Origin of the sequence: Microbacterium sp. AR7-10, assembly GCF_001878835.1 — a bacterium.
Lineage (GTDB): Bacteria > Actinomycetota > Actinomycetes > Actinomycetales > Microbacteriaceae > Microbacterium > Microbacterium commune.
Genome location: NZ_MJIR01000039.1, coordinates 1 through 104,843 on the forward strand (window position 1 = coordinate 1; position 104,843 = coordinate 104,843).

General features: G+C 69.7%; 97 protein-coding genes and 1 pseudogene. 54 read left to right on the plus strand and 44 right to left on the minus strand.

The annotated features are described in order from the left end of the window. From BFN01_RS04200 to BFN01_RS04210, 3 genes are all read right to left on the minus strand, one after another. Window positions 1-401, minus strand: a 401-nt coding sequence (locus BFN01_RS04200) for a phosphoadenosine phosphosulfate reductase family protein (RefSeq protein ID WP_256221022.1), incomplete at its 3' end; no start/stop codon positions are given. Next, window positions 398-2,116 carry a nitrite/sulfite reductase gene (locus BFN01_RS04205; protein WP_071641903.1) on the minus strand — a complete coding sequence of 573 codons (1,719 nt, stop codon included), beginning with the start codon at window positions 2,114-2,116 and terminating at the stop codon, window positions 398-400. The genes BFN01_RS04200 and BFN01_RS04205, both read right to left, overlap by 4 nt. Window positions 2,117-2,371: 255 nt before the next feature. Continuing rightward, window positions 2,372-3,058 (minus strand): sirohydrochlorin chelatase, encoded by a 687-nt coding sequence (locus BFN01_RS04210; RefSeq protein WP_071641908.1) that lies wholly within the window; start codon window positions 3,056-3,058, stop codon window positions 2,372-2,374. A gap of 203 nt (window positions 3,059-3,261) precedes the next feature. Between BFN01_RS04210 and dnaK the strand changes: the two genes are divergently transcribed. The 4 genes from dnaK to BFN01_RS04230 are packed head-to-tail and all read left to right on the plus strand — an operon-like array spanning window position 3,262 to window position 7,250. Next, a complete protein-coding gene (gene dnaK / locus BFN01_RS04215; protein ID WP_071641916.1) occupies window positions 3,262-5,121 on the plus strand; it encodes a molecular chaperone DnaK in 1,860 nt (619 codons plus the stop codon). Between the two features lie 2 nt (window positions 5,122-5,123). Continuing rightward, window positions 5,124-5,789, plus strand: coding sequence for a nucleotide exchange factor GrpE (locus tag BFN01_RS04220; RefSeq protein ID WP_071641928.1), 666 nt, complete (start codon window positions 5,124-5,126; stop codon window positions 5,787-5,789). Between the two features lie 13 nt (window positions 5,790-5,802). Further along, complete coding sequence (locus BFN01_RS04225) at window positions 5,803-6,786, plus strand: DnaJ C-terminal domain-containing protein (protein ID WP_071641933.1); 984 nt, start codon at window positions 5,803-5,805, stop codon at window positions 6,784-6,786. A 2-nt stretch (window positions 6,787-6,788) separates the two neighbouring features. Then, window positions 6,789-7,250, plus strand: a complete 462-nt coding sequence (locus BFN01_RS04230; RefSeq protein WP_071641934.1) for a heat shock protein transcriptional repressor HspR — start codon at window positions 6,789-6,791, stop codon at window positions 7,248-7,250. Window positions 7,251-7,362: 112 nt separating this feature from the next. On the opposite strand, the gene BFN01_RS04235 is transcribed toward BFN01_RS04230, so the two are convergent. Both BFN01_RS04235 and mgtE read right to left on the minus strand, forming a co-directional pair. Continuing rightward, window positions 7,363-8,949 (minus strand): cation:proton antiporter family protein, encoded by a 1,587-nt coding sequence (locus BFN01_RS04235; protein ID WP_071641935.1) that lies wholly within the window; start codon window positions 8,947-8,949, stop codon window positions 7,363-7,365. Window positions 8,950-8,989: 40 nt separating this feature from the next. Continuing rightward, entirely contained in the window at window positions 8,990-10,345 is a 1,356-nt protein-coding gene (gene mgtE, locus BFN01_RS04240; RefSeq protein WP_071641936.1) for a magnesium transporter, read from the minus strand. A 243-nt stretch (window positions 10,346-10,588) separates the two neighbouring features. Between mgtE and BFN01_RS04245 the strand changes: the two genes are divergently transcribed. The 8 genes from BFN01_RS04245 (at window position 10,589) to BFN01_RS04280 (ending at window position 19,749) form a co-directional block, all read left to right on the plus strand. After that, the gene (locus BFN01_RS04245) at window positions 10,589-11,254 is read left to right on the plus strand and encodes a GntR family transcriptional regulator (protein WP_071641937.1); all 666 of its coding nucleotides are present in this window, start codon (window positions 10,589-10,591) and stop codon (window positions 11,252-11,254) included. Window positions 11,255-11,383: 129 nt separating this feature from the next. Next, window positions 11,384-12,349, plus strand: a complete 966-nt coding sequence (locus tag BFN01_RS04250) for a tripartite tricarboxylate transporter substrate binding protein (RefSeq protein WP_071641939.1) — start codon at window positions 11,384-11,386, stop codon at window positions 12,347-12,349. A 58-nt stretch (window positions 12,350-12,407) separates the two neighbouring features. Beyond that, window positions 12,408-12,950 carry a tripartite tricarboxylate transporter TctB family protein gene (locus BFN01_RS04255; RefSeq protein WP_071641941.1) on the plus strand — a complete coding sequence of 181 codons (543 nt, stop codon included), beginning with the start codon at window positions 12,408-12,410 and terminating at the stop codon, window positions 12,948-12,950. Next, window positions 12,947-14,575, plus strand: coding sequence for a tripartite tricarboxylate transporter permease (locus tag BFN01_RS04260; RefSeq protein WP_071641943.1), 1,629 nt, complete (start codon window positions 12,947-12,949; stop codon window positions 14,573-14,575). Before BFN01_RS04255 ends, BFN01_RS04260 begins: the two co-directional genes overlap by 4 nt. Then, window positions 14,572-15,441 carry a dihydrodipicolinate synthase family protein gene (locus BFN01_RS04265; protein ID WP_071641945.1) on the plus strand — a complete coding sequence of 290 codons (870 nt, stop codon included), beginning with the start codon at window positions 14,572-14,574 and terminating at the stop codon, window positions 15,439-15,441. Before BFN01_RS04260 ends, BFN01_RS04265 begins: the two co-directional genes overlap by 4 nt. Before the next feature lie 62 nt (window positions 15,442-15,503). After that, entirely contained in the window at window positions 15,504-16,481 is a 978-nt protein-coding gene (locus BFN01_RS04270; protein WP_071641947.1) for a LacI family DNA-binding transcriptional regulator, read from the plus strand. A 123-nt stretch (window positions 16,482-16,604) separates the two neighbouring features. Next, entirely contained in the window at window positions 16,605-18,092 is a 1,488-nt protein-coding gene (locus BFN01_RS04275; protein ID WP_071641949.1) for an FGGY-family carbohydrate kinase, read from the plus strand. A gap of 25 nt (window positions 18,093-18,117) precedes the next feature. Further along, a complete protein-coding gene (locus BFN01_RS04280) occupies window positions 18,118-19,749 on the plus strand; it encodes a fucose isomerase (RefSeq protein ID WP_225211055.1) in 1,632 nt (543 codons plus the stop codon). A gap of 70 nt (window positions 19,750-19,819) precedes the next feature. Here the strand turns inward: BFN01_RS04280 and BFN01_RS04285 are convergent, their stop codons facing one another. Next, entirely contained in the window at window positions 19,820-20,404 is a 585-nt protein-coding gene (locus BFN01_RS04285; RefSeq protein WP_071641953.1) for a hypothetical protein, read from the minus strand. Window positions 20,405-20,498: 94 nt separating this feature from the next. Here BFN01_RS04285 and BFN01_RS04290 point away from each other — a divergent pair, with 94 nt between their 5' ends. After that, the gene (locus tag BFN01_RS04290) at window positions 20,499-21,677 is read left to right on the plus strand and encodes a glycosyltransferase (RefSeq protein WP_256221023.1); all 1,179 of its coding nucleotides are present in this window, start codon (window positions 20,499-20,501) and stop codon (window positions 21,675-21,677) included. A gap of 26 nt (window positions 21,678-21,703) precedes the next feature. Here BFN01_RS04290 and BFN01_RS15385 read toward each other — a convergent pair whose 3' ends face one another. Continuing rightward, complete coding sequence (locus tag BFN01_RS15385; protein ID WP_177243799.1) at window positions 21,704-21,847, minus strand: hypothetical protein; 144 nt, start codon at window positions 21,845-21,847, stop codon at window positions 21,704-21,706. Window positions 21,848-21,946: 99 nt separating this feature from the next. Here BFN01_RS15385 and BFN01_RS04295 point away from each other — a divergent pair, with 99 nt between their 5' ends. Next, a complete protein-coding gene (locus BFN01_RS04295) occupies window positions 21,947-22,915 on the plus strand; it encodes a GlxA family transcriptional regulator (protein WP_071641957.1) in 969 nt (322 codons plus the stop codon). Between the two features lie 61 nt (window positions 22,916-22,976). Here the strand turns inward: BFN01_RS04295 and allB are convergent, their stop codons facing one another. The 3 genes from allB to BFN01_RS04310 all read right to left on the minus strand — a co-directional run bounded on the left by allB (window position 22,977) and on the right by BFN01_RS04310 (window position 26,722). Beyond that, the gene (allB, locus tag BFN01_RS04300) at window positions 22,977-24,374 is read right to left on the minus strand and encodes an allantoinase AllB (protein ID WP_071641959.1); all 1,398 of its coding nucleotides are present in this window, start codon (window positions 24,372-24,374) and stop codon (window positions 22,977-22,979) included. A gap of 69 nt (window positions 24,375-24,443) precedes the next feature. Next, the gene (locus tag BFN01_RS04305) at window positions 24,444-25,169 is read right to left on the minus strand and encodes an aspartate/glutamate racemase family protein (RefSeq protein ID WP_071641964.1); all 726 of its coding nucleotides are present in this window, start codon (window positions 25,167-25,169) and stop codon (window positions 24,444-24,446) included. Window positions 25,170-25,192: 23 nt separating this feature from the next. Further along, window positions 25,193-26,722, minus strand: coding sequence for an NCS1 family nucleobase:cation symporter-1 (locus BFN01_RS04310; RefSeq protein WP_071641966.1), 1,530 nt, complete (start codon window positions 26,720-26,722; stop codon window positions 25,193-25,195). 215 nt (window positions 26,723-26,937) lie between these two features. Between BFN01_RS04310 and BFN01_RS04315 the strand changes: the two genes are divergently transcribed. From BFN01_RS04315 to pucL, 5 genes are all read left to right on the plus strand, one after another. Continuing rightward, the gene (locus tag BFN01_RS04315) at window positions 26,938-27,795 is read left to right on the plus strand and encodes a CoA ester lyase (protein ID WP_071641968.1); all 858 of its coding nucleotides are present in this window, start codon (window positions 26,938-26,940) and stop codon (window positions 27,793-27,795) included. Between the two features lie 45 nt (window positions 27,796-27,840). After that, on the plus strand, window positions 27,841-28,308 hold the full coding sequence (bcp, locus tag BFN01_RS04320) for a thioredoxin-dependent thiol peroxidase (protein WP_071641969.1): 468 nt from the start codon (window positions 27,841-27,843) through the stop codon (window positions 28,306-28,308). A 177-nt stretch (window positions 28,309-28,485) separates the two neighbouring features. Beyond that, complete coding sequence (uraD, locus tag BFN01_RS04325; protein WP_071641971.1) at window positions 28,486-28,974, plus strand: 2-oxo-4-hydroxy-4-carboxy-5-ureidoimidazoline decarboxylase; 489 nt, start codon at window positions 28,486-28,488, stop codon at window positions 28,972-28,974. Window positions 28,975-28,986: 12 nt separating this feature from the next. Beyond that, window positions 28,987-29,328 carry a hydroxyisourate hydrolase gene (uraH, locus tag BFN01_RS04330; protein WP_071641973.1) on the plus strand — a complete coding sequence of 114 codons (342 nt, stop codon included), beginning with the start codon at window positions 28,987-28,989 and terminating at the stop codon, window positions 29,326-29,328. Window positions 29,329-29,337: 9 nt separating this feature from the next. Further along, entirely contained in the window at window positions 29,338-30,231 is an 894-nt protein-coding gene (pucL, locus tag BFN01_RS04335; protein WP_071641975.1) for a factor-independent urate hydroxylase, read from the plus strand. A gap of 37 nt (window positions 30,232-30,268) precedes the next feature. Here the strand turns inward: pucL and BFN01_RS04340 are convergent, their stop codons facing one another. Both BFN01_RS04340 and BFN01_RS04345 read right to left on the minus strand, forming a co-directional pair. Then, the gene (locus tag BFN01_RS04340; RefSeq protein WP_071641977.1) at window positions 30,269-31,018 is read right to left on the minus strand and encodes an SDR family oxidoreductase; all 750 of its coding nucleotides are present in this window, start codon (window positions 31,016-31,018) and stop codon (window positions 30,269-30,271) included. 22 nt (window positions 31,019-31,040) lie between these two features. Then, window positions 31,041-31,808 (minus strand): IclR family transcriptional regulator, encoded by a 768-nt coding sequence (locus tag BFN01_RS04345; RefSeq protein ID WP_071641979.1) that lies wholly within the window; start codon window positions 31,806-31,808, stop codon window positions 31,041-31,043. A 194-nt stretch (window positions 31,809-32,002) separates the two neighbouring features. Between BFN01_RS04345 and BFN01_RS04350 the strand changes: the two genes are divergently transcribed. From BFN01_RS04350 to BFN01_RS04380, 7 genes are all read left to right on the plus strand, one after another. Continuing rightward, window positions 32,003-33,403 (plus strand): NAD-dependent malic enzyme, encoded by a 1,401-nt coding sequence (locus tag BFN01_RS04350; protein WP_071641981.1) that lies wholly within the window; start codon window positions 32,003-32,005, stop codon window positions 33,401-33,403. A gap of 5 nt (window positions 33,404-33,408) precedes the next feature. Continuing rightward, window positions 33,409-34,674, plus strand: coding sequence for an aldolase/citrate lyase family protein (locus BFN01_RS04355; RefSeq protein ID WP_071641983.1), 1,266 nt, complete (start codon window positions 33,409-33,411; stop codon window positions 34,672-34,674). Then, window positions 34,671-35,483 (plus strand): bifunctional allantoicase/(S)-ureidoglycine aminohydrolase, encoded by an 813-nt coding sequence (locus BFN01_RS04360; RefSeq protein WP_143187152.1) that lies wholly within the window; start codon window positions 34,671-34,673, stop codon window positions 35,481-35,483. The genes BFN01_RS04355 and BFN01_RS04360 overlap by 4 nt, the downstream gene beginning before the upstream one ends. 186 nt (window positions 35,484-35,669) lie before the next feature. Further along, on the plus strand, window positions 35,670-36,455 hold the full coding sequence (locus tag BFN01_RS04365) for a hydroxypyruvate isomerase family protein (protein WP_071641987.1): 786 nt from the start codon (window positions 35,670-35,672) through the stop codon (window positions 36,453-36,455). A gap of 28 nt (window positions 36,456-36,483) precedes the next feature. After that, window positions 36,484-37,362 carry a 2-hydroxy-3-oxopropionate reductase gene (locus BFN01_RS04370; RefSeq protein ID WP_071641989.1) on the plus strand — a complete coding sequence of 293 codons (879 nt, stop codon included), beginning with the start codon at window positions 36,484-36,486 and terminating at the stop codon, window positions 37,360-37,362. Window positions 37,363-37,381: 19 nt separating this feature from the next. Continuing rightward, window positions 37,382-39,169 (plus strand): glyoxylate carboligase, encoded by a 1,788-nt coding sequence (gene gcl, locus BFN01_RS04375; protein ID WP_071641991.1) that lies wholly within the window; start codon window positions 37,382-37,384, stop codon window positions 39,167-39,169. 17 nt (window positions 39,170-39,186) lie between these two features. After that, window positions 39,187-40,317: a glycerate kinase gene (locus BFN01_RS04380; RefSeq protein ID WP_071641993.1), complete on the plus strand. Its 1,131-nt coding sequence runs from the start codon at window positions 39,187-39,189 to the stop codon at window positions 40,315-40,317. 233 nt (window positions 40,318-40,550) lie between these two features. Here the strand turns inward: BFN01_RS04380 and BFN01_RS15390 are convergent, their stop codons facing one another. Both BFN01_RS15390 and BFN01_RS04385 read right to left on the minus strand, forming a co-directional pair. Further along, window positions 40,551-40,697 carry a hypothetical protein gene (locus BFN01_RS15390; protein WP_177243800.1) on the minus strand — a complete coding sequence of 49 codons (147 nt, stop codon included), beginning with the start codon at window positions 40,695-40,697 and terminating at the stop codon, window positions 40,551-40,553. A 135-nt stretch (window positions 40,698-40,832) separates the two neighbouring features. Next, on the minus strand, window positions 40,833-41,531 hold the full coding sequence (locus BFN01_RS04385; RefSeq protein ID WP_071642093.1) for an NRDE family protein: 699 nt from the start codon (window positions 41,529-41,531) through the stop codon (window positions 40,833-40,835). A gap of 74 nt (window positions 41,532-41,605) precedes the next feature. On the opposite strand from BFN01_RS04385, the gene coaBC reads away from it, so the two are divergent. Further along, entirely contained in the window at window positions 41,606-42,835 is a 1,230-nt protein-coding gene (coaBC, locus tag BFN01_RS04390; protein WP_071641994.1) for a bifunctional phosphopantothenoylcysteine decarboxylase/phosphopantothenate--cysteine ligase CoaBC, read from the plus strand. A gap of 11 nt (window positions 42,836-42,846) precedes the next feature. On the opposite strand, the gene moaA is transcribed toward coaBC, so the two are convergent. Continuing rightward, a complete protein-coding gene (gene moaA, locus BFN01_RS04395) occupies window positions 42,847-43,926 on the minus strand; it encodes a GTP 3',8-cyclase MoaA (protein ID WP_071641996.1) in 1,080 nt (359 codons plus the stop codon). Between the two features lie 327 nt (window positions 43,927-44,253). On the opposite strand from moaA, the gene BFN01_RS04400 reads away from it, so the two are divergent. Continuing rightward, complete coding sequence (locus BFN01_RS04400; protein ID WP_071641998.1) at window positions 44,254-44,739, plus strand: nucleoside deaminase; 486 nt, start codon at window positions 44,254-44,256, stop codon at window positions 44,737-44,739. A gap of 28 nt (window positions 44,740-44,767) precedes the next feature. Further along, window positions 44,768-46,330, plus strand: coding sequence for an NCS2 family permease (locus BFN01_RS04405; RefSeq protein WP_083428642.1), 1,563 nt, complete (start codon window positions 44,768-44,770; stop codon window positions 46,328-46,330). A gap of 189 nt (window positions 46,331-46,519) precedes the next feature. On the opposite strand, the gene xdhC is transcribed toward BFN01_RS04405, so the two are convergent. Genes xdhC through BFN01_RS04420 form a run of 3 tightly spaced genes read right to left on the minus strand, consistent with a single transcriptional unit; the run spans window position 46,520 to window position 51,187 of the window. Next, a complete protein-coding gene (gene xdhC, locus BFN01_RS04410; RefSeq protein WP_071642000.1) occupies window positions 46,520-47,341 on the minus strand; it encodes a xanthine dehydrogenase accessory protein XdhC in 822 nt (273 codons plus the stop codon). 1 nt (window position 47,342) lies between these two features. Continuing rightward, complete coding sequence (xdhB, locus tag BFN01_RS04415; protein WP_071642002.1) at window positions 47,343-49,706, minus strand: xanthine dehydrogenase molybdopterin binding subunit; 2,364 nt, start codon at window positions 49,704-49,706, stop codon at window positions 47,343-47,345. Continuing rightward, window positions 49,703-51,187, minus strand: a complete 1,485-nt coding sequence (locus tag BFN01_RS04420) for a xanthine dehydrogenase small subunit (RefSeq protein WP_071642004.1) — start codon at window positions 51,185-51,187, stop codon at window positions 49,703-49,705. Before BFN01_RS04420 ends, xdhB begins: the two co-directional genes overlap by 4 nt. A gap of 440 nt (window positions 51,188-51,627) precedes the next feature. Between BFN01_RS04420 and BFN01_RS04425 the strand changes: the two genes are divergently transcribed. Continuing rightward, window positions 51,628-53,778, plus strand: a complete 2,151-nt coding sequence (locus BFN01_RS04425) for an ATP-dependent Clp protease ATP-binding subunit (protein WP_083428640.1) — start codon at window positions 51,628-51,630, stop codon at window positions 53,776-53,778. Between the two features lie 361 nt (window positions 53,779-54,139). Next, window positions 54,140-55,606 carry a nucleobase:cation symporter-2 family protein gene (locus BFN01_RS04435; RefSeq protein WP_071642008.1) on the plus strand — a complete coding sequence of 489 codons (1,467 nt, stop codon included), beginning with the start codon at window positions 54,140-54,142 and terminating at the stop codon, window positions 55,604-55,606. A gap of 41 nt (window positions 55,607-55,647) precedes the next feature. On the opposite strand, the gene BFN01_RS04440 is transcribed toward BFN01_RS04435, so the two are convergent. After that, complete coding sequence (locus BFN01_RS04440; protein ID WP_071642010.1) at window positions 55,648-57,033, minus strand: glucose-6-phosphate dehydrogenase; 1,386 nt, start codon at window positions 57,031-57,033, stop codon at window positions 55,648-55,650. Window positions 57,034-57,109: 76 nt separating this feature from the next. Between BFN01_RS04440 and BFN01_RS04445 the strand changes: the two genes are divergently transcribed. Next, window positions 57,110-58,906 carry a glycoside hydrolase family 15 protein gene (locus BFN01_RS04445; protein ID WP_071642012.1) on the plus strand — a complete coding sequence of 599 codons (1,797 nt, stop codon included), beginning with the start codon at window positions 57,110-57,112 and terminating at the stop codon, window positions 58,904-58,906. Between the two features lie 55 nt (window positions 58,907-58,961). Here BFN01_RS04445 and BFN01_RS04450 read toward each other — a convergent pair whose 3' ends face one another. The 10 genes from BFN01_RS04450 to BFN01_RS04495 all read right to left on the minus strand — a co-directional run bounded on the left by BFN01_RS04450 (window position 58,962) and on the right by BFN01_RS04495 (window position 68,046). After that, window positions 58,962-59,549, minus strand: coding sequence for a nitroreductase family protein (locus BFN01_RS04450; protein ID WP_071642014.1), 588 nt, complete (start codon window positions 59,547-59,549; stop codon window positions 58,962-58,964). Window positions 59,550-59,670: 121 nt separating this feature from the next. After that, the gene (locus BFN01_RS04455; protein ID WP_071642016.1) at window positions 59,671-60,738 is read right to left on the minus strand and encodes an ABC transporter permease; all 1,068 of its coding nucleotides are present in this window, start codon (window positions 60,736-60,738) and stop codon (window positions 59,671-59,673) included. Then, entirely contained in the window at window positions 60,735-61,625 is an 891-nt protein-coding gene (locus BFN01_RS04460; protein WP_071642018.1) for an ABC transporter ATP-binding protein, read from the minus strand. The genes BFN01_RS04455 and BFN01_RS04460 overlap by 4 nt, the downstream gene beginning before the upstream one ends. 65 nt (window positions 61,626-61,690) lie before the next feature. Next, the gene (locus tag BFN01_RS04465) at window positions 61,691-62,878 is read right to left on the minus strand and encodes a benzoate/H(+) symporter BenE family transporter (protein ID WP_071642020.1); all 1,188 of its coding nucleotides are present in this window, start codon (window positions 62,876-62,878) and stop codon (window positions 61,691-61,693) included. Further along, window positions 62,875-63,546 carry a response regulator transcription factor gene (locus BFN01_RS04470; RefSeq protein ID WP_071642022.1) on the minus strand — a complete coding sequence of 224 codons (672 nt, stop codon included), beginning with the start codon at window positions 63,544-63,546 and terminating at the stop codon, window positions 62,875-62,877. Before BFN01_RS04470 ends, BFN01_RS04465 begins: the two co-directional genes overlap by 4 nt. Beyond that, window positions 63,543-64,877, minus strand: a complete 1,335-nt coding sequence (locus BFN01_RS04475) for a sensor histidine kinase (protein WP_071642024.1) — start codon at window positions 64,875-64,877, stop codon at window positions 63,543-63,545. Before BFN01_RS04475 ends, BFN01_RS04470 begins: the two co-directional genes overlap by 4 nt. A 74-nt stretch (window positions 64,878-64,951) precedes the next feature. Further along, window positions 64,952-65,740: an HAD-IIA family hydrolase gene (locus BFN01_RS04480; protein WP_071642026.1), complete on the minus strand. Its 789-nt coding sequence runs from the start codon at window positions 65,738-65,740 to the stop codon at window positions 64,952-64,954. 45 nt (window positions 65,741-65,785) lie between these two features. Further along, window positions 65,786-66,610 carry a Cof-type HAD-IIB family hydrolase gene (locus BFN01_RS04485; protein ID WP_256221024.1) on the minus strand — a complete coding sequence of 275 codons (825 nt, stop codon included), beginning with the start codon at window positions 66,608-66,610 and terminating at the stop codon, window positions 65,786-65,788. Next, complete coding sequence (locus BFN01_RS04490; protein WP_071642028.1) at window positions 66,607-67,452, minus strand: exodeoxyribonuclease III; 846 nt, start codon at window positions 67,450-67,452, stop codon at window positions 66,607-66,609. Before BFN01_RS04490 ends, BFN01_RS04485 begins: the two co-directional genes overlap by 4 nt. A 57-nt stretch (window positions 67,453-67,509) precedes the next feature. After that, window positions 67,510-68,046, minus strand: a complete 537-nt coding sequence (locus BFN01_RS04495) for a YbhB/YbcL family Raf kinase inhibitor-like protein (protein WP_071642030.1) — start codon at window positions 68,044-68,046, stop codon at window positions 67,510-67,512. A gap of 76 nt (window positions 68,047-68,122) precedes the next feature. Between BFN01_RS04495 and pyrE the strand changes: the two genes are divergently transcribed. After that, window positions 68,123-68,683: an orotate phosphoribosyltransferase gene (gene pyrE / locus BFN01_RS04500; RefSeq protein ID WP_071642032.1), complete on the plus strand. Its 561-nt coding sequence runs from the start codon at window positions 68,123-68,125 to the stop codon at window positions 68,681-68,683. A gap of 159 nt (window positions 68,684-68,842) precedes the next feature. Here pyrE and BFN01_RS15395 read toward each other — a convergent pair whose 3' ends face one another. From BFN01_RS15395 to BFN01_RS04515, 4 genes are read right to left on the minus strand one after another with little or no spacing between them, the layout of a single operon-like run. Further along, window positions 68,843-69,004: a hypothetical protein gene (locus BFN01_RS15395; protein WP_177243801.1), complete on the minus strand. Its 162-nt coding sequence runs from the start codon at window positions 69,002-69,004 to the stop codon at window positions 68,843-68,845. Window positions 69,005-69,021: 17 nt separating this feature from the next. Continuing rightward, complete coding sequence (locus BFN01_RS04505; RefSeq protein ID WP_071642034.1) at window positions 69,022-69,627, minus strand: metal-dependent transcriptional regulator; 606 nt, start codon at window positions 69,625-69,627, stop codon at window positions 69,022-69,024. A gap of 2 nt (window positions 69,628-69,629) precedes the next feature. Continuing rightward, window positions 69,630-69,956, minus strand: a complete 327-nt coding sequence (locus tag BFN01_RS04510; protein WP_071642036.1) for a hypothetical protein — start codon at window positions 69,954-69,956, stop codon at window positions 69,630-69,632. A 48-nt stretch (window positions 69,957-70,004) separates the two neighbouring features. Next, window positions 70,005-71,240, minus strand: a complete 1,236-nt coding sequence (locus BFN01_RS04515) for an Nramp family divalent metal transporter (protein WP_256221025.1) — start codon at window positions 71,238-71,240, stop codon at window positions 70,005-70,007. A gap of 136 nt (window positions 71,241-71,376) precedes the next feature. Here BFN01_RS04515 and BFN01_RS04520 point away from each other — a divergent pair, with 136 nt between their 5' ends. Together BFN01_RS04520 and BFN01_RS04525 are read left to right on the plus strand one after the other, a co-directional pair. Next, entirely contained in the window at window positions 71,377-71,997 is a 621-nt protein-coding gene (locus BFN01_RS04520; protein ID WP_071642040.1) for a TrmH family RNA methyltransferase, read from the plus strand. A gap of 90 nt (window positions 71,998-72,087) precedes the next feature. Further along, the gene (locus BFN01_RS04525; protein ID WP_071642099.1) at window positions 72,088-73,803 is read left to right on the plus strand and encodes an acyl-CoA dehydrogenase; all 1,716 of its coding nucleotides are present in this window, start codon (window positions 72,088-72,090) and stop codon (window positions 73,801-73,803) included. Window positions 73,804-73,925: 122 nt separating this feature from the next. Here the strand turns inward: BFN01_RS04525 and BFN01_RS04530 are convergent, their stop codons facing one another. After that, a complete protein-coding gene (locus BFN01_RS04530; RefSeq protein WP_071642042.1) occupies window positions 73,926-75,260 on the minus strand; it encodes an MATE family efflux transporter in 1,335 nt (444 codons plus the stop codon). Between the two features lie 91 nt (window positions 75,261-75,351). Here BFN01_RS04530 and BFN01_RS04535 point away from each other — a divergent pair, with 91 nt between their 5' ends. The 4 genes from BFN01_RS04535 to BFN01_RS04550 all read left to right on the plus strand — a co-directional run bounded on the left by BFN01_RS04535 (window position 75,352) and on the right by BFN01_RS04550 (window position 79,608). Beyond that, window positions 75,352-75,957 carry a hypothetical protein gene (locus BFN01_RS04535; protein WP_071642044.1) on the plus strand — a complete coding sequence of 202 codons (606 nt, stop codon included), beginning with the start codon at window positions 75,352-75,354 and terminating at the stop codon, window positions 75,955-75,957. Beyond that, the gene (locus BFN01_RS04540; protein WP_071642046.1) at window positions 75,954-76,514 is read left to right on the plus strand and encodes an OmpA family protein; all 561 of its coding nucleotides are present in this window, start codon (window positions 75,954-75,956) and stop codon (window positions 76,512-76,514) included. The genes BFN01_RS04535 and BFN01_RS04540 overlap by 4 nt, the downstream gene beginning before the upstream one ends. Window positions 76,515-76,605: 91 nt before the next feature. Further along, window positions 76,606-78,570 carry a M13 family metallopeptidase gene (locus BFN01_RS04545; RefSeq protein WP_071642048.1) on the plus strand — a complete coding sequence of 655 codons (1,965 nt, stop codon included), beginning with the start codon at window positions 76,606-76,608 and terminating at the stop codon, window positions 78,568-78,570. 180 nt (window positions 78,571-78,750) lie between these two features. Continuing rightward, window positions 78,751-79,608, plus strand: coding sequence for a class A beta-lactamase-related serine hydrolase (locus BFN01_RS04550; RefSeq protein ID WP_256221026.1), 858 nt, complete (start codon window positions 78,751-78,753; stop codon window positions 79,606-79,608). A gap of 13 nt (window positions 79,609-79,621) precedes the next feature. Here BFN01_RS04550 and BFN01_RS04555 read toward each other — a convergent pair whose 3' ends face one another. The 3 genes from BFN01_RS04555 to BFN01_RS04565 are packed head-to-tail and all read right to left on the minus strand — an operon-like array spanning window position 79,622 to window position 83,418. Further along, window positions 79,622-81,064 carry an MFS transporter gene (locus BFN01_RS04555; protein WP_071642050.1) on the minus strand — a complete coding sequence of 481 codons (1,443 nt, stop codon included), beginning with the start codon at window positions 81,062-81,064 and terminating at the stop codon, window positions 79,622-79,624. A 45-nt stretch (window positions 81,065-81,109) separates the two neighbouring features. Continuing rightward, entirely contained in the window at window positions 81,110-82,579 is a 1,470-nt protein-coding gene (locus tag BFN01_RS04560; protein ID WP_071642052.1) for a peptide MFS transporter, read from the minus strand. Window positions 82,580-82,629: 50 nt separating this feature from the next. Continuing rightward, entirely contained in the window at window positions 82,630-83,418 is a 789-nt protein-coding gene (locus BFN01_RS04565; protein ID WP_071642054.1) for a TspO/MBR family protein, read from the minus strand. 106 nt (window positions 83,419-83,524) lie between these two features. On the opposite strand from BFN01_RS04565, the gene BFN01_RS04570 reads away from it, so the two are divergent. Further along, window positions 83,525-84,214 (plus strand): GNAT family N-acetyltransferase, encoded by a 690-nt coding sequence (locus tag BFN01_RS04570; RefSeq protein ID WP_071642056.1) that lies wholly within the window; start codon window positions 83,525-83,527, stop codon window positions 84,212-84,214. Here BFN01_RS04570 and BFN01_RS15740 read toward each other — a convergent pair. Then, window positions 84,204-84,311, minus strand: a pseudogene (locus BFN01_RS15740) (glyoxalase); the annotation flags it as partial. The gene BFN01_RS04570 and the pseudogene BFN01_RS15740 sit on opposite strands and share 11 nt — an antisense overlap. Before the next feature lie 129 nt (window positions 84,312-84,440). Here BFN01_RS15740 and BFN01_RS04580 point away from each other — a divergent pair. Further along, window positions 84,441-85,826 (plus strand): glycine--tRNA ligase, encoded by a 1,386-nt coding sequence (locus tag BFN01_RS04580; RefSeq protein WP_071642058.1) that lies wholly within the window; start codon window positions 84,441-84,443, stop codon window positions 85,824-85,826. Window positions 85,827-86,213: 387 nt separating this feature from the next. On the opposite strand, the gene BFN01_RS04585 is transcribed toward BFN01_RS04580, so the two are convergent. Together BFN01_RS04585 and BFN01_RS04590 are read right to left on the minus strand one after the other, a co-directional pair. Then, window positions 86,214-89,204 carry a glycoside hydrolase family 38 C-terminal domain-containing protein gene (locus BFN01_RS04585; protein ID WP_071642060.1) on the minus strand — a complete coding sequence of 997 codons (2,991 nt, stop codon included), beginning with the start codon at window positions 89,202-89,204 and terminating at the stop codon, window positions 86,214-86,216. A 33-nt stretch (window positions 89,205-89,237) separates the two neighbouring features. Further along, entirely contained in the window at window positions 89,238-90,539 is a 1,302-nt protein-coding gene (locus BFN01_RS04590) for a glycosyl hydrolase (RefSeq protein ID WP_071642062.1), read from the minus strand. A 159-nt stretch (window positions 90,540-90,698) separates the two neighbouring features. Here BFN01_RS04590 and BFN01_RS04595 point away from each other — a divergent pair, with 159 nt between their 5' ends. Next, window positions 90,699-91,172 (plus strand): adenylyltransferase/cytidyltransferase family protein, encoded by a 474-nt coding sequence (locus tag BFN01_RS04595; RefSeq protein ID WP_071642064.1) that lies wholly within the window; start codon window positions 90,699-90,701, stop codon window positions 91,170-91,172. 10 nt (window positions 91,173-91,182) lie between these two features. On the opposite strand, the gene BFN01_RS04600 is transcribed toward BFN01_RS04595, so the two are convergent. Further along, on the minus strand, window positions 91,183-91,755 hold the full coding sequence (locus tag BFN01_RS04600; RefSeq protein WP_071642066.1) for an HhH-GPD-type base excision DNA repair protein: 573 nt from the start codon (window positions 91,753-91,755) through the stop codon (window positions 91,183-91,185). Between the two features lie 108 nt (window positions 91,756-91,863). Between BFN01_RS04600 and BFN01_RS04605 the strand changes: the two genes are divergently transcribed. Then, the gene (locus BFN01_RS04605) at window positions 91,864-92,526 is read left to right on the plus strand and encodes a hypothetical protein (protein ID WP_071642068.1); all 663 of its coding nucleotides are present in this window, start codon (window positions 91,864-91,866) and stop codon (window positions 92,524-92,526) included. Here BFN01_RS04605 and BFN01_RS04610 read toward each other — a convergent pair. After that, on the minus strand, window positions 92,523-93,434 hold the full coding sequence (locus tag BFN01_RS04610) for an oxygenase MpaB family protein (protein WP_071642070.1): 912 nt from the start codon (window positions 93,432-93,434) through the stop codon (window positions 92,523-92,525). The two genes, BFN01_RS04605 and BFN01_RS04610, sit on opposite strands and share 4 nt — an antisense overlap. A gap of 49 nt (window positions 93,435-93,483) precedes the next feature. Then, a complete protein-coding gene (locus BFN01_RS04615; protein ID WP_071642072.1) occupies window positions 93,484-94,746 on the minus strand; it encodes a glutamyl-tRNA reductase in 1,263 nt (420 codons plus the stop codon). Between the two features lie 102 nt (window positions 94,747-94,848). Between BFN01_RS04615 and hemE the strand changes: the two genes are divergently transcribed. The 11 genes from hemE to BFN01_RS04670 all read left to right on the plus strand — a co-directional run bounded on the left by hemE (window position 94,849) and on the right by BFN01_RS04670 (window position 104,266). Next, window positions 94,849-95,862 (plus strand): uroporphyrinogen decarboxylase, encoded by a 1,014-nt coding sequence (gene hemE / locus BFN01_RS04620; RefSeq protein ID WP_071642074.1) that lies wholly within the window; start codon window positions 94,849-94,851, stop codon window positions 95,860-95,862. Window positions 95,863-96,061: 199 nt separating this feature from the next. Beyond that, window positions 96,062-97,528 carry a protoporphyrinogen oxidase gene (gene hemG / locus BFN01_RS04625; RefSeq protein ID WP_071642076.1) on the plus strand — a complete coding sequence of 489 codons (1,467 nt, stop codon included), beginning with the start codon at window positions 96,062-96,064 and terminating at the stop codon, window positions 97,526-97,528. 128 nt (window positions 97,529-97,656) lie between these two features. Further along, window positions 97,657-98,052 carry a hypothetical protein gene (locus BFN01_RS04630; RefSeq protein ID WP_071642078.1) on the plus strand — a complete coding sequence of 132 codons (396 nt, stop codon included), beginning with the start codon at window positions 97,657-97,659 and terminating at the stop codon, window positions 98,050-98,052. Window positions 98,053-98,055: 3 nt separating this feature from the next. Next, window positions 98,056-98,466, plus strand: coding sequence for a phage holin family protein (locus BFN01_RS04635; RefSeq protein ID WP_071642080.1), 411 nt, complete (start codon window positions 98,056-98,058; stop codon window positions 98,464-98,466). After that, complete coding sequence (locus tag BFN01_RS04640) at window positions 98,453-98,761, plus strand: hypothetical protein (RefSeq protein ID WP_071642082.1); 309 nt, start codon at window positions 98,453-98,455, stop codon at window positions 98,759-98,761. The genes BFN01_RS04635 and BFN01_RS04640 overlap by 14 nt, the downstream gene beginning before the upstream one ends. A gap of 60 nt (window positions 98,762-98,821) precedes the next feature. Continuing rightward, window positions 98,822-99,499, plus strand: a complete 678-nt coding sequence (hemQ, locus tag BFN01_RS04645) for a hydrogen peroxide-dependent heme synthase (RefSeq protein ID WP_071642084.1) — start codon at window positions 98,822-98,824, stop codon at window positions 99,497-99,499. Beyond that, window positions 99,496-100,482 carry a hydroxymethylbilane synthase gene (gene hemC, locus BFN01_RS04650; protein WP_071642086.1) on the plus strand — a complete coding sequence of 329 codons (987 nt, stop codon included), beginning with the start codon at window positions 99,496-99,498 and terminating at the stop codon, window positions 100,480-100,482. Before hemQ ends, hemC begins: the two co-directional genes overlap by 4 nt. 11 nt (window positions 100,483-100,493) lie before the next feature. Further along, window positions 100,494-101,291, plus strand: coding sequence for a uroporphyrinogen-III synthase (locus BFN01_RS04655; RefSeq protein ID WP_071642103.1), 798 nt, complete (start codon window positions 100,494-100,496; stop codon window positions 101,289-101,291). Beyond that, complete coding sequence (hemB, locus tag BFN01_RS04660) at window positions 101,288-102,271, plus strand: porphobilinogen synthase (protein ID WP_071642088.1); 984 nt, start codon at window positions 101,288-101,290, stop codon at window positions 102,269-102,271. The genes BFN01_RS04655 and hemB overlap by 4 nt, the downstream gene beginning before the upstream one ends. Window positions 102,272-102,377: 106 nt before the next feature. Beyond that, window positions 102,378-103,694, plus strand: coding sequence for a glutamate-1-semialdehyde 2,1-aminomutase (locus BFN01_RS04665; protein ID WP_071642090.1), 1,317 nt, complete (start codon window positions 102,378-102,380; stop codon window positions 103,692-103,694). Window positions 103,695-103,813: 119 nt separating this feature from the next. After that, window positions 103,814-104,266, plus strand: a complete 453-nt coding sequence (locus BFN01_RS04670) for a hypothetical protein (protein WP_071642092.1) — start codon at window positions 103,814-103,816, stop codon at window positions 104,264-104,266. A gap of 68 nt (window positions 104,267-104,334) precedes the next feature. On the opposite strand, the gene BFN01_RS15400 is transcribed toward BFN01_RS04670, so the two are convergent. Further along, window positions 104,335-104,843: hypothetical protein (locus BFN01_RS15400; RefSeq protein ID WP_218161797.1), on the minus strand; the 509-nt coding region annotated here is incomplete at its 5' end.

The window sequence follows — 104,843 nt, forward strand, 5'->3', positions numbered from 1 at the left end:
GGGTCGCGGGCGAACAGGTCGGTGCCGAACTCGGCATCCTGCTCCCGCACGCTCTGCGCGGGTTTCACGTCGACGACGGTCACGTCGAGGCGCGACGCGACCTCGTCCCGCGTGAACCTGGTCTCGAGGAAGTGGTAGCCGGTGTCGAGGAACAGCACGTCGACCCCGGGCAGGCTCTGCGAGACGAGGTGGGGGAGGGCGGCGTCCGCCATCGAGCACGCGACGGCGACCTGCGAGACGGCGATGTTGGCCGCGACCCACGCGATCACCTCGGCAGGGCTCGCCTCGTCAGGCTGTCGGCTGCGCAGCTCGGCGTTGCCGCGCTCGGCGAGCGCGCGCAGCTCGGACGCAGGGCGGCGCCCCTGCGGCAGGCTCAGCGACCCTCGTCGTGCGGTGCTCACTGCAGCGCCTCGTCGTCGGCGCGGTGCGCCCACGTGGCGAAGCTCTCGCCCTCGGACCGGTCGGCGAGGTAGCGGCGGATCACCCGCTCCGCGTAGTCGGCGATGCCGTCGGCCGGAACCTTCAGCCCGCGCACGGTGCGCCCGAGGCCTGCCTCGGCGCGCCCCTCGGTGGCCAGGCCACCCCCGAGATGCACCTGATAGCCGGGAACCTGCTGGCCGTCGATCATGACGAGCTGGCCCTTCAGCCCGATGTCGGCCGTCTGGATGCGCGCGCACGAGTTGGGGCACCCGTTCACGTGCAGCGTGATGGTCTGGCCGATCTCGGGTTCAAGCTCGGCCAGGCGCTGCTCCAGCTGGTCGATCGCCTGCGCGGCGTTCGCCTTCGTCTCGACGATCGCGAGCTTGCAGAATTCGATGCCCGTGCAGGCGATCGTTCCGCGGCGGAACAGGCTCGGGCGCGATGGCAGACCGAGCTCGTCGAGCCCGGCGACGACGTGCGGCACGCGGTCCTCCGGCACATCGAGCACGAGGATCTTCTGGAAGACCGTCGGGCGCACGCGCTGCGATCCGTTCGCCTCGGCGAGGTCGGCGAGACGCGTCAGAGTTGTGCCGGAGAGACGGCCGACCGTGGTCGCGGCGCCGATGTAGAACCGGCCGTCCTTCTGCCGGTGCACGCCGACGTGGTCGGGTGCGCCGACCGGCTCGGCGGGGGCCGGACCGTCGGGCAGTGGGGAGGCCAGGTACTCGCTCTCGAGCACGTCGCGCATCTTCGCGGTGCCCCAGTCGGCGAGCAGGAACTTCATCCGCGCCTTGTTGCGCAGCCGGCGGTAGCCGTAGTCGCGGAAGATGCTGGTGACGCCGTGCCACACCTCGGCCACCCGCTCCGGCGGCACGAAGGTGCCGAGCCGCTCGCCGAGGCGGGGCACCGCGGCGAGGGCGCCGCCGACCCACAGGTCGTAGCCGACACCGAGATCCGGGTGCTCGACGGCGACGAACGAGCAGTCGTTGATCTCGTGCACGACGTCCTGACTCGGATGCCCGGTGATCGCCGTCTTGTACTTGCGCGGCAGGTTCGAGAAGCTCGGGTCGCCGAGGTAGCGGTCGACGATCTCGCGCAGCTGCGGTGTCGGATCGATGAGCTCGTCCTCGGCGATGCCGGCCACGGCCGAGGCGAGGAAGGTGCGCGGCACGTCGCCGCAGGCCTCGGTGGTGTTCAGCCCGACCGCTTCGAGGCGACGCCAGATCTCGGGCACGTCCTCGATGCGCACCCAGTGCAGCTGCACGTTCTGCCGGTCGGTGATGTCGGCGATGTCGCGGCCGAACTCCGTCGAGATCTCGCCGATCACGCGCAGCTGCTGGGTGGTGAGCTGTCCGCCGTCGATGCGCACCCGCATCATGAAGTATTCGTCTTCGAGTTCGTGCGGCTCGAGCTGAGCGGTGCGGCCCCCGTCGATGCCGGGCTTGCGCTGGGTGTACAGCCCCCACCAGCGGAAACGCCCGTGCAGGTCGGACGGATCGATGCTCGCGAACCCGCCCTGGGCGTAGATCGTCTCGATGCGCTCGCGCACGTTGAGTCCGTCGTCGGCGAGCTTGATCTCCTCGTTCGCGTTCAGCGGCTCGCGTCCGTCGACGGCCCACTGGCCGTGCGGCTTGGTCGGCGTGCGACTGGTGCGGGTGCGCGCACCGCGGATGGTCGTCGGCTGCTGGATCGACATCGAGCCCCCCTCGGATGAATGGCTGGGGATCAACGTACGGACTGCGATCCGAGGCGGAAACCTTCCATGACACGGAAAGACCAGGAGCGAAACACAGCGTCATGTGACGCGAAACATGACGCCAGAGGGGTGGCGTGATCGGCTCGAGTGTGCTGTCGCGTGCGCGGGATCGCGCGAGCGCAGGCGATCCGCCGGAGGTCGGTCCGCATCGGGCAGGGCCGTCCTGCGCTTGCGTGTTCGCCTGCCTCCGCCGGGTCAGGCCGGGGGAGCTGTCTCGTAGCGCTGGATGACGAGATCGACGAGCGCGTCCGGGATGCCCTGATCAGACTGCAGATCGTCGAGCAGCGGCGGCGTGATCGGGTGTGCGCCCGCCTTCCGCACCGCGAGATCGAAGAAGAACCCGCGTCCGAGCAGGTAGGTCGCGACGACGGCATCCGGGGCGGCGCTCAGCGCCGTCGGCAGATCCGGATGCCGGGCGGCGAGGTACGCGAGATCCACACGGCGGCCCGTGCGGGCGCCCAGCAGCGCGGCCATCCCCTCGGCGTCGGCGACCGAGCGCTCGTCGCGCGACCCCGCGACGGCGAGCACGAGCGGGGATTCCGGGCGGGCGATGCCGGCGAGCCGCATCGCGAGGACCTCCGCGAGCAGAGCATCGGGCCCCAGCGCGTCGGTGACGACGGCGTCCGCCCTGTGCACGGCGATCCCGTGCAGATCGTGATGCACGTGGAAGCCCTGCGAGAGCAGCAGCGGCACGATCACCACCGGCCCGTCGATCGCCGCCAGCGCGCTCGCCGCATCGGGCTGTTGCACGTCGACGAAGGCCGCGCGCACGTCGACGTCGGGCAGGCGCTCGGCCACGCGTGCGACGAGAGCGGCGATCGAACGCGCCCCGTCGGGGTCGTCCGTGCCGTGCGAGACGGCGAGCAGGGTGGGACGGGTCATGCGGGTGACTCTAGAGCGGGCGGTCGGGATGCGTCGCGCGCGGCGTCAAAGAGCGAAATGCCGCGTCTTCCACGTAAACCTGAGTCGAGTCGTGTCAACTTCCTTTTGACAGCATCGGACTGCGGGTTTACACTTGAGTCATCACGACTCAGGTTCGACATCTGAGCCGTCCGCAGACTTTCACCAATACAAAGGAGAAACACATGGCACGTGCTGTCGGTATCGACCTCGGAACCACCAACTCCGTCGTCAGCGTCCTCGAGGGTGGCGAGCCCAAGGTCATCGCCAACGCCGAGGGCTTCCGCACCACCCCGTCGGTGGTCGCGTTCACCAAGGATGGCGAGGTGCTGGTAGGCGAGACCGCCAAGCGCCAGGCCGTCACCAACGTCGACCGCACGATCGCGTCGGTCAAGCGCCACATGGGCACCGACTGGTCGTTCGACGTCGACGGCAAGAAGTGGACGCCGCAGGAGATCTCGGCGCGCATCCTGCAGAAGCTCAAGCGCGACGCGGAGTCGTACCTGGGCGACACCGTGACCGACGCCGTCATCACCGTTCCCGCCTACTTCAACGACGCCGAGCGTCAGGCCACCAAGGAGGCCGGTGAGATCGCGGGCCTCAACGTGCTGCGCATCATCAACGAGCCCACCGCGGCCGCGCTCGCCTACGGCCTCGACAAGGGCAAGGAGGACGAGCTCATCCTGGTCTTCGACCTCGGTGGCGGAACCTTCGACGTCTCGCTGCTCGAGGTGGGCAAGGACGACGACTTCTCGACCATCCAGGTGCGCTCGACCGCCGGTGACAACCGCCTCGGCGGCGACGACTGGGACCAGCGCGTCGTGGACTACCTGATCAAGCAGTTCAAGGAGACCACCGGCGTCGACGTCTCGAGCGACAAGATCGCCCTGCAGCGCCTCAAGGAGGCCGCCGAGCAGGCCAAGAAGGAGCTCTCGTCGTCGACGAGCGCCTCGATCAACCTGCCGTACCTGTCACTGACCGACTCGGGCCCGGTCTCGCTGAGCGAGAGCCTCACCCGCGCGAAGTTCGAGGATCTCACCAAGGATCTCCTCGACCGCACCAAGAAGCCCTTCGAGGACGTCATCCGCGAGGCGAACATCAAGGTGTCCGACATCGACCACATCGTGCTCGTGGGTGGGTCGACCCGCATGCCCGCGGTCGCCGAGCTCGTCAAGCGCGAGACCGGCAAGGACGCCAACAAGGGTGTCAACCCCGACGAGGTCGTCGCCGTCGGCGCGGCGCTCCAGGCCGGTGTCCTCAAGGGTGAGCGCAAGGACGTGCTGCTCATCGACGTCACCCCGCTGAGCCTCGGAATCGAGACCAAGGGCGGCATGATGACCAAGCTCATCGACCGCAACACCGCGATCCCGACCAAGCGCAGCGAGACCTTCACCACCGCCGACGACAACCAGCCGTCGGTCGCGATCCAGGTATTCCAGGGCGAGCGCGAGTTCACCCGCGACAACAAGCCGCTCGGCACCTTCGAGCTCACCGGCATCGCCCCTGCCCCCCGCGGCATCCCGCAGATCGAGGTCACCTTCGACATCGACGCCAACGGCATCGTGCACGTGTCCGCCAAGGACAAGGGCACCGGCAAGGAGCAGTCGATGACGATCACCGGCGGTTCGTCGCTGTCGAAGGAGGACATCGACCGCATGGTGCGCGAGGCCGAGGAGCACGCCTCCGAAGACAAGAAGCGCCGTGAGGCCGCCGAGGTCCGCAACCAGGCCGAGACCCTCTCCTACTCGATCGAGAAGCTCATCAAGGAGAACGAGGACAAGCTCCCCGAGGACGTCAAGACCTCGGTTCAGGGCGATGTCGACGCGCTCAAGACGGCTCTCGCCGGCGAGGACGACGACGCCGTGAAGACGGCGTTCGACAAGCTGAACGAGTCGCAGACGAAGCTGGGCGAGGCGATCTACGCCCAGTCCCAGGCGGATGCCGCCGCCGGCGCCCCCGCAGATGACGAGGCTCCGGCCGACGCCTCCTCCGATGAGGATGTCGTCGACGCCGAGGTCGTGGACGACGAGGACGAGAAGAAGTAATCATGACGGACAAGAACTTCGACGACAACAGCGCCGAGGTTCCCGGCGAGGGGTCGGATGCTCAGGCATCCGGCCCCGCGTCGCAGAACCACGACGTTCCCCAGAACAGCGACGCTCCCCAGAACCCTGACTCCGCCGAGGCCGCTGCGGCCGAGGGATCCGACGACGACCTCACCGTCGACGACATCCTGAACGCCGAGCAGATCGACGAGGCGGCATCCGAAGACGGCTCCGACGCGGGCATCGCCGACGCCGAGCACGCGCTGCTCGTCGACCTCAAGCGTCTGACCGCGGAGTACGCCAACTATCGCCGCCGCACCGAGGAGCAGCGCCACGTCGAGGTCGACCGCGCCAAGGGCGAGGCCGCGAAGGGCCTGCTGCCCGTGCTCGACGACCTCGACCGGGCTCAGCAGCACGGTGACCTCGTCGAGGGCTCCGCGTTCGCCGTGATCGCCGGCAAGCTGCGTGCCGTGGTCGAGCGCCTCGGCGTCGTCGCCTACGGCGCGGCGGGCGACGAGTTCGACCCGCAGCAGCACGAGGCGATCTTCCAGCAGCCGACCCCCGGTGCGACCACCTCCACGATCCTCGAGGTCGTCGAGGTCGGCTACCGTCTCGGTGACGTCGAGCTGCGGCCGGCGAAGGTCGTCGTCGCTGTTCCCGCCGAGTAGGAACAGGTGATCGATGGCTAGCCAGGACTGGTTCGACAAGGACTTCTACAAGACGCTGGGCGTCTCGAAGGACGTCTCGGACGCCGATCTCAAGAAGACGTATCGCAAGCTGGCCCGCACGTACCACCCCGATTCGAATCAGGGTGATGCCGCGGCCGAGGCGAAGTTCAAGGAGATCAGCGAGGCGTACAGCGTGCTCAGCGACGCCGAGCAGCGTCGCGAGTACGACGAGATCCGCGCCATGGGCTCGGGTGCGCGCTTCACCGCGCCCGGAGCGGGCGGGACAGGCGGCTTCGACGACGTCTTCAGCCGGTTCGGGCAGGGCGGACGCGCGAGCCAGGCCGACTTCGAGGACATCTTCTCGATGTTCTCGCAGGGCGGCGGCTCGTTCGGGTCCGGCCGCTTCGGCCAGCCCACCGGCGGGTACCGCGGCTTCGGCGGCCCGCAGAAGGGCGCCGACCTCACCGCCACGACGACCCTCGACTTCGCCACGGCGGTGCAGGGCGACACCATCACCCTGCAGGCCGGCGACGGCAAGCCGTTCAAGGTGAAGGTGCCCGCAGGCGTGAAGGACGGACAGAAGATCCGTCTGCGCGGCCGAGGGCGACCGTCGCCCGACGGCGGCGAGGCCGGCGACATCGTCGTGCAGGTGAAGGTGCGCCCGCATCCGGTGTTCACCCGCGACGGACTCAACCTGCGCCTCACGGTGCCGGTGACGTTCGCCGAGGCGACCCTCGGCGCGACCATCGAGGTGCCCACCCTCGGCGGCGAGACGGTGAAGCTGCGGGTCGCCCCCGGCACGCCCTCCGGGCGCGTGCTGCGGGTCAAGGGGCGCGGTGTGACGACGGCGAAGGGCGCCGGTGACCTGCTCGCCGAGCTGCAGATCGCCGTGCCCTCGCACCTCGATGACGCCGCCAAGGAGGCTCTGCAGCGCTTCCAGGAGCTCGGTCCGAAGGAGAACCCGCGGGCCGAGATGATGGCGAGGGCGAAGGCCTGATCATGGATGCCGATTCGCCCGTCTTCGCGATCGCGGTCGCCGCGGAGCTGGCCGGAATGCACCCCCAGACCCTGCGGCAGTACGACCGCATCGGCCTGGTGGTGCCCGGCCGCACCCGCGGCGGCTCGCGGCGCTACTCGATGCGCGACATCGAGCAGCTCCGCGAGGTCGCCCAGCTCTCGAGCGAGGGGATGAGCCTGCCGGCCATCGCCCGGCTGCTCGATCTGGAGGACGAGGTGCGGATGCTGCGTCGCCGTGTGAACGAGCTCGAGGGCGCCCTGCGCGCCGAGCGCGAGAACCGCCCCGGTGTGCGCGTGTTCGCCGCCGGGGCATCCGGGCAGGTCGTCACCCTGCCGTCCGGGCGGCGCATCCGCCGGTCGACCGAGGTCGTGCTGTGGCATCCGCGCCACGCCGCCGTCGCGGACCGCACAGGCGAAGCCGCCGCGTCCGACTCCCGGCGCTGACTACGCCACCCGGGCGGGCGGCGCGCCTGTCGGCTGGTCCCATATGGCGGCATCCCTCGCGCGAGGTGACCATATGGGCCCACCCGACCCGCCGGGCGGCAGTAGCGTCTCCTCAGGCGTCGTCGAGCGGCAGCGCCAGCGTGGCTTCTGCCAGCGTCGCGCCTGCACCCGCGTAGACGTTCACCACGGCGCCGACCCCTTCGCGGGAGAGATGCTCGAGCTGATCCGGATGCTGCGCGACGGCCGACACCCGGCCGTCGAAGCCCGCGGCGCGAAGCTGCGCGAGCGCGAACATGTTCGAGTTGTGGATCGGCATGGCGAGCACCACTGTGCGGACGAACCCGCCGGCGACCATGCGCGTCCAGAACTCGTGATCGGTCGCATCTCCTTCGACGACGTCGAAGCCGTCCTCCTCGAGCCGCTGCACCACGAGGTGGTCGTTGTCGACGCCGAGCGGACGCAGACCGCCGGCTTCGGCGAGATGCGTGTATGCGGCTCGCCCGACGCGACCCATCCCGAGCACGACCACATCCGCGTCGCTGGTGTCGATGGGTCGATCCGCCGGGCGCAGTCGACGCACATCCTGCTCGGGCAGGCGGGCGGTGAGTCGGGTGGTGAGATCGAGACCCTGGGTGTTCGTGATCGACGAGATGACCATGCTCAGCGGCACGGCGACCGCTACGACCGTCATCCACTGCTCCGACACGAGCCCGCCGGCGACGCCCACCGCCGTGACGATGATCGAGAACTCCGAGAAGTTGCTCAGCACGAGGCTCATCCGGATCGTCGTGCGATTGCGCAGGCCGAACAGTCTGCCCAAGAGGACGAAGCCCACGAACGTGAGAGGAAGCAGCACCGCGCACAGGATGAGGGCGATGAGCACGTCCAGCCAGGTCGGACTCGAACTCATGCCGATCAGGAGGAAGAAGCCGACGAGGAAGAGCTCCTTCACCCCGAACAGCGACTTGGACAGCTCGATGGCGCGGCGGTGAGATGACAGCAGCAGTCCCACGATCAGGGCTCCGAGGTCGCCCTCGAGACCTACGGCGCTGAACGCGAGGTATCCGGGTCCGAGGGCCGCAGCGGCGCCGAAGAGCACGAGCAGCTCGCCGTGGCCGACGCGATCGAGAACCCGGCGCAGCAGCCACGATGCCGGCACGAGCAGCACGAGCACGAGCGCCCACGGACTCGGCGGCGTCTCGGCGGTAGCCGTGACGAAAGCCACGGCGACGAGGTCCTGGATCACCAGCACGGCGATCGCCGTCTGCCCGTAGAAGGATCCGTCGTCGGAGCGCTCCTCGAGAACCTTGACGCACAGCACGGTGGAGGAGAACGACAGCGCGAAGCCGATCACCGCCGCCTCTCGCCACCCGCCGCCGTCGAGCGAGCCGAGCGTCAGCGTCGCCAGAAGCCCCACCGTGCCCATCCCGATCGCCGAGAGCATGACCAGGTGGATCGTGGCGGTGCCGTAGGTCTCCGGGCGCAGCAGCGAGCGCAGCTCGAACTTGAGTCCGATGGTGAACAGCAGCAGCATCACGCCGATGTCGGCGAGCACCTCCAGGCCGGTGAACGGCTGCACGCCGAGCCCACCGAGCAGGAAGCCGGCCGCGAGGAAGCCGACCAGGGGCGGGATGCGCAGCAGGTGCGCCACTGTGCCGAGCACAGCCGCGGCGAGGAGGGTCAGGACGATCTGCTCCATGCTCACTCCTTCGCCGTCGCTCCGATCCCGAGAGTAGCGCTCAGATGCCGAGCACAGCCCTCGCGATCAGGAAGTAGATGATCAGGCCCGTCGCGTCGACGAACGTCGTGATGAACGGGTTCGAGAACACCGCCGGGTCGACCTTGATGGCCCGAGCGGCGAGCGGCATGATCCCGCCGATCGACGCGGCCACCGTGCACACCGCGACGAGGGTCAGACCCACCACCAGGCCGATGTGCCACTCGTACACCAGCCCGGCGATCGCGAATCCGAGCGTGCCCAGCAGCAGCCCCAGGCACAGCCCCACCCTGATCTCGCGGGAGAGCACCTTGCGCACATCTCGCGGCACGATCTCGCCCAGGGCCAGCGAGCGGGTCACCGTGGTCGCCGCCTGATTGCCGGTGTTGCCGCCGGTGCCGATCAGGAGGGGCACGAACAGCGCGAGCACCGTCATCTGCGAGAGCGTCGCCTCGAACGCGTCGAGCACCTGCACGGTCAGTGTCGCGCCGACGGCGAGCACCAGCAGCCAGACCACCCGCGAGCGCACCAGACGGCGGATCGGCGTCGACAGATACGACCGGCGCAGCGGCTCGACGCCACCCTGGCGTGCGGCATCCTCGCTCTCCTCCTGCTTCAGGATGCGCGCCGCGTCGTCGATCGTGAGGATGCCGACGAGCCGTTGCTCGCCGTCCACCACGGGCAGGGCAAGCAGTCCGTAGTCGGTGGTGCGGCGTGCGACGACCTCCGCGTCCTCCGTCACCTCGGCGACGTGCGGGTCGCTCATGACGTCGACGATGAGGGCTTCCTCGTCTGCCGACATCAGATCCCGCAGGCTCACGATCCCGACCACCCGTCGCGCGTCGGTCACCGGCAGCGTGTAGACGGTCTCGGCGCTGTCCAGCGCAGCCCGGATGCGCGCGAACGTCTCGCGCACGGTGAGCTGCGGGTGCGTGGTGACGAACTCCGGGCTCATGCGCCGGCCGACTGAGTGGTGCGGATAGCCGAGCATCCCCGCGGTCAGGTCGCGTTCCTGCCTGGTGAGGCCGCGCAGCAGCTGCGGGGCGACGGACGCCGGCAGCTCGTCGAGCAGCCAGACCCGGTCGTCGGGGTCGATCTCGGCGAACAGCGAGGTCACCTCGGCGCGGCGCAGGGCACCGACCAGGTCGCCCCGGGTGCCGGGGGAGAGGGCTTCGAACACGTCGAGTGCCCGCGCCTTCGCGAGCAGTCGGTAGACGATGGCCGCATCCTCGATGCTGAGTCGATCGACGAGCTCGACGACCTCGGGCACGGACAGCGGCGTCAGCCGGGCGGATGCACCGGCGAGATCCTGCTCCGAGATGAGACGGCGGATGTCGTCGGCGGCCTCGGAGACGGACTGGAGCTGGAACGGGGTCATGGCGAGCCTTGGGTGAAGGCACCGCACGGAGCGCGTCGCGGAGAACGCGGGGCGTGCGTCGCAGCAGACGCCGCCGCTCAGCCGAGCGGTGCGGAAGCGGAGGGGGTGACGTGTCTGCGACTATGACTGTCACTCGACATGGTGAACCACCTCGCTTCCTGGTGCTCGGGGAGACGTACCCACCGATCGTACCCGGTGCCCGGCACGATGTAACCTGTCAACAGTCGACAAGGGGGGGTCACTGTGCCGGACACCGTCAATCGAGGTGAATCGCTGGGTACGCAGATCGCCAACCTGCTGCGGCAGCGCATCGTGCGCGGTGTGCTCGCGCCCGGGGAGCGGATCACCGAAGAGGCGCTCGCCGAGGAGTTCGCGGTGAGCCGCGGCCCTGTGCGCGATGCGCTCACGCAGCTCAGCTTCGAGAAGCTCGTGCGCATCCAGCGTCCGCGCGGCGTGTTCGTCGTCGGCCTGAGTCACGACGACGTCGATCAGCTGTACAGCCTGCGCGGCGCGCTCGAGCAGCTCGCGCTGTCGAGGGCGATCCGCGTCGAGGACGACGCGCGGTGGCGGGGGATGGCCGACGCGGTGCACCGGATGGCCGACGCCGCGGATGCCGCCGATCACGCCGCGTTCGTGGAGGCCGACCTCGACTTCCACTCGCAGATCTACGCGCTCGCCGATCATCCCCGGCTGGAGGGGGCCTGGCGGCAGTACCTGCCGACCTTCACGGCCCTGCTCGAGGTGACGATCAATCACGACGACGACCTGCACGATTCCGCTGCCGACCACGTCACGCTGATGGACGTGATGCGCAGCGGCGACGCCGACCGCGCCGCTGACGTGCTGACGGCGCATCTCGACGGGGCGCGGGATCGGATGCTCAGCGAGCTGACCCAGCAGAACGGCTGATCGGCCCGCCTGCTGAACGGTCGGCGATTGATCGGCGTGTGCTGACCGCGCATGATGTTGACTGTTAACAGTCAACGATGCTACTGTCGCCACGTCGACAACACGGTCGACCAGCACCGAGGAGCAAAGATGCCCCGCATCCGCATGTCCCGAGCGGCCGCAGCCATCGCCGCCGTCGCCGCAACCGCGCTCGTCCTGTCCGGCTGCACCAAGGTCGATGAAGGAGGTGCCGAATCGGCCTTCCCCGAGAAGGACATCCGCCTGATCATCCAGGCCAACCCGGGCGGCGGCTCCGATCTGTCCTCGCGCGCCCTGGCGACCGAGCTCGAGAAGATCCTCGACGTCAGCGTCATCCCCGAGAACATGCCCGGCGCCGCCGGAGCCCTGGCCATGGAGTACGTCGGCAATCAGAAGGCCGACGGCTACGTGATCGGCTTCGCGCCCGTCGAGATCGCGATGCTCAACACCACCCAGGGTGCTGCCGTGCTGCCCGAGGAGTACGACCTGCTCGGGCAGATCATGCTGGCGCCCGGTGTCGTCACGGTCGGCGCCGACAGCGGCATCGACTCGCTCGAGGCGCTCGTCGAGAAGGCTCAGGCGGGCGCGGTGACGGTCGCCAACTCGGGTGCCGGCTCGATCTGGGAGGCTGCGACCCTCGGACTCGGCAAGGCCGCCAACGCCGACTTCTCGCCGGTGCCGTATGACGGCGGCGCGACCGCCGTCGGTGCCGCCGCCTCGGGCGAGACCGTCGCTGCGGTCTCCGGCCTCGGCGAAGCGCTTGCGCAGGGTGACGCCGTGAAGATCCTCGCGGTCATGAACGACGAGCGCCACCCCGACGCTGAGGACGTTCCCACCGTCGCCGAGGCGATCGGCGAAGACGTCGAGTTCGGCGGCTGGGGCGGCATCTACGCTCCGAAGGGCCTGCCGGACGACGTCAAGAAGACCCTCGAGGACGCGGTCAAGAAGGCCGTCGACTCCGAGGAGTACCAGAAGTTCCAGAAGGACGCCGGCAACCTCGTCGTCTACCGCGACTCGGCGGAGTGGACCTCGTTCGTGAACGACCAGTTCGACCTGTTCAAGGACCTGCTGGGCTGAGCGGCACCCAGGGGCCGGGTCATCGACCCGGTCCCTGCGCCCTCGAGAGGATGCACTGATGTCGAGTACCGACACCCCCGCAGCGGACGCCACCGCAGCGGACGAGTACCAGGGCGCGGCGCCGTCGCGCCGTATCGAGGTGCTGTTCGCCGGGGTCGCCCTGGCCGTCGCCGCCGGCTACCTCGCCCTCGCGCTGCAGACGCCGCTGCGCCGGGCGGCGGCCGCCGGTCAGATCGATGCCCGGTTCTGGCCCACGGTGCTCGGGACGTGCGCCGTCGCCGTCGCCGTCCTCCTGCTCGTCATCGCGCTCACCCGGCCGGCGCCGACCCGCGAGGACGTCGAGCGCATCCAGCCCGGCGGTGTGCGCCGGGTGATCCTCACCCTCGCGATCGTGGGCGCGTTCATCGCCGCATGGTCGCTGAGCGCGGTGGTGCTCTTCGGCTACCGAGTCGAGGTGTTCCCGATCGCGGCCGGCCTGCTCATGGCCGCCCTCATGCTCGCCTACGGCCACCGCCGCCCCGTGAGCCTGATCATCTACTCCGTCACGGTCACGGCGTTCGTCTACGTCGTGTTCGGCATGCTCCTGAGGATCCCGCTGTGAACTTCTTCGTCGAGGGAGTGAGCTCCCTGCTGGACATCTCGATGGTGCTGTACATCGGCGTCGGCCTCGTGCTCGGCTTCATGGTCGGCGCATTCCCCGGCATCACCGCGACGATGGCCGTCGCCCTAGCTGCCGGGTTCACGATGACGCTCGAGCCCGTGCAGGGCCTGGCGGTGCTGCTGACCATCTACGTCGCCGCCAACTTCGGCGACCGGGTGCCGTCCATCCTCATCAACACGCCCGGCACCCCGGCATCCATCGCGACCACGCTCGACGGGTACCCGATGGCCAAGCAGGGCCGGGCGGGTCTGGCCCTCACCATCTCGGCCATCGTCTCGGCGGTCGGCATCCTCGCCTCCCTCGTGCTCTTCTCGGTGGCGGCCGTGCCCGTCGCGAGCTTCGCCCGCGACTACTTCAGATCGCCCGAGCTGTTCGCGCTCGTGGTGTTCGGCATCGCGATCATGATCGGCATCTCCTCGAAGTCGATGCTCAAGGGCATCCTCGCCGGTCTGTTCGGACTCATGCTGGGCACCGTCGGCACCTACGCCGCCACCGCCGACCAGCGCTTCACCTTCGGCGTGCTCGAGCTCGTCGAGGGTGTCAACTTCATCGCCGTGATCATCGGCCTCTTCGGCATCGCGGAGCTGTTCGACCAGCTGCTCACGCACCGCAAGTCGCATGTGCGACCGATCTCGAGCCTCGGCCGCTGGTGGCCCAACCGGTCGGAGCTCGCGCAGTCCGGCCGGGCGACCGCGGTCGGCGGCGCCGTGGGGCTCGGCGTCGGGCTCATCCCGGCCGCCGGTGGCGACATCGCGGGCCTCATCGGATGGGAGCGGGCGCGCAAGGCCTCGAAGCATCCCGAGATGTTCGGCAAGGGCTCGATCGAGGGCGTCGCGGCATCCGACACCGCCTCCAGCGCGACGCTCGGCGGATCGCTCACGACCACGATGGCGCTCGGCATCCCGGGCGACTCCGTGATGGCCGTGATGATCGGCTCGATGATCATCTGGGGCATCACGCCCGGCCCGACACTGTTCACCAACCGTCCCGACCTCGTCGTCTCGATCGTCGGCATCATGCTGATCGCCACGCTGCTCTCGCTCGCGCTCAGCCTCGTGCGCATGCGGGGCATGGTCAAGCTGCTGGATGTGCCGCAGCCGTACCTGTGGAGCGGCATCCTGCTGTTCTGCGTCATCGGCACGTACGCCACCTCGAACAGCCTGTCGACCGTCGTCACCATGCTCGTGTTCGGCGTCGTGGGAGTGCTGCTCAAGCGCATGCAGGTGCCCGCGGGGCCGGTGGTGCTCGGCCTGCTGCTCGGTCCGCTCGCCGAGGAGAACCTCGCCCGCACGCTCGCGATCCTGCCCACCAAGCCGTTCTTCGAGGTGGTGAGCCCCATCGCGATCGCCCTGCTCGCGCTGGCCGTGCTGTCGATCGTCATGCCGGCGATCAGGGCGGCCCGCAAGCCCCGCACGCAGCGCGCCGCATTCGCGGACTCGGTGCTCGACACCGAGAGCGTGCAGCAGATCAGTCACGCTCGCGAGGAGCTCTCGGCCGATCCGGGGCTGCTGACCTCGACCGTGCGAAGCATCACCAAGAAGAAGAACTCCAAGGAGAAGAAGTGACCCGCTACGACATCCTCACCGCGATCCCCACCGCGTTCCACCGCGACGGATCGCTCGACCTCGAGGGGTCGCGGGCCATCTTCCGTTACGTGGCCGGGTCGGGCAACGAGGGCGCCTTCGTGCTCGGCACGACGGGGGAGTTCCCGGCGGTCGACGTCGAGGAGTTCACCGCTCTGGTCGACGCCGCGCTGGCCGAGCTCGCGGGGCGGATGCGGGTGGTCGTGCACGTCGGCCGACCGAGCGCGTTCGAGGCCGTGCGGCTGGTGGGCATCGCCCGCTCCCGCGGCGCGACCGAGTTCGCCGCCCTGACGCCGTACTACCTGCGCGCGTCGGACGACGCCGTCGTGGAGTACTTCCGTCAGGTGTCGGATGCCGTCGGCGACGGCCGCCTGTATGTCTATATCTACCCTGCGCGCAGCGGCAACCCCGTCTCTCCGGACCTGCTGGTGCGCCTGGCGCAGCTGCCCAACGTCGTCGGGGCCAAGGTCAGTGAGCTCTCGCTCGACGAGCTGGCCGCCTACCGCGCCGTGGTGCCGGACGGATTCGAGCTCTACACCGGCGCCGACCGCGATCTCATCGCCGCCGTCGAGGCCGGCGCGCAGGGGGTCGTGTCAGGGGTGTCGTCGGTGACGCCCAAGCCGTTCCGCGCGCTCGCCGACGCCGGCCGCGCGGGGGACCCCGCAGCCATCACCGCGGCGCAGGCCGCTGTCGACGAGGTCGTCTCCTGGATCGGCGGCGACATGGCGCGCATGAAAGAGGGCTACCGGGTGCTCGGGGTCGCCGATGCGCATTGCCGGATGGCGCTGGACGAGCCGGACGCCGCGGCCAGGGCCGCGGTCGCCCGAGTCGTGGGCGCGCACGCCTGACGCAGACTGCAATCGGTTTCAGCCACGCGGTAGGGTGTGCGTATCCAGCCGTAGGGGGAGACGTGGCCACGATCTACGACGTCGCGCGGCTCGCCGGCGTCTCGCCGGCGACCGTCTCGCGCGTCTTCAACGGCACGAGCGTGTCGCCGCAGAAGACGGAGGCCGTGCGCCGAGCCGCCGCCGAGCTGAGGTTCACGCCGAACCGGGCCGCCCGCACGCTGCGTCGGCAGAGCTCCGAGGTCATCGCCCTGATCATCCCCGACATCGAGAACCCGTACTTCACCGAGATGGCGCGCGGCGTGGAGGACGTGGCCAGCACGGCCGGGTACTCGGTCGTGCTGTGCAACTCCGACTCCCAGACCGAGAAGGAGTCGACCTACCTGCGCATCGCGATGGCCGAGAACATGTCGGGAGTGATCCTCGCCGCGGCGTCGGATGACCCTGACATCGACGAGGTGCTCGCGACCGGACGTCCCGTCGTCGCGGTCGATCGCCGCACCGGGCGCGAGATCGACGGGGTGATGATGGCGAACCGCGAGGCGGGCCGGATCGCCACCGCTCACATGCTGCAGCTGCACGACCGGGTCGCCTACATCGGCGGACCCGAGAACATCGAGACCGCCGCCGAGCGTGCACAGGGGTGGCGCCAGGCGCACCGCGACGCGGGGCGGGCGGGGCCGGACGAGCTGCTGCGGTTCTCGACGTTCCGCGTCGACGGTGGGCGCGCGGCGATGGAGGAGCTGCTTCGGCTGCCCGAGCCGCCGGATGCCGTGGTCGCCGGCAACAACCTCATCGGCGTCGGTGCGATCCAGGTGCTCACCGAGCACGGGCTGACCCCGCCGCGCCTGGGCGTCGCGGTGATCGGATCGCTGCCCTTCACGACGCTCTCGCCCTCGGTGGTGAGCGTCGTGCGCCTGCCCGCCAGGGAGATGGGCGTCACGGCCGCGCGGATGCTGCTCGCGCGGATCGGCGGTGACCGCCAGCAGGCGCGCACGGTGGTGCTGGGCGGCGAGCTGCTGTCGGCTGAGCCCGCCCCCTGATCGCCGGACCGCCCCGCGAACTGCGGACCGCCCCCGTGAACGGCGGCAGACGACTCGTGATCTGTTACATGAAATCGATTTCGCATAGACTGAGCGACGAACCCAGCGATCGAGGAGGATGCCATGCGCGGCACGCTTGGAGTCGACGTGGGAACGTCGAGCACCAAGGGCGTCCTCGTCGCCGAGGACGGCACGATCCTCGCGTCGACGACGCGGGCGCACACGGTGGACCGGCCCCGCCCTGGGTGGGTGGAGATGGACGCCGACATCTGGTGGGACGAGTTCCTTAGCATCGCGCAGGAGCTGATCGCCACCGTGCCGGATACCGAGATCGTCGCCGTCGGCGTCAGCGGCATGGGTCCGTGCGTGCTGCTGACCGACGCCGACGACCTGCCGGTGCGCCCCGCGATCCTGTACGGCGTCGACACCCGCTCCACTGCGCAGATCGCGCGGATGACCGCGGAGCTCGGAGTCGAGGAGATCACCCGCGTCGGAGGCTCGGTGCTCACCTCTCAGGCCGCCGGCGCGAAGATCGCGTGGGTCGCCGAGGAGGAGCCCGAGGCCTGGGCGCGCGCGACGCGCCTGTTCATGCCGGCGTCGTGGCTGGCCCACCGGCTGACCGGCGCGTACGTGCTCGATCACCAGTCCGCCAGCCAGACCTCGCCGCTGTATGACATCGAGAACGAGCGCTGGCACGCGCCGTGGTGGCAGCGCTACGCCGAGCGCCTCGAGCCGCCCCGTCTCACCTGGGCCGGTGACGTCGCCGGCGAGGTCACCGCCGAAGCTGCCGCGGCGACCGGCATCCCGGCCGGAACACCGGTCATCACCGGAACCATCGACGCCTGGACCGAGGCGGTCAGCGTCGGCGCGCACGAGAGCGGCGATCTCATGCTCATGTACGGCACGACGATGTTCCTCATCGCCACGGGTGCGCAGACTCTGCGCACCCCGTCGATGTGGACCACGGCCGGAGCCTTCGCCGGCACCCGCAACCTGGCCGGCGGGCTGTCGACCTCGGGCGCGCTCACGGCCTGGCTCAAGGACCTCACGGATGCCGACTACCCGCAGCTCCTCGCCGAGGCCGAGGCATCGGGACCCGGCGCCCGCGGCCTGCTGATGCTGCCGTACTTCGCCGGTGAGCGCACACCGATCCAGGACCCCCACGCGCGCGGGGTGATCGCCGGGCTCACCCTCGAGCACACCCGGGGCGACCTCTACCGCGCGGCACTCGAGGCCACCGCCCTCGGCGTGCGCCACAACGTCGAGACGATGCGCGCCGCCGGGGCGGACATCCGCCGCATCGTCGCCGTCGGAGGCGGCACTCAGGGCCGGCTCTGGCTGCAGATCGTCTCGGACGTCACCGGTCTCGTGCAGGAGGTGCCGGCCACCACCATCGGCGCCAGCTACGGCGCGGCCTTCCTCGCCGCCGACGCGGTGGGCGCTCCCGGCGCCCAGCCGGCGATCGGCGACTGGAACCCGATCGCCGAGCGGATCACCCCGGATCCCGTGCTGCGCGATCTCTACGACGCCCTCTTCGACCGCTACGTGCGCCTCTACGAGGGCTCGAAGCAGGTCGTCCACGAACTCGCCGCCGTGCAACGCGGCGCCTGACCCCATCCACGCATCGGAGAACATCATGAGCTACACCCTCCCCGCCCCCGTCGAGCGTCCTCGGTCCGCGCCGAAGACCGCGTACCTGATCACCTCAGGCGACCTGCGCGAGTCCGCCAACGTCGGCGGCTGGCCCACCCAGGTCGCCCTCGAGGAGGGGGTGACCCGCGTGTTCGACGGCCTGGGCTGGACGGTCATCCGCGCCTTCGACGTCGACCCGGCCACCGGTCACGGCTTCATCTCCAGCCAGCGCATGGGCTTGGAGGTGTTCAAGGGCATCCCCGTCGACGCCCCGCTGATCGTCGCGATCGCCAACTGGCAGTACTCCCACCACGTTCTCGCAGGGCTCCGCACCCACCAGGGGCCGATCCTCACCGTCGCCAACTTCGCCGGTGACTGGCCTGGCCTGGTGGGACTGCTCGGTCTCAACGCCGGCCTGACGAAGATGGGCAAGCCGTACGCGACCACGTGGTCGGTCGACTTCACCGACGACTGGTTCACCGCGGGCATCCGGGAGTGGACCGAGACCGGCGCGATCACGCACGACGCGTCGCACGTGCGTCCGCTGCCGGCACTGCCCGAGAGCCCCGAGAGGCAGCTCGGCGAGGCGCTCGCCGCGCAGCTGCTCGCGGACAAGGCCATCATCGGCGTGTTCGACGAGGGCTGCATGGGCATGTACAACGCGATCTTCGACGACGAGCTGCTCAACGCCACCGGCATCTACAAGGAGCGTCTGTCGCAGTCGGCCCTGTACGCCGAGATGCTGCAGGTGAAGGACGCCGAGGCCGACGCGGCGTTCGACTGGCTCGTCGAGCACGGCATGACCTTCCACTTCGGTCAGGACGCCGCCACCGAGCTCACCCGCGAGCAGGTGCAGTGGCAGCTCAAGATGTACATCGCCGCACTGCGGATCGCCGACGACTTCGGGCTCGACGCCGTCGGCATCCAGTACCAGCAGGGGCTGAAGGACCTGGTTCCGGCCTCCGACCTCGCCGAGGGCATCCTGAACTCCACCGAGCGTCCTCCCGTCACCAGCCGCGACGGCTCGCGCGTGCTGCACGAGGGGCGTGCGTTCCCGCACTTCAACGAGGCCGACGAGGGGGTCGCGGTCGACGCGCTGATCACCGACCGGGTGTGGCGCGCGATGGGTCTGGTGCCCGACAACACCCTGCACGACGTGCGCTGGGGCGACGATTACGACGGCGACTTCGTGTGGGCGTACGAGATCTCGGGCTCGGTGCCCGCATCGCACCTCGGCGGCTGGGACCAGGCCGAGGGATGGCGTCAGGGTCACGTGTTCTTCCCCGCCGGCGGGGCGACGATCAACGGCGTCTCCAAGCCCGGCGAGGTGGTGCTCAGCCGGGTGTTCATCGCCGACGGCATCCTGCAGGCCGACATCTTCCGCGCCTCGGTCATCGAGCTGCCGGATGCCGAGACGCAGCGCCGCAAGGATGCGACGAACCCCGAGTGGCCGATCGCGCACGTCGTGCTGCACGGGCAGAGTCGCGACCAGTTCATGGCCAGGCACAAGGCCAACCACGCGCAGCTCGTCTACGCACCCGACGCCGAGACGGCCGACAAGGCGCTGATCGCGAAGGCCGCGATGCTCGACGGCATCGGCATCAAGGTCAACCTCGTCGGCGACGTTCGTATCTGAGTCTGGGCCCCGGGCAGGCGGCGCCCTCCACAGGGGGCGTCGCCGGCTGCCTCCGAGGAGAGTCTCGGACTCATGCGGGCGGCAGACGAAGCACGTCGGCGTCGCCGCCGGTGATGTCGCCCGCGATCCGGATGCTGCGGGCGAGGTCGTCCAGCGCGGCCTCGAGAGTGCCGAAGCGCTCGCGGTCGCTGCACACCGCCGTCAGGGTGACGAGGTGGGAGCCGGTGTCCCACGTGTACGTCGCCGACGCGGGCGCGCCTGGCTTCGCCGGAAACGGCATCAGCAGCTTCTCGCCCTGGCCGAGCGCGGTGCGGAAGTCCTCGGTGTCGTCGTACTCCATGGGCATCATGGCGCGCGCGGTGCGCAGCTGCGGGGTGAGCTGCTGCACGGTCGCCATCGCGACCACCAGCTCGGGTTCGGCCTTCCACGTCCACGCGAGCACGCGGCCATCGGCCTTGCGCATGGCGAAGGGGATCGCCTGGCTCGCCAGCCAGCTGCCGAGACGGGCGCCGGGCAGCGTCTCGCGCCCCAGTCCCGTGCCCGCCTGCGCCATCAGCATCCGGATGGCGGCCTTGCGATGGCGGCGGCCGCGGAATCCCAGCGAGCCGGTGACGGGGATCCACAGGGCGCGGTCGGCGGAGGAGATCAGGCGCATGACCCCACGCTACGCGGCCCGCCTCCCCGGATGGCACAGTGCCCTCGGGTAGAGTGACGGGCGCCCAGAGCTAGAGATAGGCAGCAGACTTCCCGTGACCTCCGGACGCCCCCTGAAGATCCTCATCGGCTGCGACACGTTCGCGCCCGACATCAACGGAGCCGCGCGCTTCGCCGAGCGCCTCGCCGCCGGCCTCGTGCAGCGCGGCCACGACGTGCACGTCGTCGCGCCGAACACCGCGTACCGTCGCTCGCCCGCGCACACCGAGGTGATCGAGGGCGAGCCCATGACGATGCACCGCCTGCCGGCCCTGCGCTGGCTGCCGCACGACTGGGTGCGCTTCGTCTGGCCGTGGCGCTCGAAGCACTGGGCGCGCACGGTGCTCGACGAGGTGCAGCCCGACATCGTGCACATCCAGTCGCACATCATCATCGGACGCGGACTCACCCGCATCGCCCATCAGCGGGGCATCCCCGTCGTCGCGACGAATCATGTGATGGCCGAGAACATCCTCGATCACACCACGTTCCCGAAGTTCATCGACGACGTCGTGCTGAAGTTCGCGTGGGCCGACGCCAAGCGCACCTTCGAGATGACGCGCGCGGTGACCACGCCCACGCGCCGGGCGGCCGACTTCCTCGAGCGCACGATCGACATCCGGGGCGTCGTGCCGATCAGCTGCGGGATCGACCGACGCAACTACGACCCCGTGATCGCCCCGCGGGAGCGCAACCGCATCCTGTTCGTCGGACGCCTCACGGGCGAGAAGCAGGTCGACGTCGTGCTGCGCGCGGTCGCGGCCCTCGATCCGGCCCTCGACGTGCACTTCGACATCGCCGGCGGCGGTGATCAGCGCAAGGCTCTGGAGGCCCTCACCGTCCAGCTGGGCATCGAGGATCGGGTGACCTTCCACGGCCGGGTGACCGACGAGCAGCTGCGCGAGCTGTACTCGCGCTCATCGGTGTTCGCGATCGCGTCGATCGCCGAGCTGCAGTCGATCGTGACGATGGAGGCCATGGCATCCGCCCTGCCGATCGTCGGAGCGAACGCCGTCGCGCTGCCGCACCTCGTGCACGACGGCGAGAACGGCCACCTCTTCGAGCCGGGCGATGTCGACGACCTCGCCGCCAAGCTGACGCAGGTGCTGACCGCGTCGCCGGCGGAGTACGAGCGGATGCAGCGCGCCTCGCTCGACGGCGTGGCCGTGCACGACATCAATCGCACGCTCGACACCTTCGAGGCGCTCTACCGCGACGAGCCGCTGCCCGCCTGAGCTCGGCGCCGGATGCCCGGGCAGGGTCAGCGTGTCGGAACGGTGCGGTCGTTCTCGGCGACGCGCGCCCAGTCGGTCGGAGTCGCACGGAATCCGTCGCGGCGGAGCTCGGCGATGGTGGCCGCCGCACCCCAGAGGGCCAGCGCGCCGATGATGATGACGATGAACATGGCAGTAACGCTACGATCGGTTCAGAACTGCCACTAGTGGCAGACAGGTCATCATGCGTAGGATTGCCGCCAAGCATCCACCGCATGAGAAGAGCCCCGATGAAGACCGTCGCCTGCGTTATCGACAACGGCTTCGCGCCGTTCGAGTTCGGCGTCGCGTGCGAGGCCTTCGGCCTCGATCGCGCGGACGACGGCGTGCCGAACTTCGACTTCCGGGTCGTCGCCCCCGAGCCGGGGCTGGTGCGCTCGAAGATCGGATTCGCGGTCGAGGTCGAGCACGACCTCAGCTTCGCCCACGAGGCCGACCTCGTGATCTTCTGCCCCATGCCGCGCAGTCAGTGGACGAATGTGGATCCGAGGCTGATCGATCTGGCGAGGTCGGCCGTCGAACGGGATGCCTGGGTGATGAGCGTCTGCAGCGGCTCTTTCGCGCTCGCCGCCGCCGGCGTGCTCGACGGACGCCGTGCGACGACCCACTGGATGTACGCGCACACCCTGGCCGAGATGTATCCGCTCATCGACGTCGATCCCGACGTGCTCTTCGTGCAGGACGGCCGCATCATCAGCAGCGCCGGGACCGCCGCGGGCATCGACGCGTGCCTGCACCTGCTGCGCATCGAGCTCGGCGCCGAGATGGCCGGGCGCATCGCGCGCCGCATGGTCGTGCCGCCGCAGCGCGACGGCGGTCAGGCTCAGTACATCGACCGCCCGCTGCCGGTCGATGTGGGCGGGTCGCTGGCATCCGTGGCCGACTGGGCGGTGCAGAACCTGCACGACGATCTCTCGGTCGACCAGCTGGCCGACCACGCGCACATGTCGGCGCGCACCTTCGCGCGGCGGTTCAAGGCCGAGTTCGGGGCGACGCCCGCCGCGTGGCTGACCCGCCAGCGGGTGATCAGCGCGCAGCGAATGCTCGAGCGCACCGACTTCGGGCTCGACCGCATCGCAGAAGAGAGCGGGTTCGGCTCGGCGGCCATCCTGCGACAGAACTTCGCCCGGGTTCTCGGCACGACGCCGACCGCCTACCGGGCGCGCTTCTCGTGCCGGGACGAGCTGATGCCCGCCTGAGACGGAGAAGAGGTTCCCGCCGGACGGCGGGAACCTCTTCTGTCGACCTCAGCTCGAGCGCTCAGGCGTTGGTCATGCCACGGCGCAGCAGACGACCGCGGGCGTTCTCGAAGTCGATGACCTCGCCGTGCAGCCACGTCCTGCGCACGACACCCGCGAGCGCCTTGCCCTGGTACGGGGTGAGCGGGTTCTTGTGGTGCAGCTTCTTGACGTCGACCACGTAGGCGTCGTCGGCGGCGAAGATCGAGAAGTCGGCGTCGTATCCAGGGGCGATGCGTCCCTTGCCGGTGAGGCCGGCGAACTGCGCGGGGCGCTCGCTCATCCAGCCGACGACGGTCTCGAGCGACAGTCCGCGCTGGCGCGCCTCGGTCCAGATCAGCGACAGGCCGAGCTGCAGTGATGCGACGCCGCCCCATGCAACCGCGAAGTCGCCGTTCTCGAGGTCCTTGAGGTCGAGCGTCGAGGGGGAGTGATCCGACACGATGAAGTCGATCGTGCCGTCTTCGAGTCCCTGCCACAGCTGCTCGCGGTTGCCGGCCTCGCGGATCGGCGGGCAGCACTTGAAGGCGGTCGCGCCGTGCGGGATCTCCTCGGCCGTCAGCGTCAGGTAGTGCGGGCAGGTCTCGACGGTGAGCTTGAGCCCGTCGCGCTTGGCGCTGCGCAGCATGGGCAGCGCGTCAGACGAAGACAGGTGCAGGATGTGCGCCCGCCCGCCCGTCCAGCGCGCGCGCTCGATGACCTCGGCGATGGCGAGGTTCTCGGCACCACGGGGACGCGAGGCCAGGAACTTGCCGTAGTCGTCGCCCTCGGGCTGGGGTGCACGGTCGATGGCACGGGAGTCCTCGGCGTGGACGATCATCACCGAGTCGAAGGTGGCGAGCTCGCGCATGTCCGTCTCGAGCTCATCGGGGTCGAGCGGGGGGAACTCGTCGACACCCGAGTGCAGCAGGAAGCTCTTGAAGCCGAACACGCCGGCGTCGTGCAGCGGGCGCAGGTCGGCCGTGTTGCCCGGGATCGCCCCGCCCCAGAAGCCCACGTCGACGTGGGTCTGGCCGCGAGCGGCCTCGCGCTTGGTCTCGAGCGCGTCGACGCTGACGGTCGGCGGGATGCTGTTCAGCGGCATGTCGATGATGGTCGTCACGCCGCCGGCGGCGGCCGCGCGAGTGGCGGAGGCGAAGCCCTCCCACTCGGTGCGGCCGGGCTCGTTGACGTGCACGTGTGTGTCGACCAGGCCGGGGATCAGGGTCTCGTCGTCGGCGAGCTCGATGACCTCGTCACCGGCGAGATTGTTGCCGAGCGGCTGCATGGCGACGATGACGCCGCCGCGCACGCCCACCTCGCGCGGGCGGATGCCCGCGGTCGTCAGCACTCGCGCACCGCGGATGACGAGGTCGTAGTGCTCGCCGGTCGGATCGAGCGAGACGGATTCCCCGTCGTGCTCTTCGGTCTCGTGCGACATGTCGCGCGTCCCTTCTGCCGGCGCTCCGCCGGGCTTGTGTTCTGTGGGGGTGATGGGTGCGGGGTGGCCTCAGCCTACGAGACCGGGGAAACCCGTGATCCGCTTCGCGCGCGGAGGGGCGTAGGTGCGCACCTTGGAGGTCTTCAGGCCGAGATTGACCAGGCCCTCGGCGACGACGACCGCCGCCTGCACGCCGTCGACGACGGGTACGCCGCACAGCTCGACGATGCGGTCCTTCAGCTCGGCCATGCCGCCGCAGCCCAGCACGATGACCTCGGCGCGGTCGACCTCGACGGCGAGCTTCGCCTCGGCGGCGATGGCCTCGACCGCGCGGTCGGGGTCGCTCTCGAGCTCGAGCACTCCGAGCCCCGAGGAGCGCACCGACGCGCAGCGATCGTGCAGGCCCGCGAGGATCAGGCGGTCCTCGATCAGCGGAACCGCACGATCGAGGGTCGTGACGACCGAGTAGGTGCGGCCCAGGTACATCGCGGTGGAGGCGGCCGCCTCGGTGATGTCGACGACGGGCACGTCGAGCAGCTCCTGCAGCCCTTCGCGCCCGTGCTCGCCGTAGCCCGCCTGGATGACGGCGTCGTACTCGCCCTCGTAGCGCACGACCTTGTCCATCACTCCTACGGCGGCGAGGTAGCTGTCGAAGTTGCCCTCGCACGAGTCGGCCCCGAAGTCCGGCGTGAGGCCGATGATCTCGGTGCCGGCCGAGGCGGCGGCTCGGGCCGCCTCGGCGATGCCGTCGGTCATCGTCTGGGTGGTGTTGACGTTCGCAACCAGGATGCGCATGGGTGTTCTCCGTTCGCTGTCGATCAGTGCGTGGGGGTGACGGCGATGTCGGTGCCCTCGACATCGGCGAAGGGGCCGCGGCGGTCGGCGAGGATGCCGTACGCGATGGCGCCGAGACCGGCGGCGAGGAACCACGAGAACTGGCTCACGACCTGGAAGGCGGGCACGAAGGTCAGCAGCAGGGCGATGGTACCCGAGATGGCGAGGGCGATCACGGCTCGCGGGTTGAAGCCGCGGGCGTAGTAGTACTCGCCGGTCACGTGCTCGGAGTAGAGCTCGGGCACGTTGATGCGCTGCTTCTTGATGAGCCAGTAGTCGACCATGATGATGCCGAACAGCGGGCCCAGCAGAGCGCCGAGACCGTTCAGGAAGATGCCGATCACGACGGGCGAGTTGTACATGTTCCACGGCAGGATCACGAGGCCGATGACCGCCGAGAGCAGCGCCGCCTTGCGGAAGTTCAGGTGCCGCGGGAACAGGTTGGTGAGCGCGTACGTCGGGGCGACGAAGTTCGCCATCAGGTTCACGGCGATCGTGAGCACGATCAGCGCGAGCGAGGCGAGCACGAGCAGCAGGGTGTTCGGGATCGCGGCGACGACGTCGGCGGGGGAGGCGATCGCGACGCCGTTGATCGTGAACGAGCCGCCCGCGAGCACCACGACGACGGTGCCGAAGAAGAGCATGTTGATCGGGATGCCCCAGAAGTTGCCCTTCACGATCGACTTCTTGGACCTGGCGCCGCGGGTGAAGTCGCAGAAGTTGAGCACGAACGTGCCGTAGATGGCGACCCAGGCCGATGCGCCGCCGAGCATGTGCAGCCAGAGGTCGGCTCCCTGCAGGGGTGAGTCGTTCGTCCACGAGATCTGGAAGTCGGCCTGGACGAGGACCCAGACGGCGAGTGCGACGAAGGTCGCGAGGATGACGGGGCCGGCGAAGGCCTCGTACTTGCGGATCATCTCCATGCCGTAGCTGACGATGATCGACTGCAGCACCCAGAGCACGAGGAACGTCAGCCAGCCGAGGCCCGACAGTCCGAGGAACGAGCCCTGCTGCCACGCGGCTGCGCCCGGGAGGAGAGCGATGATCACGACCTGCAGCACCTGGGAGGCGAGATACGTCTGGATGCCGAACCAGGCGATGGCGACGCCGCCTCGCAGGAGTGCGGGGATCTGCGCGCCGTAGATGCCGAAGGAGATGCGGCTCATGACGGGGAACGGAACACCCGTCTTCTCGCCCATGAATCCCGACAGGGTGAGGAGCAGGAAGAGGAAGAGGGCGCCGAACGCCAGCGACCCCAGAATCGCGCCGCCGCTCATGCCGAGCGAGAAGAGCCCGATCGCCCAGACGTAGTTGCCGAGGCTGTGCACGTCGTTCGCCCACAGTGCGAAGATGCTGTAGGCGCTCCAGTGCCGCCCTTCACGGGTGGTCGGCGCGAGGTCGCTGTTGTAGAGACGGGGGCTCAGACCCATCTGAACGGCGAAAGTCCCCGAAGGGGCCTCGTCGAGACCTTCAGAAGCGCGGCTGCGCGGATGCGCGTACTCTTCGGTTGCCATTGCGGGACTCCAATATCCGGACTACGCCGTCGGGAATGAGTGGAGCATGTGATTCTGCTCCGATATTTCGTATTGCGAAAGTATTCTTTCGTAGTACGTTATTCGAACACAGCGCGGCTCGCCTGTCAAGTGGACTCCGGGGCTGTGGCGCGGGGTGACCCCTCGCGTTAGACTTTTCGTATAGCAGAACTTGATTTTCGTTGATCGGAACTGGCATGAACGCTTCACTCACCTCTACTACGCGACGCGAGATCGCCCCCGAACTCGCGCGTTCGTGGCTGCTCGTGGCTGCCACGCGTCCCGAGACCTTCGACGCCGCGGCGGCCTCGCACGCCGACGCCGTCGTGCTGGACATCGAGGATGCCGTTGACGCCAGCAAGAAGGAGTCGGCCCGCGCCGATGTGGTGCGATGGCTGAGCGAGGGCGGTCGTGCCTGGGTGCGCATCAACGACGCCGGCAGCGACTACTGGGCCGACGACATCGAGGAGCTGCGCACGGCGCCGGGTCTGCAGGGCGTGATGCTCGCCAAGACCGAGCTCGGGGGTCAGGTCATGGACACCTACAACCGTCTCGGCGCCCGTGTCCCGATCGTGGCGCTGGTCGAGTCGGCCATCGGAATCGAGAACGCCAGTGAGATCGCCCGGGCCAAGGGCGTGTTCCGCCTCGCCTTCGGAAGCGGTGACTTCCGCCGCGACACGGGCATGTCGGCCGATCGCGAGGCCATGGCCTATCCGCGTGCCCGCCTGGTCATCTCGAGCCGGGTCGGCGGCCTGCCCGGTCCGATCGACGGTCCCACGGTCGGATCGAGCCATCCCATCCTGCGCGAGCAGTCGGCCACCACCGTCTCGATGGGCATGACCGGGAAGCTCTGCCTCTCGGCCGACCAGGCCCCCGTCGTCAACGAGGTCATCAGCCCCACCCGCACCGACGTCGAGTGGGCACACGAGTTCCTCGCCGACTTCGACGCCCGCGGGCGGATCGTGCGAGACGGCAGCGATCTGCCCCGCCTCGGCCGGGCCCGCAAGATCATGCAGCTCGCCGAGGCCTTCGACGTGCTCCCCGTCGCGCGCTGACAGCGCCGCGACCCAGCATCCATCCCCGAACAGAACGGAGTCATCATGACCGACAAGCTCACCGCCGGCAGCACGGCGCCCGACTTCGCCCTCGCCGACGCCGACGGTCGCACCATCGCGCTCTCGGACTACCGCGGCCGCAACGTGGTCGTCTACTTCTACCCGAAGGCGGCCACCCCCGGCTGCACCACCGAGGCGTGCGACTTCCGCGACAGCCTCTCGGCGCTCGACGCCGCCGGCTACGCGGTCATCGGCGTCTCGCCCGACTCGATCGACGAGATCCGCTCGTTCGCCGAGACGGAGCACCTCACGTTCCCGCTGCTCGCCGACAGTGACGCCACTGTCGCCAAGGCGTGGGGCGCCTGGGGTGAGAAGACGGTGGGCGAGCGCACCTTCGACGGCGTGATCCGCTCGACCTTCGTGCTCGACGGCGACGGTATCGTGCAGCGGGCAGAATATGGTGTGGATGCAGAGGGTCACGTGGCCCGTCTGCGCACCGAGCTCGGGGTCTGACTCCACGATGTGAAACGCCCGCCGGGGGTGTTGACAACAGCTCCGGCGGCGCGCACAATGTTTACACATGCTGAAATAACAGTTCCGGCATACGGAAGTAACCTTCTCGTGAAGACTCCGTCAGGGGTTTCCGTATAGCCTTCGCGCCGGATGCCAGCATCTGCTTGAGGATCGAAGATGTCACTCGAGAACTTCAATGCGGCTCCTCGCGAAGAAGCCGTCGCCACCGTGAAGCCGGCACTGGACATCGCCCGCTGGATCGACGCGATCGTCGACGGCCGGCCTTACCAGAGCGTCGATCAGGTCGCCGCCGCGGCTGCGACGGCGGCCTCGCCGCTCACCGAGGCCGAGATCGACGGCGCACTCGCGCATCACCCGCGCATCGGCGAGAAGCCACAGGGCCACACCGCCGAGGCCGCGCACTCGCGCCGCGAGCAGCCGGGTGTCGACGCTGACGCCGCCGCCAAGCTGGCCGCCGGCAACAAGGCCTACGAGGAGAAGTTCGACCGCGTGTACCTCGTGCGTGCGGCCGGACGATCCGCCGAGGAGATCCTCGCCCTGCTGCAGCAGCGGCTGGGCAACACCCCCGAACAGGAGCTCGCCGTCGTCGATCAGCAGCTGCGTGAGATCGCAGCGCTGCGTCTGGCGGCAGCCCTCGAGAGCTGAAGGAGCGCGACCATGAGCGTTTCCCACGTGACCACCCACATCCTGGACACCTCGATCGGACGCCCCGCGCCCGACGTCGCCGTCGCGCTCGAAGCCCGTCAGGGCGACGAGTGGGTCGGGATCGGTTCAGGATCCACAGATGCTGACGGGCGGGTGAAAGAACTGGGCCCTTCGCTGTTGGAGAGCGGTGCATACCGACTCCGGTTCGACACGGCGGCCTACTTCGCCGGCATCGACACGGACACCTTCTTCCCGGAGGTGGTGTTGACCTTCCAAGTCGACGCTGAGCAGGCGCACTACCACGTGCCGCTGCTGCTCAGCCCGTTCGCCTATTCCACTTACCGAGGAAGCTGAGTTGAAATCATGACCAACATCATTCTGGGCAAGAACCAGTACGGCAAGGCCGAGGTGCGCGTCGTCCGCGTGACGCGCGACACCGACCGTCACGAGATCGAGGACCTCAACGTCACCTCGCAGCTGCGCGGAGACCTCGACAGCGCCCACTTCGAGGGCAACAACGAGCACGTCGTCCCGACCGACACTCAGAAGAACACGGTCTACGCCTTCGCCAAGGACGGCGTCGGCAGCCCCGAGGAGTTCCTGCTGCGTCTCGGCCGCCACTTCACCGGCGAGTTCGACTGGATCACCGGCGGTCGCTGGGAGGCCGAGCAGTACACCTGGCAGCGCATCCAGGGCGACAGCGGCGAGCACGACCACTCGTTCGTCCGCGGCGGCACCGAGACCCGCACCTCGGTCGTGCAGATCGACGGCGACGACACGGTCGTCATCGCGGGTCTGCAGGACCTGAAGGTGCTGAAGTCGACGCAGAGCGGCTTCGTCGGGTACCCGAAGGACAAGTACACGACCCTGGCCGAGACCGAGGACCGCATCCTCGCCACCTCCGTCACCGCCAAGTGGCGCTACAACCGCACCGACATCGACTTCAACGAGGTCTTCGCGGACGTGCGCCGCCTGCTGCTCGCCGGGTTCTCGCGCAACTACTCGTACGCCCTGCAGCACACGCTGAAGGAGATGGCCGAGGCCGTCCTCGAAGCGCACCCCGAGATCGACGAGATCCGCTTCTCGACCCCGAACAGCCACCACTTCGTGGTCGACCTGTCGCCGTTCGGCCTGGAGAACCCCAACGAGGTGTTCTACGCCGCCGACCGCCCGTACGGCCTGATCGAGGCGTCGTTCCTTCGCGAGGGCGCCGACACCGACCACTGGTCGTGGGACGGCATCGCCGGCTTCTGCTGATCCGCACCGGATGCCGTTCGGCCGGCTGCTGACCCCGTCAGCCCCTGCCGCCGAACGGCATCCCCGCGGCCGCCACCGTGAGAGAGGCGATGTTCGCCTCGGGCGGCAGCTGCGCCATGAAAAGCACAGCCCGCGCGGCGTCGGCCACGTCGAAGGTCGGCTCGACCAGACGCGAGCCGTCGGCCTGCAATGCACCGGAGCCGACGCCGATCTCGGACATGATCCGCGTCGCGGCGTTGCCGATGTCGATCTGGCCGCAGCTGATACCGTGCGCTCGGCCGTCGAGGTCGACGGAGCGGGTGAGGCCGGTGATGGCGTGCTTGCTCACCGCGTACGCGACCGAGAGCGGTCGCGGGACCTGGGCCGAGATCGACCCGTTGTTGATGATGCGGCCGCCCGACGGCCGCTGCGCGATCATCGTGCGCATCGCGGCTCCTGCGCACAGCAGAGCGCCGGTCACGTTCACATCGATCGTCCGCTGCCACTCGACGGGGTCGACGTCGGCGGCGGATGCCACAGGGCCGAAGATCCCCGCATTGTTGAACAGCACATCCACGCGGCCCCACTCGGCCACGACGCGGGCGAACAGCGCGTCCACCTCGGCGGGCACGGTGATGTCGGTGGGCACGACGAGAGCGTTCGGATGCCCGTCGGCGCTCTGCTGCAGGGCATCCGCCCTCCGACCGGCGAGAGCCACCCGGAACCCGGCCTCGAGCATGGCCGCTGCCACGGCGCGGCCGATGCCCGACCCCGCACCGGTGACCACGGCGACGCGTCCGTTCGTCATCAGATCGCTCCCCGATCCGCCGTCAGGATGCCAGCTCGGCGCTGATCGCCTGCGCGGCGATGCGCAGCTTGGGCACGGCGCGCTCGCCGAACGCCTCGTCGACGCGCGAGATCGGACCGGAGACCGACACGGCCGTGGGGGTCGGTGCGTCGGGGACGGCCATCGAGAAGCAGCGCACGCCGATCTCCTGCTCCTGGTCGTCGATCGCGTACCCGCGCTCGCGGATGCGGTCGAGCTCGGCGATGAGCTCGTCGACGTCGCCGATGCTGAACTCCGTCGGGGTCGGCATGCCCGCGCGGGCGACGATGCCGCGCACGGTGTCGTCGGGCAGCTGGGCGAGGATCGCCTTGCCGACACCGGTGTCGTGCATGTGGGCGCGCCGGCCGACCTCCGTGAACATGCGCATCGAGTGCAGCGAGGGCACCTGGGCGACGTACACGATCATGTTGCCGTCGAGCACCGCCATGTTCGCGCTCTCGCCCAGCTCGTCGACGAGGGTCTTCAGCTGCGGGCGCGCCAGGGCGCCGAACTGGCGCGACGCGCCCTCGCCGATGCGGATCAGCCGCGGCCCGAGCGCGTAGCGGCGGTTGGGCAGCTGACGCGCGTACCCCAGCGAGACCAGGGTGCGCAGCAGGCGGTGGATGGTGGGCAGCGGCAGATCGGTCGACGATGCCAGCTCGCTGAGGGTGACGTCGCCGCCGGCGTCGGTGACCAGCTCGAGCAGCTCGAACACCCGCTCGACGGACTGGACTCCGGATCCGCTGCTGCGCGGCGTCTTGCTTTCGGCCATGAGGTCCTCCTAGGTACCCGACGATTCCATCATGCGAGAAGAGCGAGCGAAAATCCTGCGTGATCCCTCATCGTTGATTGCATCGTACTTTCGTAAGATAGATAACAGTATCCACGATGCGAAAGCGCGAAGAAGTCCACAAGCAAATGTGAGTCGGCGCGGATGCGCGCGGCGCACCTCAGGGAAGAGGAAACATGGCCAACCCCGGTCCCGGTAACTCGATCACACTGCGTATCGACGCTCCCTCGAACTTCAGCGTCACCAGCGAGCTCGCCGCCGCCGCGGCATCCGCCGGTGCCGCCATCACCGCTCTCGACGTCGTCGAGTCGCACCCGACCTCCATCGTCGTCGACCTCACCTGCAACACGATCGACGACGAGCACGCCACCCGCATCCGCGACGCCGTGGAGGCACTCGACGGCGTGCACGTGCGCCAGGTCAGCGACCGCACCTTCCTCATGCACCTCGGCGGCAAGCTCGAGGTCGTGCCCAGCGTGCCGCTGCGCAACCGCGACGACCTCTCGCGCGCCTACACCCCCGGCGTCGCCCGGGTCTGCATGGCCATCGCCGAGGACAAGAGCAAGGCCCGCAACCTCACCATCAAGCGCAACACGATCGCCGTGGTCACCGACGGCACCGCCGTACTCGGCCTGGGCGACATCGGTCCCGAGGCCGCACTGCCCGTCATGGAGGGCAAGGCCGCCCTGTTCAAGCAGTTCGCGAACGTCGACGCGTGGCCGGTCTGCCTCGACACCAAGGACACCGAGGAGATCATCAGCATCGTCAAGGCGATCGCCCCCGTCTACGGCGGCGTGAACCTCGAGGACATCGCCGCTCCCCGCTGCTTCGAGATCGAGGCAAGGCTCCGCGAAGAGCTCGACATCCCCGTCTTCCACGACGACCAGCACGGCACCGCGATCGTCACCCTCGCCGCCCTCGTCAACGCCCTCAAGGTCGTGAACAAGACGATCGAGGACATCCGCATCGTCGTCTCCGGCGTCGGAGCCGCGGGCAACGCGATCATCCAGCTGCTGCTCGCCGAGGGCGCGAAGGACCTCGTGGCCTGCGGGCGCGACGGCGCGATCGTCGCCGGTGTCGAGTACGCCGACGCGCACCGCCGCGAGATCGCCGCGACCACCAACCCGCGCGGCTTCCAGGGCACCCTGAAGGAGGCCATGGTCGGCGCAGACGTGTTCATCGGCGTGAGCGCTCCGAACGTGCTCGACGAGGCCGACATCGCCGCGATGGCGGATGACGCGATCGTGTTCGCGATGGCCAACCCGACCCCCGAGGTCGACCCCGTCGTGGCGTCCAAGCACGCCGCCATCGTGGCCACCGGTCGCAGCGACTTCCCCAACCAGATCAACAACGTGCTCGCCTTCCCCGGCGTCTTCCGCGGGCTGCTCGACGCGGGCGTGTCCGACATCACCGCACCTATGCTGGTCGCATCGGCATACGCCATCGCGTCGCGCGTCGAAGAGGATGAGCTCAACGCGAGCTTCATCATCCCGAGCGTGTTCGACCCGCTGGTCGCCGGCGCCGTCGCCGACGCCATCGTCCGGGTCGTCGAGTCGGCCGCCGCAGACAGGGAGTGAGCCGGGTGTCAGCCAACACATCGCTGCGCGAAGACGACTTCGCAGACATCGACGCGCGCCTCGCGCAGACCGACGCACTCCTCTCGGGCTCCTACCCCGGCGATGACGGCAGCCGTCAGCCCGTGCACACGCTGTACGTGCCGGCCGACCGCTTCGACCGGGACCTGCCGGCCCGCCTCGGAGCGGACGCGATCGCGGCCGTCGAGGCGGCCGGCGGCACGGCCGCGCTCGCCGCGTCGGTCGGGCTGGGTCACCTCGCCGACCAGCTGGCTCCGCTGGTGGATGCCAAGCTGCGCCGCGAGCCCGTCGAAGACCTCCGTCTCGACTTCGAGGACGGCTACGGCACCCGCGACGACGACGAGGAGGACGCAGACGCCATCCTCGCCGCCGAGCGCGTGGCCGAGGCCGTCGCCGCAGGCACCGCGACGCCGTTCATCGGCATCCGGTTCAAGTGCTTCGAGGCGCCGACCAGGCGGCGCGGCATCCGCACGCTCGACCGCTTCGTCACCACCCTCGCCGCCGCCGGCCCCCTGCCGGACGGACTGATCCTCACCCTGCCGAAGGTGACCACCGTCGCGCAGGTCGAGGCGACGGTCGCGCTCTGCGAGCGCTTCGAGGAGCGACTGGGCCTGGCATCCGGTCGCCTGCGCTTCGAGGTGCAGATGGAGACGCCGCAGCTCATCGTCGCCGCCGACGGGACGATCCCCGTCGCCACGCTGTTGCATCACGGTGCGGGACGCATCTCGGCGCTGCACTACGGCACCTACGACTACAGCGCCTCGCTGCAGATCGCCGCCGCGTACCAGTCGATGGAGCATCCGGCCGCCGACTACGCCAAGCAGGTCATGCAGGTCGCCGTCGCCGAGACCGGCGTGCGGCTCTCGGACGGGTCGACCAACGTCATCCCCGTGGGTGAGAAGGCGGCGGATGCCTGGAAGCTGCACGCCCGCCTGGTGCGGCGCTCGCTCGAGCGCGGCTACTACCAGGGCTGGGATCTGCACGCCAACCAGCTGCCCACCCGGTACCTCGCGACCTACGCGTTCTACCGCGAGGGATTCGAGGCGGCCGCGCGCCGGCTCGACAACTACCTGCACGGCAGCGATGCGACGATCATGGACGAGCCCGCCACCGCGCGCGCTCTCGCCCGCTTCGTCGTTCGCGGCCTGGAGTGCGGCGCGCTCACCGAAGACGAGGTGCGCTCGTCGACCGGCGCCTCGCCCGCAGAGCTGACCAGGCTCGCACACCCGAAACTCGTCACCAAGGAGGCCTGATGTCCTACTACACCCCGACCGGCGGTCTGCCGCCGCAGACCGACCTGCTCACCGACCGCGCGATCGTCAAGCTCGCGTACACGGTGATCCCGAAGGGCGTGCTGCGCGACATCGTCACCAGCAGCCTGCCCGGGTTCAGCAACACCCGCGCCTGGATCATCGCCAAGCCCACCCCGAGCTCGGCGCAGACCTTCTCGCAGCTGATCGTCGAGATCTCCCCCGGTGGGGAGGCCGCGAAGCCCGAGCCCGAGGCCGGTGTCGAGGGCGTCATCTTCGTCACCACCGGAAAGCTCACCCTCACCCTCGACGGCGAGACGCACGTGCTGGAAGAGGGCGGCTACGCCTTCCTCGCGCCCGGTGCGGACTGGTCGCTGAAGAACGAGGGCGACGAGATCACCAGCTTCCACTGGATCCGCAAGGCGTACGAGTGGCTCGAGGGCGTCGACGCACCGGCATCCTTCGTCACCCGCGACCAGGACATCGAGCCCACCCCGATGGTGGGCACCGACGCGTGGCTCACCACCCGCTTCGCCGATTCGAGCGACATGGCGCACGACATGCAGGTGAACATCGTCACCTTCAAGCCGGGCGGATCGATCCCGTTCGCCGAGACGCACGTCATGGAGCACGGTCTGTTCGTGCTCGAGGGCAAGGCCGTCTACCACCTCAACGGCGACTGGGTCGAGGTCGAGGCCGGTGACTACATGCTGCTGCGCGCGTTCTGCCCGCAGGCCTGCTACGCCGGGGGCCCTGGCGACTTCCGCTACCTGCTGTACAAGGACATGAACCGCCAGATCAAGCTGACCTGAGCCGGTCACGCCGGCCGTGCCGGTGACGAGCGAACGCACCCGTCGGGCACCCGGCGGGTGCGTTCGCTCTTCCTGCCGGTTCCGGATGCTGGAATGTCGCGCCGTCGTCGTTGACACCACCTCAGCCCCCGCCTAACCTTTCATTACTAGGAACTTTTCTTCCGCAATACGAAACCAAGGACGATCATGAGCTACACCGTCAACGCGTCGATCCTGCTGACCGACCTCCCCGTGAACGAGCGTCCCGCCGCGGCCAAGGCCGCCGGGTTCGACGCCGTCGAGTTCTGGTGGCCGTTCTTGTCGGCCGTTCCCGAGCAGCAGGAGGTCGACGCGTTCGTCGCCGCCATCGACGACGCAGGGGTGCGGCTCACCGGACTCAACTTCTTCGCCGGAGACATGCCGGCGGGCGACCGCGGGCTCGTCTCGTGGGTGGGCCGCGAGGGCGAGTTCCGCGCCAACGTCGACGTCGTCGTCGGCATCGGCGAGCGCACCGGCACCACGGCGTTCAACGCCCTCTACGGCCTGCGCCAGGACGGCGTCGACGAGAAGACGCAGGACGACCTCGCTGTCGAGAACCTCGCGATCGCCGGCAAGGCCGTCTCCCGCATCGGGGGCATCGTGCTGCTGGAGCCGGTCTCCGGCGCAGACGCGTATCCGCTGAAGACCGCCGCCGACGCGCTCGCGATCATCGCCCGCGTCAAGGACGAGCACGGCGTCGACAACATCCGCCTGCTCGCCGACTTCTACCACCTCGCCGTCAACGGCGACGACGTGGCCGCCGTCGTCGCCGAGCACGCCGGCGAGTTCGGTCACATCCAGATCGCCGACGCCCCCGGTCGCGGCGAGCCCGGCACGGGAGAGCTGCCGCTGACCGAATGGATCGAGGCAGCGCGCGCCGGCGGATACGACGGCGTCATCGGTCTCGAGTACAAGGCCACCCAGGACGACCCGTTCGCCTGGACCAGGAACTGACATCCCACTTCCGCGAAGGAGCGACGACATGACCAACATCACCATCATCGGTCTCGGCATCATGGGCCTGCCCATGGCGAAGAACCTCGTCAAGGCGGGCTACACGGTCACCGGCGTGAACCGCAGCCCCGAGGCCGTCCAGAAGCTCGTCGATGCGGGTGGCAACGGCGCCGCCAGCGTCGCCGAGGGTGTCAAGGACGCCGACGTGATCATCACGATGGTCCCCGACTCCCCTGATGTCGCCGACGTCGTGCAGGGCCCCGAGGGCGTCTTCGCCAACGCGAAGAAGGGCGCTCTCTGGATCGACAACTCCTCGATCCGCCCCGACGTCGCCAAGGAGCTGGCCGAGGAGGCCATCGCCGCCGGTCTCGGCGTCGTCGACGCGCCCGTCTCGGGTGGCGAGCAGGGCGCCATCGACGGCGTCCTCTCGATCATGACCGGCGGCTCGCCGGAGGACTTCGCCAAGGCGGAGCCCATCCTGCAGGCCATCGGCAAGACCATCGTGCACGTCGGCCCTGCGGGTGCCGGTCAGACCGTGAAAGCGGCCAACCAGCTCATCGTCGCCGTCAACATCCAGGCCCTCAGCGAGGCGATCGTCTTCCTCGAGGCCTACGGCGTCGACACCGACGCCGCCCTCAAGGTCCTCGGCGGCGGTCTCGCCGGCTCGAAGGTCCTCGACCAGAAGGGGCAGAAGATGCTCGACCGCGACTTCGCCCCCGGCTTCCGCCTGGCCCTGCACAACAAGGACCTCGGCATCGTCACCGCCGCGGCGCGCGGCGCCGGCGTGAGCGTGCCCCTCGGCTCGGCTGTCGCCCAGCTCGTCACCTCGCTCGTCGCCCGCGGCGACGGCGGCCTCGACCACTCCGGCCTCTTCAAGCTCACCGCAGAGCTCTCCGGCCGCGAGTAAGAATTAAGGACAGAACATCATGACCCGCATGCGCGCAGTGGACGCCATCGTCCAGATCCTGATCAAGGAGGGCGCCGACGAGGCGTTCGGCCTGCCCGGAGCCGCCATCAACCCCCTGTACTCCGCGATGCGCGCAGGCGGCGGCATCCGGCACACCCTCGCGCGCCACGTCGAGGGCGCCTCGCACATGGCCGACGGCTACAGCCGCACGGGCGACGGACGCATCGGCGTCTGCCTCGGCACGTCGGGCCCCGCCGGCACCGACATGATCACCGGTCTGTACGCGGCGATCGCCGACAGCATCCCGATGCTGTGCATCACCGGACAGGCGCCGGTGGCGAAGCTCGACAAGGAGGACTTCCAGGCCGTCGACATCGCGTCCATCGCGAAGCCGGTGACCAAGTTCGCCAAGACGGTGCTCGAGGGTGCGCAGGTTCCCGGCGTGTTCCAGAGCGCCTTCCAGATCATGCGCTCGGGCCGCCCCGGTCCCGTGCTGATCGATCTGCCGTTCGACGTGCAGATGACCGAGATCGAGTTCGACATCGACACGTACGAGCCGCTGCCGGTCGCCAAGCCCGTCGCCACTCGTGCGCAGGCCGAGAAGGTGCTCGACATGCTCACCGCGTCGAAGCACCCCGTCATCGTCGCGGGCGGCGGCATCGTCAACTCCGGCGCGTCCGACAAGCTCGTCGAGCTGGCCGAGACCCTCGGCGTGCCGGTCGTGCCGACCCTGATGGGCTGGGGCGCGATCGCCGACGACCACCCGCTGGCAGCCGGCCTGGTCGGCATCCAGACCTCGCAGCGCTACGGCAACGCGAGCTTCCTCGAGAGCGACTTCGTGCTCGGCATCGGCAACCGCTGGGCCAACCGCCACACCGGTGGGCTCGACACGTACCGCAAGGGCCGCACCTTCGTGCACGTCGACATCGAGCCGACCCAGATCGGCCGGGTGTTCGCACCCGACTACGGCGTGGTCTCCGATGCCGGCGCGTTCATGGACGTGCTGCTCGAGGCCGCACGCGACCGGGTGGCCGAGCTGCCCGACTACAACGGCTGGGCCGAGGAGTGCCGCGACCGCAAGGCGCGTCTGCAGCGCAAGACCAACTTCGACAACGTGCCCATGAAGCCGCACCGCGTCTACCAGGAGATGCTCACGGCGTTCGATCGCGACACCACCTTCGTCACGACGATCGGCCTGTCGCAGATCGCCGGAGCCCAGCTGCTGCACGTCTACGGTCCCCGCAAGTGGATCAACGCGGGCCAGGCCGGCCCCCTCGGCTGGACCGGTCCCGCCGCCCTCGGCGTCGTGCGCGGCAAGCCGGGTGAGCAGGTCGTCGCCCTGTCGGGCGACTACGACTTCCAGTTCATGATCGAAGAGCTCGCCGTGGGCGCGCAGCACAAGCTGCCGTACATCCACGTCGTGGTCAACAACAGCTACCTCGGTCTGATCCGTCAGTCCCAGCGCGGCTTCGAGATGGACTACGAGGTCTCGCTCGCGTTCGACAACGTCAACACCCCGTACGACCCCGACAGCGTCGCCACCGGGTACGGAGTCGACCACGTCAAGGTCGCCGAGGGCCTCGGCTGCAAGGCGATCCGCGTGGAGCGCCCCGAAGAGCTCGCCGCCGGGTTCGCCGAGGCCGCGCGCCTGCGCGACGAGTTCCAGGTGCCCGTGGTGGTCGAGGTCATCCTCGAGCGCGTGACGAACATCGCGATGGGTGCCGACCTCGACACGATGAACGAGTTCGAGGACCTCGCGGCATCGCCGGCCGACGCTCCTGAGGCGATCTACGCCCTGCTCGACTGATCGGTTCCGAGTACGACATGCGCATCCTCATCGCCTCTGACAAGTTCAAGGGCTCGGCGACGGGCTCCGAGGTGGCGGCGGCGCTCGCCGACGGCATCCGGGAGATCATCCCGGATGCCGTCGTCGACGCGGCTCCGGTCGCCGACGGCGGCGAGGGCACGGTCGACGCGGCCGTCGCGAGCGGATTCACGCCGGTGACGGTCTCGGTGACCGGTCCCACCGGGCGTCCGGTGGATGCCACCTTCGCCCTGCGCGATGGTCAGGCCATCATCGAGATGGCGGCGGCCAGCGGTCTGGACGTGCTGCCGGACGGCGAGAAGGATGCCCTCGGTGCGACCAGCCGCGGTGCGGGCGAGCTGATCGCCGCGGCACTGGACCGAGGAGCGACCTCGATCGTGCTCGGCGTGGGCGGCAGCGCCTGCACCGACGGCGGCGCGGGCATGCTGCAGGCCCTGGGTGCCGCACTGCGCACCGAGGACCGGCCCGTCCGCCCCGGTGGCGCGGGCCTGGTCGAGCTGGTCTCGGCCGACCTCACGGGTCTCGACCCTCGACTCACCGCGGTCAGCGTCGTGCTGGCCGCCGACGTCGACAATCCCCTCCTCGGAGAGCGGGGGGCCGCCGCGGTCTTCGCGCCGCAGAAGGGGGCGAGCGCCGATGATGTCGCGGTCCTCGAGGCGGGCCTCTCGCGTCTGGCAGAGCTCGTCGACGCGCTGCCCGGGGTGCGCGCCTCGGCATCCGCGCCCGGAGCAGGCGCGGCCGGTGGCGTCGGCTACGCCGCCCTCGCGGTGCTCGGCGCCGTGCGCGAGCCCGGCATCGACGTCATCCAGCGCCTCATCGGTCTCGAGGCGCGCATCGCCGACGCCGACCTCGTCATCACCGGCGAGGGCAGCCTCGACGATCAGAGTCTGGGTGGCAAGACGCCCCTGGGCGTCTCGGCCGCCGCGGCCAGGGCGGGCAAGCCCGTCGTCGCGGTGTGCGGTCGCGCGACTCTGGATGCCGCGCAGGCGGCGTCCGCGGGCTTCGCCCGGGTCTACGCACTGAGCGACATCGAGCCCGAGCCTGCGAAGAGCATGGCGAACGCGGTGCCCCTGCTGCGCGAGGTGGGCCGCACGATCGCCGCCGACCTGGGTGCTCTCACCGCGCGCTGAGCCCGCGCCTGGCTGCATCGGCGTGCGGGGTGGGCCCGTGTGGTCGCCTCGCGGCGTGGGATGCGGCCGTTCGGGCCCACTCGAGGCGTGGGTGCGCCGGGAGTGGGTTCCCGTGTCGAGCCGNNCGCCTCGCGGCGGGGGATGCGACCATTCGGGCCCACTCGGCGGGGGATGCGCGAAGGGGACCGGACCGCCGGTGGGCGGAGCCGATCCCCTCTGTCGCGCGTGGGTCCTCAGGCCGCCTTCGGGAAGAGGACGCGGAACGCGCGGATGAAGCCGTTGCCCTGGCCTGCGGGCAGGTGGAAGTCCGGGTCGATGTTGACCGACGGGTGCTCAGCGGACGGGACGTGCCCGCTCGCCTCGGTCGGATGTGCGCTCACGTCCCTCTCCGTTTCTGTTTCCATAAAGCGAAATAATCATCTTGCTGTATGAAAAGAGTACGCACAGGTGCGCCGGAGAGTCAATACCCTCTCGGCAGCTGTGACGCCGGATTGCGCTGCGGTGCCGGCGAGTCGTCAGCCCCAGCGCCCCGGATCGGCGAGCACCCGAGAGGTCACCTGCAGCGATCCCGGCGCCACCTCTGCCGTGCAGAATAGCAGCGACATCGTCGGATATCCGTGCGCGCGGTTGTCGCGCACGATCGCCCGGTCGTCCTCGGGCGAGAGGCTCGCGCTCTCCGCGAGCACCGCGACCCAGCGCTCGTCCCACGCGGGCGCCCGGTCGGCGGCCGCGGCGAATCGCGGCAGCCACGCATCGATGCGCGCCGTGCCCGGATCGTCCAGGTCGTCGTGGGCGATCATGTGCACTCCCGCGGGCACCGCCGTCTCGCGCAGCTCGACGCCGTCCCACGACAGCACGCGGGATGCCTGCGCAGTCACCTCGAGCAGGTTGAAGCCGTGCATGGGCGGGTGTCCCTGCGGGGAGCGTCCGGCGACCGACTCCAAGGCCAGCGAGCCGCGCGAGCGCACGTCGCTCTCCGGGAGGCCGAGCACGTCCGCGCGATTGAGCAGCACGGCGAGGCGTCCGACGGCGGGATCGGCGGCGAGCCACGCCCCGCCGGCCCGACGATCGCGGATGCCGACCACCCCGGGATGGGTGTCGGGCCACCACTGTCCGAGGTCGTCCCAGGGGCGATCGGGATCCTCGTCCCGCACGGCCAGCAGCCGCGCGCCTTCGCCGGGAGAGGGGGCGACATCGATCACGACGGTGCACACGAGCACGAGTCTAGGCGGGGGACCGGGGCGCGCCGGAGCTGTCTGCGCCGGCAGCCTGGGGCAGAATCGGACGCGTGAACATCGTCGTCGCCGTCACCGGCGGGATCGCCGCCTACAAGAGCGTGCACCTGGTGCGCCTGCTGATCAAGGCCGGACACGAGGTCACCGTCGTGCCCACCGAAGACGCGCTGCGCTTCGTCGGCCTGCCCACGTGGGAGGCGATCAGCCGCCGTCCCGTGACCACGAGCGTGCACGAGGACGTCGCCCAGGTGCGCCACGTCGCCCTTGGTCAGGCGGCCGAGCTCGTGATCGTCGCGCCCGCGACCGCGAACACCATCGCGAAGATGGCCGCCGGCCTCGCCGACGATCTGCTCGGCACCACTCTGCTCGCCACCACCGCCCCGGTCGCGATCGCTCCTGCGATGCACACCGAGATGTGGCGCCACCCGGCGACGCAGGCGAACATCGCGACGCTGCGCGACCGCGGCGTCGCCGTCCTCGGTCCCGGCGAGGGCGAGCTGACCGGGGGAGACTCGGGAGCCGGACGGATGCTCGAGCCCGAGCAGATCATGGCCGAGGCGCTCACCCTGATCGACGCGGGGCACCGGGGAGCGCACGAGCCGCACGACCTCGACGGCCTGCGCGTCGCGGTCTCGGCGGGCGGCACCCGCGAGCCCCTCGACCCGGTGCGCTTCCTGGGCAACCGCTCCAGCGGGCGGCAGGGGGTCGCTCTCGCGCTCGCCGCGGCCGACCGGGGCGCGGACGTCGTGCTCGTGGCCGCGCACGTCGACGGTGCGGTGCTGGCGGATGCCGAACGGCATCCGCTCATCCGGATCGAGCACGTCGGCACCGCGGCCGAACTCGGCGACGCGATGCGCCGCGCGGCGGAGGAGGCCGCGGTGATCGTGATGGCCGCGGCCGTCGCCGACTACCGACCGGCCGACGTGTCCGACCGCAAGCTCACGAAGGAGGCGGGTCCGCTCGAGAGCATCGAGCTGGTGCAGAACGAGGACATCGTGGCGCATCTGGCTGCGCGACGGCATCCGGGTCAGGTGATCATCGCATTCGCGGCCGAGACCCCGGATGACGACGGCGAGCTGCTCGAGCGCGCGCGACGCAAGCGCGAGCGCAAGGGCGTCGACCTGCTCGTGGTGAACGAGGTCGGCTGGGACCGCGGATTCGAGGCGGGCGAGAACACCGTGCACGTGATCGGCGACGGCGGCGCGGTGCTCGCCCTGGCATCCGGAACCAAGCGCGCGGTCGCCGACGACGTGTGGGATGTCGTCGCCGACGTCCTGGGGTGAGCCGCGGCGGCTCAGCCGCCGATGTACGACATCTCGATGCGCTTGCGCTGCGTGCGCAGGGCGGGGGTGAGGCCGGCGCGGATCTCGGAGTAGCGGTCGTCGCGTCCGCCCCAGATGGATGCCATGGCCGCCGCCAGCTCGACGTCGTCTGCGCCGCCGCGCATGAGCGCCCGCAGATCGTGACCCTGGGAGGCGAACAGGCACGTGAACAGCCTGCCCTCGGTAGAGATGCGGGCGCGCGTGCAGGTGCCGCAGAACGCGTTGGTGACGCTGGAGATCACGCCGATCTCGCCGCTGCCGTCGGTGTAGCGCCAGCGCTTCGCGGTCTCGCCGTGCACGGTCGGGGCGACCGGCTCGAGCGGGAACACCGCGCCGATGCGCTCGATGATCTCGGCAGAGGGCACGACCTCATCGAGCGACCAGCCGTTGGTGTTGCCCACGTCCATGTACTCGATGAAGCGCAGGGTGTAGGGGGTGCCCTTGAAGTGACGGGCCATGCTGAGGATCTCGCCGTCGTTGACCCCGCGCTTGACGACCATGTTGAGCCTGATCGGCCCGAGCCCCGCCGCCTGCGCGGCGTCGATGCCGTCGAGCACCCGGCTCACCGGGAAGCGCACGTCGTTCATCCGCTGGAAGAGATCGTCATCGAGCGAGTCGACCGACACGGTCACCCGATTCAGCCCGGCAGCCTTGAGCGCCCCGGCCTTCATCGCGAGGGCCGAGCCGTTGGTGGTCAGGGCCAGGTCGAGCGGCCGGCCCTCCGGCGTGCGGATCGCCGCGAGCTGCTCGATGAGCTGCTCGATGCCGCGGCGCAGCAGGGGTTCGCCGCCGGTGAGGCGCAGCTTGTGCACCCCGTGCGCGGCGGCGACGGTGGCGATGCGCGTGATCTCCTCGAAGCTCAGCAGCTCGTCGCGGTCGAGGAACGCGTAGTCCCGCCCGAAGATCTCCTTGGGCATGCAGTAGACGCAGCGGAAGTTGCAGCGGTCGGTCACCGAGATCCGAAGATCGCGCAGCGGACGATCGAGCCGGTCGGTGAGCGCGGTCGTCGCAGTCGCCGGCCGGCCGTCGCCGTCTATGCGCCTGCTCGCCATGATCACGTCCTCCCGCGTTGAAACGCTAGCACCGGATTGCCGGGTGCGGACCCGCGGATGCCCGTGACAATTCCCTCTCGCGCCTCTTTCCGGTCGAGTGCGGAAATGCGCGCCGGAATTCTCTGGACGCCGGGAAATGATGTTGCTATTCTTGGATAGCCGCATATCCGAGATGCGGCTCAATTGAACAGTCAGCGGTTCGACGTATATCTCGCAGAACGATCCCATCCGGATCCGACTCGATAAGCCGTATCACTGCTACGACAGCAAGGAAGCTCTCGTATGAACAGCAGCGCTAGGCCCCGACCCGAATCGCCGACCGACCCGATGACCTCCCGCGACCCAGCCGAGTACCTGGCCGAGGCGGTGCGGATCGCCGTCGAGAACGTCCGCAACGAGGGCGGGCCCTTCGGCGCCCTGGTCGTCACGGCAGACGGGCGGGTCTTCGAGGGCGTCAACCGGGTCACCGCGGATCTCGATCCCTCGGCGCACGCCGAGGTCACCGCGATCCGCAACGCCTGCCGCGGACTGGGCACCTTCGATCTGTCGGGAGCGACGCTCTACACGAGCTGCGAGCCCTGCCCGATGTGCCTGGCGACGTCGCTGTGGGCGCGGATCGATCGGGTCTACTTCGCCGCCGACCGCAACGACGCCGCCGACGCCGGCTTCGACGATGCGGCGTTCTACCGTTACTTCGAGGGCAGCGACGCCGATCGGGCCGTCATGCCCGTGAGCGACATCGCCCTGCCGCCCGAGCAGCGCGTCGCGCCGTTCGCGGAGTGGGCCAGCACCCCCACCCGCATCGATTACTGACCCCCTACACCCTTCTCCGGAGCCGATGATGTCTTCACCTGTCCCTCCTTCCGCACGCCCATCCGAGGCCGACACATCCACGACCGAGGTGGTCGGCAACGACGCCGCCGGGCACTTCGCCCGCGGCGACGAGAACCTGCCGCCCCTGGCGACGGGCGCGACGACCACGGTCGACGCCACACCCAAGAACGGCTTCGACCGGTTCTTCGAGATCACCCGACGAGGGTCGACCATCGCCCGCGAGATCCGCGGCGGGGTGGTCACGTTCGTGACGATGGCGTACATCGTCATCCTGAATCCGCTGATCCTCGGCGGCGTCACCGACGTGGCCGACGGGGCGCTGGATGCCGCCCAGATCGGTGCCGCGACGGGCCTCACGGCCGGCGTGATGACGATCCTGTTCGGAGTGGTGGCCCGGCTGCCGTTCGCGCTCGCGGCGGGGCTCGGCATCAACTCCTTCCTCGCCGTCTCCGTCGTCGGGCAGGTCACATGGCCGGAGGCGATGGGGCTCGTCGTGATCAACGGTCTGCTGATCGTGCTCTTCGGTGCCACCGGCATCCGCACCGCTATCTTCAAGGCGGTGCCGCAGGCTCTCAAGGCCGCGATCACCGTGGGCATCGGCCTGTTCATCGCCTTCATCGGCTTCGTCGACTCGGGCTTCGTCACCCGCACCGCCGGCGGCCCGCCCGTGCAGCTCGGCGACAACGGGTCGATCACCTCGGTGCCCACGCTGATCTTCCTGCTCGGTCTGGTGCTGATCGGCATCCTCGTGGCGCGCAAGGTGCCCGGCGGCATCCTGATCGGCATCGTGGTCAGCACGGTCGTGGCGCTGATCGCGCAGTCGGTGCTGAAGCTCGGGCCGTCGTTCGAGGATCCGAACGGCTGGCACATGACGATCCCCGAACTGCCCGCAGCGTGGATCACGGTCCCCGACTTCGGTCTGATCGGCCAGTTCGACCTGTTCGGCGCCTTCGAGCGCGTGGGCATCCTCTCAGCCACCATGCTCGTGTTCACGCTCGTCTTCTCGAACTTCTTCGACGCGATGGGAACGATGACCGGTCTCGCCAAGAACGCCGGCCTCGCCTACAAGGACGGCACCTTCCCGCGGCTGCGCTCGGCGTTCGTGGTCGAGGGCTTCGGCGCCGTGGCAGGCGGCGTGACCTCCACGTCGTCGAACACGGTGTACGTCGACAGCGCCTCCGGCATCGGCGAGGGCGCCCGAACGGGTCTTGCCTCGCTCGTCGTCGGCGTGCTGTTCCTGCTGTCGATGTTCGTCACCCCGCTCACCCTCGTCGTGCCGATCGAGGTCGGCTCCGCGGCGCTGGTGGTCGTCGGCGCGATGATGATGTCGCAGATCCGTGAGATCAAGTTCACGAAGTTCGCCGTGGCCCTGCCCGCGTTCCTCACCATCGTCACCATGCCGCTGACCTACTCGATCGCGAACGGCATCGGGGTGGGCTTCATCTCGTGGGCGCTCGTGAACGCGTTCTCCGGTCGGGCGCGCAAGGTGCACTGGCTGATGTGGATCGTCGCCGCCGGTTTCGCGCTGTATTTCGTGCGCGGGCCGATCGAGGCGATGCTCGCCGGCTGAGCACCGCACGCAGAAAGCCCCGGTTCCCGCGCTGCGGAACCGGGGCTTTTCGCGTTCTGCGTGAGAATTCGTATGCCGTGGAATGCGGAAATAACGCGACGTATTCTCGCGGGTGACAGAATGCGCACATTCATGCAATTGCGACATCACCGGAATGCATTCGATGCATTCCGGTGATGCCGAAGAATGTCATGCGGATGCCAGTGGCGCGGCCTCCTCGATGAGCTGCAGGATGCGCGCGGCGACGCTCACCGCGATGACCGCCGGCTGCTTGCCCGACACCTCCGGGACGCCGATCGGCGTCGTCACGCGGGCGAGCTCCGCGTCGGTGTGGCCGAGTTCCTGCAGCTTCCTGCGGAACCGCGCCCATTTCGAGGCCGAGCCGATCAGACCGATCGACCCGAGCGCGGGTGTGCGCAGCGACTGATCGACGACCGCGAGGTCCTCGACGTGGTCGTGGGTCATCACCAGCACGTGGGCGCCGGCGGGAATGCTCAGCAGGGCCGCCTCCGGCACCGGCGCGTGATGCGGATGGATGCGCGCCACAGCGTCTGTCGTGACCGGCGCGAGGCGCGCGGGATCGAGCATCTCGGCGCGGGAGTCGACGAGATGCAGCGACACCTCGTGGCGCGACAGGATGCGCGCCAGTTCGAGGCCGACGTGGCCCATCCCGAACACGGCCACCGACGGCACCACCCGCACGGGCTCGAGCATGATCGTGACCTCTCCTCCGCAGCACTGCACCCCGTACTCGGTCGTCGCCTTGTCGCTGAGGGTCAGGGTCAGCAGCTGGGGCTCGGCGGTGCCCGAGGCCAGCATCTCGCGGGCGCGATCGGTGGCGGTCGCCTCGAGGTTGCCGCCACCGATCGTGCCGAACTGACCGCCTGGCGAGATGACCATCTTCGCGCCGCCGTTGCGGGGCGCGTGACCGCGCACCATCGCCAGCGTCACGATCACCGCGGGGGTGCGGCTCTCGCGCAGCGCGCGCAGGGCATCCAGCCAGTCGACCATGTCAGACCGTGCTGAGGGCGGGTGCGGGCTCCGCCGCGTCCTGCGCCGCGCGCGCTGTCTCGACCGCCCAGTACACCGACTCCGGTGTCGCCGGCGAGGCCAGATCGACCGAGTGGCCGGCCGGGCCGAAGGCGGCGACGGCCTGGCGCAGCGCCTCGCGGGCACTGAACGCGAGCATGAACGGCGGCTCGCCGACGGCCTTCGAGCCGTACACCGCGCCGTCCTCGCGAGCGTTCTGGAACAGGCGCACGGTGAACTCCTCGGGCATCTCCGAGAAGCTGGGCAGCTTGTAGGTCGACGCCGACTGGGTCTGCAGGCGGCCGCGGTGCGGTCCGTCGGTGTCATCCCACCGCAGGTCCTCGAGCGTGAGCCAGCCCATGCCCTGCACGTAGGCGCCCTCGATCTGGCCGATGTCGAGCATCGGCGAGAGCGAGTCGCCCACGTCGTGCACGATGTCGACGCGGAGGATGCGATACGCCCCGGTGAAGCGGTCGATCTCGACCTCGGTGGCCGCCGCGCCGTAGGCGAAGTACTTGAACGGCGAGCCCTGCATGGTCTCGGGGTTCCAGTGCAGACCCGAGGTGCGGTAGTACCCGGCGGCGAACAGCTGCACGCGCTGGAAATACGCCGCCTTCGCGACCTCGGCGAAGGTCAGACGCCCCGGTGTGCCGAGTGCCGTGACGTAGCCGCCGCCGAAGCGCACGTCGCGCTCGTCGACGCCCAGCAGGCGGCCGGCGACAGCGGCCATCCGGTCGCGGATCTGATCGCACGCGTTCTTCACCGCGCCGCCGTTGAGGTCGGCTCCCGACGACGCGGCCGTGGCCGACGTGTTGGGCACCTTGTCGGTGCGGGTGGGGGCGAGGCGCACCTGGTGCAGCTCGAGCCCCAGCGCGGTGGCCGCGATCTGCAGCATCTTCGTGTGCAGGCCCTGGCCCATCTCGGTGCCGCCGTGGTTGACCAGCACCGAGCCGTCCTTGTAGACGTGCACGAGGGCTCCGGCCTGGTTGAAGGCGGCGAAGTTGAACGAGATGCCGAACTTGATCGGCGTCATCGAGATCGCGCGCTTCACGTCGGGGCTCGCGGCGTTGAACGCGTCGATCTCGGCTCGGCGCTGCGCGATCGACGCCTCGTCGGCGAGCTGATCCCAGATGGTCGGCATCCGCTCGGCATCCTTCACCAGCTGACCGTACGGGGTGTGCTGACCGGGCTGGTAGAAGTTGCGGCGACGCAGCTCGAGGGGATCGATGCCGAGCGTCGGGGCGATCCGGCCGAGGATGTCCTCGATGAGGAACACGCCCTGCGGACCGCCGAAGCCGCGGTACGCGGTGTTCGACTGCTTGTTGGTCTTCGCGATCCGTCCGTACGCGTGCACGTTCGGGATCCAGTAGGCGTTGTCGATGTGGCAGAGCGCGCGGCCGAGCACGGGCTCGGACAGGTCGATCGACCAGCCGCCGTCGGCCGTGAGCACGGCGTCGAGCGCCTGCAGCATCCCGCTCTCGTCCAGGCCGACCTTCCAGCTGATGTGGAAGGGATGCCGCTTGCCGGTCATCGTGAGATCCTGCGTGCGGTTCAGGCGCACCCGCACCGGGCGGCCGGTGAGCTTGGCGCCGAGAGCCGCGATGGCGGCGAAGCCGTGCGGCTGCATCTCCTTGCCGCCGAACCCGCCGCCCATGCGCAGGCACTGCACGGTGACCTCGTTGGCGGGGATGCCCAGCACGTGCGAGACCAGGTCCTGCGTCTCGGTCGGGTGCTGGGTGGAGCACTGGATGAAGTACTGCCCCTCCGAGTCGCGCACCGCGAACGACGCGTGCGTCTCGAGGTAGAAGTGCTCTTGACCTGCGAACTCGGTGACGCCCTCGAAGACGTGCGCCGAGGACGCGAGGCCGGCGGCCGCGTCGCCGCGGGCGACCGTGCGCGGCGTTCCCATGAACGATCCCGCCTCGATGGCGTCGTGCACGGTGATCAGCGACGGGAGCTCGTCGTACTCGACCTTCACCCGCTCGGCCCCGAGACGCGCGGCCTCGGTCGTCTCGGCGAGCACCCACACGAGTGCATGTCCGTAGAACATGGCCTCGCTCGGGAACAGCGGCTCGTCGTTGCGGATCCCGGCGTCATTCAGGCCGGGCACGTCGTCGGCGGTGAGCACGCGCACGACGCCAGGCACCTCGTAGGCGCCAGAGACGTCGATGCTGACGCGGGCGTGGGCGCTGGTGGACTGCACCGGCCAGGCGGTCAGCACGCCGGCGGTCTGCGCGGCGATGTCGTCGGTGTACATCGCCGCGCCGGTCACGTGCAGCGCTGCACTCTCGTGCACGGCGCGGTGTCCGACGACGGCGTTCTCGGGTCGGTCGGCGAGAGAGCTCACTTCGACACCTCCTTCGACTGGATGACGGTCTGGCTGTAGAACTTCAGCAGGGCGGAGCCCAGCATGTGCGCGCGGTAGTCGCCGCTGGCGCGGTGGTCTGACATCGGGGTGCCCTCGGACTGCAGCACGGCGGATGCCGCCTTCACCGTGGCGATGCTCCACGGCTTGCCGATGAGCGCCTCCTCGGTGGCGAGGGCGCGCAGCGGAGTGGCCGCGACACCGCCCAGGCCGATGCGGGCGGAGGCGACGGTGCCCCCGGTGATGTCGAAGGCGAAGCCGAGCGCGACGGAGGAGATGTCGTCGAAGCGGCGCTTCGAGATCTTGTGGAACGCGGTGTACTCGGCCAGGGGCAGCGGGATGCGCACGGCGGTGATCAGCTCGTCCTTCGCACGCACGGTCTGCCGGTAGCCGGTGAAGTACTCGGCCAGCGGCACCTCCCGCTCGCCGTCGACGGATGCCAGCACCAGCCTCGCGTCCAGCGCCAGCAGCGCGGGCGGGGTGTCGCCGATCGGCGAGCCGGTGCCGAGGTTGCCGCCGATGGTCCCGCGGTTGCGGATGAGGCGGGAGGCGAACTGCGGGAACAGCTTGGCGAGCAGCGGCACGCGGCCGGCGAGGCGGCGCTCGACGTCGGAGATCGGCAGCGCCGCGCCGATCTCGATCATCTCGTCGGTGACGGTGAGTGCACGCAGCTCTTCGAGCTGGTCGATCGCGACGACGAAGGGCGCGCGACGGCCGCGGAGGTTCACCTCCACGCCCCAGTCCGTCGAGCCGGCGACGATCAGCGCATCCGGCTCATCGCGAAGCAGGCGCAGGGCGTCGGCGAGAGCGGCGGGGCGGACGAAGCGCGATCCCGCGACCTGGGCATCCGTCGCGACCGCCGTCGGCGCGGGCTGCGACAGGCGCTGCTGCAGCGGGTCGTCCTGCTCGGGCGAGCCGAGCGAGTAGGCGGCGTCGCGGATGGGGCGGTAGCCGGTGCAGCGGCACAGGTTGCCGCTGAGCGCGTGCAGGTCGAATCCGTTCGGTCCGGCCTCCATGCCGTCGTCGTCGGGTCCCTCGCCGTGCTGCTGCTCGCCGTCGTGCGCGGGACAGCCGGTGCCGCGCTCGGGCCGGTAGTACTCGGCAGCCATGCTGCACGCGAAACCAGGGGTGCAGTACCCGCACTGCGAGCCGCCGGCCTCGGCCAGCTTCTGCTGCACCGGATGCAGGTCCTCGACCCCACCGAGCCCCTCGGCCGTCACGATCTCCTGGCCGTCGAGCGCGTAGACGGGCACGAGGCACGCGTTGACGGGCGTCCAGCGGGTGGTGCCGTCGTCGTCGGGGGTGGCGATCATCATGGCGCACGCGCCGCACTCGCCCTCGGCGCAGCCCTCCTTGCTGCCGGGCAGTCCGCCGTCGCGCAGCCAGTCCAGAGCGGTCGTGTGGGTGGCCACACCGTCGAGTGGGCGGCTCCGCCCGTTCACGGTGACCGTGGTGTCAGTCATTGTCTCTCCTCGGGTACGACGCGGCGGCGTCTGGTGCACGCTTCTCGCGTGCCGGCGGGGATTCCGAGGGTGAGCGCCGCGGCGATCGCGGGGCGATCACGTCGACGTCGCGCGCGGACGCGCTGATCTCAGGCGAACCGACGGCGAGGCCTCGGAATCGTCGGGAAGGGCGATTCCGGGGGCGGCTGCTCAGGCGCCGTGGGCGTACCAGTTTCCCCAGGCGGTGGAGCTCTCGACGGGGGCGGTGGCGTGAACGTGAACGTGCTGCAGCATCGCGGCCCCTCTCTGCGCTGAGCTGAGGAGAATCCTCATGGTGTCGGTCAGTGTAATCGGCCCGCTCGGGTTCGGTCAAGGCGAGCGGGTTGCCCTTCGCCCGTTCGACATCTAAACTTGAGTCAAGACAACTCAAGTTTGAAGGAGTCTCCCTCCAGGAGGAACGAATGACCAACCCGGCACAGTCTGAAGAGCAGCAGAGCGCGCTCGAGCAGTTCGGCATCAATCTCACCGATCGCGCCCGCCAGGGCAAGCTCGATCCGGTGATCGGACGCGACAGCGAGATCCGCCGCGTGAGCCAGGTGCTCACCCGGCGCACGAAGAACAACCCCGTGCTCATCGGCGAGCCCGGCGTCGGCAAGACCGCCGTCGTCGAAGGGCTCGCCCAGCGCATCGTCGCAGGAGACGTCGCGGAGTCCCTCAAGGACAAAGAGCTCGTCTCGCTCGACATCTCGGCGCTCGTGGCCGGTGCGATGTACCGCGGTCAGTTCGAGGAGCGCCTGAAGAGCGTGCTCAAGGAGATCACCGAGTCCGACGGCAAGGTCATCACGTTCATCGACGAGCTGCACGTGCTCATGGGCGCAGGCGGCGGCGAGGGGTCGGTCGCGGCATCCAACATGCTCAAGCCCATGCTCGCCCGCGGCGAGCTGCGCATGATCGGCGCCACCACGCTCAACGAGTACCGCGAGTTCATCGAGAAGGACGCCGCGCTCGAGAGGCGCTTCCAGCAGGTGTACGTCGGCGAGCCGAGCGTGGAGGACACGGTCGCGATCCTGCGCGGCCTCAAGGGGCGGTACGAGGCGCACCACGGGGTGACCATCTCCGACACCGCGCTCGTGGCAGCCGCCGCCCTGTCGAACCGCTACCTGCCCAGCCGGCAGCTGCCCGACAAGGCGATCGACCTGATCGACGAGGCCATGTCGCGGCTGAAGATGGAGATCGACTCGTCGCCCGTCGAGATCGACGAGCTCAAGCGCCAGGTCGACCGGATGAAGCTCGAAGAGCTCGCGCTGAAGAAGGAGAAGGATGCCGCCTCGAAGGAGCGCCTCGCGGCGCTGCGCGAGCAGATGGCGGGACTCGAGAGCGAGCTGCGCGTGCTCGAAGAGCGCTGGGCTCGCGAGCGCCAGGGGCTGAACCGGGTCGGCGAGCTGAAGAAGCAGCTCGACGAGGCCACCACGCAGCGCGACCTCGCGATGCGCGAGGGCGACTACACGAAGGCGTCGCGGCTCGAGTACGAGACCATCCGGCGCCTGAACGCCGAGATCGCCGAGGCCGAGCAGGCCGAGGCCGCGGTCTCGGACGAGGGCCGCATGGTCAACGAGCAGGTCACCGAAGAGGACATCGCCGCCGTGATCGCCGCGTGGACCGGCATCCCGGTCGGTCGACTGCTGCAGGGCGAGAGCGAGAAGCTGCTGCATCTCGAGAGCGAGCTCGGTCGTCGCCTGATCGGTCAGAAGGAGGCGGTGAAGGCCGTGTCGGATGCGGTGCGGCGCTCACGTGCCGGCATCAGCGACCCCGGCCGCCCGACCGGATCGTTCCTCTTCCTCGGCCCGACCGGCGTCGGCAAGACGGAGCTGGCCAAGGCCCTCGCCGCATTCCTCTTCGATGACGAGCACGCGATGGTGCGCATCGACATGAGCGAATACGGCGAGAAGCACTCCGTGTCGCGTCTCGTCGGAGCCCCTCCGGGATACGTCGGGTACGAGCAGGGCGGTCAGCTGACCGAGGCCGTGCGGCGCCGCCCGTACTCGGTGGTGCTGCTCGACGAGGTCGAGAAGGCGCATCCCGAGGTGTTCGACGTGCTGCTGCAGGTGCTCGACGACGGTCGCCTGACCGACGGGCAGGGCCGCACGGTCGACTTCTCGAACGTGATCCTGATCCTCACCTCCAACATCGGCTCGCCCATCCTCATCGACCCGGTCATGTCGCCCCACGAGAAGCGCGAGGCGGTGATGACGCTGGTGCGGCAGTCGTTCCGGCCCGAGTTCCTGAACCGCCTCGACGACATCGTGATGTTCTCGTCGCTCTCGCACGACGACCTCGCCCAGATCGTCGAGCTGGCGGTCGACGGCCTGCAGCGTCGGCTCGCCGATCGTCGGCTGACCCTGGCGGTGACACCGGATGCCAGGGCCTGGCTGGCCGAGCGCGGATACGACCCCGTGTTCGGTGCCCGGCCGCTGCGCCGGCTCATCCAGACCGAGGTGCAGAACCGCCTCGCGACGGCGCTGCTGTCGGGCGGCGCGCGCGACGGCGACACGGTGCGCGTCGATGTCGCGGCCGACGGCAGCGGGCTGGCGCTCACGGCTGACAGCGTGTGACGTGCTGCGGGAGCCCCGCGAGTGAGACTCGCGGGGCTTCCTGCCGTTCTGCTCAGTTCCAAGATGCGGAATGGTTAGTTCGGCTTTTGGAAAAAGCCATTGACCTCGGCACGGACGCGTGGTTGACTCTGGACTACTTCAGCAGCCACGCCGGGGACGGCGTCGACATCCGGGGCGGCCTCGTCATCGAGGACGACCGCGTGATGGCAGACATCCTGCTCGGCGACACACCGACCGGACCGACCGGCCCCGGCCCACGAGACGATCGACACCACGGCGAAGCCGCTCGCGCTCTGCTCGCGCCGGCGCTGACCCGACATTCACCTGATAACCGATCACCCGACACGACGAAGAGGTCGACATGACGAAACAGAAGACGCAGAGCACTGCCCGCCCCGAAGACGAACGCCTGTCCATCGGCGCGACCTTCGGGTACGGACTCCAGCACGTGCTGACGATGTACGGCGGCATCATCGCCCCGCCGCTGATCATCGGTCAGCTCGCCGGCCTGAGCCCCGCGGAGATCGGCGTGCTCATCGCGTCGTGCCTCTTCATGGGCGGCCTCGCGACCATCCTGCAGACCGTGGGTGTGCCGTTCTTCGGCTCGCAGCTGCCGCTCGTGCAGGGCGTGTCGTTCGCCGGCGTCGCCACCATGGGAGCGATCGTGACGAACGGCGGGGGACTGCCGGCCGTGTTCGGATCGGTGATAGCGGCATCCGTCATCGGTCTGCTGATCGCACCGATCTTCGCCATGGTGATCCGGTTCTTCCCGCCCGTCGTCACCGGTGTCGTCATCACGACGATCGGTCTGACCCTGCTGCCCGTCGCGGCACGCTGGGCGATGGGCGGCAATGCTGCCGCAGACGACTTCGGCTCTCCGCAGAATCTGCTGCTCGCCTTCGTCACCCTGCTGTTCGTGCTGATCCTCAGCAAGGTGCCGATCGGAGCGGTCTCGCGCCTGTCGATCCTGCTCGCCATCGTCGCGGGCACGATCTTCGCCGCGTTCCTCGGCCGCGTCGACTTCTCCCAGGTCGGCGAGGGCGCCATCTTCGCCTTCCCGACGCCGTTCGCGTTCGGCTGGCCGACGTTCGAGATCGCCGCGATCATCTCGATGTTCATCGTGATCCTGGTCACGCTCACCGAGACCACCGCCGACATCCTCGCGGTGGGTGAGATCGTGGGCACCAAGGTCGACAAGAAGCGCATCGCCGACGGTCTGCGCGCCGACATGCTCTCCAGCGCCGTCTCGCCCGTGTTCGGCACCTTCACCCAGTCGGCGTTCGCGCAGAACGTGGGTCTTGTCGCCATCACGGGTGTGAAGAGCCGCTTCGTGGTCACCGCCGGTGGTGTGGTGCTCGTCATCCTGGGCCTGCTGCCCGTGCTCGGCCGCGTCGTCGGCGAGATCCCCTCGCCGGTCCTGGGCGGTGCGGGCATCGTGCTGTTCGGCTCGGTCGCGGCATCCGGCGTCCGCACCCTGGCCAAGGTCGACTACCGCGGCAACATGAACCTCATCATCGTGGCGGCGTCGATCGGCATCGGCATGCTCCCGATCGCAGCTCCCACGATCTACGACCAGATGCCCGACTGGTTCAACACGATCTTCCACTCCGGCATCAGCTCGGCCGCCGTCGCGGCCATCTTCCTCAACCTGCTGTTCAACCACGTCGGCGCCCGCCGCTCGAAGAACGCGAACAGCTTCGTCGCGGCGCCCACGCGCAGCATCCCGGTGCAGTTCCTCGACGCGCTCGAGGACGGCGACTCGGTCGTCGACGGCAAGATCGTCGACCGTGAGGGTCAGGAAGTGCCGGTGCGCGTCAGCGAGCACTGACCTCACACGCTCTGACCCCCGCTGCAGTCGTGTGGCGGGGGTCAGTCGCTGTGCGAGGTCTGCCACGATGCCGGGCCGGTGGAACCGGCGGGGTACTCGTCGAGCGGCGTCTCGCCGCGAGCCCAGGCATCCCGAACCGGCTGGATGATCCGCCAGCACTGCTCGGCCTCATCCGCGCGCACCGACAGCGCGACATCGCCGTCGAGCAGCTCGTCGAGCACCTCCTCGTACGACCGCTGCTGCCCGACGCCGAGCTGCGCGACGAGCTCCTCGTCGCGCAGCGCGAACGGGTCATCGCCTCCCGTCACGTGCAGCCGCAGGTGCATCTCGTCGGGGCCGAGCGAGAAGGTGAGGCGGCCGCCGTCGGCGGGGGTGCCGTTCAGCCCCGGCGGCACGTGCCGCACGGGCTTGAAGGTCACCACGATCTCGGAGCGCTTGCGATCGAGCCCCTTGCCGGAGCGCAGGGTGAACGGCACGCCGGCCCAGCGGTCGCTGGACACCTCGAAGACGACCTCGGCCAGCGTCTCGGTCTGCCGTGAGACGTCGACGCCGTCCTCGTCGCGGTACGAGGGAAGCTCACGGGTGCCGCCGTCGGCGAGATGCTGCGTGCCCGCGGTGTACTGCGCCCGGCGCGAGAAGCGGGCGGGGTCGTCGCCCATCACGTGCGTGGCACGCAGCACCTCCGCTTTCGCGTCGCGCAGATCGCGTTCGCCCAGCGTCGCCGGGGGATCCATCGCGAGCAGGGCGAGCACCTGCAGCAGGTGGCTCTGGATCATGTCGATCATGGCTCCGGCCCTGTCGTAGTAGCGGGCTCGACCTTCGAGGGCGACGGACTCGTCGAAGCGGATCAGCACCTCCTGGATGTGCTCAGCCGACCACACCGGCTCCCAGATGCGGTTGGCCAGGCGCACGCCGAGCAGGTTGAGCAGGGTCGACCGACCGAGGAAGTGGTCGACGCGGAAGATCTGGTTCTCGGGCACCAGCGCCAGCAGCTTGTCGTTGAGCGCGCGGGCGCTCGCCTCGTCCTGCCCGAACGGCTTCTCCATCGCCAGCACGGTGCCCTCGGGCAGCGTCAGCCCGGTCATCGCATCGATCGCGGCGGCGGTGACTGCCGGCGGCAGCGCGAAGTAGAGCACGGTGTTCGGGTCGAGCGTGTCGACGAGGGATGCCACGGCCGAGGGATCCGTCACATCGGCCTGCACGTAGTCGGCGACGCCGACCCGGTCCAGCGCCCCCGGGGAGTCGGAGAACGCCTTCTCGACCGTGGCGTGCCACGTCTCGGCATCCCAGTCCTCGGTCCCCGACCCCCTCAGGGTGACGCGGTGCTTGCGCTCCTTGCCGAGCAGCGTCGCGAGCGAGGGCAGCAGTAGGCGAGAGGTGAGATCGCCGGTCGCACCGAGGATGAAAAGCGTTGTGGTCGTCGACATGGCACCGAGGGTAGTCGCCGCCGGATCGAGCGCAAGGGGGGTGGAGCGGGTTCGACGGCGGTGACAGACTGCGCTCGTGGTGACGCGAATCGAGGACTACGCCCTGCTCAGCAACTGCCGTACGGCGGCGCTCGTGTCGATGGAGGGGAGCATCGACTGGCTGTGTCTGCCGCGACTGGACTCGCCCAGCACCTTCGCCGCGCTGCTGGGCGACGAATTGCACGGACGGTGGATGGTGCGTCCCGACGATCCGGATGCCGTGGCGACCCGTCACTACGACCGTGACACGTTCGTGCTCATCACCCGATGGCAGAGCGGCGATGCCGTCGCCGAGGTGCACGACTTCATGCCCATCGACCCGGACCCGGGTGTGCAGATCCGGCGGACGGATGTCGTGCGCCGCGTCGTCGGGCTGAGCGGCGAGATGACGTTCACGCAGAGCCTGCGCATCCGGTTCGATTACTCCCGAGCGATGCCGTGGGTGCGGCAGACGGGCACCGACGACGAGCCTCAGCTGGTCGCCATGGCCGGGCCCGATGCGGTGGTCGTGCGCGGGGCACGTCTCACGGCGATCGACCACGAGCACCGCGGCGAGGTGCGCGTCGCCGCCGGCGAGGCGCGCGATCTGCAGCTGGCGTGGTTCCCGTCGCACCGCCCCGCACCCGACCCGCTCGATGTCGATGACGTTCTCGAGGCGACGAAGACGTGGTGGCAGAGCTGGGCCGACAGGATCGAGCACTCCGGACCGCACCACGAGAAGGTCGTGCGGTCGCTGCTCATTCTGCGTGCTCTGACGAATCACGAGACCGGGGGGATCGCCGCGGCGGCCACCATGGCGCTGCCCGAGGAGATCGGCGGCGAGCGCAACTGGGACTACCGCTACGTATGGCTGCGTGACGCCGCGCTCACACTCGAGGCACTGCTCGACCACGGCTTCCTCGGCCTCGCCGACAGCTGGCGCGAGTGGCTGCTGCGCGCAGTGGCGGGTGATCCAGCCGATCTGCAGATCATGTACGGCCTGGCAGGCGAGCGCGATCTGACCGAGCGCGAGTTGACCGCGCTGCCCGGCTACGCCGGATCGTCGCCGGTGCGGGTGGGGAACGGGGCGTGGGGGCAGTATCAGGCGGATGTCGTCGGCGAGGTGCTCGTGACCCTCTCGGCCGCCCGCAAGGCCGGTCTTGCCGAGAGCGCGTTCTCGTGGCCGCTCGAGCGCAGCCTGCTGCGGTTCGCCGCGGATCAGATCGATCAGCCGGATCACGGTCTCTGGGAGATCCGTGGGCCGGCGCGCATGTTCACCCATTCGCGGGTGATGATGTGGGCGGCGTTCGACCGCGGTGTGCACGCGGTGGAGGACTACGGTCTGCCCGGCGCGGTCAAGACCTGGCGCACGCTGCGCGACCGGCTGCGAGAAGAGATCGATTCCCGGGGAGTGCGAAACGGACATTTCACCCAGCATTACGGCACGGACGAGGTGGACGCGTCGCTGCTGCTGCTTCCGGAGGTCGGCTACTGTCGACCCGATGACGAGCGGATGCTGGCGACGGTCGACCGCATCGAGAAGACGCTCATGCACGACGGCCTGCTGTACCGGTACCGCACGTCGAGTGGCGTGGACGGGCTGGCGGGGGAGGAGAGCCCGTTCCTCGCGTGCTCGTTCTGGCTCGTCGAGCAGTACGCGAGCACGGGACGACGCGACGAGGCCGCCCAGCTGATGGACCGGCTCTGCTCGCTGACCAACGACGTCGGGATGCTCGCGGAGGAGTACGACCCGATCGCCGGTCGACAGCTGGGCAACACGCCGCAGGCGTTCTCGCACCTCGCTCTGGTGCGCGCCGCCGACGCGCTGACCGACAGCGAGAGCATGCCCCGCTGACGCGGAGAGCGCCGTCCCCGGATCGGGGACGGCGCTCTTCGGGAAAGTGCTCGGGTCAGGCGTTGGCGAGCAGCGTCTCGTCGATCGGCCGACGCACGCGCGGCGCCGACTCGCGCTCCTGCAGTGCCTCGGGCAGCTCCCCGGCATCGCCGAGCTCGCCCAGGGCGATGACGGTGATCGGGGTGAAGCGCTCGCCGAGGTCGGTCAGCTCGCTGATGGCGGCGGGGTCGAACCCGCTCATCTGGTGCACGACGAGGCCGTCGTGGTGGGCCTGCACCGACAGGTGCGCGACGGACTGACCGAGGTCGTAGACGGCGTGCGAGATGGGAGCGCCTTCTTCGTTCGTGGTCTCCGCGACGGCGACGATGAGTGCCGCGGCGTTGCCGGCCCACGCCTGGTTGAAGCCCATCAGCGCGGACTGGATGCCCCGGTGCAGCTCGGTGCCGCGGCGGGCGACGATGAAGCGCCACGGCTGCGAGTTGTTGGCACTCGGGCTCCAGCGGGCGGCCTCGAGGGCGGAGGAGAGCTTGGCCTCGTCGATCGGCGTCTCGGAGTCGTAGGCGCGCGGGCTCCACCGGTCGGCGAGCACATCGAGGACGGGATGCTCGGTGGGTGCGGTGCGATCGATCACGGGGGTGCTCATCAGATGAGGCCTTTCGTTATGCGGCTGGTTCGGGCGGACCTCATCGTCCATCCGACACAACCCTTTCATGCACTCGCATATTCCTCGGCATCCGGGGCCGTTTCGCGAGTGGGTCCGCGGGTCAGCCGCGCAGGGCCTCGGCGAGCCGCACCCGGGCGCCCATCCGAAGCAGCGAGTTCTCGTAGATCTTCGCCGCGACGACGATCGCTGCGGCGCACGTCGCGAGCAGGATCACCAGCGACAGAGCGCCCTCCCACCACTGCGCCTCGCCGACGAACATCCGCACCGGCATCGCCACCGGGGCCGAGAACGGCACGTACGACATGATCGTCAGCACCAGCGGGTTGTCGTTGAAGAAGATCACCAGGAAGTACGGCGCCATCACCAGCATCATCAGCGGCATGGTCGTCGAGCCGATGTCCTCCTGCCGTGACACCATCGCCGCCGCGGCCGCGTACAGCGAAGCCAGCAGCACGAACCCGAACAGGAAGAACACCGCGAACCACAGGATGGGGGCGCCGACGCCGCTGAGCACGTCCTCCTGGCCGGTCACGATCAGCCCGACGATCGCGATCACGGCCAGCGCGATGATCTGGCCCATCGCGAGCACGGTGTTGCCGAGCACCTTGCCGGCGAGCAGCGTGCGCGTCGGGATCGCCGAGATCAGCAGCTCGACCACCCGGGTCTGCTTCTCCTCGACCACGCTCTGCGCGATCGTGCCGCCGAAGGTCGACGCGGCGATCAGGAACACGAGGCCGAACCCGAGCGCCACCAGGTAGCGCAGCAGCGGGTCGGTGTCGGCCGGCTGCAGCACCTCGACGGTGGGCGACTGCGACAGCATCATCATGAGCCCGGTCGGCGCGCCCTCCTTCGTGAGCACCACGTACCCGAAGCCGGTCGGATCGCCCGGCACGAGGGCGGCCTCCACCTCGCCGCTCGTGACGAGGTCTTCGGCGGCCGCACGATCGGCCACCTCGCGCGGCTCCAGCCCGGGCATCCCGTCGAGCACCGGCGCGGTCTCGGACGTGACGGCGACGGCATCCGCGGTCGGGCTCTTGCTCATGAACCCGCCGAGGATCACCCCGGCGAGGGCGATCAGCAGCAGGATGCCCGTGGCGATGACGAACGCGCGACTGCGCAGCTTCGCGGTGATCTCGCGCTCGGCGACGAGCCAGACAGCACTGTTCATGCGATGACCTCCTTGAAGATCTGGGCGAGGGAGGGATGCTGCGGGGCGAAGCTCGACACGGCCGCGCGGTCCATGGCCTCGCGCAGCACGCGCTGTGCGGTGTCGGGGGTGTCGACGTCGAACAGCGCGGATCCGCCCTCGAAGTCGATCACGGAGACGCCCGGCTCGCCGCGCAGCCAGCCGGCATCTCCGCCGGAGTGCAGCTGGTAGCGCAGCGTCGAGTGGGCCGAGCGCAGCTCGTCTCGCGAGCCGGCGGCGCGGATCGTGCCTCCGGCGATGATGATGAGGTCGTCGCACAGCCGCTCGACGACATCGAGCTGGTGCGACGAGAACAGGATGGCGGCTCCCGCCGCGGCGCGGCGCTGCAGCACCTCGGCGACCACGTCGACCGCGAGCGGGTCGAGGCCCGAGAACGGCTCGTCGAGGATGAGCACCTGCGGATCGTGCACGAGAGCCGCAGCGATCTGTGCTCGCTGCTGGTTGCCCAGGGAGAGGGCCTCGATCTTCTCGTCGAGGCGTTCGCCGAGCCCGAGCTCCTCGAGCAGCGCGGTGCCGCGCGCGGTGGCGTCGGCCTTGTTGAAGCCGTGCAGGCGAGCGAGGTAGACGACCTGCTCGAGCACCTTCATCTTCGGGTACAGGCCGCGCTCCTCCGGCATGTACCCGAAGCTCTGCCGGTCGTCGGCCGTCGCCGGGTGCTCGTCCAGCGTCACGGTGCCGCCGTCGGCGGCGAGCACGCCGAGGATGATCCGCATGGTGGTCGTCTTGCCCGCGCCGTTGCCGCCGACGAATCCGGTCAGTCGCCCGGGGGCGACGTCGAACCGGATGCCGTCGAGCACCCTGCGCGAGCCGTAGCTCTTGGTGATGCCGTCGAGTCTGAGGAAGCTCATGACCCCACGCTAGGGAAGGCCGGTGGCGCCCGGCATCCCCCCTGCGACGGATTCGGGGGATCCGCCTACCGGCCGAGGTGCAGGGCGGCGCGCACGACGAGTCCGGCGACGAGAGCCCAGAACGCGGCGCTGATCCCCAGCAGGGCGACACCCGACGCCGCGACGAGGAAGGTCACGACAGCGGGCATCCGCTCGCCGGGGTCGTCGATCGCCTGCTGCACCGCCGAGCCGAACGCCCCGAACAGCGCCAGGCCGGCCACGGCGGGGATGACGGCGGCGGGGGCCAGCAGCACGAGCGCGGCGAAGACGGCCGACAGCCCACCGAGCACGATGTACGACACCCCCGTCGAGACCCCCGCGATCCACCGGCGCGCGGGATCCGGCTCCGCCTCGGGGGCTGCGGCGAGGGCGGCGCTGATCGCCGCCAGGTTGATCGCGTGACCCCCGGCCGGCGCCCCGAGCGCGGTGCCGATGCCGGTGACGAGCATCGCCGGTCGCCACGGCACCTCGTACCCGAAGCTGCGCATCACAGCGATGCCCGGCACGTTCTGCGACGCCATCGTCACGATGAACAGCGGCAGGGCGATGCCGACGATCGATCCGAGGGTGAAGGTGGGAGCCGTGAAGACGAGGGCGGGCAGCAGCGCCCCCGGGTCCACATCGGTTCCGGATGCCGCGATGCCGGCCACCACGACGACCGTCGCGGTCACGAAAGCCGCCGGCACCGCCCAGCGCGGAGCCAGCCGCGTGACGACCAGCCACGTGAGCACGACCGGCACGACGCCCCACGGGTTCGTGACCATCCCGCTGATCGGGGCGAGACAGAGCGGCAGCAGGACACCGGCGAGCATGGCCTGTGCGATCGACGGCGGGATCGCCGCGACCAGAGCGCCGAGGCGCGGTACGAGGGCGGTGAGCAGGATGAGCGCGGCGACGACGAGGAAGGCGCCGACCGCAGCCGGCCAGCCGCCGTCGACGACGCTGACCGCGGCGAGCAGAGCCGCGCCGGGGGTCGACCAGGCCGACGTGATCGGCATGCGGTAGCGCCAGGCGAGGACGATGCACGCGGCGCCCATCGTGAGACTGAGCGCCAGCAGACCGCTGGCGGCTTGAGCAGGGGTCGCGCCGACGGCGTCGAGCCCGGTGAGCACGACGGCGAAGGAGCTGGTGAAGCCGACCAGGGCGGTGACGATCCCCGCAGTGATCGGACGGATCCGCCAGGGCCTCTCCACGGACGTCGATGCGGTGCTCATCGGGTGAGTCCGTGGCGGTGGGCCAGCACGATCGCCTGCACGCGGTCGCGGGCGCCGAGCTTCTGCAGCACGCGGGACACGTGGGTCTTCACGGTCGCCTCGCCGATGAACAGCCCTCGGGCGATCTCCGCGTTGCTGCGGGCGTCGGCCATCAGCGCGAGCACCTCCGACTCGCGGTCCGTGAGCGGTTCGGCGAGGACGTGCGCCCGGGCCGGGGCGGTGCGTTCCTGCGCTTCGGCGACCGGCGTTGCGCAGAACCGCGACAGCACGCGGCGGGTCACCTCGGGGGCGAGGATCCCATCGCCCGCAGCGAGCGCTCGGACCGCTGTGATCAGCTCCTCCGGGCCGGCGTTCTTCAGCAGGAAGCCCCCGGCGCCGGCATCCAGCGCCTGGAAGAGGTACTCGTCGCGATCGAACGTCGTGACGATGGCGACCGCGGCGGTGACGGCAGGGTCGGCGACGATGCGCCGGGTCGCCTCGATGCCGTCCATGTCGGGCATCTGCACGTCCATCGTGACGACGTCGGGCTGCAGCCGGGCGGCCAGCTCGACGCCCTCGGCCCCGGTCGCGGCCTCGCCGACGACCTCGATGTCGGGCTCGGTGCAGAGAATCGCGCGGAACCCGGCGCGCAGCATGGCGTGGTCGTCGACGAGCAGCACCCGGATCATCCGACACCCCCTCCCCCTGCTTTCGAATCGCTCACCTTGTCGCTCCCGGGGCCCGGATGCCGCCAAGTGAGCGATTCGAAATCGCGGGCCGCCGCGATCGGCACGGTGACCCGCACGCGGAAGCCCCCCTGCGGGCGCGGCTGCAGCTCGATCTCGCCGCCGGATGCCAGGGCGCGCTCGCGCATGCCCAACTGGCCGAGCCCCGGGCGCAGCACGCCGACCGTGCGGCCGCTGTTCACGATCTCCAGCTCCACGGCACCGTGGTTCCAGCGCAGCCGCACATCCGCCGTCGCGCCCGATCCCGCGTGCCGTCGGGCGTTGGTCAGCGCCTCCTGAGCGATCCGGTACAGGTTCACGCCGACCGTCGTCGGCACAGCAGCAGGGTCGCCGATCTCGGTGAAAGCGGTCGGCAGACCGGCATCCGTCGATGCCTGCGCAAGGCGCTCGAGGTCGGCGAGACCGACGGCAGACGGCTCATCCGACCCGCCGTCGCCGGGCTCGCGGAGGGTCTCGAGCAGCTGCCGGAAGTCGCCGATCGCCTCGCGGGACGCGTCTTCCACACTCGACAGCATCCGCTTCGCCTCGTCGGGGTCGCGGTCGATCATGAGCCGCGCCGCACCGGCCTGCACGCCCATCACCGACACGTGGTGCGCGACGACGTCGTGCAGCTCGCGGGCGATGCGCACCCGATCCAGAGCCACCGCCTGTGCGGCGGTGAGCTCGCGCTCGGCCTCGAGCTCGGCGGTGCGCTGTTCGAGCACGAAGCGCTGCGCGGCGGCGTGCCACGAGCGCTCACCGAAGTAGTACGCGCCGCCGAAGTAGAGCACGTTGATCAGCAGGTTCAGCATCATGAACGCCACGAAGGGCGAGAACAGCCCCGCGGCGACGTCGGCCTTGTCCGCCTCATCGATCGCATCGCGATACATCACGATGATCAGCCACACGAACATGCCGAGGATGATCCCGGCCCGCACGAAGAACGCGCGACGGCGGTCGTTCATCCATGCACCCACGGTGTACAGCGCGATGAACATGGCGATGTTGGTGGCGTACACCTCCGGGACGCGCAGCGTGACGCTGGTGAACATGACCAGGGCGATGACGACAGCCGCCAGAGCCGGATACCGCCGGCGCACGATGAGCGGAGCGGAGAGCCCCACCGCCACCAGCAGCGCCCCCCAGAGGGGCGCCTGCTCATCGCTGTAGAGGCCCGAGATGCTCGACAGCGCCGCGCTGATGACCGCGCCGACCAGCATGATCACGGCGAGCAGCAGGTCCTGGCGCCGCTCGCGGTCGGTCGGGGTGCGGCTGAAGACGGCGGGCTCGGGCATCTCTCCAACTTACGGATGAGGGGATGCCGGGGCATCCCTCCCACGACGGATGGCGCAGGCGGAGGCGGAACCCGTCAGTCGCTCTGATCGGCGGGAAGCAGGTCGGCGACCGACTGCACGATCTCGTCGGGGCGGAACGGGTACCGCTCGATCTCCGCCCGGTCGCTGATGCCGGTCATGACCAGCACCGTGTGCAGACCGGCCTCGATACCGGCGACGATGTCGGTGTCCATGCGGTCGCCGATCATCCCGGTCTTCTCGGAGTGCGCCCCGATCTTGTTCAGCGCTGAGCGGAACATCATCGGGTTCGGCTTGCCCACCACGTACGGCTCGCGACCGGTGGCCTTCGTGATCAGCGCGGCGATCGCGCCGGTGGCGGGCAGCGGGCCCTCGGCACTGGGTCCGGTGGCGTCGGGGTTGGTGACGATGAACCGCGCTCCGGCGCCGATGAGCCGGATCGCCTTGGTGATCGCCTCGAACGAGTAGTTGCGGGTCTCGCCGACGACGACGAAGTCGGGCCGGGTCTCGGTCATGATGAAGCCCGCCTCGTGCAGCGCGGTGAGCAGGCCCGCCTCGCCGATGACGAAGGCCGAGCCGCCAGGCAGCTGCTGGGCGAGGAAGTCGGCGGTCGCGAGCGCGGAGGTCCAGATCCGCTCCTCGGGCACGTGCAGGCCGCTGGCGCGCAGCCGGGCCGAGAGGTCGCGCGCGGTGAAGATGGAGTTGTTGGTGAGCACGAGGTAGGGGACGCCGTCGCGCTCCCACCCGGCGAGCAGCTCGGATGCGCCGGGGATCGCGTCGTTCTCGTGCACGAGAACGCCGTCCATGTCGGTCAGCCAGCATTCGATCTCAGAGCGGTCAGCCATGGCATCAGGCTATCGGCTGTGCCTCCGCAGGAATTCCTGAGGCGGTCAGACGCCCAGCATCCGCTCGATCACGGCGGCGACGCCGTCGTCGGCATTCGAGCCGGCGACCTCGTCGGCGGCATCCCGCACGACGTCGATCGCGTTGCCCATCGCGACGCCGTGCCCGGCCCACTGCAGCATCTCGAGGTCGTTGAGGGCGTCGCCGAAGGCCAGCACCTCGTGCGCCTCGACGTCGAGGCGCCGACACACCTGCGCGAGTCCGGTCGCCTTGGTCACGCCCTGCGCCATCACCTCGACGAACGGCGCGCCCGACAGTGTCGACGCGAAGCCCTGCAGACCGAGAGAGTTCAGCGTCGCGTAGATCTCGTCGATCGGCACCGACGCATGCCGGATCACGAGCTTGAGACTGGGCGAGCCGAGCACCTCGTCGAGTGCGACGCCGCCCATCGTCTCGGGGTCGCGCTTGTGGTCGCTCAGCTGCGCGAGCGCGGCGTAGCCGTGCTGGGCGACGAATCCCTCGCCGGCGTCGCGCACGCTCGCGAAGACCAGATCGGGGATGCTCTTCAGCAGCGCCCGCGCCAGCTCGCCCTGCACATCGGCGGGGATCTCCGCCGCGAACAGGTGCTCTCCGGTCGTCAGGTGCAGGCCGTAGGCGCCGTTGCCGCACAGCGCCCAGGAGTCGAGACCGGCCTGCTCGGCGATCGGCCGCAGCCCGATGGGCTGGCGGGCGGTGACCGGGATCGTCTCGATCCCGGCATCCCGAGCGGCGTCGAGAGCCGCCCTGGTACGCGGCGACAACCCACCCGACTCGTCGAGCAGGGTGCCGTCGAGGTCGGTCGCGATCAGCCGGATGCCCGAGAGCGCACTCACGAGAAGATCATCGGCAGGTCGCCGTCGTCGTCACCACCGCCGAAATCGAGGTCGACGACGACGGGAACGTGGTCGCTCGGCTGCTCGCCCTTGCGCTCGTCGCGGTGGATCGACGCCCCGGTGACGGCGTCGGCGAAGGGCTTAGAGCCCAGCACGAAGTCGATCCGGATGCCCTCGTTGCGGGGGAACTTGAGGCGCTGGTAGTCCCAGTAGGTGTACCCCTCCGGGATCAGCGGACGGACGACGTCGGTCACCCCTGCCGACTCGAGGGCGAAGAACGCCTCACGCTCGGGGGGTGACACGTGCGTCGAGAAGCCCTGCACGATCGCGGGGTCGCCGTTGTCGTGGTCGAACGGGATGATGTTGAAGTCACCGACCAGCGCGAGCGGCAGGTTCGGGTCGGCGGCGAGCTCGGCGGCGGTCGCGGTGCGCAGCGCCTCGAGCCAGTGCAGCTTGTAGTGGTAGTGCTCGTCGTTCAGCGAGCGGCCGTTGGGCACGTAGAGGCTCCACACCCGCACGCCGTCGACCATCACGCCCAGGGCGCGCGCCTCGAGCGGGGCATCCGGGCCCTCGTGACCCTTCGCGAACCCGGGCTGGCCGGCGAACGAGGTGCGCACGTCGGTCATCGGCAGACGGCTCGCGATCGCGACGCCGTTCCACTGGTTCAGCCCGTGCACCTCCACCTGATAACCGGCCTCTTCGAACGGCTCGTAGGGGAACTGCTCGGGCTTGCACTTGGTCTCCTGGAAGGCGAGCACGTCGATGTCCTCCCGCACGGCGAAGTCGACGGCGCGCGAGACGCGCGTGCGGATCGAGTTGATGTTCCAGGTGGCCAGGCGCATGCATCCAGCCTATTCGGGGCGACGGACAGGCGCCGTCCGACGGCTGCCGCTCTGCGGCTACCGCTCGGCGGGGTCTCCCGTGCCGATCAGCACGCCGCGGGCGAGGGTGTGGAAGTGCCGGTTGAAGCCGAGTACCCCGGGCGTGGATCCGGGCTCGAGGTCGAGGTGGTCGACGTCGAGCGCGTCGACGACGAAGAAGTAGCGGTGGATGCCTGTACCGGCCGGAGGAGCCGCGCCGATGAAGCGCTCCTTGCGGGCTTCGTTCGGCAGCACGATCGCACCGTCGGGGAGGTCTGCCGTGGTGCCGTCGCTGCTGTCGAGGCGGCGCACGTCGGGGGCGATGTCGTAGGCGGCCCAGTGCCAGAAGCCGGATCCGGTGGGGGCGTCGGGGTCGAAGCACGAGATGGCGAAGCTGAGCGTGCCGGCCGGCGGGTCCGACCATTCGAGCGTCGGATGCCGGTCCTCACCCGCCCGATCGGATGACCAGGCGAAGCCGGGCAGCGGCCCGCCCGCCGTGAAGTCGGGGCTGGTCAGCGCGAGCGGGGCGACCGGACGCAGCTCGGCGAGTTCGGCATAGGGATCGAATGAGAACATGTGTGACCTCCTCGACCCACGGTAGGGGAGGAGTGGGCATCCGGCCAGGCGGCGAGCGGTGAATACACTGGATGCCGTGACCCACCTCGCCGAAGACCGCCAGGCCCTGCTCGATCTCATCAAGGACGAGGCCGTGTTCCACGGCGACTTCACTCTCTCCAGCGGCAAGAAGGCGACGTACTACGTCGACATGCGCAAGCTGACGCTCGACCATCGCGCGGCTCCCGCGATCGGGCGCATCATGCTCGACCTCATCAAGGACTTCGACATCGCCGCCGTCGGCGGGCTCACGCTCGGCGCCGATCCGATCGCGAACTCGGTGATGCACGCGTCGGTGGCGACGGAACGCCCGCTCGACGCATTCGTCGTGCGCAAGGAGCCGAAGGACCACGGCCGAGGCCGCCAGGTCGAGGGCGCCGACATCGCGGGCAAGCGGGTGATCGTGCTCGAGGACACCTCGACCACCGGCCAGTCGGCCCTGAAGGCCGTCGAGGTGCTGCGCCGCGAGGGCGCCGAGGTGCTCGCGGTCGCCGTGATCGTCGATCGCAAGACCGGTGCGCAGGCCGCGATCGAAGCCGAGGGCCTGCAGTGGCTCGCCGCGTACGACCTCGACGACCTGGGCCTCGACCCGCAGTAGCCGCTGTGCCCGCCGGCACCCCGCTGACACCCCGCTGACACCCCGCTGACACCCCGGTGACACTCCGGGGGCCGACACTCCAGATGTCGGACCGATTCGCGCGATCCGTCCGACATCTGGAGTGTCGGCCCCCGATTCGTACGTGGTTCCGGTGTCTCGTCAGCGCTTACCGCGGGGCCGGTCGTCGTCGTCCCAGGGTCCCTCGTACCACTCGCCCCGGTTGTCGCGCTTGCGCGGCTTGAGCAGCTGGATGGTGATGAGCGTCAACGACGCGAGGCCGATGCTGATCAGCACCAGGAACAGCATGTCGCTCTGATTCACGGTCGGTTCCTCCTCGCTCAGCCTAGGCTCAGCCAGATCGCGTGGGCTGCTCCGTCGGGCAGGTCGGCCGGAGCGGTGATCTCGACGCCGACGCTCACACCCGCGTCCTCCAGTCGCTGCAGCAGGTCGGGGTCGCGATCGCTCACCCGCAGCACGCGGCCGGTGTGCCCAGCGGGCGCGTCGCCGAGCAGCACGAACGGCTCGCGTACGACGTCGCCGTTCGCGTCGGGGATCGCGTCACCGTGCGGATCGAAGCGCGGGCGTCCGAGGCGCTCGTCGATGGCATCCAGCAGCCGATCGCTGATCGTGTGCTCGAGCACCTCGGCCTCGTCGTGCACCTCGTGCCAGGCGTAGTCGAACTCGCGCACCAGCCAGGTCTCGATCAGGCGGTGGCGGCGCAGCATCTGCAGGGCGCGCTCCCGCCCGGCATCCGTCAGCTTCACCGCACCGTACGGCACGTGCGAGACGAGACCTGCGGCAGCGAGCTTCTTCACCATCTCGGTGACGCTCGACGGGGCGATGCCGAGCGCACCGGCGAGCTGCGACGGGGTGATCGGCGCGTCCTGCCACTCGGTGTGCGCGTAGACCGTCTTGAGGTAGTCGTCGAAGGCGGGGGATGCCATGCTCAGCCGCCGAGTGAGACCAGCACGTTGAACGCCGCGTTGCCCGCGAAGAACAGGATCGCGAACCCGGCGATCGCGGCGAGCAGCGACAGGCGCCCGTCGTAGTCGGTCACGCCCCGGGTGCCGATGGCGCGAGCCCGGAACGCGAGGAAGAGGGTCAGCGCGCCGAGCGCGAGCTGCACCCACGGTCCGCCGGCCGGAAGCAGATCCGGCAGCGCGATGAGCAGCACGCCCAGGGCTCCCGAGGCGAGCGCGAACCACGTGCTCAGCTGCATCGCCCGACGCGCCTCGGAGTCGTCGCGGTGCTTCTTGGCGGGGGAGGAGGGCATGATCTCGAGCCTACCCGGGGCAGTCCGCGCCTCCCTCGCGTGCCGGGGTCACGCGCCGGTCGCGACCAGCCAGAGCAGCACGGCGTTCAGGGCGATCAGCAGCACCGCGAACACGACGCCGAGCACGGTGGTGATGGTGCGGTTGGCGTGCTCGCCGAGGGTGCGGCGCTGGGCGGTCAGCGCGACGAGCGGCACGAGCGCGAACGGGATGCCGAATGACAGCACCACCTGACTGAGCACGAGCGCGAGAGTCGGGTCGAATCCGACGCCGAGCAGCACGAGCGCAGGAATCAGGGTGACCAGGCGCCGGGCGAGCATCGGGATGCGCACGGTCAGCAGTCCGTGCATGATCTCCGCTCCCGCGTAAGCGCCGACGGAGGTCGACGCGAGACCGGACGCCAGCAGCCCGACCGCGAACAGGGTGCCGATCACCGGGCCGAGGCTCGCGCTGATCGCGGCATGCGCGCCCTCGAGCGAGTCGGTGCCGTCGACGTCGGCGAGATTGGCTGCGGCCAGCAGCAGGATCGCGAGATTGACGGAGCCCGCGATGACCATCGCGATCGTGACATCCCAGCGGGTGACGGCGAGCAGCATCCGGATGCCCGGGCGGCCGACCTCGGCGGCGAACCGATCGCGCGTGAGAGCACTGTGCGCGTAGATGGCGTGCGGCATGACGGTGGCGCCGAGGATCGAGGCGGCGAGAAGCACCGAGCCGCTGTCGGCGAAGCGCGGCAGCATGCCGCCGAGCACGCCCGCGGGGTCGGGCGGTGCGACGAAGAGTCCCGCGACGAACCCGATCACGATGACCGCCATCAGGCCGATGATGACGAACTCGAAGTGCCGTGGCCCGCGCCGGGTCTGGATGGTCAGCAGCACGATTGAGACGGCCCCGGTGATGGCTCCGCCGAGCAGCAGCGGAATGCCGAAGAGCAGATGCAGGGCCACGGCGCCGCCGAGCACCTCGGCGATGTCGGTGGCCATGGCGACGAGTTCGGCCTGCAGCCAGTACGCACGGCGCGCCCACCGATTGCGGATGCGGGTGCCGAGCACCTCGGGCAGGCTCTGCCCGGTGACGATGCCGAGCTTCGCCGACAGGTACTGGATCAGCCAGGCCATCACGTTGCCGACGACGACGACCCAGACGAGCAGGTACCCGTAGCGGGCGCCGGCGGTCATGTTGCTCGCTACGTTGCCGGGGTCGAGGTAGGCGACACCGGCGACGAGGGCGGGGCCGAGCAGCCAGGCGCTGCGCCACCATGACCCCCGCGCTCTTGTACTCTCCACCAGATTTTTAGGCACGCCTAAAAATAGCACTTCCCCTCCGGCTTTCGAATCGCTCAGTTGGCGACGGCCGCGGCCCCAGACCGGCAAGGTGGGCGATTCGAACGCGGGGGTGGGGGCCGCGGTTAGGCTGGGGACGATGGACGAGACCGGGTCAGAGACGCAGCCGGGATACGGCGTCGGCCCGTGGTCGGGCGAGTGGCCGACCGACGAGCACTACGACCCCGAGCTGCTCGCGCACGGCGACACCCGCAACGTCATCGACCGGTACCGGTACTGGCGGATGGATGCCATCGTCGCCGACCTCGACACGCACCGACACCCGTTCCACGTGGCGATCGAGAACTGGCAGCACGACATGAACATCGGCTCGATCGTGCGCAGCGCCAATGCGTTCCTCGCCGACACCGTGCACATCATCGGTCGCCGCCGCTGGAACAAGCGCGGCGCGATGGTGACCGATCGGTATCAGCACGTGGTGCACCACCCCGATGTCGGGGCGTTCACGGCGTGGGCGGCGGGCGAGGGCATCCCGATCATCGCGGTCGACAACGTGGGCGAGGCGGTGCCGGTCGACCGTGCCGCTCTGCCCGAGCGCTGCGTGCTGCTGTTCGGGCAGGAGGGGCCGGGGTTGTCGGATGAGGCGCTGGCCGCGGCATCCGGCCATATCGAGATCACCCAGTACGGCTCGACCCGCTCGATCAACGCGAGTGCGGCGGCGGCGGTCGTCATGTACGAGTGGTGTCGCCGATACGCCTGAGCGGATGCCCGGACGGAGACCGTCCGGTGCTTCTCTTGGTACGCAGTCCCGCGTAGGATGGGCCTGAGTCTCACGCGAATGGAGTGCACCATGGCATCCGACTACGTCCCCCCGGTCGACGACTACCGGTTCCTCTTCGGCGAGGCGTTCGGCGTCGACCTGCCCGCGCGGTCGACCGGCGGCGCGTTCACCGCCGAGGACGCGACCGAGATCGTCGCGGGTGCCGGCGAGTTCGCGGCATCCGTCCTGGCGCCGCTCGAGACGATCGGCGATCGCGAGGGCGCCCGCCTCGAAGACGGACAGGTGCGACTTCCCGCCGGGTTCGCCGAGGCGTATCAGGCGTTCGTCGAGGCCGGCTGGGTCAGCGCCGAGGCGCCTGAATCCGCGGGCGGCGACGGACTTCCCGGTTCGATCCGCGCCGGTCTCGGCGAGATCTGGAACGCCTCCAACGCCGCGTTCGCACTGTGCTGGCTGCTGACCGCGGGGCAGATCCACGCGCTCGACGCGGTGGCATCGGACGAGATCCGCGAGACGTACCTGACCAGGCTCGTCTCGGGCGAGTGGACCGGCACGATGAACCTGACCGAGCCCGACGCCGGCACCGACCTGGGCGCGATCCGCACGATCGCGACGCCTCGGCCCGACGGGTCGTGGGGTGTCAGCGGGCAGAAGATCTTCATCACCTGGGGCGACCACGACGTGGCCGAGAACATCGTGCACCTCGTGCTCGCGCGCACGCCCGATGCCCCGGCCGGCGCCAAGGGACTGTCGCTGTTCGTCGTGCCGAAGTTCCTGCCCGACACGTCGGGTGCGCCGGGCGAGCGCAACGCCGTCACCACGGTCGCGCTCGAGCACAAGCTCGGCATCCACGGCAGCCCGACCTGCGTGCTCGCTTACGAAGACGCGACCGGATACCTCGTCGGTGAGGTCGGCGGGGGCCTCGCGGGCATGTTCGTGATGATGAACTCCGCTCGCGCGGGCATGGGATTCCAGGCGACCGGCATCTCCGACCGCGCCTATCAGCAGGCCGTCGCCTATGCGGACGACCGTCGTCAGGGCGCGGTGCTCGACCGTCCGGCGGGTGCGCCGATCGCCGAGCATCCCGACGTGCGTCGCCTGCTGCTGTCGATGCAGAGTCGTCTGTTCGCCATGCGCGCGCTGGGCGTCTACGTCGGCGACCTGTTCGATCGGGCGGCGACGGACGACACCGGTGCGCTCGCCGAGTTCTTCGTGCCGATCCTCAAAGGGTGGGCGACGGAGGATGCCGTCGCGCTGACGAGCGACGCGATCCAGGTGCACGGCGGCATGGGCTTCATCGAGGAGACCGGCGTCGCGCAGCACTACCGGGATGCCCGGATCATGCCGATCTACGAGGGCACCACGGCGATCCAGTCGAACGACCTCATCGGCCGCAAGGTGATCCGCGACGGCGGCGCGACCGCCGAAACGCTGTTCGCGCTCATCGGCGAGACGGTCGAGGCGCTTCGGGGGTTCGATCACGAGGTCGCGCGGCGCACCGCCGATCGCCTCGAGCGGGCGGTCGATGCGGCTCGCCGCGCCACGGCGTCGCTGCTCGGCTTCGGCATGACGCGCGACGCGTACGGCGTCAGCGTGCCGTACCTCATGCTGCTCGGAACCCTCGCCGGCGGCTGGATGCACGGCCTGGCGGTCGCTGCTGTGCTGGCGCACGCGACTCCGGACGCCGCAGACGCCGCACGCCTGGTGTCGGCCGACTTCTACGGTGCGCATCACCTGCCGCGCGTGCACATGCTCGCCGAGACGGTCGCGGCGGGTGAGGTCGCCTGACTCTGCGGCAGGTTCGGTCGCCTCTGGCTGACGCCCCCGATCACTGCCGAGACCCCTGGTTGCGAACGTCCGCAGCCAGGGGTCTCGGCGTCACATGGGGGTGTCGGGGAGAGAAGGCTCGGTCAGGCGGCGACCTTCGTCCACGCGTCGGTGCGCACCCGCCAGCCGAGCGTGCCGAGGCGCGCGAGCAGATAGACGCCGAAGAAGGCGACGGCGAGCCACACCAGACCGGCCGTGCCGTCGACACGGGTGGCGGCGATGATCCACAGCACGGGCAGGAACGGCACGAGGTTCAGCAGCCCCGCGATCGCGAGGTAGCGCGCGTCGTTGGCGCCCATCAGCACGCCGTCGAGCACGAAGACGATGCCCGCGACGGGCTGCGCGACCGCGAGCACGAGGAAGGCGGGCTGCACGAGCGCGCCGATGGCGGCATCCCCTGTGAAGACGACGCCGATCACGCCCGACAGGGCGGCGATGGCGGCGCCGACGATCACCCCGAACCAGGCACCCCACGCGACGGTGCGGCGCAGAATGCGGTGCACCTGGGCGAGATCACACGATCCGAGGCTCTTGCCGATCATCGCCTGCGCGGCGATCGCCAGGGCGTCGAGGGCGAAGGCCGCTGTCGAGAAGATCGTGAAGGCGATCTGCCAGCCGGCGAGCTCGCGCGTGCCGATGCCCGTCGCGACGGCCACGGTGGCGAGCAGCGCGACGCGCAGACTAACGGTGCGCAGGAACAGCCATCCGCCCGAGCGGGCGGTCCCCCGGATGCCGCTGCGCTGCGCCTTCATCGATGCGCCGTGACGGAGGGCGAGGCGGCGGATGACGACGACGTAGGCGGCGACCATGCCCCACTGCGCGGTGACGGTGCCGAAGGCGGAGCCGGCGATGCCCCAGCCGAATCCGTAGATGAAGATCCAGTTCAGCAGGGCGTTGGCGCCGAAGCCGAGGCCGGCGATCCACAGCGGGGTCATGGTGTCCTGCATCCCCCGCAGCAGCCCGGTGGCGGCGAAGACGATGAGCATCGCCGGCAGGCCCCACATAGAGATGGTGAGGTACGTCTGCGCCTCGGTGGAGACCGCGTCGGATGCCCCGAATGCGGCGATCAACGCCGGGCTCGCCAGTGCCCCGACAGCGGCGAGCACAGCGCCCAGCCCCAGGGCGAGCCACATGCCGTCGATGCCGACCGAGACGGCATCGCCGGGGCGGCCGGCTCCGTACCGGCGTGCGACGGCGGGCGTGGTGGAGTACGCGAGGAAGATCATCAGCCCGACGATCGTCTGCAGCACCGCGCTGGCGATGCCGAGGCCCGCGAGTGGTGAGGTGCCGAGGTGGCCGACCATCACCGAGTCGAGGATGAGGAAGGCGGGCTCGGCGACGAGGGCGCCGAGCGCAGGCACGGCGAGCCGCAGGATCTCGCGGTTGAGCGCGGGGGACGGGGATGCGGTGGATGCCACCTCACGAGCCTATGGGGTGGTGCCGACAGGGTTGTCTCGGTGCCGCGTGGTCTCCGACGTCTAGGCTGGTGACTTTGAGGAAGGACACCACATGACGTCTGCATCTGCATTCCGCACACTCGTGCCCGTGGCCGCAGCGATCCTGCTCCTGACGGGATGCAGCGCCGAGCCGACGGATGCGATAGGCAAGCAGCCCGCCGCCAGCACCGGCGCTCAGGATTCCTCATCCGACGCCGCGGGCGCTGCGTCGGGATCAGACGCCGTGTTGGCGGAGGGCACCACCGACCTCGGTGAGAAGGGTGTGATCACCTCGGTGGTCCGCTCGATCACCGCCGATGAGAAGGTGATGCACCTGAGGTACGCGCTCACGCGCGACGGTGGTGACGAGCCCGAGAGCTTCTTCAGTCTCGGCATCGGCCACGCGCCCACGGTGACGGACCTGGCGAACCTCAAGGCCTATCGGCCGTTCTGCGCGGAGGGGAGCTGGACCGGGGATGACAAGCAGATGTGCACGTACACCGTGCTCGGCTCGGTGCCGCATCACGCGAACACCGACCTCGCGCCGGACGCCACGATGGAGGTCGGCGTGCTGCTGCCTGCGCCCGAGGGCCGGCCCGAGACGGTCGACGTCATCCTCGGCGATGGCCTGCCCGGCTTCTCGGCGATCCCCGTCACCTACGTCGACGACGCGCGATGACGCGGATCATCGCCATCGCGCTGGCAGGGGTCCTTGGAGCGCTCGTCGCGACGTCGGCTCACGCCGACACGGATGAAGACACCTACATCGACGCGGAGATCACGCAGACCATGATCGAGGCATCGACGATCGATCTCGATGCTCGCGCCGCGACGGTCGATCTCGACGCGAGCGGAAGCAGGATCGAGCTCGAGCAGACGATCGAGGAGCGCGAGCACCGCACCGTGCGCCTGACCTCTGACCTGCTGTTCGCGTTCGATTCCGCTGATCTCACCGAAGCCGCGCGCGGTGCGGTCGCCGACCTCGCGGCCGGTATCCCCGATGGGGCGGCCGTCACGGTCGACGGACACACCGATTCGATCGGCGACGGCTCCTACAACGACGACCTGTCGCGTCGGCGGGCCGACGCCGTCGCCGCGGTGCTGGCAGAGACGCGACCGGGTCTCGGACTCACCGTCACGGGGCATGGCGAGCGGGAGCTGCTCGTCAAGGAAGGCGAGGGTGACCAGGCGCCGAACCGCCGCGTCGAGGTCGGCTTCGATTCACCCCGAGGTTGATGCCTCGGCGGCGACCGCAGCAGCGTGAACCGCCGTCTCGCATCCCAGCCCCGACCGCCGGCTCTGTCGGGGCCGGATTAGGCTGGGTCGCATGACTGACGTTCTGCCCTCCGGCCTTGCCATCAGCGAGTTCAGCTCCGACATCCGTCCGCAGGACGACCTCTACCGCCACGTCAACGGAGCGTGGCTCGAGGCCGCCGAGATCCCCGCCGACAAGGCGCGCTGGGGCTCGTTCCACATGCTCGCCGAACAGGCCGAGAAAGACGTCCGCGAGATCATCGTCGAGTCGCAGGATGCCGCCGAGGGCACCCTCGAGCGCAAGGTCGGCGACCTGTTCCGCAGCTTCATGGACACCGACCGCATCGCCGAGGTCGGCCTCGCGCCCCTGCGGGCAGAGCTGGCGAAGGTCGACGCGATCGACAGCATCCCGTCGTTCCTGCAGACGATCGGCGAGCTCGACCGCAACGGCGTCGCCGCGCTGATCGGCGTATTCATCGAGCCCGATCCGGGCAACCCCGAGCGCTACGTGCCCTTCGCCGTGCAGGCCGGTCTCTCGCTGCCCGACGAGAGCTACTACCGCCTCGACAGCTTCGAGGCGATGCGTGCCGCATACCGTGCGCACCTCGAGCGCCTCCTCGCCCTCGCCACGATCGAAGACCCGGCAGGCCAGGCGGACCGCGCCTTCGGCCTCGAGCATGAGATCGCCGGACACCACTGGGACAACGTCGCATCCCGCGACGCGGTGAAGACGTACAACCTCAAGACGTGGGACGAGTTCCAGACGCTCGTCGGCGTCGACCTCGCACCCTGGCGGGATGCCGTGGCGACCGCTAACCCGAGCGCATTCGACGAACTCGTCGTCTATCAGCCGAGCTTCTTCGAGGGTCTCGGCACCCTGCTCATCCCCGAGCGTCTCGACGACTGGAAGGCGTGGCTGCGAGCCAAGGTCGTGCACGGCATGTCCTCGTACCTCACCGACGACTTCATCGACGAGAACTTCTCGTTCTACGGCACCGAGCTCACCGGCACCCCGTCGATCCGCGAGCGCTGGAAGCGCGGCGTCTCGCTCGTCGAGGGGTCGCTGGGCGACGCCGTCGGGCGGATCTACGTCGAGCGGCACTTCCCGGCCGAGTCCAAGGCCGCCATGGACGAGCTGGTAGCAAACCTCATCGAGGCGTACCGGCAGAGCATCCAGAAGCTGGACTGGATGAGCCCCGAGACGCGGGAGAAGGCACTCGCCAAGCTCGACACCTTCCGCCCGAAGATCGGCCACCCCGACGTGTGGCGCGACTACGACGGCGTCGACATCGATCCGACCGACCTCGTCGGCAACGCCCGCCGCGCGACGGTCTTCGAGCACGACCGACAGGTCGCGAAGGTCGGCAAGCCCATCGACCGCGACGAGTGGTTCATGCCGCCGCAGATGGTCAACGCGTACTACAACCCGCTGATGAACGAGATCGTCTTCCCCGCCGCGATCCTGCAGTACCCGTTCTTCGACCCGAAGCGCGACGCGGCCGCGAACTACGGTGGGATCGGCGCGGTCATCGGGCACGAGATCGGTCACGGCTTCGACGATCAGGGCAGCCGCTACGACGGCGACGGCCGACTGCAGGACTGGTGGACGGATGCCGATCGCGCCGCGTTCGAAGAGCGCACCAAGGCCCTGATCGCCCAGTACGACGCGCTCGTGCCCGTGGGCCTGAGCGAGGAGAACCACGTCAACGGGGCCCTGACCATCGGTGAGAACATCGGCGACCTCGGCGGTCTCGGCATCGCGCTGAAGGCCTACGAGCTTTCGCTCGCCGGCGAGGAGGCACCGGTGATCGACGGCTACACGGGCGTGCAGCGCCTGCTGCTGTCGTGGGCGCAGGTGTGGCAGCAGAAGAGCCGCGATGCCGAGACGATCCGTCTGCTGACGATCGACCCGCACTCGCCCAACGAGTTCCGCTGCAACCAGATCCTCAGCAACATCGACGCGTTCTACGACGCGTTCGATGTGACGGAGGGCGACCGGCTGCACCTGCCTGCGGAGCAGCGGGTCACCATCTGGTGAGACCGGGGTAACCCGGCCGGAGGGCGCGGGTTAAGATGGCCGGGGCGCGGCCGACAGGACGTCGTGCTGAGCGCCGGCCGGAATCGCCTTCTCTCGGATAGGACATCGCGCGTGGTCTCGTCGCCCGCCCCCGAACCGTCCTCCGGTGTGCCCTCAGCCCGCCGGCGAACGCGACGTGGCGTGGGGCGCGTTCCCCGTCGCGCGGCCGCCGGACGTCGCTCCTTCGCGTCGAGCCTGCGCCGTCTCGAGGAGCTGGCGCAGAGCGGAGCGCAGGTGTCGGTGCACGTCGTCGAGCTCGACTCGGGGCGCGTCGTGCTGAGCGGAGACGACCACGTCCCGCTGCCGATCGCGGGGCTCGGTGTCGTTCCGGTTCTGGTCGAGACCGCCGCGGGCTTCGCGTCTCGCGCGCTCGACCCGCTGCGGATCATCGACCGTCCCGACGATCACGTCGCCGGCTCGGGGCTGTGGCGGCACCTTCGCGCGCCCGCTCTTCCGCTGGTCGACCTGGCTGTGCTTGCCGCGGCTGCCGGAGACCCCAACGCCGCCAACGCACTGCTCGACGCCGTCGGGCACGAGCATGTCCGGGCGCGGATGGTGTCCCTCGGGATGCCGCGCAGCGCCGTGCTCGATCTGTTCCGCGACGTGCGCGGGCCCGATGACGCCCCGCACGTCGCGGTCGGCACGACGCGCGAGTTCGCGACGCTGTTCGCCGGGCTCGTCGACTCCCGCGCGGTGGACGCGGCCGTCAGCGCCCAGGTCGCCGAGTGGCTCAGTCTGAACCAGGATCTCAGCCTCGTGGCATCCGCGACCGGACTGGACCCGTTCGCGCACGACGATGACGCGCACGGTCTGCTGTTCATCAACAAGACCGGCCGCGATCGCGGGGTGCGCGCCGAGGCGGGGGTGCTCGTCGGACCGCGCACGGGCGTCGCCTACGCCCTGACGGTGTGCTTCGACGACCTTTCGATCAGCCACCGGCTGCGCGCGCACGACGCGTTCCGCGTGCTCGGCACCGACCTCATGGAGTTCACCCACTGATCCCTCGGGCGAATCAGTCGGGCAGCGCGGGATGCGCTTCCGACGCCGGATGCCTGGGGATGAGGAACGTCAGCGCGAAGCCGATCACCCCGGCGACGATCGACAGCCAGAAGCACACCTCGAAGGCCTCCCGGGTCGGGATCGCGCGGCCGCCGACTTCGATGCTCATCGAGGCGAGCACCGCACCCATCACGGCCGACGCCGTCGAGGTGCCCACCGATCGGAACAGAGCGTTGAGCCCGTTCGACGCGCCCGTCTCGTGCGCGGGGACGGCGCGCATGATGATCATCGGCATGGCGGCGAAGGCGAACCCGATGCCGATGCCGATCAGCACATTGGCGACGACGAAATGCCAGATCTCGGTCGACCAGATCAGCACGAAGGCGTAGGCGAGCACGATCGCGGCAGTGCCGACGGTGAACAGCGGGCGCGGTCCGACGGTGCGCTCCAGCCATCCCGACAGGGGCGAGATGAACATCATCATGACGCCCGAGATGGCGACGATCATCGCCGCGGTGAACATGTCCAGCCCCAGGCCGGATCCGGTCTCGCGCGGCAGCTCGAGCATCTGCGGAAACGTCACGTTCGACGAGAACAGGGCGAAGCCCATGCCGATCGCGGCGATGTTCGTGAAGAGCACGGCGGGGCGAGCGGCGACGCGCAGATCGAGCAGCGGCTCCTTGGCCTTCAGCTGATACCAGCCCCAGACGGCCAGCACCACGAGTCCGCCGATCAGGCACACCAGCGCGAAGGGAGATGTCCAGCCCCACTCCGCTCCGCGCGAGACGTACAGCAGCAGCCCGGTGAGCCCCGCGGCGAGCCCCAGAGCGCCGATGACATCGAGGCGTCCGGGTGCGAGCAGCACGTCATCGGGCACGACGAGCATCACCAGCACCAGCCCGATCACCCCGAGCCCGGCGGCGAGCCAGAACAGGGCGTGCCAGTCGGCGTTCTCGGCGACGAACGCCGCCACCGGCATCCCCACCGCCCCGCCGACGCCCATAGTCGCGCTCATCAGCGCGACCGCGGTGCCGAGTCGTTCGGGCGGCAGCACATCGCGCATGATCGCGATGCCGAGCGGCACCACCCCGGTCGTCGCGCCCTGCAGCGCGCGGCCGATGATCACACCGACGATCGACGTCGACAAGGCGGCCACGATCGAGCCGATCGCCAGCAGAACCAGCAGCGCGATCACGACACGGCGTTTGCCGTACATGTCGCCCAGGCGGCCCGAGATGGGCGTCGCCACGGCCGCGACCAGCAGGGTGATCGTGACCACCCAGCTGGTGTCTTCGCGTGAGGCGTTCAGCAGCCTCGGCAGCTCGGCCTGCAGCGGCACGACGAGAGTGAACATGAACGCCGAGCACAGGCCGACGAAGGCCAGCACGGCGATGATCGCCCCGCGGGGAGGGGTGCGGGAGAGCCGCTTTCTCGCTCTGTCATCCGCATCGTCCACCGATAGAGGCTATCGGCTCGCACAGACACCGGGACCGGATGCCGGTCAGCTGACGCCCTTCATGAGCTTCAGCACCGGCTTCACCGACACGAACAGCCCCGCGCCGACCGCGATCGCGATCAGGCCGAGCACGGTGAAGTACGGTGCCTCGTTCTGCGGGTCGTAGAACTGCACGAGCCATCCCGAGATCGCCGTGCCCAGCGAGACCGAGAGGAAGAACAGCGCCACCATCTGCGTCTGGAACCGCGCCGGTGCGAGCTTGGTCGCCGCCGACAGCCCGATCGGCGAGAGCAGCAGCTCGGCGACGGTGAACACGAACAGGATGCCGACGATCGCCAGCAGCGGAGTGGAGCCCTCACCGCCGTTCGCGAACGGCAGGAACAGCAGGAAGGCCACGCCCATCAGCGCGGTGCCCAGGGCGAACTTCACCGGGGTGGACGGCTGTCGGGTGCCGAGGCGGGTCCACAGCGCGGCGAAGAGGCCCGAGAAGATGATGATGAACACCGGGTTGATCGACTGCACCCACGACACCGGCATCTCCAGCCCGAAGATCGAGCGGTCGAGGCGCTTGTCGCTGTACACCGTCAGCACGGTGAACTGCTGCTGGTAGAGCGACCAGAACGCGACGCTCGTGATGAACAGCGGCACGAACGCCCACACCCGCGAGCGCTCCGTCGAGTCGACGTGCCGGCTCGAGAGGATCACCGTGAAGTAGGCGATGGTCGCCCCGAGCGCGCACAGGATGACGATGCCGGCCAGGTTGTCGACGCGGATCACGCCGGTGAGCACGAGCGCGACGATCACGACGACCGCGCCGACCGCGACGCCGCCGAACAGCGGGTAGCGGCTGCGAGGCAGCGGATTCGGAACCTCGCGCGCGGCGGCCGGCAGCTCTTTGCGGCCGAAGCTGTACTGGATGAGGCCGGCCGTCATCCCGACCGCGGCGAGACCGAAGCCCCAGTGGAAGCCGACGGACTTCTGCAGCAGGCCCGTGAGCAGCGGACCGAAGAACGAGCCGAGGTTGATGCCGAGGTAGAAGAGCGAGAACCCGGCATCGCGTCGCGTGTCGTCTGCGGAGTACAGGGTGCCGACGACCGCCGTCGCGTTGGCCTTGAGGCCGCCTGAGCCGAGCGCCACGAGCACCAGCCCGACAGCCACACCGGCGACACCCGGGATCAGCGCCAGCGCGAGGTGCCCCGCGACGATGACGATCGCGCTGCCGAACAGCACACGCTCCGAGCCGAACAGACGGTCGGCGAGCCACGCGCCGAGGATGGTCGAGAGGTACACCGACCCGCCGTACGCGCCCACGATGCCGCCCGCGACCGCCTCGTCGAGTCCCAGCCCGCCCTTCGTCACGCTGAAGTACAGATAGATCAGCAGGATGCCCTGCATGCCGTAGAAGCTGAACCGCTCCCACATCTCGACGCCGAACAGGTGGGCCAGCGCGCGCGGCTGACCGAGGAACTGCTTGTGTGACGCCGTGCTGTCGGTCGCGGATTCTGGGGAAGGCATCCGTCCAGATTACGCGCGCGCCCTCGCGGTCATCCGCCCGTGGGCGCCGGTCAGCGCGCTGCGCGGCGCGCTCGCAGCAGCCCGATCACCCCGGCGACGAGGATGATCGCGGCGACGATGAGAGCCGTGATGCCGATCGGCGTGCTCTCCGGTTCGCCGCTCAGCCGGCCGATGGCCGCCCAGACCAGGCCCCACGACGTCGCGAGGGCGGGAGCGAGGCGGCGGGTGACGAGTGCGCTGGCCGCGCCGATGACGGCGACGACGACGAGCACGGCGACACCCCAGGCATCCGCCTGCTCGCCGAGGCCGGCCGGAACGGTCTGCGTCAGCCACGCGGCGGTGTTCGCGACCGTCGCGATGGTCACCCATCCGAAGTGCAGCCCCATCACGCCGTCGAAGAGGGTGAGATCGACCAGGCCGGATGCCCGGTCGCGGCCGAGCAGGACGATGATGCGAGCGAGCACGGCGAGCAGCGCCGCGATCACGATCACGGTTGCGACGAGGTTCAGGTAGCGGGCGGTCACCAGCCACAGCCCGTTGAGCACCATCGATCCCGCGACCCACCAGCCGATCGCGCGCTGACGCGAGCTGTCACGCTGAGCAGGCAGCGCCTGCCAGACCGTGTACGCGGCGAGGCCGAGGTAGATGAGCGTCCAGATCCCGAACGCCGGGCCGGCCGGAGCGAGGTAAGACCCTTCGGCCGACAGGGCGCCGTTCTGCAGTTCGGTGACGGATTCTCCGCCGAACGCGCCGCCGCCGACGGCGGCCCCGATGATCATGAACACCGCCGCGGCGATGATGGTCGACTGCCTCATGATGTCGCGTCCGGTGCTGTTCATGGCCAAGACGATACTCGTCGTAGGCGAGCAGCTCGCCAGGGTTGACAAGTCCGAGTGCGGCGGCGAAGCCTTCCCGGCCCGCTGACCGCCCCGGTACGCTGGCACGGTGCGCACGATTCGAGATCTCGACACCGTTGAACTGATCATCGACGCCCAGGAGCTGCTGGACTCGATCCGCGGCGAGAACCGCGTCATCGACGCCGGCACCCTGCGCGCGCTGCAGCACTCGGGCAACTACGTCGTCGGGCTCTTCGACGACAGTGAGGGCGAGGACCGGATGGTGGGCGCCTCGATCGCGTTCTTCGGCGAGCCCGCGCGGCGCACGATGCACTCGCACATCACGGCGCTGCTGCCCGAGTACCGCGGTCGCGGCTGGGGTCGCGAGCTCAAGGAGCATCAGCGGCAGTGGGCGTTCTCGCGTGAGGTCGGCCGCATCACCTGGACGTATGACCCGCTGGTCGCGCGCAACGCGCACTTCTTCCTCACCGTGCTCGGCGCGCGGGTGAGCGGTTACTCGGTGAACCGCTACGGCATCTTCGGCGGCGGCGACGCGGGAGACGAGAGCGACCGGCTCGACGTGGAGTGGTCGCTCGCCGACATCGCCAGGCCCCCGGCATCCGATGCCGTCGTCGCCACACTCGAGATCCCCTCCGACGTCGAGGCGATGCGCGTCAGCGACCCCGATGCCGCCCACGAGTGGCGGCTGCGTCTGCGTGGCGAGATGGAGCAGCTGCTCGGCCGCGGCCTGCGCATCGCCGGCTTCGACAACGACCGAGGCTACCTGTTCACCGAGTAGGCGGCAGCACGAAGGCCCCGGTGTCGCCGGGGTTGACCGCGACCTCCCAGCGGAACCCGTCGGGGTCGGCGAAGTAGCCGGAGTACCCACCCCATGCGCGCCGGTGACTGAGACGCCTCCAGCATCCACCCGCGTCTCCTTTCGAGGCCGTAACGCGGCGCGGGTAGGATTGGGATGCCCGTGTTCACGGGCTCCTCACCCGCAGCATCCGACCATTGGAGCCACCGTGGCCGAACAGTCCCGTCTTGACAAGGTCATCGCCCTCGCCCGCCACCGCGGGTTCGTTTTCCAAGCGGGTGAGATCTACGGCGGCTCGCGTTCGGCATGGGATTACGGCCCCCTCGGCACCGAGCTGAAGGAGAACATCCGTCGGCAGTGGTGGCAGACCTTCGTGCGTGGGCGCGGCGACATGGTCGGCCTGGATTCGTCGATCATCCTGCCCAAGCGCGTGTGGGAGGCATCGGGTCACGTCGCGACCTTCTCCGACCCGCTCGTCGAGTGCCTGCAGTGCCACAAGCGCCACCGCGAAGACCACCTGATCGAGGCGTTCGTCGCCAAGAAGGGCCGTCAGCCCGAGAACGGCATGGCCGACATCGCCTGCCCCGACTGCGGAACCCGCGGCCGGTGGACCGAGCCGAAGTCGTTCTCCGGTCTTGTGAAGACCTACCTGGGCGTCGTCGACGACGAGTCGGGTCTGCACTACATGCGCCCCGAGACGGCGCAGGGCATCTTCGTGAACTTCTCGAACGTGCTCACCGCATCGCGCAAGAAGCCGCCGTTCGGCATCGGCCAGGTCGGCAAGGCGTTCCGCAACGAGATCACCCCCGGGAACTTCATCTTCCGCACCCGCGAGTTCGAGCAGATGGAGATCGAGTACTTCGTGCCGCCCGCCGAGGCGAAGGAGTGGTTCGACCACTGGGTCGAGGCGTGCTGGAACTGGTTCGTCGACCTGGGGGTGAACCCCGAGAACATGCGTCAGTTCGACGTTCCGGAGGATGAGCGCGCGCACTACTCGGCGGGCACCATCGACTTCGAGTACCGCTTCGGGTTCCAGGGCTCGGAGTGGGGCGAGCTGATGGGCGTGGCGAACCGCACCGACTACGACCTGTCCTCGCACAGCGAGGCGTCGGGCCAGTCGCTGACGTACTTCGACCAGGCATCCGGAGAGCGCTACACGCCCTACGTGATCGAGCCGTCGTTCGGCCTCACCCGCGCCATGATGGCCTTCCTCGTCGACGCGTACGAAGAGGAGGAGGTGCCGAACGCCAAGGGTGGCACCGACACCCGCACGGTGCTCAGGCTCGACCCGCGGCTGGCTCCCGTCAAGGTGGCCGTGCTGCCCCTCTCGCGCAATGAGCGACTCTCGCCGCTGGCGCGGGAGGTGGCCGACACCCTGCGCGGCCGCTGGACCGTCGACTTCGACGATGCCGGCGCCATCGGCCGCCGCTACCGCCGTCAGGACGAGGTCGGCACCCCGTTCTGCGTCACCGTCGACTTCGACTCGCTCGACGACAACGCCGTCACGGTGCGCGACCGCGACACGATGGGCCAGGAGCGCGTGCCGCTCGAGAACCTCGAGGCGTACCTGTCCGAGCGCCTGCGCGGCGCCTGATGACTTCATGACGGAGCCCCGATTCACATAGGTGAATCGGGGCTCCGTCGTCTCAGCGCCTGATCAGAAGTCTTCGCCCTCGGCCTGCGACGGGTGACGGTCGAACCAGTAGGGGCGGCCGATGTGCAGCAGTGCGTCGGTGTCGATGAGGTCGTTCTCGCGGTCCATGTTCGTGGCTCCTTCGCGCGGATGTGGATGGCTTGCTTCCAGCCTCGACGAGAGAACGCCTTCTTGCGCGACCTCTCGTGCGAAAGAATCCCCGTTCCTTCCTTCTCGATAAGACCCCCCGTCCACCCCACCCCACACCCACCGCCCTCCGGTATGAGTTCGTGCCGCCGGGAGCGGGTCCAGGCGGCACGAACTCATACCGGACGAGAAGCGGTTGCGTCAGGGGCGGGTGATGCGCAGCGTGCGCACCTCGAAGGGCTTCAGCGCCAGGGCGGTGCCGGTGCGCGCGTTCTCGAGGTCGTCCTCGATCAGGCTCACCTCGCGGACGCCGGTGTGCTCGAACCCGATCGACAGCTCGCCCTGCGTGCGGCGGCCGAGCGACTCGTAGACACGCACGATCACGTCGCCCGAGCGGTCGTCGGCGAGCTTCACCGACGACACGATGATTCCCGTGCCGGTCACCGAGACCAGCGGGTCGACCTCGTTCGCGCCGCGCACGAGCGTCGTCGGCGCGTTGAGCCTGATGCCCTCCGCCGTCGCGATCTCGGCATCCGCTCCGATCACCAGGCCCACCTCGATCTGGTGGTGGCCCTGATCGGTGTCGGGATCGGGGAAGCGCGGAGCGCGCAGCAGCGACAGCCGAACCGTGGTGGTGACGTCGTCGCCGTCGACATCACGCGAGGTGTCGTAGCCGTAGATCGAGTCGTTGATCAGGGCGGCGCCGAACCCGTCGTCCTCCTGGGCCAGCACGAAGCGGTGCATCGAGGTCTCGAACTTCGCCGCCTCCCAGCTCGTGTTCACGTGCGTGACGCGGCGCTGGAAGCCGAACTGCGTCTCGGCCAGAGTCTCCCGCGCGAAGATGTCGAGCGGGAAGGCGAGCTTGAGCAGCTTCTCGGTCTCGTGCCAGTCGATGTCGTTGCGCAGCATGACCGTGCGCGAGTCCGCTGCGAGCACGATCGTCTGCGCGATGGTCGACTGCGAGAACTCGCGGACGACCTTCACGACGGCGGCCCCGTCGACGACGGATGCCGAGACGGATGAGGCGCTGGTGAGGTCGTCGACGCGGTTCTTGTAGTAGCGATCGATGTCCCACGCATCCCACATGTTCGGGAAGTCCTGGTGCAGCTGGAACAGGTTCGCGGGCTTTCCTGCGGGGATGGTCTCGCGGCCGGTGGCCCTGTCGATCGCCGAGGTGATCAGGCCCGACGCCGAGACCGTGACCACGACGAGGTCGTTCTCGAGAACGTAGCCGTCCGCGGTCTCCGCGAGCGAGGCGGATGCCTGAGGGCGCGCGAGCTCGGCGGCGCCGAGCTCGCGACCGTCGCCCACCGAGCTCGGTGTGAACACGAGGGCGCGATCGCCGTCGCCCGCGAGAGCCTGGCGTGACGCGGCTGACAGCTGCTCCGCATCCGCCAGCACCTGCGAGAGCACCTCGACGGCCTCACGATGCACCCACGCGATCGACGTGCCGGGCAGGATGTCGTGGAACTCGTGCAGCAGCACGAGCTGCCACAGCCGGTCGAACTCGTCGTACGGGTACTCCGCGCCCAACTGCACGGCGGCTGTCGCCGCCCACAGCTCGGCCTCGATGAGCGCCTGCTCGGCCCAGCGGTGCAGCGCCCTGGTGGCGTGCTGGCTGGTGAGCGTGCCGCGGTGCAGCTCGAGGTACAGCTCGCCGACCCAGACCGCCGGGTCGGTCAGCTCGGCCTTGGCATCGTCGAAGAAGGCATCCGGATGCTTCCATTCGACCTTCGCTGAACCCTCGAGATCAGCCAGACGCAACGCCTTGCCGGTCATCTCGCGGGTCGTGCCGCCGCCGCCGTCGCCCCAGCCGACCGGGGCGATCGACATGGTGGCGACGCGGTTCTCCTTGAACTGGCGCGAGGCCTTGGCGACCTCCATGCCGGAGAGCTGGGAGTTGTAGGTGTCCATCGACGGGAAGTGCGTGAACATCCGCGACCCGTCGATGCCCTCCCACAGGAAGCTGTGGTGCGGGAACACGTTGCGCTGGTTCCACGAGATCTTCTGCGTGAAGAACCACTCGAACCCGGCCCGGCGCATCAGCTGCGGCAGGGCGGGGGAGTAGCCGAAGCTGTCGGGCAGCCAGACGCCCTTCGACCGGATGCCGAACTCGCGCTCGAAGAAGCGCTGGCCGTGCGAGAACTGGCGCACGAGTGACTCGCCGGTCGGCATCACCGTGTCGGACTCGACCCACATGCCGCCCAGCGGCAGGAAGCGGCCGTCCGCGACGGCGGCCTTCACCCGCTCGAAGACCTCGGGACGGTGCTCCTTGATCCACGCGTACTGCTGGGCGCTGGACATGCCGTAGAGGAACTCGGACTGCTCGTCGATGAGCGCTGTCATCGACGAGGTGGTGCGGGCGACCTTGCGGATCGTCTCGCGCACCGGCCACAGCCAGGCCGAGTCGATGTGCGCGTGGCCGATCGCGGCGATGCGGTGCGCGCTGGCGTCGGCGGGAGATGCCAGCACATCGGCCAGTTGCGCGCGGGCGTCGCCGGCGGTATCGACGATGCGCTGCAGGTCGAGTACATCCAGTGCGTTGTCGAGTGCCTGCAGGATGCGCATGCGGCGCGGGCTCGTCTCGGGCAGCTCGGCCTGCAGCTCGATCAGCACCTCGAGGTCGAGCGAGAGGTCGAACACCTCCGGCTCGAAGACCGCGAGGTCCATGTGGCGCACACGGTACAGCGGCTCGGGGGAGGAGGTGCGGATGTCGCCCTCCTGCGTGGGCAGGAAGGGGTGGTAGTCGAGCAGCACGGGGTTGGCCGCGCCTTCGAGGAAGAGCTCGACGGTGTGCCCGGCGACGGCGTCGATCGGGACCCACTGGTTGCGGGGGTTGATGCTCTTCACGGGCGTGCCGTCCGGTCGGTAGACGAGCGCCTCGCACTGGAAGCCGGGCATGTTGATGTCGAAGCCGAGGTCGATGAGCGCCTCGACCTTCTTGCCGCCCCACTCGGCGGGCACTTCGCCGCGCACGCGGAACCACGTGGTGCCCCAGGCCGGACCCCACATGCTGCCGGCGGTGAACGGCGTGAAGTCGAGGGCGAGGCCCTCGGCGGGGGCGATGGGCTCGCCGGGCAGCTGGTGCACGGCGATCTCAAGCGGCATCCGGGCCGAGTGGATGGCGGGGCGGACGCGCTCGGTGAGCACCCGGTTGACGCGTCCGACGGTGAGCGAGGTCTCTTCGTGCATCGGGGTCCTTTGCGGTGCGGAACGCGGCGATGGTCAGACGACGGTGTTGTTCGACGAGTAGGTGGCGACCGGCTGCGAGAGATCCGGATGCACCAGCTCGGTGATCCCGCGGGATGCCAGCACGCGGGCATCCGCAGCCTGCGTCGACGTCACGAAGGCCGCATCGACGCCGCTCTCGCAGGCCTGCACCCACGCCTCGAAGATCGGCCCGCCGGGCGCGAGGGCGCCGCGGCTGACCGGGGTGTCGTCGTCATCGACCTCGATGACGATGCCCAGCTCGCGGGGCACCCGCGGACCGCGCTCGCGCAGCTCCGGGATGATCTCGGCGAAGCGCCGACCGATCGGCTTGGCCGCACCTGACTGGTCGATCAGGCCGAGGGAGTACTCCAGCTCGGGGAAGTCCACGAGCGAGCGGCTGACGTCGTGCGAGCACCACCATGTGACGCCCCAGAGGTCATCGGTGCGGGCGGCGTTTCGCACGGTCGCCTCGAGGAAGCCGGGCGTCTCGTCGTCGGTGAGGCAGTTCGAGGGGGCACCGACCTCCTGCAGCCACGTGCGGCGCCGCGGGTCGGTGGCGAACGCGCGCGACACCTCGATCATGTACTCCGCGTGGCGGTCGGATGCTGCGGAGCGGCCGCCGTACCGCTGCGCGGTGCCGTTGAAGATCCAGGAGTGCACGGTGGTCATGGCGCCCAGGCGTGCCGCGAGGGCGGGGGTGAAGCCGTGCCCGTCGAGGTACCAGGCGGCGTCGTACTCGCTGTGCACGTGCTCCTGGTCGGGAGCGCTCGACTCGGCCGCGTCGAGCAGCGTGGTGATCCAGTTCGCCGCCTCGGCGGTGGTCACCGGCCACGGAGAGGGGTGCACCGACGCGGAGAACTGATTGGTCTCGTTGCCGGTGGTGAATCCGAGGAAGTTCTTCGCATCGCCGAGCGACTCGGCAAGCCGCTCGACGAGCGCGACCTGCCCGCTCAGTGCGTCGGGGTGCGTGAACATGTTCTTGTCGTGCCAGGTGTACAGCCACGAGGGGATGAAGTCGAAGCTCGACAGATGCCCCTGGATCACGTCGACGCTGACGTCGAGCCCGAACTCCGCGCCCGCGTCGACGACGGCGCGCACGTCGGCCACCGCCTCGGCGCGGATCAGCGAGCGATTCGGCTGCAGCACGGTCCACAGCGGAAAGATCCGCACATGGTCGAGACCGAGATCGGCGAGGTCGGCGAAGTCCCGGCGGACGTCGTCGAGGTTCAGCGAGAGCCAGGAGTGCATCCAGTTCGTGGAGGGCGTGTAGTTCGCCCCGAAGCGGAGGGGCGCAGCGGCCGAAGCCGTGGTGGACATCGCTGTCCTTCCTTCATGGCCGGTCAGAGGTCGAGCACCCTCTGACGCGTGGTCGTCACGATTCTGTCGAGCGTATCCCACCACCGTGCGCCGCTGCGGGCGTCAGTTACCCGAGTTGCGTCCCCATAGAATCTTCTGAAGCACACTCGGAAGGACGCCATGAGCGAGACCGTCAAGAAGCACCAGGACTACAACCCCGGACCGCGGGTGGGAATCACCTTCTCCACCTTCGACCTGCTGCACGCCGGGCACATCATGATGCTCGCCGAGGCCAAGCGGCAGTGCGACTACCTGATCTGCGGTCTGCAGATGGACCCGACGCTCGACCGCCCCGAGAAGAACGCTCCGACGCAGACCGTCGTCGAGCGCTACATCCAGCTGCGCGGCTGTGAGTACGTCGACGAGATCGTCCCCTACTCCACCGAGCAGGACCTCGAAGACATCCTGCGCTCGTTCAAGCTCGATGTGCGCATCGTCGGAGACGAGTACGAGGAGCGCGACTTCACCGGCCGCAGCTACTGCGAGGAGGCGGGCATCGAGCTGTACTTCAACAGCCGCAACCACCGCTTCTCGAGCTCGGGCCTGCGCAAGATCGTCGCCGCGAAGGAAGCCGAGCGGCTCGCCCGCGGCTGAGCGGCCGGCCTCACTTCGCCGCCTTGGCGGCCGCCTTCATCGCCTTCTTGTGCTCGCGCACCTTGGTCAGCGACTCGGGCGAGACGATGTCGGCGACACTGCGGAACGCCTCCGGTTCGCCGTAGGGAGCGGATGCCTCACGCCAGCCCGCACCGGTGAAGCCGTACTGCTTGCCGAGCAGGGCGAGGAAGATCTTCGCCTTCTGCTCGCCGAAACCCGGGAGCTTCTTGAGCCGCTTGAGCACCTCGGGTCCGTCGGGGTCGCCGTCGGTCCAGAGCGCCGAGGCGTCTCCGCCCCACTCGTCCACGAGCGTCTGGCAGAGCGCCTGCACGCGCGCGGCCATGGAGCCCGGGAAGCGGTGCACGGCCGGCGTCTGCTTGAACGCCTCGAGGAAGGCATCCGGATCCATCCCCGCGATCGCGGCGGCGTCGGCGGCTCCGGTGCGCTGCTCTATCTTCAGCGGCCCGGCGAATGCCGTTTCCATCGGCACCTGCTGGTCGAGCAGCATCCCGACCAGCAGCGCCAGCGGGTTGTTCGTGAGCAGATCGTCGGCGGCGGTGTCTCCGGTGATGTGAAGGGCCATGCCCCCAGTGTTGCATCCCCGCACTGCCCCGCATGGATCGGCTGTCCCAGCCTTGCGCATGTAAACCATAGGTTGACGCGCATGCGAACTGTCTCTATGGTCTGAGAGATGGCCGATCAGTCCCCGGGTGATGAGATTCCGTTGTCCGCACTCGCGGCAACGGTCGAGGAGGCACGAGCGGTTGGCGTCCCGGTCGATGACGCCGCTGCGATCCGGCAAGCCGATCAACTGGTGCGTCGGTCGCAGGCACGGCTGGTCGATCTCGTCGTCGCGACGCGTGCCGCCGGGGTCTCGTGGCAGGCGATCGGCGATGCGCTCGGCGTGAGCCGACAAGCCGCGTTCAAGCGGTTCGGAGGTGCGGTTGCGCGCCCCCAGAAGGAGATGGAGATGGGTGAGCAGATGATCGACCTCATGGATCGAACTCGTGCGGTGTTCGAACGCCTGGATGCGGGCGACTACGAAGCAGTGCGAACGCAGATGACCTACACCTGCGCCCGCACGCTCAGCAAGCGGAAGATCCAGGGAGTGTGGAATCAGGTCGTCGCCGAGACAGGACGGCTCGAGTCGCCCAGTGACCTCACGGTGCAGACTCCCGACGGCGCGAACGCGCTCAGCAAGTTCGCCAACAGGGTGCTCGCGAACGGCGCGATCGTACAGGCGACGCTGCGTCACGAGGCGGGCGAATGGATCGGCCGGGTCGCCTACAACGGTTCTGGCAAGATCACTGGTCTCTTGATCGCCCCTCCGGGATCCCGCAACCTGCCGTTCTAGGCGGCCTCGCCGGCACGGCGCGAGGCAGCGAGGCCGGCGAGCCGGCGCCGCGCGAAATCCTGCGCACGAGGTCCGGAGCCTAGCGATCTCTCGGCCACGGCGAGCACGATTCGAGTCGCGGTCACAACCGGGAGAACACTGCGACGAACACCCAGCATGCGGCGGTAGTGACGGGGGATCGTGGCCACGGCCGCGGCGAACAGCACGCGGTAGGCGATGCCCATGGTGCCGGTGAACGGCGGGCGTCGCAGGAACGCCACGATGTCGCGGGTGCGTTCGTCTGCGCGCAGCTCGCCGCGCTCGAGGAATCCGCGCAGTCGCTTCCGCAGCTCCGTTTCGCTCGTGGGCGGATCCGGCACCCGCATCAGGCGCCCGGCGATCGCCCATTCGGCGACATACGCGTCTGCCCCGCCCGGAATCGGCCCTCCCCACACCTCATGCGCCGTGAGGAACGCGTCGGCGAAAGCGAGGTGCACCCATTCGACGAGGTCCGCGGAGGAGGCGCTGTACTCTCGCTCCGTGCCATCTCCCGCGGTGTACTCGCCGGTGACTCTGCGGTGCAGTCGAGCCACCCGTCCCGTCTCGCGCTCCGCCTGCTCGCGCGACCCGTAGGTCACGCTCAGCACCCACCGCACCGTGCCGTTGAGGCGGGAGATGGGGTCTTCGCGATAGCGCGAGAAGTCGTGCACTCCCGCCATCGCCCCGGGATGCAGGGCTTGGATCAGCAGCGCCCGGATGCCGGCGACGAGCGTTCCCATGCCCGCGTGCACCGTCCACGCGGCACCGCCGTCGGCGAACCAGCCCTCGTCATCGCCTTCGGCGAGCTCGCGGACCCACCTCGGGGTCCCGTCCGGGTCACCGCTGAGCGCGGTGAGCAGTCGCGCTCGCAGGGGTGTGCGCTGCGTCATGCCTCCAGCGTCGCACGTCTCGGGTGGCGCGGGGCTGGAGCGCGCTCGTTCAGGCGGTCGCGGCGTCGGACGCGGTGTTCGGTTCGGCGCTCAGCCCGTACAGCGTCTCGAGTGCGGCGTGGAACTCGTCGGCGCGGCCCTCGGCGGCGAGCTCGTGAGCGCGCGTGGTCGGGGTGTGCAGCAGCACACCGGCGAGGTGGCGCATGGCCTGTTCGACGCGGCCGTTCTCGTCGCCGCGGCGTCGGGCACGGTCGATCTCCGCCTCGAGCAGACCGAAGATGTGGGTGCGCAGCGCCACGACCGCGGGGGTCACGCTCTGGCGCGAGCCGTCGAGGTGGAAGCTCTCCGCAGCCTCGCGCACGACGTGACGCGCGGCATCGGTCGCGTGCAGCTCTTCGAGAGGGGCGTGCAGGCGGATGGTCTCGAGGTCGAGCAGCGCGACGCCTTCGAGCTGCGCGACGGCGGGGTCGACGTTGCGCGGCATGCCGAGGTCGATGACGAGCTGCGAGTGGGTGCCGACCGGGCATCCGGCAGCGGCATCCGGGCGACGCTCGAACTGCGCAGGCCCCAGCACCATCTCGGCGGAGGTGCAGGTGATCAGCAGCGACGCGTGCTGCGCGACGCTCGCGTAATCGGCGATGGCGACCGGACGGATGCCGTGCTTCTGGGCGAACGGCACAGCGCGGCCCGACGGCGAGTAGACCGAGATGTCGACGGCGCCGCGCTCGCGCAGCGAGGCGAGCGTGACGGCGGCGTACGAACCGGTGCCGACGAGCAGCACGCGCTGGGTGCTCCAGTCGGCGATGCGGCTGTCGGCGAGTTCGAGCGAAAGGCGCACGAGCGAGCGGCCGGCACGGTGCAGAGCGGTGACGTTCTTCACCTTGCGCTGGGCCTGGCTGGCCCGCTGGAACAGACGCTCGAGCTGGGGGGAGGTGGTGCCCTGCTCACGCGCACCGCTGAGGGCGCGGCGCACCTGACCGGCGATCTCACCCTCGCCCGACACGACCGACTCGAGACCGGAGGCGACGGCGAACAGGTGCTCTGCCACGTGGGAGTCTTCGACCACCTGGTACGAGCCGTCGAGGTCTGCCGAGGGGATGCCGGTGGCCTGCGCGACCGTCTCGATGACCGCCTCCGAGTCCACCTCCTCGGCCTCGACGTAGGCTTCGAATCGGTTGCAGGTGGCGAGCACGACGGCTCCCTGCACACCCGCAGCCATCAGGCTGGGGGCGACGGTCTCGGGCTGGCGGCTGAGGCGTTCGAGCAGTTCGAAAGAGGCGGTCTTGTGACTCGCCGTCACGCAGAGCAGCACCCGACAAGTCTACGTCGCGTTGCTGTGGGAGGCATCCAAGGGCGACCTAACCCGACATCCGACCCCACCGCACGCATAGGCACGCGGTGCGAGGATGGCGGCATGAGTGATCTGCTGCGCGCGCTCGCCGGCGAGGCCCCCGAGCGCACCCCCGTCTGGTTCATGCGTCAGGCCGGGCGGTCGCTGCCCGAGTACCGCGAGCTGCGGGTCGGCACCCGGATGCTGGATGCCTGCCTCACCCCCGACCTGGCATCCGAGATCACCCTGCAGCCGGTGCGCCGGCACAAGGTGGACGCCGCGGTGTTCTTCAGCGACATCGTGATCCCGCTGCGCCTGGCAGGAGTCGAGGTCGAGATCGAACCCGGCCGCGGTCCGGTGTTCGCCAACCCGGTGCGCACCGCTGACGATGTCGCACGCATCACGCAGATCGACCCCGCCGACCTCGACGGCACCGCCGTGGCCGAGGCCGTGCGCCTGACCGTCGCCGAGCTGGGCGACACCCCGCTGATCGGCTTCGCCGGTGCACCGTTCACCCTCGCCGCGTACCTGATCGAGGGCGGTCCCTCGAAGGAGCACCTGCGCGCTCGCGCCATGATGCACGCCGACCCCGAGGCGTGGAACGCGCTGGCCGGATGGCTCTCGCGCATCTCGCGTCGCTTCCTCGAGATCCAGCGCGACGCGGGCGCCTCGGTCGTGCAGCTGTTCGACTCGTGGGCCGGCTCGCTGAGCACGGCCGACTACCGCGCGCACATCGCCCCTCATTCGAAGGCGGCACTCGAGGGGATCGGGCTGCCGAGCATCCACTTCGGCGTCGGCACCGGCCCCTTCCTCGCCGACATGCGGCTGGACGGCGTTGCGGATGCCGTGGGCGTCGACTGGCGGATGCCGCTCGACGAGGCGATCCGCATCGTCGGCCCCGACACGGCTGTGCAGGGCAACATCGATCCCGCGATGCTGCAGGCGCCGTGGCCGGTGCTCGAGGCACACGTCCGCGATGTCGTCGCTCGCGGACGCGGGGCGAAGGGGCACATCCTGAACCTCGGACACGGTGTCCCGCCCGAGACCGACCCCGATCAGCTCACCCGCATCGTGCAGCTCGCGCACGGCGAGCTCTGACCCGGATCGAGTCCGACCCGCCGGGCCCGCTCGGTGCCGCTCGGTCCCGCCGGTGCCGCCGGTCCCGCCGGTCTCGCCGGGGCCCGGTCGGGTGCTCGCAAGCCCTCCGGCCCGGCCTTCGCAGCCCGCGCGGCTCCCTCGACTCATGCACGGCGGCGTCGGGCATCCGGTGCATAGCCCCCGGTGGAAGAATCGGGGCATGACCTCCGAGCATTCCCCCGAACTCGCCGCGCGAGCGGCGCAGCAGCACGTCGTCGTCGTCGGCGGCGGGATCGGCGGCCTGGTCGCCGCCCGCGAATGCGCGAAGGTCGGCATGCGCGTGACCCTGCTGGAAGCCGCTGACGCGCTGGGCGGCAGCATCCGCACCGCCGATCTCGACGGCATCCTCGTCGACGCCGGTGCCGAGAGCTTCGCCACCCGCGGTGGACACGTGAAGGCGCTGGTCGACGAGCTCGGCCTCGCCGACCAGGTCGTGCCGCCGCAAGGCGGCGGAGCATGGCTGAGCGGCATCCCGGATGCCCCGGACGCACCCCTTCCCAAGGGGAGCCTGCTCGGCATCCCGGCGAACCCTTTCCAGGACGACGTGCGTCGCATCATCGGGTGGCGCGGCGCGTGGCGGGCATACGTCGACCGGTTGCGGCCGCCGCTGACCATCGGGCACGAGCGCAGCCTCGGCAAGCTGGTCAGCACGCGGATGGGCGATCGGGTCCGCGACCGTCTCGTCGCCCCGGTGACGGCGGGCGTGTACTCGGCCGATCCCGACGAGGTCGACACCGACGTCGCGGCGCCCGGTCTCAACGCCGCGCTCACCCGCATCGGGTCGCTGACCGGAGCGGTCGGCCTGCTCGCGGCCGAGCGCAAGGGCACCGCGCCGGGGTCTGCGGTGCTCGGGCTGGTCGGCGGCATGGGCCGTCTGGTCGAGGCGCTGCGCGCCGACCTCGTCGCGTACGGGGCCGACATCCGCACCGGCACAAGCGTGATTCGCCTCGAGCGCGACGGCGCGGACTGGACGGTCGAGATCGAGTCGGCGCAGGGCGAGCATCCGGATGCCGAGGGTGAGGCGTCGCTGCGCGCCACCGGCGTCATCGTGGCCACCGCAGAGCCCTCCGCGCGTGAGCTCGTCGACACGCACGTCGCCGGCCTCGGCGATGCCGGCGACGCTCCGGAGATCGAGATCGTCACGCTGCTGCTGGACGCCCCCGAGCTCGACTCCGCCCCCCGCGGCAGCGGTGTGCTCACCGTGCCGGGCAGTCACACGGCCAAGGCGCTCACCCACTCCACCGCGAAGTGGGGCTGGCTGCGCGAGGCCGCCGCGGGCCGCCACCTCGTGCGGGTGTCGTTCGGCAGCCAGGGCGAGTCGGCGGCGACGGCCGACCTCGACGACGACGCGGCCGCCGCGCTGGCGCTGTCCGAGGCATCCGCTCTGCTCGGCGTCACTCTGCACCCCACCCAGCTGCTCGCCGCTCACCGCGCACGGTACGTGCAGGCTCAGCCGACTTCGCTGATCGGGGCCACCGAGCGGCGAGCGGCGGTGCGCCAGGCGGTGACCGCCACACGCGGCCTGGGAGTGGTGGGTGCGTGGGTGGCCGGCACCGGGCTCGCGCAGGTGGTTCCGGATGCCGTGGCCGAGGCCGATCGGCTGCGCGCGAGCCTGCTCTGGGACTGATCGGATGCCCGCTCCGCGGCCGACCCGTTACATCCAACCGGCCTCCGGCGCAAGGGTAGATGCCGAACGAGGAATATGTGGTTACCCTGGAACGCGAAAGAGGCCGTAACCAACGTCAGGAGGCCCTCATGAAGGGAAAGATCGGACTCGTCATCGGACTCGGCGCGGGCTACGTCCTCGGCAGCCGAGCAGGACGCGAGCGCTACGAGCAGATCCGGACGCAGTGGATGAAGGTCTGGAACCTCGATCCCGTGCAGGAGCAGGTCTCCCGCGTGCAGGACTTCGCGAAGTCGCAGGCCGCCGCTGTTCCCGGTGCTGTCTGGACCGGTGCGGTGAAGGTCGTCAAGGCCGTCTCGAAGTCGGGCACTCCCGGTGAGAAGCTCGACGGCGCGATCGACGCGACGAAGGACGCGGCCGAGAAGGTGGCCGACGCCAAGGAGTCGCACGATTCCCCCTCGGGCGGCACGATGGCGCCCGCCAAGCCGGTCGGCTCCGAGGGCGTCGCGCCGAAGAACAAGGGCTGACGCATGCTCCGCGGATACCGCGACCGCGCTGACGACAGCCTGCTGACCCTGCTCGGGGACCTCCCCGAGCTGGTGCGCAACCTCGTCACCGCCGAGATCAACGCCGCCAAGGCGTGGGTCTCGCGCACGGCGAAGGATGCCGGCATGGGCGGGCTGTGGTTCGTCATCGTGCTGTTCCTGCTGTTCTGGGCGATCCCGGTGCTGCTGGCTTTCGGCATCATCGGGCTGAGCTCGTGGTGGCCCGCCTGGCTCTCGGCCCTCGCCGTGTTCGGCTTGCTGCTCGTGTTCATCGTGATCTTCGCTCTGCTCGGTCTGGCGCGGTTCCGCAAGGTGATGAAGCGCCAGAACCCGGGTCAGGCCGTCGCCACCGATGTGCGCATCATCAAGGGAGACTCCGCCAATGACCGATCTTGAGAAGACGGCGCTGCCCAACGCCGCCCTGACCACCACCGAGGTTCCCCGCACGGTCGTGCCGGCGGGGATCACCGATCCCGTCGCCTCGGCTCGCGCCGAACTGCGTGCGGCGCTCGCGGCGATCGAGGTGCGGGGCAACTTCCCTCGTCGCATCGAGAAGGCGACCTCGCGGGGCGTCGTGCGCGCCCGCGCGTTCGCCCATCGCAATCCGCCCGCGGCGGGCGCGGCCGTGGTCGCGGCCGCAGCTGCCGTCGGCGGCCTCGTGTGGGTGCTCGCGCGCGCGATCTCGCGCTGACGACGCCGACGGCCCGCCGTCGAGTTCGCCGCCTTCGGTGAGAAGGGGCAGACTGGAAGCATGTCCGAAACGCGCGATGACAACCCGTCCGGATTCACCCTGTGGGCCGTCTGGCGTCGAAACCCCGACGCGCCGACGATCGAGACCGACGAGAGCGAGCTCGAGGTGCTCGTCGGCCACATCGAGAGCTCTGGGGTGAGCGTCCGCGGCTTCTACGACGTCAGCGGCCTGAAGGCCGACGCCGACCTGATGGTGTGGCTGCACGGCGACACCGTCGAGGAGCTGCAGCGTGCGCTGCGCCGCCTGCGCCGCACCGAGCTGCTGCGCAACCTGCTGCCCGTGTGGAACGTGATGGGCGTGCACCGCGACGCGGAGTTCAACCGCGCGCACGTGCCCGGCTTCCTGCGCGGCGTCGAGCCCAAGCAGTGGCTCTGCCTCTACCCGTTCGTGCGCACCCCCGAGTGGTACCTGATCGAGGAGTCCGAGCGCCGCAAGATGCTCGCCGATCACGGACGCAAGGGCGCAGCCTTCACCGGGGTGATCGCCAACACCGTCGCGGCTTTCGCACTCGGCGACTACGAGTGGCTGCTGCCTCTCGAGTCCGATTCGCCGACCGAGCTCGTCGATCTGATGCGCGATCTGCGCTACACCGAGGCCCGTCGCTACGTGAAGGAGGAGGTGCCCTTCTACACGGGGCGCCGCCTGCGTCTCGACGAGATCGCCGAAGTGCTTCAGTGACCGCGCTCGCCCCGATCCGTCTCGGCACCCGCCGCAGCGCGCTCGCACAGGCGCAGTCCGGGCACGTCGCCGACGCGCTCGCCGCGATCGCCGGGCGTCCGGTCGAACTCGTTCCGATCGTCTCGGAGGGAGACACGAACCGGGCATCCCTGTCGGAGATCGGCGGCACCGGCATCTTCGCGAACCGTCTGCGGGAGGCGCTGATCGCGGGCGAGTGCGACATCCTCGTGCACTCCCTGAAGGATCTGCCGACCGCCGTGCCCGCCGAGCTGGTCATCGCGGCGACCCCGCGGCGAGCGGATGCCAGGGACGTCGTCATCACGCGGGGCGGCACACCCCTGCACGAGCTGCGTCACGGCAGCACGGTGGGCACCGGCTCGCCGCGCCGCATCGCGCAGGTGCGCCGCCGCGCGCCGCACGCCGAGGTGGTCGACATCCGCGGCAACGTGGACTCCCGCCTCGAGCGCGTGTCGTCGGGTGAGCTGGATGCCGTGATCCTCGCCGCCGCGGGTCTCACGCGTCTCGGCTCGGAGACGACCCTGCGCCGCGAAGAGCTGGGTCTCACCGAATGGCCGACAGCGCCGGGGCAGGGTGCACTCGCCGTGGAGACGACAGCGGATGCACCGGCGGAGCTGCTCGATGCGCTCAGCCGCCTCGACGACCTCGACACCCGCATCGCGGTGACGGTGGAGCGAGCCGTGCTGGCGGGACTCGAGGCCGGCTGCCAGGCTCCGATGGGGGCACACGCGGTCGTCACGGGAGACAGCATCCGTCTGCGAGCCGTCGTGTACGAGCCCGGTGGCGGCCGCCGAATCGGACTCGACGTCTCCGAGCCCCTGAACAGGGGGTATATTCGACGGAACGGCAGCGGCAACGGAGCGGATGCTGCCGATGGTGCAGACCCGGTGCGCACGGCTCGTGAGCTCGGCGACTCTGCGGCCCATCGGCTGCTCGAACAGGGAGCGGCCGACCTCCTCCCCTGAGAGTGATCGAGATGACTGCTTCCGAAACCAAGACCGCCAGGCCGCTCGACGGCTGGCGCGTTCTCGTGCCGCGGGGTGGCCCCTGGGGTGACAGCGTCGCCGCCAGTCTTCGCGCGATGGGTGCGGTGCCGGTGGTGGCGCCTCTCATCAACTTCGCCCCGACCACCGACCAGGACGCCCTCGACGCGGCGCTCGCTCGTCTGCAGGCCGGCGAGTACGACTGGCTGACCATCACCAGCGCCACGACGGTCGACGTGCTGTACGCGCATCGCGTCGCGATACCGTCGAAGACGAAGGTCGCCGCCGTCGGTGAGACGACCGCGGCGGCTCTGCAGGCCGTGGGATACGACGTCGCGCTGATGCCCGAGCTCGACAACTCCGCGGCCGGGATGGCCGAGAAGATCATCTCGATCGAACCCGACGCGCAGCGCGTCCTCACCCTGCGCAGCGAGATCGCGAAGCCCGTCCTCTCGGTTATGCTCACCGAGGCGGGGCACGACGTCGACAGCGTGGTCGCCTACCGCACCGTCGGCGTGCCGGTCACCGAGCGCATCCGCCGCGACGTGGAGAACGGCCGCATCAACGCGATCCTGATCACCAGCGGCTCGGTGGCCAAGCAGGTGCGCGAGCAGTTCCCCGAGATCCCCGACACGACGATGCTCGCCGCGATCGGCCCCCGTACCGCGAAGGATGCCGAGAAGGCCGGCCTTCCTGTCACGGCCATCGCCGACAAGCAGACGGTCGACGCGCTGATCGACACGGTCTCGCGGTTCACTCTTCCGCACGCGGCAGACGAGTTCGCGCCGTGAGTCGCTTCCCCGACGCGCGGCTGCGCCGCCTTCGCCAGTCGGCTCCCGTGCGCGACCTCGTGCGCGAGACGTCGCTCGAGCCGCGACAGCTGGTGCTGCCCATGTTCGTGCGCGAGGGCCTCACCGACGCCGCGCCGATCGGCTCCATGCCGGGGGTCGTGCAGCACTCCCTCGATTCGCTGAAGGCGGCCGCGGCGGACGCCGCCGAGGCCGGTCTCGGCGGGGTGATGCTGTTCGGGGTGCCGGCCGAGCGCGACGCGATCGGATCGGGCGCCGACGATCCCGACGGCATCCTGAACGTCGCCACGACGGCGCTGGCCGCCGAGGTCGGTGACGCCCTGGTCGTGCAGACCGACCTGTGCCTCGACGAGTTCACCGACCACGGCCACTGCGGTGTGCTGACCCCGGCGGGAGCGGTGGACAACGACGCCACACTCGAGCGCTACGCGTCGATGGCGCTCGCGCAGGCCCGCGCGGGATCTCAGCTGCTGGGCCTCAGCGGCATGATGGACGGGCAGGTCGCTGTCATCCGCGAAGCGCTCGACGACGAGGGCTTCCACGACACGCTTCTGCTCGCCTATTCGGCCAAGTACGCCAGCGCCTTCTACGGTCCGTTCCGCGAGGCGGTGGACTCGCAGCTGCAGGGTGACCGGCGAACGTACCAGATGGATCCGGGCAACCGCCGCGAAGGCGTGCGCGAGGCGCTGTTCGATCAGGACGAGGGCGCCGACATCGTGATGGTCAAGCCGGCGATGGCGTTCCTGGACGTGCTGCGCGAGGTGCGCGATGCGGTCGACGTGCCGGTGTGGGCGTACCAGGTCTCGGGCGAGTACGCGATGATCGAGGCCGCCGCGGCGAACCGCTGGATCGACCGCCGCGCCGCCGTGCTCGAGTCGCTCATGTCGATCCGCCGGGCCGGCGCCGACGCCGTCCTCAGCTACTGGGCCGTCGAGGCGGCCCGCTGGCTCCGCACCCCCTGACCCCCACCGCCACTCGCTCCGGTATGAGTTCGTGCCGTCTGCATCGCCGCGACGCGGCACGAACTCATACCGGAGCGATGGGCGGGTCGAGAAGTAGAGGAATCCGATGACCGACCGCAACGACTCCCTGTTCGACACCGCCCGCTCCGTGATCCCGGGCGGCGTGAACTCGCCGGTGCGCGCGTACGGCTCGGTCGGCGGGACCCCGCGGTTCCTGGCATCCGCCTCCGGCGCCCGCGTGACGGATGCCGCGGGACGCGAGTACATCGACCTCGTCGCATCGTGGGGCCCCGCGCTGCTCGGTCACGCGCAGCCCGAGGTGGTGCGGGCGGTTCAGGATGCCGCGACCCGCGGCCTCTCGTTCGGAGCACCCACCGAGGGCGAGGTCGAGCTCGCGCAGCTGATCGCCGAGCGGGTGCGCCACGGCGACGTCCGCCCGGTGGAGCGGGTGCGCCTGGTCTCGACGGGCACCGAGGCTACCATGACGGCGATCCGCCTCGCCCGCGGTGCCACCGGACGCGACCTGCTGGTGAAGTTCGCCGGCCACTACCACGGCCACTCCGACGGGCTGCTCGCCGCGGCAGGATCCGGCGTCGCCACGCTCGCGCTGCCGGGATCGGCCGGCGTGCCCGCGCCGATCGCCGCGCAGACACTCGTGATCGACTACAACGACCCGGATGCCCTGGCCGCGGTCTTCGCCGAGCACGGCGACCGGATCGCCGCGGTGATCGTCGAGGCGGCCTCGGCGAACATGGGCGTGGTCGCACCGCTGCCCGGCTTCAACAGGCTCATCGCCGACACCGCCCACGCGCACGGTGCGCTGATGATCCTCGACGAGGTGCTCACCGGATTCCGGGTGCACCCTGCGGGCTACTGGGGGCTGCAGCAGGAGGCGGGCGAGCAGTACGTTCCCGACATCATCACGTTCGGCAAGGTCGTCGGTGGCGGGATGCCGCTCGCGGCCCTGGGCGGCAGCTCCGCGGTCATGGACATGCTGGCTCCTGTCGGTCCCGTCTACCAGGCGGGCACGCTGTCGGGGAATCCGCTGTCGGTGGCCGCGGGGATCGCGACGCTGCGGCTCGCGACGCCCGAGGTCTACGCACACATCGACGCCGCGGCCGGGCGGCTGTCTGCGTCGCTGGACGCGGCCCTCACCGACGCCGGCGTCGTGCACTCGGTGCCCAGGGCTGGCAGCCTGTTCGGTGTCGCCTTCCTGCCCGAGGTTCCGCGCGACTACGCGATCGCCCAGACGCAGGAGTCGTTCCGGTACGCCCCGTTCTTCCACTCCATGCGCGAGCAGGGCGTGGCGCTGCCGCCCAGCGTGTTCGAAGCGTGGTTCCTCACGGCCGCGCACGGCGACGACGAGCTCGCCGCCATCGAGGCTGCTCTGCCCGCGGCGGCTGCGGCCGCGGCATCCGCCTGACCCGACCGTCGCGGTCTGCGCATTCCGGCTCGGGGTTGCCGGTTCAGCACAAGAGGATCGTTGCGCTCCTGTCAGCAAGTCGCGTGCGCGTCGCTCGCGCGGTTTGGCAGACTGGACGCATGGTGACCCTGCTGCTGGATCAGACGCGACTTGAGATCGTGCTCTCGCCGATCGAGCGGGCCTCGACCTTCCACCGCGAGAACGTGCGGGTCGAGCGCGAGCACATCACCAAGGTGCAGCTGACTCAGGATGCCTGGACCTGGCTCCGCGGTGTACCGGGACCCGGCACGTACATCCCGGGTGTCCTCGCCGCCGGCACGTGGAAGGCCGCCGAGACCACTGACTTCGTGCTGATCCGGCGCAGAAAGCCCAGCGTCGTGATCGATCTCGAAGGCGACGCGCAGTTCCAGCGGCTCATCCTCACCACCCGGCACGGGCTCGCGCTGACCCAGGCGCTCCGGCTCGAGGTCAGCGACCAGCCCGAGGATGTCGTCGACATCGCGACCGGCTCGGTGCCGGTGCAGAAGCAGCGCCCGCGTCCGGTCATCCGTCCGCGGCCGCGCACCGTCTGACCGAAGCGGCGTGTGCCGCGCCCGCCGACCGCGAGATCTCGGACCGTGCGGGGCGACGCAGCGAGTCGTCAGCGCTCCTGGTGGCCCTGGTCGCCGTCGTTGGAAGCGGGGTCGGTGCTCGGGTCTACGTCAGAGCCCTCTGTCGCGGCATCGGCATCCGCCTCAGCAGACTCCTCGCGGCGCTGGGCACGCGAGCTGTACGGGTAGTCGGGAGCCGGGCCGTCGAAGAAGCGGCTGGCCGCGGCCGACAGCGAGGTGCGCATGGCGGCGAGCCGCGGGTCGTCGTCGCCGTCGTCGACCGTGTCATCGTCGTCGTCGCCTGAGAGCGAGGGTGTCGCGATCGAGATGGCCTCGGTAGCGGGAGCCGCGTTCTCGGACCCTTCGGTGGTGACCGACGCGGGCAGGCCCGTGATCAGCTCGGTGAAGGTCGGCTCGACGGATGCCGACGGCAGCGTCACCGCCTCGGTCGCGAGCGGCAGGATGAGCGGCCGCGTCTCGTCCGAGTGAGTGGTCTCGGCGTCGATGTCGGCGTCGTCGGCTGCGGCTGCGTCTGAATCCGTGTCTGCGTCGGCGCCGT

Bases quoted from the DNA above. Each gene is read 5' to 3' on its own strand.
- BFN01_RS04590 (WP_071642062.1), bottom strand. From the start codon at position 90,539: ATGTCCACCACGGCTTCGGCCGCTGCGCCCCTCCGCTTCGGGGCGAAC.
- BFN01_RS04230 (WP_071641934.1), top strand. From the start codon at position 6,789: ATGGATGCCGATTCGCCCGTCTTCGCGATCGCGGTCGCCGCGGAGCTG.
- BFN01_RS04295 (WP_071641957.1), top strand. From the start codon at position 21,947: ATGAAGACCGTCGCCTGCGTTATCGACAACGGCTTCGCGCCGTTCGAG.
- BFN01_RS04235 (WP_071641935.1), bottom strand. From the start codon at position 8,949: ATGGAGCAGATCGTCCTGACCCTCCTCGCCGCGGCTGTGCTCGGCACA.
- hemG (WP_071642076.1), top strand. From the start codon at position 96,062: ATGACCTCCGAGCATTCCCCCGAACTCGCCGCGCGAGCGGCGCAGCAG.
- BFN01_RS04610 (WP_071642070.1), bottom strand. From the start codon at position 93,434: ATGACGCAGCGCACACCCCTGCGAGCGCGACTGCTCACCGCGCTCAGC.
- BFN01_RS04220 (WP_071641928.1), top strand. From the start codon at position 5,124: ATGACGGACAAGAACTTCGACGACAACAGCGCCGAGGTTCCCGGCGAG.
- BFN01_RS04455 (WP_071642016.1), bottom strand. From the start codon at position 60,738: ATGAACAGTGCTGTCTGGCTCGTCGCCGAGCGCGAGATCACCGCGAAG.
- BFN01_RS04460 (WP_071642018.1), bottom strand. From the start codon at position 61,625: ATGAGCTTCCTCAGACTCGACGGCATCACCAAGAGCTACGGCTCGCGC.
- BFN01_RS04540 (WP_071642046.1), top strand. From the start codon at position 75,954: ATGACGCGGATCATCGCCATCGCGCTGGCAGGGGTCCTTGGAGCGCTC.
- BFN01_RS04520 (WP_071642040.1), top strand. From the start codon at position 71,377: ATGGACGAGACCGGGTCAGAGACGCAGCCGGGATACGGCGTCGGCCCG.
- uraH (WP_071641973.1), top strand. From the start codon at position 28,987: ATGAGCGTTTCCCACGTGACCACCCACATCCTGGACACCTCGATCGGA.
- BFN01_RS04365 (WP_071641987.1), top strand. From the start codon at position 35,670: ATGAGCTACACCGTCAACGCGTCGATCCTGCTGACCGACCTCCCCGTG.
- BFN01_RS04440 (WP_071642010.1), bottom strand. From the start codon at position 57,033: ATGTCGACGACCACAACGCTTTTCATCCTCGGTGCGACCGGCGATCTC.
- BFN01_RS04605 (WP_071642068.1), top strand. From the start codon at position 91,864: ATGGCCGATCAGTCCCCGGGTGATGAGATTCCGTTGTCCGCACTCGCG.
- BFN01_RS04480 (WP_071642026.1), bottom strand. From the start codon at position 65,740: ATGGCTGACCGCTCTGAGATCGAATGCTGGCTGACCGACATGGACGGC.
- BFN01_RS04305 (WP_071641964.1), bottom strand. From the start codon at position 25,169: ATGCGCATCCTGGTTGCGAACGTCAACACCACCCAGACGATGACCGAC.
- BFN01_RS04450 (WP_071642014.1), bottom strand. From the start codon at position 59,549: ATGAGCACCCCCGTGATCGATCGCACCGCACCCACCGAGCATCCCGTC.
- BFN01_RS04205 (WP_071641903.1), bottom strand. From the start codon at position 2,116: ATGTCGATCCAGCAGCCGACGACCATCCGCGGTGCGCGCACCCGCACC.
- uraD (WP_071641971.1), top strand. From the start codon at position 28,486: ATGTCACTCGAGAACTTCAATGCGGCTCCTCGCGAAGAAGCCGTCGCC.
- BFN01_RS04405 (WP_083428642.1), top strand. From the start codon at position 44,768: ATGTCTTCACCTGTCCCTCCTTCCGCACGCCCATCCGAGGCCGACACA.
- hemQ (WP_071642084.1), top strand. From the start codon at position 98,822: ATGTCCGAAACGCGCGATGACAACCCGTCCGGATTCACCCTGTGGGCC.
- BFN01_RS04275 (WP_071641949.1), top strand. From the start codon at position 16,605: ATGCGCGGCACGCTTGGAGTCGACGTGGGAACGTCGAGCACCAAGGGC.
- BFN01_RS04640 (WP_071642082.1), top strand. From the start codon at position 98,453: ATGACCGATCTTGAGAAGACGGCGCTGCCCAACGCCGCCCTGACCACC.
- BFN01_RS04310 (WP_071641966.1), bottom strand. From the start codon at position 26,722: ATGGCAACCGAAGAGTACGCGCATCCGCGCAGCCGCGCTTCTGAAGGT.
- BFN01_RS04350 (WP_071641981.1), top strand. From the start codon at position 32,003: ATGGCCAACCCCGGTCCCGGTAACTCGATCACACTGCGTATCGACGCT.
- BFN01_RS04490 (WP_071642028.1), bottom strand. From the start codon at position 67,452: ATGCGCCTGGCCACCTGGAACATCAACTCGATCCGCACGCGCGTCTCG.
- BFN01_RS04560 (WP_071642052.1), bottom strand. From the start codon at position 82,579: ATGCCTTCCCCAGAATCCGCGACCGACAGCACGGCGTCACACAAGCAG.
- BFN01_RS04600 (WP_071642066.1), bottom strand. From the start codon at position 91,755: ATGGCCCTTCACATCACCGGAGACACCGCCGCCGACGATCTGCTCACG.
- BFN01_RS15385 (WP_177243799.1), bottom strand. From the start codon at position 21,847: ATGTTCATCGTCATCATCATCGGCGCGCTGGCCCTCTGGGGTGCGGCG.
- BFN01_RS04425 (WP_083428640.1), top strand. From the start codon at position 51,628: ATGACCAACCCGGCACAGTCTGAAGAGCAGCAGAGCGCGCTCGAGCAG.
- BFN01_RS04340 (WP_071641977.1), bottom strand. From the start codon at position 31,018: ATGACGAACGGACGCGTCGCCGTGGTCACCGGTGCGGGGTCGGGCATC.
- BFN01_RS04225 (WP_071641933.1), top strand. From the start codon at position 5,803: ATGGCTAGCCAGGACTGGTTCGACAAGGACTTCTACAAGACGCTGGGC.
- BFN01_RS04525 (WP_071642099.1), top strand. From the start codon at position 72,088: ATGGCATCCGACTACGTCCCCCCGGTCGACGACTACCGGTTCCTCTTC.
- BFN01_RS04670 (WP_071642092.1), top strand. From the start codon at position 103,814: ATGGTGACCCTGCTGCTGGATCAGACGCGACTTGAGATCGTGCTCTCG.
- BFN01_RS04210 (WP_071641908.1), bottom strand. From the start codon at position 3,058: ATGACCCGTCCCACCCTGCTCGCCGTCTCGCACGGCACGGACGACCCC.
- BFN01_RS04255 (WP_071641941.1), top strand. From the start codon at position 12,408: ATGTCGAGTACCGACACCCCCGCAGCGGACGCCACCGCAGCGGACGAG.
- mgtE (WP_071641936.1), bottom strand. From the start codon at position 10,345: ATGACCCCGTTCCAGCTCCAGTCCGTCTCCGAGGCCGCCGACGACATC.
- BFN01_RS04565 (WP_071642054.1), bottom strand. From the start codon at position 83,418: ATGAACAGCACCGGACGCGACATCATGAGGCAGTCGACCATCATCGCC.
- BFN01_RS04495 (WP_071642030.1), bottom strand. From the start codon at position 68,046: ATGTTCTCATTCGATCCCTATGCCGAACTCGCCGAGCTGCGTCCGGTC.
- BFN01_RS04535 (WP_071642044.1), top strand. From the start codon at position 75,352: ATGACGTCTGCATCTGCATTCCGCACACTCGTGCCCGTGGCCGCAGCG.
- BFN01_RS04435 (WP_071642008.1), top strand. From the start codon at position 54,140: ATGACGAAACAGAAGACGCAGAGCACTGCCCGCCCCGAAGACGAACGC.
- BFN01_RS04635 (WP_071642080.1), top strand. From the start codon at position 98,056: ATGCTCCGCGGATACCGCGACCGCGCTGACGACAGCCTGCTGACCCTG.
- BFN01_RS04545 (WP_071642048.1), top strand. From the start codon at position 76,606: ATGACTGACGTTCTGCCCTCCGGCCTTGCCATCAGCGAGTTCAGCTCC.
- BFN01_RS04655 (WP_071642103.1), top strand. From the start codon at position 100,494: ATGACTGCTTCCGAAACCAAGACCGCCAGGCCGCTCGACGGCTGGCGC.
- BFN01_RS04280 (WP_225211055.1), top strand. From the start codon at position 18,118: ATGAGCTACACCCTCCCCGCCCCCGTCGAGCGTCCTCGGTCCGCGCCG.
- allB (WP_071641959.1), bottom strand. From the start codon at position 24,374: ATGTCGCACGAGACCGAAGAGCACGACGGGGAATCCGTCTCGCTCGAT.
- BFN01_RS04315 (WP_071641968.1), top strand. From the start codon at position 26,938: ATGAACGCTTCACTCACCTCTACTACGCGACGCGAGATCGCCCCCGAA.
- BFN01_RS04475 (WP_071642024.1), bottom strand. From the start codon at position 64,877: ATGCCCGAGCCCGCCGTCTTCAGCCGCACCCCGACCGACCGCGAGCGG.
- BFN01_RS04285 (WP_071641953.1), bottom strand. From the start codon at position 20,404: ATGCGCCTGATCTCCTCCGCCGACCGCGCCCTGTGGATCCCCGTCACC.
- dnaK (WP_071641916.1), top strand. From the start codon at position 3,262: ATGGCACGTGCTGTCGGTATCGACCTCGGAACCACCAACTCCGTCGTC.
- BFN01_RS04665 (WP_071642090.1), top strand. From the start codon at position 102,378: ATGACCGACCGCAACGACTCCCTGTTCGACACCGCCCGCTCCGTGATC.
- BFN01_RS04370 (WP_071641989.1), top strand. From the start codon at position 36,484: ATGACCAACATCACCATCATCGGTCTCGGCATCATGGGCCTGCCCATG.
- gcl (WP_071641991.1), top strand. From the start codon at position 37,382: ATGACCCGCATGCGCGCAGTGGACGCCATCGTCCAGATCCTGATCAAG.
- xdhC (WP_071642000.1), bottom strand. From the start codon at position 47,341: ATGGTCGACTGGCTGGATGCCCTGCGCGCGCTGCGCGAGAGCCGCACC.
- BFN01_RS04420 (WP_071642004.1), bottom strand. From the start codon at position 51,187: ATGACTGACACCACGGTCACCGTGAACGGGCGGAGCCGCCCACTCGAC.
- BFN01_RS04630 (WP_071642078.1), top strand. From the start codon at position 97,657: ATGAAGGGAAAGATCGGACTCGTCATCGGACTCGGCGCGGGCTACGTC.
- BFN01_RS04465 (WP_071642020.1), bottom strand. From the start codon at position 62,878: ATGAGCACCGCATCGACGTCCGTGGAGAGGCCCTGGCGGATCCGTCCG.
- bcp (WP_071641969.1), top strand. From the start codon at position 27,841: ATGACCGACAAGCTCACCGCCGGCAGCACGGCGCCCGACTTCGCCCTC.
- BFN01_RS04470 (WP_071642022.1), bottom strand. From the start codon at position 63,546: ATGATCCGGGTGCTGCTCGTCGACGACCACGCCATGCTGCGCGCCGGG.
- BFN01_RS04400 (WP_071641998.1), top strand. From the start codon at position 44,254: ATGACCTCCCGCGACCCAGCCGAGTACCTGGCCGAGGCGGTGCGGATC.
- BFN01_RS04510 (WP_071642036.1), bottom strand. From the start codon at position 69,956: ATGCCCTCCTCCCCCGCCAAGAAGCACCGCGACGACTCCGAGGCGCGT.
- BFN01_RS04585 (WP_071642060.1), bottom strand. From the start codon at position 89,204: ATGCACGAAGAGACCTCGCTCACCGTCGGACGCGTCAACCGGGTGCTC.
- BFN01_RS04345 (WP_071641979.1), bottom strand. From the start codon at position 31,808: ATGGCCGAAAGCAAGACGCCGCGCAGCAGCGGATCCGGAGTCCAGTCC.
- moaA (WP_071641996.1), bottom strand. From the start codon at position 43,926: ATGGCGAGCAGGCGCATAGACGGCGACGGCCGGCCGGCGACTGCGACG.
- BFN01_RS04595 (WP_071642064.1), top strand. From the start codon at position 90,699: ATGAGCGAGACCGTCAAGAAGCACCAGGACTACAACCCCGGACCGCGG.
- BFN01_RS04250 (WP_071641939.1), top strand. From the start codon at position 11,384: ATGCCCCGCATCCGCATGTCCCGAGCGGCCGCAGCCATCGCCGCCGTC.
- BFN01_RS04380 (WP_071641993.1), top strand. From the start codon at position 39,187: ATGCGCATCCTCATCGCCTCTGACAAGTTCAAGGGCTCGGCGACGGGC.
- hemE (WP_071642074.1), top strand. From the start codon at position 94,849: ATGAGTGATCTGCTGCGCGCGCTCGCCGGCGAGGCCCCCGAGCGCACC.
- BFN01_RS04505 (WP_071642034.1), bottom strand. From the start codon at position 69,627: ATGGCATCCCCCGCCTTCGACGACTACCTCAAGACGGTCTACGCGCAC.
- pucL (WP_071641975.1), top strand. From the start codon at position 29,338: ATGACCAACATCATTCTGGGCAAGAACCAGTACGGCAAGGCCGAGGTG.